This is a genomic window from Paraconexibacter sp. AEG42_29 (genome assembly GCF_040581415.1).
Lineage (GTDB): Bacteria > Actinomycetota > Thermoleophilia > Solirubrobacterales > Solirubrobacteraceae > Paraconexibacter.
The window spans coordinates 3,418,254-3,530,566 of sequence record NZ_CP114014.1; the positions used below are offsets into that span (position 1 = coordinate 3,418,254).

The window sequence follows — 112,313 nt, forward strand, 5'->3', positions numbered from 1 at the left end:
CGGCGGGTCGAGCGCGCCGTTCGTCGCCGAGTGCAGGTTCGACGCGAAGACGAGGAACAGCGCGAGGTACTGCGCCTCCGGGACGTCGACGCCGCGCACGTCGCTGAACGGCACGAGCAGCGCGAGGCTGCCGACCAGCGCCAGCCCGTACGCGGGGACGATGCGCCAGGCCCGGCGGCGGGCGTACTCCGCGATCCGCGGAAGCGCGCCGCCGTCGCGCACCGCGGTCACCCACGCGCGGTACAGCAGGAACCCCGAGAGGCAGAAGAACAACGGCACCCCGAGGCGGAACTGGTGGACCACCCCGTCCAGCACCGAATCGCCCTTCTCGGCAGCCGTCGTGGTGTACAGCCAGACGTGCAGGACGACGATGGCAAGGGCAGCGCAGCCGCGCACGGCGTCCAGGGCAGGGGCGCGGTCCATGCCCCTGACCCTTCCCGCCACGCCTGAACATCACGCTAAGCGCGACTTAAGGATTCCTGAGCAGTACGTGTGCCAGTGGGCCAGCCGCGCACGGTCGGCCTTGTGACGGACGCACGAACATCGGTGGAAACGCCCGGATTAGGCTCGCCCTATTGGCCACACCGCGCCCGGGCTCGACGAGTCCCGGGACGCCCTTCGGGAGGAGACCCGTTGTCTGCCACATCCCCGTTCGACATCACCCATTTCGGCGCCCTGCCCGAGGCACGGGCGGCGGCTGACCCCGCAGCGCCGGCCGTGCAGGACGACAACACCGAGCTCGACAACGCCGGCCTGCTGGACCGCGTCAACCGCGCGGCCGCGGCGCTGCAGCGGCGCGGCATCGGCGCCGGCGACGTCGTCGCGGTCATCCTGCCGAACCGGGCCGAACTGATCATCACGCTGTTCGCGACGTGGCGGCTGGGTGCAGCCGTCAACCCCGTGAACCCGACGCTGACCGGGCCCGAGATGCAGTACCAGCTCGACGACGCCGGGTCGAAGGTCGTCGTGGCGGACGGCGCCGCCGTCGAGGGCCAGCTCATGGCCGTCGAGGAGCTGTCCGAGGACGTCGGCGACACCGTCCTCCCGGACATGCCGACCACGCTCGACTCCCTGTCGCTGCTGATCTACACGAGCGGGACGACGGGCAAACCGAAGGGCGTGATGCTCGACCAGTCGAACCTCATGGCCATGTGCCAAAGCGCCGGCGCCGCGTTCCACATCTCCCCGGCCGACCACAGCCTGCTGATTCTGCCGCTGTTCCACGCCAACGGCATCGTCGCCGGGACGCTCACCCCGCTCCTGGCGGGCGGCCGCGTCACGGTCGCGTCGCGCTTCAGCCCGAAGACGTTCTTCGGGCTCGTCGAGAAGGCACAGCCGACCTACTTCTCGGCCGTGCCGGCGATCTACGCGATGCTGACGACACTGCCCGAGGCCGAGACCGCGAACACCGAGTCGCTGCGCTTCGTCGTCTGCGGCGCCGCCCCCGCACCGGTCGAGCTCATCGAGCGGGTCGAGTCGCAGTTCGGCGTCGTCCTCATCGAGGGCTACGGCCTCTCCGAGGGGACCTGCGCCTCCACGATCAACCCGATCGAGGGTGTCCGCAAGCCGGGGACGGTCGGGCCGGCCATGCCCGGTCAGGAGGTCCGGCTGATGGACCCCGACGGCGGCTTCGTGGACGAGGTGGGCGAGCGCGGCGAGGTCGTCATCCGCGGGCCGGTCGTCATGCAGGGCTACCTCAACAAGCCCGAGGAGACGGCCAAGACGATCGACAAGGACGGCTGGCTGCACACCGGTGACGTCGGGACGTTCGACGAGGACGGCTACCTGAAGATCGTCGACCGCATCAAGGACATGATCATCCGCGGCGGGGAGAACATCTACCCCAAGGAGATCGAGTCGACGATCTACACCCATCCGGAGATCCTCGAGGCCGCCGTCATCGGGCGACCGGATGACGTCCTCGGCGAGGTGGTCGTCGCCTACGTCTCGCTGCGGCCGGACGCGACCGTGACGGTCGACGAGCTCCACCAGCTGTGCAAGGACAACCTCGCGAAGTACAAGCTGCCGGTGCTCATCGAGGTCCTGGACGAGATCCCGAAGAACCCCGTCGGCAAGATCGACAAGCCGACGCTGCGCAAGCGCAGCGTCTCCGCGACCGCGTAGGCGGGCGGCGTCCGTGGCGTCGTACTCCCCGGGGAGTACGACGCCGGCCTTCCCCCGGGGGATGACGCCGCGCCCGTGGGCGACTAGCGTGTCGGCCGTGGCGTCCCGCATCCGCAACTTCGCCTGGAACGGGCCGGCCGCCGACGCGCTGCTGCTGGTCGGCGTCGCTGCCGCACTGCTCCTGGACGCGGCGCTCTGCCCGGAGGGGAAGGGCGTCTCGCCGCTCGGCGTCGTCGCGGCCGCCGTCACCGTCGTCCCCCTGTGGTGGCGCGCCCGCACCCCGCTCTGCCTGCTGCCGGTCACCGGCCTCGGCCTTCTGCTCTGCCTGGCGACGCTGAAGCCCGTCAACACCATCGCCCTGCCCGGGATGATCGCGCTCTACGCCGCCGCCCGGTACGGCGACCGGCGACGGTCGCTCATCGTGGCCGCGCTCGGCGTCCCGTTCGTGGCGTTCTCGGTGATGATCAACTCGCCGGACTCGATCCTCACGTCCGACACCCTGTCCAACGTCGCCTTCGTCCTGCTGGCCCTGGCGCTCGGGGACACCGTCCGCTCGCGCGGCGAGGCGCGGGCCGCGGAGGCCGAGCGTCGCCGGCAGGCCGAGGCCGACGCGGAGCACGAGGCCGAGCGGCGCGTCGCCGAGGAGCGCCTGCGCATCGCGCGCGAGGTCCACGACGTCGTCGCGCACGCGATGGTGGCGATCAACGTCCAGGCCGGCGTCGCGGCGCACGTCCTGGACCAGCGCCCCGAGCAGGTCCGCACCGCGCTGACGGAGATCAAGCGGGTGTCGGGCGAGGCGCTCAGCGACCTGCGCTCGACACTCGGGCTGATCCGCGACCAGGACGCGTCGGCACCGCGGCGCCCGACCGAGTCCCTGACCGGCCTCGACGACCTCGCCGAGCCGCTGCGGGCCACCGGCGTCGCGGTCGGGGTCGTGGTGGCCGGCGATCCGGCGGGGGTGCCCGTCCCGGTCGGCGCCGCGGCGTACCGCATCGTGCAGGAGGCGCTGACGAACGTCCTGCGCCACGCCGGCGCCCAGCGCGCCGACGTGACGGTGGCCGTCGGGCCGCACTGCGTGGAGGTCGACGTGCACGACGACGGCGCCGCGGTACCGGCGGTCGGCGGCCCCGCCCCGGCGGGCAGCGGCAACGGGCTGCGCGGGATCGCCGAGCGCGTCGACGCCGTCGGCGGCTCGCTGGACACGGGCCGGACCGCCGACGGCGGCTGGCGCGTCCATGCCTCGCTGCCCCTCGGATGAGCGCCATCCGCGTCCTGCTCGCCGACGACCAGGCGCTCGTCCGCGCCGGCTTCTCGGCGCTGCTCGACAACGAGGACGGCATCGACGTCGCCGGCGTGGCCGCCGACGGCGCCGAGGCCGTCGACCTCGCCCGCACCGAGCGACCCGACATCGTGCTGATGGACGTGCGGATGCCCCGGATGGACGGGCTGGAGGCGACCGCCGCGATCACCGCCGACCCCGCCCTCGCCGGCACCCGGGTGATCGTGCTCACGACGTTCGAGCTCGACGAATACGTCTTCGGCGCACTGCGCGCGGGCGCCAGCGGGTTCCTGCTGAAGGACCTGGAGCCGGTCGAGCTGCTGGCGGCGATTCGGGTGGTCGCCGGCGGCGAGGCGCTCATCGCCCCGCGCGTGACCCGCCGCCTGATCGAGGCGTTCGCCGCGCAGCCCGAGCGGGCGCTCCGCGAGCCGGTCGAGCTGAGCGAGCTCACCGACCGCGAGCGCGAGGTGCTGGCGCTCGTCGGCCAGGGCCTGTCCAATCAGGAGATCGCCGCCGAGCTGATCGTGTCGCCCCTGACGGCGAAGACGCACGTCTCGCGCACCATGAACAAGCTCGGGGCGCGCGACCGCGCCCAGCTCGTGGTGACCGCGTACGAGAGCGGGCTCGTGGTTCCGGGCGGGTAGTACGGCAAGGGCGCCGCCTACTCCTCCGGGAGTAGGCGCAAGAGCATCCCCCGGGTGCAGGCGGTACCTCCCCACGGCCGACGACGCAGGCGGCCCAAGGCGAGAGAGTGAGCGGACACTCACCCCGCCCCCTGAAGGAGCCCCGCATGTACACCGAAGCCCCCGCCCGACCGCCCCACGGCGAGCAGCCGCCCGGCCTGCTCGCCCGCGTCGCCGACCTGGCCGTCCGGCGGCGCCGCGCCGTCGTCGCCGGCTGGATCGCGGTGCTCGTCGCGGTCGTCGCCCTCGGCACGCTCGCCGGCGGCACCTACCACGTCGACTACGCGACGCCGGGATCCGAGTCCAAGGCCGCGAGCGACACGCTGGCCGCGAGCTTCGGTGGACGCTCGGACGACACCGTCGACGTCGTCTGGCGGGCACAGGCCGGGGCGACCACACCGGCCGTGCAGGCGCGGGTCGACCGTGTCCTCGCCCGCGCCGAGCAGCTGCCCGGCCTGACACGCGGCGCCGCCGTCGCGGACGCGGAGCTCGCGCCCGACGGACGCACGGGCGTGGTCCGTGTCCCGCTCGACCGGCTGCCGGACTCCGTCCCCGTGAGCACCGGCGAGGCGCTGGCGGAGCTCGCTCACGACGCCAGCGGGACTGGCCTGCAGGTCGCGGTCGCCGGCGGCATCAACGGGCTGACGACCGAGAACGAGTCCGCGTCCGAGCTGGTCGGCATCGCGGTGGCGGTGCTCGTGCTGCTGCTCACCTTCGGCGGGATGGTCGCCGCCGGACTGCCGCTGCTCACCGCCCTCTTCGGCATCGGCGTGTCCGCGATGCTGGGCGGGCTGCTCGCCGCCGTCCTGGACACGCCCGACTGGGCGGCGCAGGTCGCGATCATGATCGGGCTCGGGGTCGGCATCGACTACGCGCTCCTGATCCTCACCCGCTACCGCGCGGCGACGGACGCCGGGCGCGACGCGCACAGCGCCGTCATCGAGGCGATGACGACGGCCGGCCGGTCCGTGCTGGTTGCCGGTGCGACGGTCGTCGTCTCGCTCCTCGGCCTCTTCCTCATGGGCCTGCCGTACCTGTACGGCGTCGCGCTCGCCTCGAGCATCGCGGTCCTCGTCGTGCTGGCCGCGTCGCTTACGCTGCTGCCGGCGCTGATCGCGTTCGCGGGCCCGCGGGTGGACAGCCTGCGGATCCCCGGATCCCGTCGCCGGTCGGTCGCGCCGGTCGACGTGGACGCGACGCCGGCAGCGCGCTGGGCGCGCGCCGTCCAGCGCCGGCCCCTCACGGCGGCGGTCCTCTCAGTCGTCGTGCTGCTGGCGATGACGCTGCCCGTCGCGGGCATGCGGTTCGGCTTCCCGGACGCCGGCAACGACCCGTCCGGCTCGACGACACGCACCGCCTACGACCTGCTGGCCGGCGGCTTCGGCCCGGGGGCCAACGGCCCGCTGCTGGCCGTGGCCTCGGTGGGCGGCGAGCCCGCCGGCGGGGCGACGAAGCTCGCCGCGCTGCGCCGCGAGCTGCGCGCCGACCCGGACGTCGCCGGCGTCGGACGCGTGGTGCTGGACGCGCGGCAGTCGACCGCGCTGCTCGTCGTCACGCCGAAGACGTCGCCCCAGGACGAGCGCACCAAGCAGCTGATCGACCGGCTGCGCGACGGTCCGCTGGCAAGCGCCGGTCTGCCGGTCGACCTCGGTGGCCAGACCGCCGCGACGGTCGACCAGGGTGAGGTCACCGCACAGCGGCTGCCGCTGTTCATCGGCGCGGTCATCGGCCTGTCGTTCCTGCTGCTGCTCGCCGCCTTCCGGGCCCCGGTCATCGCCCTGAAGGCCGGCGCGATGAACCTGCTGTCCATCGGAGCCGCCTACGGCGTCGTCGCGCTGGTCGCCGAAGGTGGGTGGGCCGGACAGCTGGTGGGGATCGACAGCGACCTCCCCGTCCCGCCGTTCATCCCCGTGATGATGTTCGCGATCCTCTTCGGGCTGTCGATGGACTACGAGGTCTTCCTGATGTCGCGCATCAAGGAGGAGCGCGAGCGCAGCGGCGACGCGGCGTCGGCGGTCGTGCTCGGGGTCGCCCGCACGGCGAAGGTCATCACGGCGGCCGCGGCCATCATGGTCGCCGTGTTCGCGGCGTTCGCGCTGAGCCCGGAGGTGTTCCTCAAGCTCATCGGGATCGGGCTGGCGACGGCGATCCTGGTCGACGCCACGATCGTGCGGATGATCCTCGTCCCGGCGGTCATGGCGCTCCTGGGCGAGCGCAGCTGGTGGACGCCACGCTGGCTCGACCGCCTCGTGCCGAACGTCGCGCTGGAGGCGCCGGCGACCGCGGGACGCTAGGACTCGAACCGGGCCGGCGAACGAATCGGGCGCCCTGCGATGAGTGCGGGGCGCCTACGGCGTCTTCACGCGAAAGCCTTGTCGCCGACCCAGAGGTACGCCAGCATGCCGGACGTGTCACCCCACCCCACCCCGCCTTCCCCCGCCCACACCCCGTCCCGCTTCGTCCGCCTCGCGCGGGTCTGCAACCGCCACCGCTGGCGCACGTTCGGGGCCTGGGTCCTGGCCGTGATCCTCCTGCTGGTCATCGGCTCGAGTGTCGGGACCAAGGAGATCTCGAACTACCGCCTGCCCAACACCGAGAGCCAGCGGGCCTACGACCTGCTGAACACCCACCTCCCGGCCGCCAAGGGCGACACCGACCAGTTCGTCTTCAAGGCCACCACCGGGACGCTGCGCGACGGCGAGAACCGCAAGGCCGTCGAGGCGGCGCTGGCCGCGATGAAGCGGGGCAGCGACGTTGCGGGCGTCGAGAGCCCGTTCGCGCCCGGCGGCCAGCTGACCGAAGACGGGCGCACCGGCGTGGCGTTCCTGACCTACTCCGAGTCGACGAACGACCTCGAGCTCGAGGACCTCGAGAAGATCGAGAGCTCCGTCTTCGCCCAGCGCAGCGCGTCGCTGCAGATCGAGCACGGCGGACCGGGCGCGCAGTTCGTCCGCTTCAGCAACCAGGAGGGCGACATCGGGCAGCTGGTCGGGTTCGTCGCGGCCGCGCTGGTGCTGCTGCTGACGTTCGGATCGGCTATCGCCGCGGGTATCCCCCTCCTGGCCGCGGCACTCGCGATCGCCGGGACGGTGGGGACGATCTCGCTGATCAGCCAGATCGTCGACACGCCGGACTTCGCCACGCAGCTCGCGGAGCTCATCGGGATCGGTGTCGGCATCGACTACGCGATGTTCGTCGTCACGCGATATCGGGCCGAGATCGCCGCCGGGAGGGATCCCGACGAGGCCATCGAGACGGCGATCGACACGGCTGGGCGGACCGTGATGTTCGCGGCGTTCACGGTCGTGATCGCGCTGCTCGGCCTGCTGCTGCTCGGGCTCAACTTCATGCACGGCGTGGCCCTCGGGGCCGGATTCGCGGTGCTTGCCACGATGTTCGCCGCGCTGACGCTGCTACCCGCTCTGATCGGCGGCTCCAAGGGCTTCCTGGACGGGGTCTTCGGCGAGCTGTCCCGCCGCGGAGGTGCGCGGGTCCTGCCGATCTGGAAGCAGCGGGTGCGCCTGCCCGGCGGCTCGTGGTTCGCGCGGCGGTCGGACAGCCGCAAGGGGCGCCAGAGCGGCTCGGCCCGCTGGGAGGCGTGGTCGACCGGCGTGCAGCGCCGCCCGTGGCTCGCTGCCGGGGTCGCGACGGTCGTCCTGCTGGCGATCGCGTTCCCCGCCCTCGACATGCGGCTCGGCTCGAGCGATGCCGGCGTCGATCCGAAGGGCACGACGACCCGCGACGCCTACCACCTGATCGCCGACGGCTTCGGGCCGGGCGTCAACGGGTCGTTCCTGGTCGTCGCGGAGCTCGACAAGAAGGGCGACAAGGCCGCCGCAGCCCAGGTGACGGCAGCCCTGAAGAAGGACCGGGACTTCGTGTCGGTCGGCGCGCCGACCGTGTCGCCCGACGGCGCGATCGCCACCGTCACCGCGTTCCCGCGGACCGGCCCCCAGGACGAGCGGACGACCGAGACGCTCAGGCACCTGCGGGACGACATCGTGCCGCCGCTGGAGAAGGCGAGCGGGACGACGGTCGAGGTCGGCGGCTTCACGGCCGGTAACGAGGACTTCTCCGAGGTCGTCGCCGGCAAGCTGCCGCTGTTCGTGGGCGTGGTCGTGCTGCTCAGCGCCCTGCTGCTGATGGCGGTGTTCCGCTCGGTCCTGATCCCGATCAAGGCCGCGCTGATGAACCTGCTGTCGATCGGCGCGTCGCTCGGGTTCATCACGCTGATCTTCCAGGACGGCCACGGCGCCGACCTGCTGGGGGTGGAGACCGGGCCGATCGAGTCGTTCGTGCCCGTGCTGATGTTCGCGATCGTGTTCGGGCTCAGCATGGACTACGAGGTGTTCCTGATGTCCCGGGTCCACGAGGAGTGGGAGCGCGCGAAGGACGCCTCGGGCGCGATCACCCGGGGGCTGGCGACGACCGGCCGGGTCATCACAGCGGCCGCGTCGATCATGATCGTCGTGTTCCTGGCCTTCGTGCTTGCCGACGACCGCTTCATCAAGCTGTTCGGCATCGGCCTGGCGAGCGCGGTCTTCTTCGACGCGGTGATCATCAGGTGCCTGCTGGTCCCGGCGATCATGGAGATCCTCGGTCGGCGCGCGTGGTGGCTCCCGGGCTGGCTCGACCGCGTGGTGCCCCGGCTCGCGATCGAGCGGACCGAGGACACCGGCACGTCGCGCGGTCCAGAGCTGACGAAGGCCGGCTGACCGCCTGCGGCGGCCCGGCCATCACAGGTGGCCGGGCCCGCCGTATCACCGATCTCCGATCGAAGTGAGTACGTTTTCCGCGTGCCGCCGTCCGCCGTGTCCCGCCCCGCGTAGTGCCCGCCAGCAGTCCCGAGCGTGAGCGGCGGCGTGCGGACGATGCCCTCCTGGCGCCGGACTGGCCGGCGTCGTCGGCCCGCCGGCCCGCCTGGCTGCCGCACAGCGGCGCCCCGCCCCGACCGCCGTGGCGGGTGCTCGGCGGCCTCACGCTGACGAGCGTCCTGGCCCTGGTGGTGATCGTGGCCCTCGGGGACGCGATGCACCAGGCGCTGCTCATCCCCCCGCTGGCGGCCAGCGTCGGCCTCATCGCGAGCGTGCCGGACCAGCCGCTCGCGCAGCCGCGCAACGTCATCGGCGGCCACCTCGTCTCCTGCATCGTCGGCTCGGTCGTCGCGCTCGTCCTCGGGCACGGCATCCTCGTCGCCGCCATCGCCGGCGGGCTGGCCGTCGGGGCGACGCTCGCCTTCCGCGTCGCGCACTCCCCGGCCGCTGCGACCGCGGTGATCGTCGCCGCGACGCCTGTCCCGTTCTGGCACTTCAGCGCGCTGCTGACGCTGGCCACCGTCGTGCTCGTGCTGCTCGGGGTCGCCGACGCCCGCCTCCGCGGACGGACATATCCCGTCTATTGGTGGTGAGTGCGCGCGGATGGCCCGCGCTAGGTTCCTCTCCATGGACCGAGGCACTCCGACCACCCGCACCCCGTTCACCGGCGCCTGCCTGTGCGGTGCCGTCCGCTACTCGGTGAGTGCGCCGCCGCTGCCGCTGTCGACGACGGTCTGCAACTGCAAGGACTGCCAGCGCTCGTCGGGTTCGGCGTTCTCCGTCGTGGTCCCCGTGCGGACCGCGGCGCTCACGGTCGAGGGCGACGCGCTCGCGACGTTCAACACGACCGGCACGGACAGCGACGAGGTGCGTGACCGCAAGTTCTGCTCCACGTGTGGCTCGCAGGTGCTGAGCGTCCTGGCGGAGGCGCCGGAGATCACGTGGCTCAAGGCCGGCACGCTCGACGACACCTCGTGGGTGACGCCGACGATGCAGGTCTGGGGCGAGTCCGCCCAGCCGTGGACCAAGAAGCTCATCCGCCGCCCGCGGATCAAGCGCGGCCCGCCGACCGCGGCGCTGCGCCTGTCGCGGCCGCTGCTCAAGGCGCTCGACCGCAAGTAGCGCCACTGCCGCCGCTTGCGTCCTCGTGCCGAGGCGGGCGGTCAGGAACCCAGGTGGGAGGAGCCGAACGACGTCGTCCGGATCACCGGCTCGCCCGCGGCGTCGGTCGCGTCCAGGTCGATGGTCGCTACCAGCGCGAAGTCGTGGTGCCCCTCGGGGTCGTCGATGATCTGGCGGACCGCCCAGACCCGCTCGTCCGCGTCCCCACCGGACTCGTCGATGATCAGCAGCGCCGGCGAGCGCGCCGCCGGGCCCGTCCCCATGGTGCGGTGCTCGTCCCAGTAGGTCCCGAGCGCGGCCTCCCAGGCGTCCGCGCCCATCGTGACCTTGCCCGGCGGGTCCATCAGCGCGGCCGAGGCCGCCTCCAGCTGCGCGAGGCCGGCGATGTCATCGCGGGCGGCCAGCTGCACGCGCTGGAAGAGGGCGTTGCGGACCATGACCGTGAACGCGCGCGCGTTGCCGGTGATGGGACGCGGGGGCGGCAGCGCCTCGCCCGCGGCGTTGGCGGCCGCGGCCCGCGCGACGGACTCGGGGTCGGTCAGCGCCTCCCACTCGTCGAGCAGGCTGGAGTCGGTCTGGCGGACCGTCTCCCCCAGCCACTCGATCAGCTCGTCGAGCTCCTCGGTCTTGACGTCGTCGGGGACGGTCTGGCGCAGCGCCCGGTAGACGCCGGAGAGGTAGCGCAGGACGAGGCCCTCCGAGCGGGCGACGCCGTAGAACGCGACGAAGTCGCTGAAGCTGCGGCCCCACGCGTACATGTCGCGGACGACGGACTTCGGCGACAGGTCGGACTCGCGGACCCACGGGTGGGTCTCGCGGTAGATCCGCAGCGCGTTCATCAGCGGCTCGCCGAGCGGCTTGGGGTAGCTGACCTCCTCCAGCAGCTCCATCCGCTCGTCGTACTCGATGCCCTCGGCCTTCATCTGGGCGATCGCCTCGCCGCGTTCCTTCTTGGCCTGGGCCATCAGGACCGGGAACGGGTCGTCCAGGATGGCCTCGATGACCGACAGCACGTCGAGCGTGTACGTCTCCGCCTCGGGGTCCAGCAGCGCGAACGCGACGAGGGCGAACGACGAGAGCGGCTGGTTGAGCGCGAAGTCGTCCTGCAGGTCAAGCGCCAGCTGCAGCGTCCGGCCGTCCGCATCGGGCTCAGCGAGCCACTCCAGGACGCCGGCCTGGACCAGCTCGTCGCCGAGCTCCTGCGCCTGTTCGGACAGCCGCCGGCGACCACGTTCGTCCTCGTGGTTGTCCTCCATCAGCGCCTGCATCGTGGCGACGGGGTCCGCGGGCTGGTTGACGACGTTCAGGATCATCGCGTGGTTGACGCGCATCTTGGAGACCAGCGCCTCCGGGACCGCGTCCTTGAGGCGGTCGAAGGTCTCCTCGGTCCAGCTGACCTCACCGTCAGCGGGCTTCTTCACCTGGATCTTGCGCTTCTTCTTCGGGTCGTCCCCGGCCTTCGCCAGCGCCTTCGCACGCTCGATGACGTGGTCGGGGGCCTGGACGACCACGTAGCCGGCGGTGTCGAACCCGGCCCGGCCCGCGCGCCCGGCGATCTGGTGGAACTCGCGCGCCTTGAGCATGCGGTGCCGGGTGCCGTCGTACTTCGCGAGGCTGGTGAAGACGACCGTCCGGATGGGGACGTTGATGCCGACGCCGAGCGTGTCGGTGCCGCAGATGACCTTCAGCAGGCCGGTCTGCGCGAGCTGCTCGACGAGGCGGCGGTAGCGCGGCAGCATCCCGGCATGGTGCACGCCGATGCCGCCGCGAACGAGCTTCGAGAGCGTGCGGCCGAAGCCCGCCGTGAAGCGGAAGGCGCCGATCGCGTCGGCGATCGCGTCCCGCTCCTCCCGCGTGCAGAGCTTGGCCGACAGCAGCGACTGCGCCCGCTCCAGCGCCGAGGCCTGCGTGAAGTGCACGACGTAGATCGGCGCCTGGTCGGTCGCGACGAGCTCCTCGAGCAGCTCGTGCAGCGGCGTCACCGACCACGAGTAGGTCAGCGGGACCGGGCGCTCGGCGTCGTCGATGATCGCGGTCTCGCGGCCCGTCCGCTCCGTCAGGTCGTCGGCGATCCGCGAGACGTCGCCGAGGGTGGCGGACATCAGGACGAACTGGGCGTTCGGCAGCGTCAGCAGCGGCACCTGCCACGCCCAGCCCCGCTGGCCGTCGGCGTAGTAGTGGAACTCGTCCATGACGACCTGCCCGACGTCGGCGCTCGCGCCCTCGCGCAAGGCGATGTTCGCCAGCACCTCCGCCGTGCAGCAGATGATCGGGGCGAGCGGGTTCACCGAGGCGTCGCCGGTCAGCATCCCCACGTTCTCGGCGCCGAAGACGGTGCAGAGCGCGAAGAACTTCTCGGAGACGAGCGCCTTGATCGGCGCCGTGTAGAACGTGACGCGCCCGTCCGCGAGAGCGGCGAAGTGCGCCGCGACCGCGACGAGCGACTTCCCGGAGCCGGTCGGGGTGGCGAGCACCAGGTTGTTGCCGCTGAACAGCTCGATCGCGGCCTCTTCCTGGTGCGGGTAGAGCTCGATCCCCTGCTCGGTCGCCCACGTGACGAACGCGTCGTAGAGCGAGTCCGCGCTGGGCTCGGTGGGCAGGGCGTGGACCAGGGTCATGCGTGCTGCCGCACGCTAGCGCCCCATCAGCTCGCGGCGCGCTCGGCGGCCTGGACGAGGTCGTTGTAGAGGCGCTTCATCGGCGCCTGCAGGTCCCGGGGCTGGACGGCCGCCTGGATCAGGGTGAGCTGGCGCTCGCGCTGCGAGGTGCCGAAGACGAGGCCGGCACCGCCGACGAGGTGGGCGGCCCACTTCTTCACGGTCGGCAGCGGCAGCTCGAGGACCTCCTCGAACGAGTCGGTGCCGTAGGTGTCCTTGAGCGCGGCGACCACGAGCCGCGGGAACTGGTCCCGGGTCAGGCCCTCCGCCGCCGTGGCCGCGTCCTCGCCGCCGAGCTTCTCGAGCCAGAACAGCTGCTTGTCGTGCAGGAGCAGCTCGTCGTTGGGACGCGCGTTCTCCTTGAGCGCCTCGATGATGCGCTGCGTCTCGCGCTGCGTGACGGGGTCCCCGGCCATGGCCCGCTGGAAGATCTCGTCGATCTGCGGCGGCACGCGGCGCACGTCGACGTCACGGTGCATGTCCGCGAGCATGCTGCGCTGGCTGTCGCTGATCGGGCGCGGCGGACGGCGCTTGGGGTTACGGCTGTTCATGACGGTCTCCTGGTCGGCGCCTGGCGCGCCGCGTTGCAGCTGACGTCCGACAGGTTCGCAGCTTGGCGTGGCCACCGATGAGTCACGCGGCCCGCCGTCGTCCCGGTCGTGACCTGTCACCGACCCCGGATCCCCATGCTGATCATCGCCGGAACGCTCACCCTGGAGCCAGGCCGCCGCGAGGCGTTCCTGACCGCTGCGCACGACACCATCGCGCAGGCCCGGCAGGCGCAGGGCTGCCTCGACTTCGTCCTGTCCGCGGACCCGCTCGCGGCGGACCGCGTGTACGTGTTCGAGCGCTGGGAATCGCCCCGGGAGCTCCTCGCGTTCCGCGGCGACGGCCCGTCGGAGGACGACATGTCGGTCGTCGTCGCCGGGGACGTGGCCCGCTACGAGATCGCGTCGGTGGGGCCGCCCTGAGCACGCGGTGGACGGGCGGGCCGACCCGGGGGAGTTCCCCGATGTGGGGACGGCGGGGCCCCGGCACGATCGTCCCATGCTCCGCACCGTCGCCCGCCCGCCCCTCCGAGACCTGCCGCCGGGGCGCAGGCCGCTCCGTCTCGCGGCCTCCGCCCTGGCGGCGGTGGCGATCGCCACCACGCTGGCCGCTCCCGCGCCCGCCGCCGCCGACTCGTTCGCCTACCGCGACGGCGAGGACGTCGTGGTCGTCAACGCCGACGGCGGGCGTTCGCGGCTGGCCGTCGACGGCGCGCCCGACCGCGTCGCGTCGGCGCCGGTCGTCGACCCGGCGGGGAACGTGACGGCGATCATCACGAACGGCAAGTTCAGCCGCCCGCTGCTGCACTGGGTCAGCAGCGACGGGAAGCAGGTCGTCGAGAACCTGCTGCCGCAGGTGGGCGGGTCCGGCCTGAACGCCGGGCCGCTGTCGACGTCGATCGACCCGACCGGGAAGCTCTTCGCCTACACCTACCTCGAATACCGGGGCACGGACGTGTCCTACCGCCCCCACCTGGCCATCGTCGACCCGACGGCCCCCGGCCTGCCGGTGTCCCCGGCCATCGACCGGGCCGGCTACAGCGGCGTGGACTGGTTCGGGGACAGGCTGCTGGCCTCGGACGCCACAGGCCTTTACGCGGAGCGACCGGGGCCGGAGCGGCTGCAGTTCGACCCCTGGCCGCTGGCCGACGGGCTGACGTCGGTCGACCTTGCCGCGGACGGCCGCCGCGCGGTGGTCGGCAGCGGCAACGCGCAGTTCGTGGTCGAGACCGACGCCGGTGGGCCGCCGACCGCGTCGGTGACCGGCTTCTGCACGCTGCCGGACGACGGCCGCGACCTCTACCGCGGCGGCGCGCCGAGCGCCGCGCTCTCCCCGGACGGGACCCGGGTGGCCTACGCCGGTCAGAGCGGCCTGCACGTCGCCCGGCTCGGGGCGGTCACCGGCGAGGGCCGGCCCTGCCCGCTGGAGGATGTCCGGCTCGTGAGCGCGCGGGGCGGCCTGCCGACGTCGTCCACCTACACGGTCCCGGCACCGGCACCGGCGCCCGGCACCGGTCCTGGGACCGGGACCGGCGACCCCGCCAAGCCCGGCGGTGACGCGGGTCCCGCCAAGCCGGCCGGCGACCCGGACAGGCCCGCTCCCGGCCAGGCGCCCACCAAGCCGGCGGTGCGCCGGCCGACGCTGACGAAGCTCGTGCGCAGCGGGTCCCGGGTCACCGCGACGATCACCTGCCCGGTGCGCTGCAACTACTCGGTGCGCCTGGTGCGAGGGGCGCGGACGCTCGCGACCCGCAAGGGCACGGCGAAAGCCGGCCGGCCGCTGCGGCTGACGCTGACCGGGGCAAAGGGCAAGGGCCTGACGCTGCGCCTCACGGTCGCCGGGCGGACGGTCGCCCGCAAGGTCGCCTGAGCGCGAAGGAGCCGTCCCGTCCCCGGCATTCCCGCGCCGGGAGCCGTTCTTCATCAACCCAGTCCGATTGAGAACGGGTCTCGCCGCGCTCCACCGCCTGCTCAGGCGTAGACGTTGACCGTGCCGCCTCGGTGGTAGGCGTAGTTGTCGAGCTCGTCCCGCAGCCGCTCGATCGTGCGGGCGGGGGTGCCGGCGGGCGCCGACGGCTCCCGACCCGGTTCGGCAGCCGAGCCGGTGCGGTCGTCCGCCCCGCTGCCGATCCGCTCGACCGCGTTGCGCAGGACGAGCAGATCGCCGACCGAGCCGTCGTAGCCGCACCCGCGGCACGTGCAGCTACCGCCGTGCGCGCGCTCGTTGTGCAGGTGCCGGTGGCGGTGGTCGTGTGAGATGCCGATCGACACGGTGCCCGCGTGATCGACCGCCCGGGCCGCGTCTTCAGCTGCGGCGACGGATGGACGGTGTCAGGTGACCTCGCGCAGGCCCCCGGTATGGACGTCGTAGACGAACCCGCGCACGCTGTCGGTCTTGGGGATGAACGGGCTCGCCTTGATCCGCGCGATCGACTGCCGGACGTCGATGTCGAGGTCGGCGAACGCCTCCGCGGCCCATTCCGGCTTGATTCCGGTGTCGTCGAGGACCTGCTGCTTGAACTCGTCGTCGGTGAACGTGAGCATGCCGCAGTCGGTGTGGTGGATCAGCACGATCTCCTCGGTGCCGAGCAGGCGCTGGCTGATCGCGAGCGAGCGGATCTCGTCGTCGGTCACCACACCGCCGGCGTTGCGGATCACGTGGGCGTCGCCCTCGTTCAGCCCGAGCAGGCCGTAGGGGTTCAGGCGGGCGTCCATGCAGGCGACGATGGCGATCTTGCGGGCGGGCGGCAGGGGCAGATCGCCCTTGTCGAAGGCGGCCTCGTAGGCCTTGGCGTTCTCGAGCAGCGAATCGGTGGTCGACATGCGGAAACCCCTGACATGGATATGCGATCGGATAATCACTACTGATCCTATCGGGAAATACTAGTTTATCCGCCTGCCCTCGAGCCGGCAGAGACTGGACCTCGGCGGTACTGATGCGTACCATGGCCGGATGAGCGTCGCTGCCACGTATCCACCCGGGCCGCGCACGCCGCGGACGCTGCAGACCGTCGCCGCGCTCACGCGGCAGCGCCCGCACCTGGAGCGCCTCCGCCGGCGCTACGGCAACCTCTTCAGCGTCGAGATCCACGCGATCGGCACGATGGTCATCGTCGCGGACCCGGCGCTGGTCAAGCAGGTGTTCACCGCGTCGCCGACCGTGCTGCACGCCGGGACCGGCAGCCCCCTCGGGACGGTCCTGGGACGGCACTCGCTGCTGGCGACCGACGAGGAGTACCACCTCGAGCAGCGCAAGCTGCTGCTGCCGCCGTTCCACGGCAAGCGCATGCAGGCCTACGAGCAGCTCATCGCCGACTTCGCCGCCGACGAGATCGACCGCTGGCCCGAGGGGACCGAGTTCGCCACGATCGGCTCGTTCATGACGATCACGCTGCGGGCGATCCTCGGGGCGGTGTTCGGCGCCGCGGGCGAGGACCTCGACGTGCTCGAGCGGGTGATCCCGCCCTACGTCGAGAGCGGCTCGCGCATGGCCACGCTGCGCGGCCTGCAGAAGGACCTGGGGCCCCGCAGCCCGTGGGGTCGCTTCCTGGCCCATCGCGCCGCGGTCGACGCGCGCCTGGACATCCTGATCGAGCGAGCGCGGGGCGACGCCGCGCTCGCCGAGCGCAGCGACGTCCTTGCGCTGCTGGTCCAGGCCACGCACACCGACGGGTCGCCGATGACCAGCGCCGAGATCCGCGACCAGCTCGTCACGCTGCTCGCGGCCGGCCACGAGACGACGGCAGGCACGCTCGCGTGGGCCGTCGAGCGGCTGCGGCGCCACCCCGACCTCGCCGCGCGCCTGACCGCCGAGGTCGACGCGGGCGGCCGGGCGCTCCGTGACGCGACGATCCGCGAGCTGCAGCGCAGCCGGCCGGTCATCAGCTTCGCGGGTCGGCTGACCCGCGAGGAGTACGAGCTCGGCGGATACCGCCTGCCGTCCGGGACGCGGATCGGCCTGGCCGCGGGTCTCACGCACTACGACCCCGACCTGTTCCCGGAGCCCGACCGCTTCCTGCCCGAGCGGTTCCTCACCGCCAAGCCCGACACCTACTCCTGGATCCCCTTCGGCGGCGGGATCCGGCGCTGCATCGGCGCGGCCTTCGCGCACATGGAGATGGACGTCGTCCTGCGGACGCTGCTCGAGCGCGTCGAGCTCGTCGGGGATGCGTCTGCTCCGGACGAGCGCTGGGCCTTCCGCGGCGTCGCCCACGTCCCGGCCGAGGGTGGCCGCGTGACGATCCGGCGGCGGCCGGCCTCTGCGGCGAACGGGGCCGACCCGGCCACCGCAGCGGCGCTGGCGCTGGCGGGCTGACCGGGGGGCGGCGGGGCGGCGACGAAGCGCGGCCGGCGGCCGGCGGCGAGCCGTGCGCGGGTACCGGAGGGTCGCGGGTGCATCGAGCGTCGGTTTCCCCGTCACATACCGCGGGACAACCGACGCTCGACGCACCACCCGGCCGCAAGGCGAACCGAGCGTCGGCTTCCCCGCCACCGGTGGCGGGACAACCGACGCTCGATGCGTGGGCGATCGTCAGCGCTGCAGGCTGACGAACGCCCGGTTCGCGCCGGTGCAGTAGGCGCTGCGGTAGCTCCCGCGGCAGTTCATCGTGTAGTAGCGGCCGGTCGCCGGGGAGTACACGCGCGGGCGGTAGCGGCCCTGCGAGAAGGCACGCGCGACGTTTCGCGCGAAGCCGCAGCTGGTCTGCGCGTTGACGCGGACGCTGTAGCCCGACGCGTAGCCGCAGCCGGACAGCGCGCCGGCACTCGGGGCGAACGCCAGCCCGGCGAGGACGACGGTCGACAGGACGGCGGCAATCGAGAAGGTGCGCATGGGTTCCCCTGGTCGGTACGCCGGGCCGAGCGCCGGCAGGCGAGCAACGTAGCGCGACAGGGTGGCGCACGGCAACCGTCCCGCGCCGATCAGACCCCTCGTCCGGCTGACCGCCCGCCCGCGTCGACCGCACGCCCCGCGGAGTCGCCACCCGGCCCCGCACCTGCGGCCCGGCCACGCTGCGCTCGACGCTCAGCGCGCGCGCAGGCCGTCGATCAGGAGCTCGGCCACCCGGCGGCCGCCGCCGGCCGCGTACCCGTCGGCACCGCGCACCGCGGCGAACACGAGACGGACGTCCGCCACGCCGACGTCCGCCCGCAGCGTGCCCTCGGCGCGCGCACGGTCCAGCACCCGCTCGATCGCGTCCGCGACCAGGGCGCGCGCGGCGCTGACGTCGGGGCGCGCCGACGTCGCCACGATCGCGCGCGTGAGGACCTCGTCCCCGCCGTCCCGGCAGGCGGCCCCGAGCCAGATCATCCGCTCGACGTCCGTCCACGCGTCGGCCCCGGGCCGCATCGACTCGAGGTCGGCGAGGAACTCCGCGAGCCGTTCGAGGACCAGCGCCGCGATCAGGTCGTCCTTGTCGGCGAACTGCCGGTACACGGAGCCGACACCGGCGCCGGCGGCGGCGGCCACGGCCGGCATCGACGCGCCCAGGCCCTCCTGCGCGAACAGCTCGCGGGCGGCGTCGAGCACCCGCGCGCGCTTGTCCTCAGCCGGCAGATCGACCCAGGCCTGGGGGTACGTGAGGGCCATGTCCCCAGCCTACCCGGGCCGACCTGCGCCGCCGCTAACGTCCCGCCTGTGAGCGAACGCGAGATCCTCGAGTGGGCGGGCGTCGGCCCGGCCACCCGCGAGCTGGCCCAGGCGATCCACGACGACGGCTACGAGCCGGACGTGATCCTGGCCATCGCCCGCGGCGGGCTGATCGTCGCCGCGAGCCTTGCCTACGCGCTCGGCGTCAAGAACACATGGACGATCAACGTCGAGTTCTACACCGGCGTCGATGAGCGGCTCGAGCTGCCTATCATCCTGCCGCCGGTGCCGGAGCTGGTGGACCTGGAGGACGCGAAGATCCTCGTCGCCGACGACGTGGCCGACACCGGCGCGACGCTCGCCCTGGTGAAGGACTTCTGCGGCCCGCGGGTCGGCGAGGTCCGCGTCGCGACCCTGTACGAGAAGCCCCACTCGACGGTCAAGTGCGAGTACGTGTGGCGGCGGACCGACGAGTGGATCGTGTTCCCGTGGAGCGCCGAGCCGGCGCTCGCCGCCGACGCTGTCCCCGAAGCCTGACGAGGAGGAGCCGAAAGCCATGAGCCTGACCACCGCGGGCGGCCCGCTGAGCCGCGACGCCGCCGCCACCAACTACACCATCGACGGCCCGGCACATCGCATCGCGTTCATGCCGTTCGGGCGGCGCCTGCGGCTGCAGCTCGGCGACGTGACCGTCTTGGACACCGCCGACGCCATGCTCCTGCACGAGACCGGCATCCGGCCGCGGCTGTACGTCCCCCTCGCCGACGTGACCGCGGCCGCCGAGCTGCAGGCCACCGACACCACGAGCTTCTGCCCGTTCAAAGGGGACGCGAGCTACCGCACGGTCCGTGCCGGCGGCCGCGAGTCCGCCGACGCGCTGTGGACCTACGAGGCGCCGGTCGAGTCCGCACCGTGGCTCGCGGGGTACGCCGGCGTCTACGAGGAGCGGTTCGACCAGATCCTCGACGAGGACGAGGAGGTCCTTGGCCACCTGACCGACCCCTACCACCGCATCGACATCCGGACGATCAGCCGTGCGGTGACCGTCACCGCGGCCGACGGCACGATCCTCGCCCGCAGCACGCGCGCGGTCCTGCTCGCGGAGACGGCCTTCCCGAACCGCTACTACCTGCCGCGCGCGGACGTGCGGTGCGACCTCGAGCCGAGCACGACCTACTCGGTCTGCGGCTACAAGGGGACCGCGAGCTACTGGTCGGCGAACGGCGTGCAAGATGTCGCCTGGTCCTACGAGGAGCCGCTGTCCGAGGCGCTGCGGATCGCCGGCCTGGTGTCGTTCTGGGAGGACAGCGGGGCGACCACGACGGTCGCCCCGGCCTGACGTAGCGGACCCGTCGGCGGGTCCGCTGCGGGCGGGTCAGGCGAGCCCGCTGGGACGACGCCGCAGCGTCGGGTCCGTGACCTGTGGTGCCACGAAACCCCGGTCGCCGGCCGCGAGTGTGGTGCCCGGCGGGACGATCTCGTCGATGCGGTCCAGGATGTCCTTGCCGAGGGTGACGTCGACCGCGCCGAGCTGCGTGGTCAACTGGTCCATCGTCCGCGGGCCGATGATCGGCGAGGTCACCGCCGGATGGGCGAGCGTGAACGCAAGCGCCATGTCGATCAGCGTCAGGCCGGACTCCTCCGCGAGCACGGCGAGCGCGTCGGCGGCCTCGAGCTTCGCCTGGTTGCCCGGGTCGGAGAGGTCGTAGCGAGCAGGCATGCGGGCCGCCCGCGAGGAGTCCGGCGCGTCCTGGCCCTTGCGCCAGCGCCCGGTCAGCCAGCCGCCGGCCAGCGGGCTCCACGGCAGCACGCCCATGCCGTACGTCTCGGCCACGGGCAGCACGTCGACCTCCACCCCGCGCGCGAGGATGGAGTACGGCGGCTGCTCGCTGACGAAGCGCCCGAGGCCGCGACGTTCGCTCACCCACTGTGACTCGACGATCTCGTGCGCCGGGAACGTCGAGCAGCCGAACGCGCGGATCTTGCCCGCGCGCTGCAGGTCGGTCAGCGCGGACAGCGTCTCCTCGATGTCGGTGTCCCACTCCGGGCGGTGCACCTGATAGAGGTCGATCCAGTCTGTCTGCAGGCGGCGCAGGCTGCTCTCGACCTCCCGGACGATCCAGCGGCGCGAGTTCCCGCGCTTGTTCGGGTCGCCCTTCTGGCCCATCGGGACGTCCATCGCGGCGTGGAACTTGGTGGCGAGGATGACGTCGTCGCGGCGCCCGTCGGCGAGCGCCTTGCCGACGATGACCTCGGACTCGCCCTGCGAGTAGACGTCGGCGGTGTCGATGAAGTTGATGCCGGCGTCCAGCGCGCGATGGATGATGGCGACCGACGCGTCGTGGTCGGGCTCACCCCACGCGCCGAACATCATGGCGCCGAGGCAGAGCGGGGTGACGTGCATGCCGGTGCGGCCGAGCGAGCGTGTATCCATGGCCCTCACGCTAGTGGCCGTACCCGATGGGGTTCACGCGCGGTGACGGTGGGCAACACGCGGTGATGATCAGGCTTCCCCTCCTCGGCGCCGCCGGTGCCGCCGCGCTCCTTGTCGTGCCCGCGTCCGCCGCTGCGGCCGTCACCGGCACGCTGGACCAGAAGTGCTATTCCCACATCCCGGCCGGCGGGTCCGAGCCGATCGTCGCCGCGCTCTCGGGCGGCACGCCGAACGCGCCGTTCCAGCTCGGCGCCGGCGCCCCCGGCAAGGCGTTCGGGTCGTCCGGGTCGGTCACCGGCACCTTCGACGCGACCGGCAGCGCGACGGCCACGCTGCGGGACGTCGCGTTCCCCGGCGGCTCCAGCAAGCCGTCCAAGGGCCGCAAGGTCAACCTCAGCGTCGTGGACAACGGGGCCGGCGGCGCCGTGTCGTCCGTGGGGTCCGCCCTCGTGACGAACCTCGCCATCGACGTCGACGCCGGACCGAAGAAGGCCAGGTCCAGCCGGCTGGTGTCCATCTCCGGGACGCCCTTCGCCAACCAGGCGCTGTCGGCGTTCATCGTCAAGGGGTCGAGCACGAGGGTCCTCAAGCGGATCCCGCTCGGCCGCTCCAACGCCTGCGGCTTCGCGGACACCAAGGCGGTCGTCGCCCCGCCGACGCGCACCCCGGGCAGCTACCGCCTCTACATCAACGCCGGCAAGACGCTCAAGAAGTCCCTCGCGCTCGGTTACGCGTTCAAGATCACGCGGACGGGCCTCTGAGCAGGAGGGCGTCCGGCGGCGTCAGGCCGCCTCCGGGTGCAGGACGGGCGCGCGGGCGGCGGAGGCCGACCGCAGCGCGTCCCACGTGAGCAGCACGAGCGCGGACCAGACGAGCGCGAAGCCGACCCAGCGGCTGGTCGGCATCGCCTCGCCCTGGACCAGCCACCCGATGAGGAACTGCAGCACCGGGGTCAGATACTGCAGGAGCCCCACCGTCGACAGGGGCACGCGCGTGACGCAGGCCGCGAACAGCGTCAGGGGGATCGCGGTGACGGGGCCTGCTGCTGCCAGCAACGCGAGGTGACCCGCTCCCTCGTTCGTGAAGGTGCCGTCACCCGACGCGCCGAGTGCGAGGAGGTACCCCGCCGCCGGCACGACGAGGACGAGCGTCTCCACCGCCAGGCCTTCGGACGCGCCCACATCGGCGAGCTTCTTCAGCAGGCCGTACGTCCCGAAGCTGGCGGCGAGGACCAGCGAGATCCACGGGAAGCCGCCCGAGTACGCCGTCAGGACGATCACGGCGACCGTCCCGAGCGCGAGCGCCGTGACCTGCAACGTGCGCAGGCGCTCTCCGAAGACGAGGACCCCGAACGCGACGCTGACCAGCGGGTTGACGAAATAGCCGAGCGCGGCCTCGATGACGTGGTTGCTGCTGACCGCGTAGATGTAGATGCCCCAGTTGGTGGCGATCAGGACCGACGAGCCGGCGAGCAGCAGCAGCCGGCGGCGATCGCCGGCGACGGCGCGCAGCTCGGTCAGCCGGCGTGTGAGCGCCAGCACGCCCAGCACGAACACGAGCGACCAGACGATCCGGTGCGCGAGCACCTCGACCGAGCCGGCCGGCTCCAGCAGCGGGAAGTAGAGCGGGAAGAGGCCCCAGAGGCTGTAGGCCCCGAGGCCGTAGAGGACACCGGCGCGCATCGTGCCCGTGCAGCGTCGCACAGCGCCATAGTGTCCCGGCGATGACCGCGACCTTCGACGGGCACAACGACGTCCTCACCCGAGAGGACCACGCCGGGCTCGTGAGCGGGCGGGACGGCGGGCACATCGACCTGCCGCGGATGCGCGCAGGCAACCTGCGTGGCGGCATCTTCGCGGTCTTCACGCCGTCGTCCGACGCCTGGATGGACGTCCGGACGCTGCCCGACGGCACGCAGGAGGTCCCCTACGCCGAGCCGATCGACCAGGCGTTCGCGGCCGCGGATGCCACCCGCGCCGCCGGCCGCCTGCTCGCCGCCGAGCGCGCCGGCCACCTGCGCGTCGCGCGCACGATCGCCGACCTCGACGCCGCCCGCGACGGCGACGGCCCACCCGCCGCGATCCTGTCGCTCGAGGGCGCGGAGGCCATCGACACCGGACTCGAGGCGCTCGACCTCTGGTACGCCGCGGGGCTGCGCTGCCTCGGGCCGGTCTGGAGCCGCGCCAACGCGTTCGCGTCCGGCGTGCCGTTCCGCTTCCCGTCCTCCCCGGACACCGGACCCGGGCTCACGGACGCCGGCCGCGCGCTCGTCCTGCGCTGCGCCGAGCTGGGTGTCCTCGTCGACCTCAGCCACCTGAACGAGGCCGGCTTCTGGGACGTGGCCGCGCTCGACGCGGGACCGCTCGTCGCCAGCCACTCGGGGGTCCACGCCATCTGCGGCGCGTCTCGCAACCTGACGGACCGCCAGCTCGACGCCATCGGCGCGTCCGGCGGCCTGGTCGGGATCGTCTACGCGTGCAAGTTCCTGCGGCCCGACTTCGCCGACGACGACGACACCCCGCTGGACCTGATCGTCCAGCACGCACGCCACGTCCGCGACCGCATCGGGATCGAGCACGTCGCGCTCGGGTCCGACTTCGACGGGGCGACGGTCCCCGCGCCCCTCGGCGACGTGGCGGGGCTACCGCGCCTGCTCGAGGCCTTCCGGGCCGGCGGATTCACCGAGGCCGAGGTGACGGCGCTCGCGTGGGACAACTGGCGCCGGGTGCTGGCCACCTGGTGGAACGACGCCGGTCCTGCCTGAAGGAGCCGGCGGCCCCTGGAAGGCTCGACCGGCCACGGATCCGGACGGTCAGGCGGCCTTCATCAGGGGCGGCGCGACCTGCTTCTTGCGGCTCATGACGCCCGGGAGCGCGATGACGCCGTCGTGCGCCTGGGCGTTGAACGCCCGTTCGGCGAGCGCGTGGTCGCCGGCGACGACCAGGTGCGTGCCGCCGACCGCAACGTCGGTCACCATCAGCGCGATGAGCCGGTGCCCCTCGCGGGCGGCACGGTCCTCGGCCTCGGCGCGCAGCTCCTGCACACGACTCATGATGGCGTCGCCGACGGTCTCGACCTGGCCGATGCAGATGGTCTGCCCGTTGGCGAGCTCGTAGCCCTTCAGGTCCCGCGCGAGGATGTCGTGGGCGCTGAGCGCCGAGACGTCGCTGGTGGCCTCGAACATGTCGCGCCCGAAGTCCTTCGGGTCGACGCCGAGCCGTGCGGACAGCGAGTTGACGGCGACGGAGTCCCGCGGCGTCGTCGTCGGCGAGCTGAGGATGACCGTGTCCGACAGGATCGCGGCGAGGAGCATGCCCGCGGTCGACAGCGTCGGCTCCAGGCCGGCGGCGTTGAACTGCTCGGCGACGAGGGTGCTCGTCGAGCCGACGGGGTCGAAGGTGGCGCGGACGGGGTGCGTCGTCTCGATCGAGCCGATGTGGTGGTGGTCGAGGATCTCGACGATCTCGGCCTCCTCGATCCCGGGGATGCTCTGCGCGCTCTCCGCGTGGTCGACGAGGATGACCTTGCGCGGCTGCGGGTCGACGAGGTCGGCACGGGTGACGAGGCCGATCGGGCGACCGTCCCGCGTGAGGACGACCGCAGCCCGGTAGCTGACGTCCTTGACGTCGTCGGAGATGTCCGAGATGAGGTCGCCGGCGCGGACCGTCAGCGGCTCGGGGTCGGCCAGCGCGCTGCACGGGCACGCGAGCGTGATCATGCGGGCGGCGACGTAGGAGTCGAGCGGCGTCGCGATGACGGGGGTCCCGTGCTGGCGTGCGAGCTCGAGCGTCGCTGCCGGCACCTCGGTGCCGCTGCTGACCACGAGCGCGGAGATCCCGAGCTCGAGCGCGCGCAGCTGCGCGTCGTGGCGATCGCCGACGACCGCGACGTCGCCGTCGGAGAGGACGCCGAGCATGGTGGCGATCTCCCGCGCCAGCACCCACACGCGGCCGTCGACGCACAGCTCGGCGTCGCCGGAGACGAGCTCGCCCTCCAGGACCTCCGCGATCGTCGCCACCGCGGTCGGCCCGAGCAGCTTCGGCGCCTCGGCCGACTCGCGGACGTACCGGCGCGCGAGGGCGCGCTCGGTGAGCACGCCGATCAGGTTCTCGTCGTCGTCGACGACGGGCACGAGCTCCAGGCCGGCCGCCCCCATCTCCTGCCCGGCGTGACGCAGCGGCGTGTTCGCACCCGCGACCGGGAACTCCTCGCGCATGACGTCGCCCGCGCGCAGCATGATGTGCGCGAGCAGCTGCGGGGACTCGGCCCCCGCGCGCTCCAGCGCCCAGGTGGTCTGCGGGTTCAGCTCGCCGAGCCGGGCGGGCCGGTACTCCATCGTCGGGTCGAGCAGCGTCTTCAGCTCGGCGTAGCCGATCGCCGCCGACACCGAGTCCGTGTCCGGGTTCCGGTGACCGGCGACGTACACGCGCTCGGGACGGTTGTGGCGGGAGCGAGGATCGACGTTCTTCACGAGAGGGCAATCCTATGGATTCCCGGCGGTCCGGCGCGGTGCGCGCGGTGCCGGGTCATCGCGGGACACCGGCGGCGCCGCCCAGCACGGGCAGACGCCGCCGTTGTCGTCCGGTGTCAGCGGCTGCGGACCCAGCGGCTGGGGTTACCCGCGCGGTCGATGACCCGCACCCAGCGCGCGGCGGTCGGCGAGCTCACCGTCAGGCGCGCGCGGTAGGCGACCGTGCGGCCCTTCGCGCCGCGCTTGCTGGCGTACTGCACCTTCGCGACGCCCGAGCTGTTGTCCTTGGCCTTGACCGCGAGCACCCAGGCGGCCTTCCGGGCCTTGGCGGCGGCCGGCAGCGCGCGGAGCTTCGCGCCCGACGTCGCGACCGAGCGGCTCACGCGCGACGTGGCCAATGACGGCGCCGTCTTGTCGAGCACGATGTCGTCGGTGAACGTCTGGTTGTTGTCGAAGCCGCTACCCGCGAACCGCACGTACACGGTCTTGGGCAGGCGCTCGGTGCCGGACACGGCCAGCGTCCAGGTGTAGGCGCAGTTCCCGGCGAGGGCCTGCGTCGTGGCCGTGCCGAAGCCACCGTCGTTGGCGATCAGCACCGACGTCGCGCCGGCGGGCGGCTTGATCGTCAGCGTCACGGCCTGGTTCGCCGTGAACGACGCGCCGCCGTTGATCGACACACCCACGCGGCCGGGGCAGGCGACTGCCGCCGTCGGCGTGACGGGAGCGGACGTCGCGCTGGTCGAGCCACCGGCGTTCGTCGCCGTGACGACGCAGGTCAGCGCCTGGCCGACGTCGGCTGCGGTGATGACGTACGTGCTGCTCGTCCCCACCTGGGTCGTGCCGCGCAGGAAGCGGTACGCGTAGGTCGGCGAGCCGGTCCAGGTCCCGGGCTGGCAGGTGACGGTCTGGCCCGTCGTCGCGGTGCCCGTGATGGTCGGAGCGGCCGTGTTCGCCGGGGCGGAGGCCGCTGCGGCCACCGTCACCGGGTCGGAGACGGACGCCGCGCTGGTGCCGGACGCGTTGATCGCCTTCACGGCGCAGGTGATCTGCTTGCCGGCGTCGGCCGCGACCACGGCGTAGGTGGTCGCCGTCGCGCCGCTGATCGGCGTCCCGTCGCGGTTCCATGTCCGCGTGTAGGAGGTCGGGCTGCCGCTCCAGGTGCCGTTGCCGCAGGTCAGGGTCTGGCCGACGGCCGGGGTACCGGTGATCCCCGGCTTCGTGAGGTTGGTCGGCGCGGCCGCGGGCGGGTTGGCCGATGCGACGGCCGCGGTGCCCCAGTAGGTGTAGCCGCCGCTGTCCCAGCGCTGCACGCGCTGGTTGCCGGTGTCGGCGATGAACAGGTTGTTGGCGAGCGCGGTCCCGTCCTGCGCGTGGACGGCGAGTGCCGACGGGTTGCTCAGCGAGCCCAGCGTCGAACTCGCTCCCGGGGGATGCCCGAGCGTGCGGTAGAAGCTGTAGTTGTTGTTCGTGTCGTAGAAGTACACGGCGTTGTTGGCCATGTCCGTCACGATGAGCTGCCCGTAGATGTCGGTGAACACGCCGCCCGGGGCCGGGGTGCTGCCGCCGCCCGGCGTGGCCGGCGTCAGCGTGTGGATCGGCTGCGAGCCGCTGGCGAGGGTGTCGGCGTTGTAGGTGACGACCTTGCCCTGATCGGGCAGCGCCACGTAGAGCTTGGCCGGCTGGCCGTTCTGGGCGACGCCGTAGGCGATCCCGCGCGGGAAGCCGCCGGAGGGCAGCGTGACGGTCTTCTGGAGCGCGCCGGTCCGGGAGTAGACCTCGATCGCGTTGTTGCAGCGGCCGGCGACGAAGACCGTGCTGGCCGTCACCGCGATGCCGCCGTAACGGGCCGGGTCGTGCGCGGCGTCGTCCGGGCAGCTGGGGGCGACGGCGTGATCGAAGTGGCTGACGACCGCTCCGGCCGAGGTGAGCTGGGAGACGCTCCCGCCGTAGTCGACCCACACGTTGTTCGACGGGTCGACGCTGATGCCGTCCACCGGCCCCGGCTGGTCGAGCGGGATCGACGGCAGGACAGCGCCCGAGGCATCGATCCGCATGAGCGTCGTGCCGGTGGCGAACCCGACGTAGGACACGCCTTGCGAGTCCTGGCCGATCGCGGTGGGCCCCGTCGCCGCGGCGTCTGCCGCGGGGGCAGCGGCAGCCGCACCCAGCACTGCGGTCACGACGAGTGCCGCGCACCGCCCCAAACCGACTTTTCCGACCATGTCTTGCCTCCGAGCTTGACGTTCCGTTGATGCCCCGCGTCGGCCCCTACCCGCTCCTGTGTCGACGTAGTCCCGCCGGCTCGCAGTCGATCGCTGCGGGAGACCGTTCGCACGCTGCCGATCGGCGCAAACGGGACACGCTGTCCTGGTTCGGGACGTCGTGCAGTGGGCAGGCCCGAGTGACGCGTGGCTGATCCGGAACCCCTCTCGACGTCCCGCCGCAGCGACGCCCGCGCCAACGGAACGCGGATCGTCGAGACCGCGGCCGACGTCCTCGCCCGCCGTCCGCACGCCTCCACCGGCGAGATCGCGCGCGCCGCCGGCGTGGGCCGCAGCACGCTGTACCGGCACTTCGAGACGCGCGAGGCGCTCGTCGCCGCCGTCCGCCGCCTCGCGCGGGAGCAGGCGGACGCCGACGAGCAGCAGTCGCTGCGCCCCGCCGGAGAACTGGCCAACACGCTGGCGACGCCCCTGTCCGTCCCCGAGGTCCTGAACAAGGTGGCGCCGTACGACGTCGCGCAGCAGATCGTCGCCGAGGCCCAGCGCCTGGACGGCGTCGAGTCCGCCGCGCTGTACCTGGCCGACCTCGCGGGGGTGGTCCTGCGGCGGCTCGCCGGGGCGTCGGCGTTCCCGCTCGCGATCGACATCTCGGGCTCGATCGGGACCGAGCTCCCGCGCGAGGCCTACCCGCGGGTCGCGCAGGACGTCGCCGGCGCGGTGCCGGGCGCGGTGGTGACGCCGCTGGCGCTGCGGGGCCGGGCCGTCGGCGTGCTGGTGGTCGTCGGCGCCGGGAACGACCTGCTCCACGACCTCGCCCGCGAGGCCGCAGCGGCCCTCGCGCTCGCCGACGACTACACGGACCACATGCAGACCGTGCGGCGCTCACGGGCCACCAGCGCCGCAGCGGAGATCCAGCAGAACCTGCTGCCTCCGCGTATCCACCGGCTGAACGGCGCGACCCTGGCGGGCAACGTCCTGCCCGGGTACGACATCGGCGGCGACTGGTTCGATGTCGCGGACAACGCGGACGCCGTCTGGCTCGGCGTCGCGGACGTCACCGGCAGCGGGCCGCGCGCGGCCGGCGTCGCTGCCGTGCTGCTCGGCGCGTTCCGGTCCGGGCGCCACCAGGGCGAGGGCCCGGCGGGCGTCGTCGCGCAGATGCACGAGATCCTGGGCGCAGTCGCAGGCGCGGACACGTCGGCGACGACGACGATCGGCAGCTGGAACCCCACCACGTCCGTCTTCCGGTGGGTCTGCTGCGGTGCGCACGGCCCCGTGGTCGCTCGCGCCGACGGCGAGCTCGAGATCCTCGACGCAGCGCCGGCGCCGGCACTCGGGACGCTGCCGCCTGACGTGGCCGCGCAGCTCCCCGTCCGTGCTCGCCGGTTGCTTCCCGGCGAGCGCCTGGTGCTGCTGTCCGACGGCGGTTACGACAGCCTCGACGTCGGCGGCGCCGTGTTCGGGATGGACGGCCTGCACGCCGCGCTCACGACCTCGGCCGGGGCATCGGCCGCCGCCACGGTGCACGCGATCGAGCATGCGATCTGCGCGCGCGTGGCCGATCACCTCGAGGACGACGTGACGCTCGTCGTCCTTGCGCCACACACGGCCTGACTTCCGTTCGCACGCTGACGGTTGCGGCGACAAGTGCCCCACTTCGGGGCAAGTCTGTCTCACCTATGGAATGGACGCTGGAGACCACCCAAGACGACGGGGTGCTGCACGTCGTGCCCCGCGGCGAGCTCGACCTGCTGACCGCCCCGCTGCTCGCCCGGGCGCTGCACGAGGCCGAGCGGCACGAGGACCGCATCCGCCTGGACCTCCGGGGACTCTCGTTCATGGACTCCTCGGGCCTCGCCGTCGTGCTGGAGGCCGTGAGCCGCAGCCGCGAGCGCCCGACCGAGCGCCTCGACATCCTCGTCGACGGCGGCGTCGTCGTCCGGGTGCTCGAGCTTGCCCACCTCATGGACGACCTGCCGCTCGTCCGCTGATGGCGGTCGCGGACGCGCTCATCGCGGACGCCGACTCGGACCGCGCCGAGGCGATGCGTGCGGAGCTGACCCGCCACGGTCACGTCGTCGAGATCGTCGCCGACCGGGACACGCTCCTGGCCGGCATTGACGACGAGCGCATCCGGCTGCTGGTCCTGGCCCCCACCCTCGGTGCGGAACCTGTCGCGACCGTCCTCACCGCCCTGCGCGCGCTCTCGCACGCGAGCCCGGCCGTGGTCGTCGTCGCCGGCACCGCGGAGGAGCTGCCGGCGGACGCGGTCCGCCAGTTCGCCGAACTCGGTGCCGCCGACGTCTGGGAGCTCCCGCACGCCGTCACGGCGGCCGACGTCCGGCTCCGCCTCGTCCTCGCGGAGTTCTACGCCCGCCTGCAGGCCGAGAACGTCCGCGTGGGCGGCGAGTTCGCGATCCTGCGCCGTGCCCTGGACCTGACCGGCACGGGCTTCGTGCTCACGGACCCGAGCCTCGACGACAACCCGATCGTGTACGCGAACGAGGCGTTCACCACGATGACCGGGTACCCGCTCGACGAGATCATCGGGCGCAACTGCCGCTTCCTGCAGCGCGACGTGACCGACCCGCAGTCGATCGCGGTCATGCGCGACGCCATCCGCGACCTGCGGCCCGTGGCGGTCACGCTGCGCAACGTCCGGCGGGACGGCGCGGTCTTCGACAACGAGGTCCACATCGCACCCGTCCGCGACGAGCGCGGGCAGGTCGTGCGATTCGTCGGCGTGCAGGTCGACGTGACGGCGCACCGCGAGGGGCGCGCCGACCGGCTGGCCCTCGCCGAGGGCTCGCGGCGCCTCGCCGAGGCGGCGCTGCGCCGCACCCGGTTCCTCTCGGAGGCCTCGCCCCGCCTGGACGCGACGCTCGACCGGCGCGCGGCGCTGGACGCGCTCGCGCTGCTCGCCGTGCCCGCGCTCGGAACCGCCTGCCTCGTGCTCTCGGTCGAGGGCGGCGTCGTGCGCCGCGACAGCGCGGCCGGTGCCGGAGCCGGGGTCCAGGAGGCACTCGACGCCCTGCCCGCGGTCCGGTCCGCCGAGCCCGGGGACCCGATCCTGCGGGCCGCGGGCAGCGTCGACCCGCTGCCGCTCGACTCGGCCCAGGCGGCGCTGGCGTTGTCCGGTGCGGCCATCGACGGCGGGCCGCTGAACGGCCTGCACGGTTTCGCCGTCCCCCTCCCCGCCCGCGGACGCACGGTCGGAGTCCTGGTGATCCTGGGCCCGGCCCCGCTCGGCGGCGACGACGCCGCGCTCGCGCAGGACCTGGCGGCCCGCGCCGGCCTGGCGGTCGACAACGCCCGGCTCTACGAGGAGCAGCGGCAGGTCGCCGAGCAGCTGCAGCGCGAGACGCTCCCCGAGCGACCGCTGCGGATCCCGCGCGCGAGCGTGGCCACGCGCTACCGGGCCGGCGGCGCGGGGATGCGCGTCGGCGGGGACTTCTTCGACGCGTTCGAGGTGCGGGACGGCGCGTCGCTCCTGGTCATCGGCGACGTGACCGGCAAGGGAGCGGCTGCGGCCGCGCTGGCGACCATCGCCCGGTCGACCCTGCGGACGGCCGGGCAGTACGAGACCGCGCCCTCGGCCGTGCTGCGCACGCTCAACGTCGGGCTGCTGCGCCACCGTGCCGAGACGAGCCGCGGGCGCTTCGTGTCCGTCGCGGCGGCGCGGCTGACCGAGTCCGCCACCGGCCTGGAGGCGACCATCTGCCTCGCCGGCCATCCGCCGCCCGTGGTCCAGCGCGCCGACGGGTCCGTCGAGGTCGTCGGCCGGGGCGGCACGCTGCTCGGGTTCAAGGACGACCCCGCGCTGCCCGAGGAGACCGTCACGCTCGGCCTGCGCGACCGACTGGTCCTGTTCACCGACGGGCTCTCGGAGGGCATCGAGTCCGCCGACCCGGACGCGACCGTCGCGCAGCTCGTCTCAGGCCACCACCGGCGCTCGCTCGACGATCTCGCGGACAGCCTGCTCGACGCTGCAGGGAGCGGCAGCCGCATCGACGACGTCGCGATCTGCGTGATCGAGGTCACGGCGGACGGCGAGCGCCTGCTACGCAGTGTCTGACCGGAAACGTCGAGCAGGCGTGAACTCCCTGCGCGGCGGGCATGCACCGGATTGACCATGCATTGGCTCACCGACATCCGACTACCCGCCGAGGCGAGCGGCGTCCGCGACGCACGGCGCGTGGTCGACGTCATCGCCCCCGCGGTCACGGCGGAGCAGTGCGACGACCTGCGCCTGCTGGTCTCCGAGGTCGCGACGAACGCGATCCGCCACGGTCGTCCGGTCGAGCCCGACGTCGAGCCCGTCATCCGCGTCCGCCTCGGCGTCGAGCGCTGCCGCCTGCGTGTCGAGGTGCACGACCGCGGTCCCGGGTTCCACGCCCGGCCGCGCGGTCCCCGCGCCCGCCTGGACTCCGGCTGGGGCGTGCACTTCGTCCACACGCTCGCCGACACCTGGGGCTCGGGCTACGACGAGAGCGGGACCTGGGTCGTCTGGTTCGAGTTCCTTCTGGCGCCGAGCGGCGAGGACGACGCCATGACGTACGGTCAGCGTGCCGTCGAGGGCGGCCCCGCGGACCCGGCGTCCGAGGGCCGGCCGGCGCGCCTCGGTCAGCTGGTGCACGCCCGCGGGCACGGCGACCAGCTCGCACGGACCGGTTGACCGCGGTCTCGGCCGTCGGGCGCGGGACAGCGTCGCCGTGCCCATGACCGCCGCAGCCCTGCTGGCCGCCATCCGCGCCGGCGACACCACCTGCACCGAGACGACCGCCGCCGCCCTCGAGCGCATCACCACGACGGCGTCGCACGGTGCGTGGGTCGCGGCCGACGGCGAGGCGGCGCTCACCGCCGCACGTGAGCTCGACCGCACCGGCCCGGCGGGTCGTCCCCTGTTCGGCCTGCCGATCGGCGTGAAGGACGTCATCGAGACGGCGGACCTCCCCACCGCCTACGGCTCCTCGGCCTACGTGGGCAACCGGCCCAGGGCCGACGCAGCCTGCGTCGCGATCCTGCGCGCGGCCGGGGCGATCGTCGTCGGCAAGACGACCAGCACCGAGTTCGCGTGCCTGGGTCCGACGGCCGTCGCCAACCCGCGCGCACCCGGACGCACCCCCGGTGGCTCGTCGAGCGGCTCCGCGGCGGCGGTCGCGGCCGGGGTGGTCCCGGTCGCGCTCGGGACGCAGACCGCGGGCTCGGTGGTGCGGCCCGCCGCGTACTGCGGGATCGTCGGCTTCAAGCCGACGTTCGGCGCCGTGGGCCTGGCGGGCGTGCTGCCGGTGAGTGCCTCGCTCGACACCCTCGGCCTGCTCGCCGCGGACGTGGACACGGCGGTGCTCGTGACGCGCGTGTTGCTCGGTGCCGAGGGCCCGCTCCCGGGGGCCCGTTCCACGCTGCCGATCACCATCCCCAGCGACCTCGCCGATGGGCCGCTGCCCAACCTCGGCGTCGCGCGGACGACCGACTGGGACACCATCGAGCCCGCGACCCGGGACGCGCTGGAGGCTGCGCTGGACCGCGCCGCCGCCCGTGGGGCCCACCTCACCACGATCGAGCTGCCTGCGGTCTTCCCCGCCCTGATCGCCGCGCAGCGCCTGGTCCAGTTGGTCGAGACCGCTCATGCCCTGGTCCGCGACCGCGACGTGCTGAGCGCCGAGCTCGGCGCCGTCGTCGCCGAGGGCCTGGAGGTCCCGGCCCGCGACTACTGGGCGGCGCGCGCCTGCGTCGCCGCGGCCGACGGGCCGTGCCACGCGGCGCTGGCGCCGTTCGACGCGGTCCTCACGCCGGCCACCACCGGGGCGCCGCCGCCCTTGCCGTCGACCGGCGACCCCTGGTTCTGCCGGGCCTGGACGGCGCTCGGGGTGCCGGCGGCGTCGGTCCCGGCGGGGACGACGCCGGACGGCCTCCCGGTTGGGCTGCAGGTCGTGGCGCCGCGGGGCGAGGACGTGGCCGTGCTGCGCGCCGCCCGCTGGCTGACCGGCTGACGTCGATGTGCCACCACGTGCGCGGGTGGCATGTGGTGGCACATCGACCGGGACCCCTGGCCGCCGGCGGGCGCGCCGAAACGACCGGCGGGTCAGAGGCCCAGGAAGCCGCGGATCGGGCCCGGGATCTTCTCGATCAGCCGCTCCTTCGCCTCGGCCAGGGCGGCGGCCTTGATCGCCTCCGTCAGGCGGGCTTCGAGGGCGTCCGGGTCCTCGAGGTCCCTGAGCAGCGCCGTGACGTCGAGCTGCGCCAGCGCCCGGCGCAGCACGGCACCGGTCGGGAGCAGGCCGTCGACGACGCCGTCCGGGATCCGCTTGACCGCGGCCTCGGCCAGCCCGGGCAGGCCGAGCTCACCGGCGTAGGAGTCCAGCAGCGCCGACGCCCGCGGGAGCCGGCCAGCGCGGTCCAGCCGGCCGACCGCCTGGTCCAGCCCGGACCGGAGCGCCGTGGCCAGGCCGGCCTCGGTGCGTCCCGTGGCGCGCGCGAGCTCCGCGCGGTCGCGGGCCGACGGCAGCGCGAGCACCAGTCGCTCGCGCGTGACGCCGAGCGCGCACGCGGTCCGCTGGACGCCGAGCAGGACGACGTCCTGCGCCAGCGGCTCGATGTCGTCGGTCACCGGCGGGAGCGGCCGCGCGGCGCACGGGTCGGCCGCCCGGGTGGGGACGAAGTCAGCGCCACCGGCGGCGAGCTGCACCGCGAGCAGGGCAGCGGCCACGATCAGGGCGACGAGCGGCAGCAGCAGTGTCCGCGGCGTCATGCGCTCGCCTCCGGATGCGTGTCGCACGGCGGCGACGGCCGCAGGACCGCCGGCAGCGTCCGCGGCGTCATGCGCCCGCCTCAGGTCGCGTCTCGCGCAGCATCGACGCCGGCAGGACCGCCAGCAGCGCCAGCGCCCCCGCGACCAGGAACGCGTCCCGGAACGCGCGCGTCGCGGCGCGCTCGAGCTGATCGTCGAGCGCGACCGCGAGCGCCTGCGCCCGTGGTCGGTCGGCGGCGTCGAGGCGTACGGCGCTGAACGCGGGAGCCAGATCGGGGACGCGGCCGCCCTCGGACTCGAGCTCCCGCCCGAGGCCGTCGGCCAGGTCGAGCTTCGCCGAGGCGGGCAGCGGTGCGTCGAGGACCAGCGCCGCGATCGCCTCCTGCGCCGGGGCCTGGGCGTCCCGCAGGTCGGCGGTGAAGATCGGCGTCAGAATCGCCAGGCCGGCGACGACGCCGACGTGGCGCGCCGCGATCGTCCAGCCGCCGTGGAGGGCGCGCGGGAAGCGATCACGCAGGGCGACGGCGGTCAGCGAGTCGACGGTGAGGCCGAGTCCCAGGCCGACGAGCGCCTGCGGCGCGAGCGTCCAGGCGGGGTTCGCGTCCGGGAGGAAGCCGAGCGCGACCAGGCCCCCGCCGATCAGAATGGCGCCGGCGATCGCCTCCGAGCGGGTTCCGGCCCGGGCGGCACGGGCGACCACGCCGGCGGCGATGGCCGCGACCGGAATGACCGTCACCGTGATCGCGGCGAGCGCGGGCGACCGCCGCCAGCCCTCCACCAGCAGCAGCACGAGCAGGAACAGCGCCGCTGTGAGGGCCGCCGACAGCAGCGCGAGCGCGAGGTTCGCAGCCGCGTCAGGCCGGTCGGCCGCCCGGACAGAGTCGGCGACGGTGGCCCCGGCAGCCCGCGAGCGTCCCCGCAGGCGGATCGCCACCGGGACCGCCAGCAGCACCAGCGGCACCTGGAAGATGAAGATCGACTGCCACGAGATGGCCTGGGTCAGCAGGCCCCCGGCCACCGGGCCGACCGCGGCCCCCGCGACACCGGCGACCGCCCAGCGCGCCGCGCCCCGCCGCTCGTCGCCCGACGCCAGCACCAGCAGCTCTAGGCAGGCCATGATCACCAGCGCGCCACCGAGCGCCTGCACGACGCGCGCCACGATGAGCACCTCGAGCGAGGTCGCCGCCGCACAGCCGGCCGAAGCCCCGGCGAAGACGACGAGCCCGGCCGCGCCCGCCACCGGCGCGTGACCCGGCTTGATGCACAGCCGCGCCGCCGGCACCGCGGCCAGCGCCAGCACGAGGTTGTAGGCCGTGAGGACCCAGGCGACCTCGCTGACCTCGGCGTCGAGCTGGCGCAGGATCTCGGGCAGCGCGAGCGTCACGATCGCCGAGTCGGCGAGCACGATCCCGACGGCGAGCGAGAGGACCGCGATCACCGAGCGATCGTACCCGCGGTGCGCGACGACGAACGTCGCGGCGCTGTCAGCACCGTGGCCCCCGCGTCGCGCCGCCGCGGGAGGTTTGCCACGAAAAGCGACGCAAAGTCCGCAAGCGCCTCGTACCGGGTCACGGTGCCCGCTTTCCTCCGACGCGTCGGGGGCAGGGGTGCCCCGCGTGGCCATGAACTCAAAAAGGACTTTGCCGTGACCCTCGCCGTAGCCGCAATCGCCGCTGTCGTACTGCTCCCGCTCATCGCGCTCATGCTCGACCTCGGCCGTGGGGGCCGTGAGGGCGCACCGCAGGCCTTCGCCGCGACCGGGACGCACGGCGCCCCGCGCGCCCCGCGTCCCGCCGCGCCGCGCAGCGCGACCGCCGAGTTCCTGCGCCACGACGAGGACCTGGCCTACCGCCGGGCCGCGCAGGCCCGGCAGTAATCCGTCGTCCCACCGGGCGGGCCAGCGCCGGCCCGCGCGGCCCTCAGGCCGCGTTCGACGACGGCCGGGGGAATCCGCCACGGCGCTCACGCGTCCGCGCGACCCGCTCCGGCAGCTTCAGCGCCGCGTCGACGCTGAAGCGCCCCGCGCCCGCGATCATCAGCGCGAACGACGACGCCCCCAGCAGCAGCACCAGCTCGTATCCACCGTCCCCCGCGAAGAAGCCCTTCCCGGTGTGGACCGTCGCGTAGGCGACGATCATGTCGATCCCGAGCGCCAGGCCGGCGAGCGGCGTCAGCAGGCCCGCGATCAGCAGGGCGCCGCCGACCGTCTCGGTGAGGGCGACGAACGGCGCCATCAGCTCGGGCACCGGGATGCCGAGGCCGTCGAAGTTCTGCTCGACGCCGCTGAGATCACCGAGCTTGTCGAGGCCGTGCAGGAGGAACGCGAGGCCGACGACGGCGCGCACGATGAGCAGCGCCGCGTCGACGCGGGTGTCACGGGAGGGCATTGGAGGGTCCTTTCGGGTGGTGTCTCGGACTGACCTGCCCCCTGTTGGTGCCCGCCCGCGGTCCCGGACCGATCCGGGACCATCGTCCCGGGACCGGCGTCAGGTCAGCGTGGTGCGGGTAGATACCGACCCGTGAGGATGCGGTGTCGAACCTGGCTGCACGATCGCGGCGAGCGCTGGGCCGTCGCGCAGTTCGCGCTGTCCGGTCTGGCCGCAGTCGCCGTGATCCTGGTGCTCGTCCTGCTGGCGGTCGGCCAGCGCGGGCACGACCAGGCGGTCACGACCGCGAAGGAGGTCACCCGGATCGCCGCGCACGGCATCGCCGCGCCGAACATCACGCCCGCGCTCCTGCGTGGCGACCCTGCGGCGCTGGCCCGCTTCGACCGGATCGCCGGCGACGGCCTCGTGCGCGAGCCCGTGCTCCGGATCGTGCTGTACCGGCCCGACGGCGAGATCGTCTACTCGAGCACCCCGGGACTGATCGGGACGCGGGTGACGCCGGACGCGGACATGCGCCGGGCCCTGCGCACCGGGACCACGACCTCCCGCGTCGGCGACCCGGCCCGGCCCGACAACCAGCTCCCCGAGGGCACGCGGCTCCTCGACGTGTACGAGCCCATCACCACCCCGGACGGCGGCCAGCTGCTGCTGCAGTCCTGCCGGCGCCTGGCGTCCGTCACGGCCGACGGGCGCCAGATGCTGAACACCGTCGCGCCGTTCCTGATCGGCGGCGTCGTCCTGCTGCAGCTGATCAACCTGCCGCTCGCCGTCGCGCTGATGCGCCGCGTGCGCCGGTCGCGCCGGCGCGAGGAGGCTTCGCTCCAGCAGGCCATCGCGGCATCCGACCGCGAGCGCCGGCGCCTCGCCACCGACCTGCACAACGGCGTCGTGCAGGACCTCGCCGGCATGTCGATGTCCCTTGCCGCCGCCGCCAACACCGCCACCGCACGCGGCGACGTGGAGACGGCTCGGCAGCTCGGAGCGGTCGCCGCGGAGTCCCGGCGGACCACGCGCGTCCTGCGCCACGTGCTGGTCGACATCTATCCGCCGAACCTGCAGCGCGCCGGGCTCGCCAGCGCTGTCGCCGACCTGCTGGAGACGGTCCGACGCCTGGACGTCGTCGTGGACGCCCGTCTGGACCCCGACCTCGAGCTGCCGCCGGACCTCGCCGCGCTCGTCTTCCGCGTCGTGCAGGAGGCGCTGCGCAACGTGACCGAGCACGCGGGCGCCGGCCGGGTGGCGGTCGCGGTCCAGGCCGGTGAGGGCGCCGTCGAGGTCCTGGTCGCCGACGACGGCGCCGGGTTCGACGTCGCGGCCGAGGAGCAGGCTGCGATCGTGGCGGCCGACGGCCACATCGGCCTGCGCCTCATGCGCGACCTCGCCGAGCAGGCCGGCGGGCGGCTGGAGCTGTCCAGCGCGCCCGGCACGGGCACCACCGTCCGCGCCTGGGTCCCGCGCACGTGATCCGGGTCCTGGTCGTCGACGACCACCCTGCGCTCCGCGCCGGTCTCGCACAGCTCCTGGCCGGTGCCGCCGACCTGGAGATCGTCGCGAGCGCCGCCGGCGGCCGTGAGGGCGTGGCGCTGGCGGCCGAGCACGCACCCGACGTGGTGCTGATGGACCTCGAGATGCCGGACCTGGACGGCGCCGCCGCCACGCGCGTGATCCTGGCGGCCGACCCCGCGGCGCGGGTCGTCGTCCTGACGTCCTTCGGCGACCGGCCGCGGATCCTGGAGGCGCTGGCCGCCGGCGCCACGGGCTACCTGCTCAAGGACGCCGAGCCGGACGAGCTGATCCGCGGCATCCGCTCCGCCGCCGACGGGCACGCGCCCCTGGACCCGCGGGCCGCGCGGGAGGTCCTGGAGGCGCGGCGCACCCCCGCGCCCGCGGCCGACCTCTCCGCCCGCGAACGGGAGATCCTGGCCCTGGTCGCCGCCGGGCACGCGAACAAGGTCATCGCGCTGCGGCTCGGCATCAGCCACAAGACGGTGCGAAACACGCTCTCGGCCGCGTTCGGGAAGATCGGCGTGAGCGACCGCACGCAGGCGGCGCTGTGGGCGCAGCGGTCGGGCCTGGCCTGAAGCGGGCGCCCGGGCGGGCAAAGGCCGGGCGGCGGGCGGTCGCGTGCCGCCGCGCTGCGTCAGACCTGCTCGACCTCGTACGTCTGGCCGGCCGCGCGCAGGCGGTCCACGAGGACGTGACCCATCGCGGTCGCCGGCGTCAGGACCCCAGCCGTCTTCGGCAGGGCGTCGCCGTCGAGGGCCAGCGCGAGCGCGCTCTCGCCCAGCATCACCGCGGTCGCCTTGTACCCCGGGTCTCCCTGGGCGCGGATCCGGCAGACGAGCCGGGCGCCGCTGGACGTCGTCCCGTGCACGTCGACCGCGAAGAACCCGCGCTCGCGGTTCTTCTCCGACGGGCCTTCGCCGGGATCGGGCAGCAGGTGGTCGAGGACCTTCCGGGTCGGCGGGATCGCCAGCCCGGCCATGAGCGCGCCGATCCCGCCGGCGATCGCGGCCGCCTTGACCGGCCCGAGCGGCAGCCCGCCGGCCAGCATCAGCTCGCGGTACCGCAGCCGGCTGCCGTACGCGTACCCGCTCAGCGCGTTGCTGCGGCGCACCACGCGCGTGTTGATCGTCCCCATCGCGAACGGCGCCAGGAACCCGCCGAGCGCGTCGTCGCGCACCACGCCGACCGGGTCGCGCTGCGGGCCGAGGTCGGGTTCGGCGTCGCGGTCCGGGCTCAGGCTGTAGGGGTCCGTCAGCAGACGGCGGCTCGCGCCGTCCCGCTTGGCCTCGTCGAGCTGCCCGCGCAGCGAGTCGACGGTCCCGCCGCTGACCCCACCCCGGCTGCCCTTCAGGACGTAGGTGGCGTCGGTCAGCTCGCCGAGGTCGCCGTCGGAGGCCGCCGCCGCGAGCAGGAAGACGCCCAGGTCGGACGGGATCGAGTCGAAGCCGCACGTATGGACGATCCGGGCGCCGGACTCCATCGCCGACGCGTGGTGCGCGTCGATCGCCTTGCGCATGAACAGCACCTCGCCGGTGAGGTCGGCGTAGTGCGTCCCGGCCGCGGCACACGCGCCGACGAGCGGCAGCCCGTAGCGCAGGTAGGGGCCGACCGTCGTGGCGACGGCCCGCGTGTCGGCGGCCATCGCGGCCAGGGCTTCCGGGTCGGCGCTGTCGGCCACGACGACCGGCCACGACGCCGCCGCCGGTCCCAGCGTGGCGCGCACCGCCTCAAGGCGCTCCCGCGAGCGCCCGCCCAGCGCGATGCGGGCGTCCGCTGGGGCGTGCTCCGCCAGGTAGGCGGCGGTGAGGCGGCCGACGAAGCCGCTGGCGCCGTAAACGACGATGTCGTGGGCGCGGTCGGGCGTGGGGCTCATGGGCGGCGACGTTAGATGATCGGCGCGCGGGCGGCGGTCAGCGGGCAACCGGCGCGGGCTACGGCCCCGGGCACGGCGGGTACAGCGCCCGCATGACACCCGAGAGCACCGAGGCACCGCCGCTGATCCCGCTCGCCGACGCCACCGGCGAGCTCGAGCTGGTGAAGGAGTCGTGGCGGAAGGGCGTGCACGAGCTGCAGGCCGGTGCCGGGACGGTGGCACGCCTCGACTACAAGGCGTGGTCGGGCAAGGCCAAGGCGCAGGCCGCCGACGGCGAGTGGGCCTTCAGCCGCGCGAAGGGCATCCTGAGCCAGAGCATCGCCGTCACCGTCGACGACCACGAGGTGGCGGAGTTCGACAGCAACACGTGGAAGCGCGGCGGGCGACTGGAGCTCGACGGCCGGTCCTACGAGCTCAGCGCCGGCGGGCTCTTCCGGCCCGAGTGGTCCTGGAGCCACGGCGACCAGGAGCTCGTCACGGTCCGCAGCGGGTTCTCGTTCGGCGAGAAGAAGGGGACAGTGGAGCTGACGGACGCCGGGCGCGCGGACCCGCACGGCTCCCTGCTCCTGCTGCTGGCGGTGCACGTGATCCTGACGACGGACGCGCAGACCGCGAGTGCGGGCGCCGCGGCAGCGGCCGGCGGGGCGGCGGCCGCCGGCTGAGACGATCGCCGATCGGCGCTGCATCAGCGGCCCCCGGTGGCAGACGCCTTCGCGGCGCCCGCCGAGGGCGGGTTCGGGGCCGTCGTCCCGGCCGGATGACCGGTGACGAAGCCGTTCCACTGGATGCGCGTTGGGTAGACCATGTCGCGCAGCATGCTCCGGGCGGCATGAAGCGATCGTGAAGGCGGGCTTCATGTTCGCCGCGCCTTTCTTCAGACGGCCGCGGTCAGCGCCCCCGGGAGCTCGACGCGGCGCCGGATCCCGAGCTTGCGGAACGTCCGGCTCAGATGGTGCTCGACGGTCTTCGGCGCCAGGAACAGGGCGGCACCGACCTCGCTGGTTGGTCATCCCGCGGGCCGCGTGCAGCGCGATCTGCAGCTCCTGCGGGGTCAGCTCCGCGATCGCCGCCGACGTCGCCGCCGCGGCAACGACGGCCTGCGGCGCCGGCTCCGCCCCGCCGGTGGCCCGCAGCTCACCCTGGGCACGCTCCACCCACGGCGCCGCTCCGAGCCGCTCGAAGGTCGCGAGCGCACCGCGGAGCGGACGCCGCGCGTCGGAGGGACGACGCAGACGGCGCAGGCGTTCGCCGTGCAGCAGCCGGGTGCGCGCCGCCTCGAACGGCTGCGGCGTCTGGTCGTGCAGCGCGAGCGCCCGGGCGAACCGGTCGTCCACCTCCTCGTCGTCGCAGACGAGACCCTGCAGCCGACACGTGACGGCCGCCGTCCACGTGTGGCCCGGCCGCCGGCCCTGGCGCTCCAGGCCTGCGATCCGCTCGCGTGCCTCGTCGATGCGCCCGACCCGCCAGAGGGCCTCGACGAGGTCCGGCAGGTAGCGGACGATCTGCGCCTCGTCGTTGTCCGTGCGTCGTTCGGCGCGCTCGGCGGCGAGCCCCCGCTCGACCGCCTCCCCCGGGTCGCCGCGGCCCAGCGCGAGCAGCGTGAGCGCGCCGTTCCCGTAGGTCACCGTGACCGCCGCGCCCTGCGCGAGGCCGAGGCTCACCGACCGCGTCGCGTGCCCGAACGCGTCCGCGTCCCGGCCGAGGGCCGCCTCGACCTCACCCAGCGCCGCGAGTGCATGCGCCTGCGCGAGCTCCTGCCCCGTCACCTCGGCCAGGCGGACAGCCTCGGCGGCGTCCGCCAGCGCCGACGGCCAGCGTCCGAGCCGGAACCCCAGATGCGAGCGCGCCGCGAGCGGGTAGATCAGGTCCGCGACGGCGCTGGCCTCGCGCAGTCCGGCGATGAGGCGGTCGAAGAGCTGCTCGGCGCGCTCGAACCGCTCGACCCAGAGCGAGGAGTGCGCCGCCATCGCCACGACCTCCGGCGGCCCGGTGCCAGGGGTGTAGGCGCGCAGGACCGCTTCCGCGCCGGCGAGCGTGGTGTCCCCTGCCTCCGTCTCACCGAGCGCGAGCTGCGCCTCCGCGACGAGGACGCCCGCCAGGAACGCGAGCGGCGGGAGCGCCTCCTCCGCCGCCGCGCGGGCTCGGCCCGCGAGCTCGACCATCCGGTGCAGCCGGCCGGACGTCATGTCGACGACCGCGGCCTCGAGCAGCACGATCGCCGCGCGTGCCGGATGCTCGTCGATCAGCGCCTCGCCCTCGCTGATCAGCACCTCGCGACCACCGGTCGCCAGGCCGGCCCGCAGCTCGGCGCGCGCGCCCATCGCGCGCAGGTCGCTTCGCAGCAGCGGGTCCCGGGCGAGATCCGCTCCGCGCCGGGCGCACGCGATGCCCTCGGTCACCCGGGACGCGACGACCGCCGTCCCCGCGGCTTCGAGCAGCAGCCGCGCGCGGGCCTCGTCGTCCGGCTGCAGGTCGGCGGCACGGGCGAACGCGCGGAACGCCTCCTCGTACGCGCCGCGGCCACGGGCGTCGCCGGCGGCACCCGCAAGCGCGGCAGCGGCCGCGCCGTCGGCGCCTTCCGCCGCCGCGGCGAGCTGCCAGGCGCGGGCCGTCGAACCCTCGGGCAGGACGTCCGCCAGGGCACGGTGCGCCGCTCGCCGCTCGGACGGCGGGGCGGACAGCACGGACGCCGCACGCTGCAGCGGGTGGCAGAACTGCAGCCGGCGGCCCTCGTGCACGACGAGCCCCGCGTCCTCGGCAGCAGCCAGCGCGTCGCGTCGCTCACCCAGGCGCTCGACCGCCGCCAGGACCGTGTCGGCCCGGGCGTCGTCGGCACACGCGGCGACCAGGAGCGCACGCCGGGACGGCGCCGGCAGGGCGTCCAGCCGTCGCCGGAACGCCCGCTGCAGCGTCTGGCCGATCGGCAGCGGGTCCTCCAGCGGCGCTGTCCCGGCGCGCTGCGCAGCGGTCAGGAGCGCCGGCACCTCGAGCAGCGCCAGCGGGCTTCCGTCCGTCGCGGCGATCAGGCGTGCGGCCACCGCAGGGGCGAGGTCATGCCCGGCCAGCAGCTGCCTCGCGGCAGCGTCGGGCAGCCCGGCGAGAGGGAGCTCTGGGAGCTCGCCCGGCAGTGCGCCGCCCGCCTCGCCGTCGCGCACGCCGAGCAGGATCAGGACCCCCTCCGCACTCAGCCGGCGGGCCGCGAACAGCAGCGCCGCCCGCGAGGCCTCGTCGGCCCACTGCAGGTCGTCGACCACGACCAGGAGCGGCTGATGCTCGGCAGCCGCGGCGAGCAGGCTGAGGACCGCGGCGGCGACCGCGAACGGCGTCGCCAGGCCGTCCTCGAGCGCCAGCGCGGCGGCGAGGGCACGGCCCTGCGCGGGCGGCAGGTCAACCCGCAACTCGAGGATCGGGTCCACCAGCTCCTGCAGGACGGCGTAGGCGAACTGGGCCTCGCCCTCCAGGCCGACCGCGCTCAGCGTGCGCAGCCCTGACGCGTGCGCGAGGGTGTCCTGCAGCAGCGCCGACTTCCCGCTGCCCGCCAGCCCGCGGACCGCCAGCACAGCGCTGCGGCCGTGCCGCGCGTCGTCGACGAGCGCCTGCAGCTGCGCCCGCTCCGCTTCTCTGCCCAGGAGCTCCACTACTGCCGGACGCTCCCCGTCGTCGCCCCCCACGTCTTCACGGCGCGAACGGTAGCGAACGCCATTGGGGCTGCCGACCGATGGCGTGACCTCCACACGGGTCCGCGGGGCGACGAGCGTCGCTCGATGTGCCACCACACGCCGCCCGCGCACGTGGTGGCACATCGACGGCCCGGCGTCAGCGCCGCAGCGTCACCGTCACGCGGTCCGGGCCGGCCACGACCGTCAGCTTCGCCGTCGCGGCCCGCTTCAGCGCCTTGCGGCCGGCCGGTGTCAGGCGCACCGTCACCGTGGCTGTCCCCGCCCCGGTCGTCCGCCCGCGGCCAGTGGCGACCACCACGCCGCCTCGGAGCGCCCTGACCGTGACCTGGGTCCCCGCCGCTCGGCCCGTGACCTTCACCTTCAGCCCGCCGGCAGTCATCGCCCGCAGCGAGCGCGCCCCGCTGACCGCGACCCGGGCCGTGGCCCCGGAACCGCCCTTCCCCCCGCCGCCGGCAGTGCCTCCGCCGGCCCCAGACCCTGATCCCTGCCCGGACCCGCCGCCGACGCCCGTGCCCGGCCCACCCGCACCAGGGCCACCCGATCCGTCCGGCCCACCCGAACCATCCGCGCCCTTCCCGCCGGACCGCGTCACGCTCTCGCAGTCCGGCGCGACCGTGTCGACCGCATCCGCCCGGACCGTGTCCGCCCCCGGCCCGCAGCTGATCGTGTCGGCCTCGCCGTCGACCGCGTCGATGATGTCCGCCGCCGACTCCGGCGACAGGTCGCAGTGCAGCTCGTTGCAGCGACCGGGCCGGTCACCGGCGATCGTGTCGCGGCCCGGCCCGCCGGTGATCGTGTCGTTGCCGTAGCCGGCCGCGATGTCGTCGTCGCCCGCGCCGCCGTCGATGGTCTCGTCGTCGTCCGTGCCTGCGATCCGGTCGTTGCCGCCACGGGCGACGATCTCGCCCTTCCCGCCGACCTGCGCGGGCGTGACCTGCTCGGCTGCGTCGGTGCCGCGGAACCGGACGCCGCTGCCGCTGTGGATGATCTCGACGTTCACGACGTTGTCCCGCTCGCCCTCGATGCCGTCGTCGGCGACGCCGTCCAGCGTCACGATCGCCGGACTCGTGTCGCCGGTGTCCTGATGAGACCAGTCGTCGACCTTGTCCTGCCCGGTGCCGCCGTCGATCGTGTCCGCGCTGCGCGTGATCGTCCCGCCCTCGCCGATCAGCACATCGTCCCCGGCGCCGCCGCGCACGGTGTCCGTCCCGCCCCCGCCGACCAGCCTGTCGTTGCCGTCGCCGCCGTCGAAGACGTTGCTCATCCCGTCGCCGTCGCCGACCAGCTCGTCGCGGCCGGCCCCGCCGCTGACGGCGTCCGCGCCGGACGTCTCCAGGTAGTCGTCGCCGGCGCCCAGGTCGACGGTGACGAACGGCTCCGTCGTCGCGTAGGAGGAGCCGAGAACGCGGTCATCGCCGCCGCCCACGCGGACGTCCAGCCCGGTCACCGCGGTCAAGGGGCAGATGACCCGCTGCCCGAACTCGTCGCCGGTGCAGGCCGAGCCCGGTGCTGCGCTGACCGGCGTCGCGCTGATGATCAGCTCGCCGTCGTACAGCTGGTAGCTCACGGCGTCCGCGCCCTCCGTGCCGACCAGCACCGCGCGACCGCCCTCGACGGTCACGGTCGACGCGTGAGCGGCGGCCGGCACGAGGCACAGGAGTCCGGCGGCCAGGACGGCGACGCGGGTTTTCGGGGTGGTGGTGGAGAACATGCTGCGCAGCCTCCCGGGCCCACGCCGGGGTGCCATCGGGGGGTTGCCCCTTTCACCCGCCGACCAGCATGGTCGGCCGGTGACAGGCGGCGGTCCGGTCTGCCGACGACTGGGTAGGGCACTGTCATGGAGCCCTTCACCCTCGCCGAGACCGACGGACGCAAGGACATCGAGGGGGGCCTGGTCTACACGTTCAACCGCGTCCCCGACGATGTCGCCGCCCTCGGCATCGCCAAGCTGATCAGCGTCGAGCGCGGCGAGGTCGTCCTGTCCTACGAGGCCGGGTCCAAGGCCATCGAGGTGACGGGTCTCTCCGGCAGCGACGTCGGGATCTTCGAGAAGGAGCTGCGCGACGTGCTCGTGGAGGTCAACCGCGCGCAGGCCGTCGCCGACCGCATCGCGCGGGACGAGGGCGACTGGACTCCGGAGGACGGGCCCGCGGACGCCGAGGACGAGGCCGCGGTCGATCGCTCGTTCACCGCGCTGAACTAGGACGGCCGAGCGGCGCTGCGCCCGCTGCGCCGCGTGGACGCCGCCCGCGTCGGTAGGTTCACCGAATGGCCAAAGTCAAGCTTCACCGCTGTTCCTACACGTTCCTCCACGTCAACGCCGACGCCTGCTGGCGGATGCAGAAGGCACTCGAGGAGCAGGGCGTCGAGTACGAGATCGTCAAGCACGGCTACGGCAAGTCCGAGAAGGCGCGCAAGGACGTCGTCGCGCTGAGCGGCCAGAAGTACGTGCCGGTGCTCGAGTTCCCCGACGGCACCGTCGTCCGCGAGGAGACCGACGACATGATCGCCAAGCTCAAGGCCGGTCAGCTTCCCACCACCTGACGGCCCCGCGCGTCGCCTACCGGTCGCCTGACTGGTAGACATCGCGCATGCACGACTCAGCGCCGCCCGCCGCCGGACCCGACCATGAGGTCGTCGTCGTCGGCGGCGGCTTCTCCGGCATCGGCGCGGCGATCGCGCTCAAGCGGGTCGGCATCGACGACATCGCCGTACTAGAGGCCGGGGACGGCGTCGGCGGCGCCTGGCACTGGAACACCTACCCGGGCGTCGCCGTCGACATCCCGTCGTTCAGCTACCAGTTCTCGTACGCGCAGCAGGCCGACTGGTCGCGCGTGTACGCGCCGGGCGGGGAGCTGAAGGCCTACGCCGAGCACTGCGTGGACCGCTACGACCTGCGCCCGCACGTCCGGCTGAACACGCGCGTGACCGGGGCGCGGTTCGACGACGAGCAGCACCACTGGACGCTCGACACCGCCGACGGCGACACGATCACCGCCCGCCACGTCATCGGCGCGACCGGTGTCCTGACCCAGCCCAAGCCGCCGGCGATCCCGGGCCTGGAGGACTTCGCCGGCCGGACCGTCCACACCGCCCGCTGGGACCACGACCTCGACCTGCGCGGCAAGCGCGTCGCCGTCATCGGGACGGGCGCCTCCGCCGTGCAGCTGATCCCCTCGATCGCCCCCGACGTCGAGCACCTGACGGTCTTCCAGCGCACGCCGATCTGGTGCCTCCCGAAGCCGGACGCGCCGCTCGCCGCCCCGCTGCGCACGGTCCTGCGCCGGGTCCCGGGCGCCCGCTGGGCGCTGCGCGCGGCCAGTCAGGCGTACGTCGAGCTGACGTTCCCGATCGCGGCGCACTTCGCGGGCATCGTCCCGCTGGCGGCGGGCAGCGAGCGGCTCGCCCTGAGCCACCTGCGGCGACAGGTCCGCGATCCCGCGGTCCGCGAGAAGCTCACGCCGCGCTACAGCCTCGGCTGCAAGCGCCCGAGCTTCTCGAACGAGTACCTCCCGGCGTTCAACCGGGCCAACGTCGCGCTGGAGACGTCCGCGATCGAGCGCATCACCCCCGAAGGCGTGCAGACGAGCGACGGCACCGTGCACGCGGTGGACGTCCTCGTCCTCGCCACCGGGTTCAAGGTCTTCGAGGCGGGCAACATGCCGCCGTTCGCCGTCACGGGGTCGGGCGGCGCCGACCTGGACGCCTTCTGGACCGAGAACCGCTTCCAGGCCTATGAGGGCGTGAGCGTCCCGGGCTTCCCGAACTTCTTCACGATCCTCGGGCCCTACGGCTACAACGGCGCGTCGTACTTCACGCTGATCGAGAACCAGATGCGGCACATCGTCCGCTGCCTGCAGCACGCCCGCACGCGGGACGCCACGCGCGTCGAGGTGACGCCCGAGGCGAACGCGCGGTACTTCGCGCAGATGCTCGGGCGCCGCCACCGACAGGTCTTCTTCCGTGGGTCGTGCTCCACGGCCAACAGCTACTACTTCGACGTCAACGGCGACGTGCCGTTCCGGGCGTCACCCACGCTGGAGGCCGCGTGGCGCAGCGCCCGATACGACCTCGACGACTACCGGTTCGACCGCGCCGCCGTCCCGGCGACCGCCGCCGTCTGAGCAGCAGCCGGTTGCAGCTCGGAAGAAAACCTTGGGGTACCTTCCCCGTCGCGCACCGTCCGCCCCTCAGGGAAGCTGCGGTCCATGAGAACTCCCCACGTCGCAGCCCTGATCGCCGCCGCCGCCGCGTTCGCCGTCCCGGTCGCCGCCGCATCCGCACAGACCGCCCCCATCACGATCACCGGCCCCGCGAGCGTCGTCGAGGGCACGACGAACGCCTACCAGATCACCGTCGACCCCTCGGGCGCCCCGACCGACGGCACGAACGTCCAGCTCGACGTCTTCGACCTCGCCACGCCGTGCCCGGCCTCGCCGCAGTTCGTCAGCGGCAGCCCCAGCGGCACGCTCCCGATCGACCCCGCCGCCGGACCGCGGACCATCCCCTTCACGCGCAACTACGACAAGCGCTTCGACGAGTTCGACCGGTCCGCCAAGCGCCGCTACATCTGCGCCTACCTCGAGCAGAACACGGTCAGCAGCACGCCGTTCGCGACGGGCAGCACGACGATCGACGTCCAGCCGAGCCCGTTCCTGATCCGCAAGTCGCAGACCACGATGGGCTACGGCTACAACAAGACCAAGAAGAAGTGCGTGCTCTCGCCGTACGTCGTCGTCGCCGGCCGCGTCACCGACGACGCGAAGACCGTCGCGATCCAGAAGAAGGTCGGGACCAAGTTCGTCACGGTCAAGACGGTGAAGCTCGACGGCAACCACCGCGGCACGCTGTTCGTCACCCCCAAGAAGGGCACGACCTACCGGGCCGTGTTCCTCGGCACCTCGCAGATCTCGGGCTCCACGAGCGCGACGCACAAGCTCAAGCCGATCTCGAACCGCTGCTAGCAGCCCCTCCTGCAGGTCACGTGCTCGGAGCCGGCGCCCGCGCCGGCTCCAGCGTGAAGTCGCCGAAGTCCGGCGTCCGCGTCATCGCCCAGTAGTCGACGAGTCGCCACGGCGACAGCGCGACCACCCGGCCGGCGCGGTTCTTGTACCAGTTGCGCATGCCGGGATGGGCGAACACCATCCGCTCGTGCGCCGCGTCCACCCGGGCGTTGTAGGCGTCGAAGGGCTCCCGGCGCGGCTCGATCGCGCCGACGCCGCGCTCGGCCATGAAGGCCAGGCACTGCACGACGTAGTTCACCTGGGCCTCGATGTGGAAGATCGCGCTGCCCCCGTGTCCGAGGCCCGTGTTCGGCCCGAGCAGCAGGAACAGGTTCGGGTAGTCCGGCACGGTGATGCCCAGGTGGGCCCGCGCGTCGTCGTCGTTCCACGCGTCGCGGACCGCAACGCCCCCGCGGCCCCGGACGTCGATGGGCCACAGCATGCGCGTGGCGTGGAAGCCGGTCGCCAGGACGATCACGTCCGCCGGGTGCTCGGCGCCGTCGGCGGTCACCACGCCGTCCGGGGTCACGCGGGTCACGGCCTCGTCGACCAGCGTGACGTCGTCCCGCCGCAGGGTCTTGAACCAGTCGTTGTCCAGGAGCATCCGCTTGCCGTAGGGCGGGTAGGTCGGCATCGCCTTGGCCAGCAGGTCCGGCCGGCCCTCCAGCTCGCGCTCGATGTGGGCGGCGAGGAACTGGCGGTGCTTGTCGTTCCGGGCGCTGACCGCACGCTCGGGATGTGGCCAGGCGTCGTCGACCACGATGTGCGGGTGCAGGCTGTCCGCGTAGCGCCAGAAGAGCGTGAACCGGTACCACGCGGCGTAGAACGGGACCTCGGCCAGCAGCGTCCGCTTGCCGTCGCCGACCCGCGCGCGGTAGAGCGGATTCGGCGTGATCCACTGCGGCGAGCGCTGGAAGATCGTCAGGTGGCCGGCGACGTCCGCCGTGGTGCGGGCGGCCTGGACCGAGCTCGCGCCGGTGCCGATCAGCGCCACCCGCCGCCCGGCCAGGTCGAGGTCCGCGGGCCAGCGCGCGGTGTGGAACAAGGGGCCTTCGAAGTCGGCCAGGCCCTCGACGTCGGGCAGCTTCGGCTGGTTCAGCGCGCCGACCCCCGTGATCACGGCCTGGCTGGTCAGCGTCTGCTCGGTCCCGTCGGGCAGGACGACCGTCGTGCGCCACAGCTGCGCCGCCTCGTCGTAGTGGGCCTGCGTGACGGTGGTGTCGAAGCGGACGTGGTCGCGGACCGCGTAGCGATCGGCGGTCTCCTGCAGGTAGCGCAGGATCTCGGGCTGCTTGGAGTAGTAGTGCTCCCAGTCGCGGTGCGGGGTGAACGAGAAGGAGTAGAAGTGGTTCGGGGTGTCGACGCCGGCCTCGGGGTACGTGTTCTCGAGCCACGTCCCGCCGACCTCGCCGTTCTTCTCGATCACCATGAACGGGATCCCGGCCTCGCTCAGGCGCACGGCTGCGCAGATGCCCGAGACACCGGCGCCGATGACGAGCACGCGGAAGTCCCCGTCCGGCGGGAGCGTGACCTGCGGGGTCGGCGGCGCCGGCCGCAGGCCCATCTCCTCCAGCAGCAGCGGCACGTACTCGGGCGGGACGTCCTCCCCCACGCACGCGCTCATCATCCGGGCGAGCAGCTCGTCATCGAGCGCCGCGCCGGGCTCGCCAGGGTTCACCGCGCCCAGGACCTCGAGCGCCGCCGCGCGCACCTCTGCCTGGACGTCGTCGGGCAGCCCGCCCGTCTCGTCGGCGAAGATCCGCGTGTCCCGGCGGGGACGGAACGGCGGCTCGATCCAGCGCGTCTCACCGGTGAGGTGGACGAGGACCATCAGCAGGACCGGGAGGTCGGCCTCGGCCAGGGCGTGTTGCAGTCTGGTGCGGTCCACAGGTAGCCTAACGAACGTTCGGGAGCGCGACGATACCAGGTGAGATGACGATGGCCCAGAGCTTTCCAGTCCCGTCCGACCACGTCGCCAGGCGCGCGACGCTCGGCGACCAACTCCGGCGCAACGCCCTGCGTATCGGCGATCAGGAGGCGATCGTCGCGGTGGGCCACGGCAGCCGCCGTGCGCTCACCTTCGCCGACCTGGACCTGGCCGCCACCCGGCTCGGGAGCGCCCTGCGCGCGCACGGGGTCGGCCGCGGCGACGTCGTCGCGCTGATCGGCCGCAGCACGCCGGAGCTGCTGGTCGGCTTCTGGGGCGCCGTGAAGGCCGGCGCCGCGGCCACCGGGGTCAACCCGGCGTTCACCCCCCGCGAGCTGCACCACCAGCTCGCGCACAGCCGCGCGAAGGTCATCGTCGCGACCGCCGAGGCGGCGGCCCTGATCGACGACCTCGAGGCTCCGCTGCCCGACCTGCGACTGCGGGTGACCGAGTCCGGCGACGCCCCGGCCGGCTGGCAGGCGCTGGCGTCGCTGGTCGCGGGGGCCGATGACGCGGCCCCGGCGGCCGACATCCACGAGGACGACCCGGCGCTGATCCCCTACACCAGCGGCACCACCGCGCTGCCGAAGGCGGTGATGCTGTCGCACCGCACCTACGTGGCCGCGACCATCCCCGCGTACGCCGCCGGCCTCGGCTTCCGGGAGGGCGACCGCTTCTACTACGTCATGCCCCTGCACACGATGGCCGGGCTGGGGTCGCAGGTGTCGCTGCTGTCGGTCGGGGCGACCGTCGTCCTGCCGTCCGAGGTGACGCCGGACGCGGCGCTGCGGGTCCTCGTCGACGAGCGCATCACGATCATGGGCCAGACGCCCACGTTCTACCTGCAGCTGCTGCGCGCGGCCGGGTTCGACGCCGCCGACCTGAGCGCGCTCGAGCGCTGCGTGACCTACGGCGGGACGATGCCGCGCGCGATGTTCGAGGGCTTCGCCGCTGCCGCACCCGGCCTGGTGTGGCTGACGCTGTGGTCCCAGTCGGAGATCGGGCAGACGCCGACCGTCGGCCGCTTCCGCTCACTCGACGACATCCCGGGCGGCGACCCGGCGTGGATCGGGCGGCCGACGCCGCAGCTCGAGGTCCGGGTGGTGGACGCCGACGGGGCCGACGCCGACGAGGGCGAGCTCCTGTGCCGGACGCCCGGGGTGATGCTCGGGTACCTCGACGACCCGGACCGCACCGCGGAGGTGCTGAAGGACGGCTGGCTGCACACCGGCGACCTCGTCCGCCGCGACGCCGCCGGCGACCTGTTCTTCGTCGACCGCCGCCACGACGTCATCAAGAGCGGCGGCATGAACGTGTCCTCGGTCGAGGTCGAGCGGGTCCTCTACGGGCACGGCGGCGTCCTGGAGGCGGCGGTCGTCGGGCTGCCCGACGACTACTGGGGCCAGGCGGTCACCGCGTACGTCGTCGCCCGCGACGGCGCGCAGCTCGATGCAGGCGAGGTCATCGCGCACGCCCGGACGCAGCTGGCGGCCTTCAAGCTGCCCAAGACCGTGCGGATCGTCGACGCCCTGCCGAAGGACGCCCAGGGCAAGATCCTCAAGCGGGAGATCCGCGCCCGCGAGCAGGCCGGGACCGGCTGACGGGACCTGCGGCTGCTGCGGCAGCGGCTGACGGAACGGTCGGCGATGCCGCCAGCGGGCCGGCGAGCAGGCGTCCCACCCCCATCGCGACGAACGCGTCGGCGACGGCCTCGATGGAGTCGGGGCCGTCCTCCTGGAACCACGTGTTGACCGAGTTGACGAGCCCGAGCAGCGCGAGCGTCGCGAGGTTCGCGTCCTCGACGTCGAACTCCCCGGCGGCCACCCCGGCCTCGATCACGTCCTGCAGCGCGCGCTGGTAGCCGCGCCGCGTGGCCTGGATCTCGTCGAACAGCGCCGGCGCCTGCTGCTGCAGCGCAGCGAGCTCACGGCGGCCGACCGTCTCCTCCAGGCGGTGCTCGTGGAAGTACAGGACGTGCTCGCGCAGGACGTGCCCCAGACGCTCCGCCGGGGACCCGGGGCGCTCGAGCTCCGGCAGCTGAGCCGAGATGAACGCGGCGGTGGCGACCTCGCAGACCGCGTGCAGCAGGTCGACCTTAGACGGGAAGTGGTGGTACAGGCTCGACGCGCGGATCCCGACGGCGGCGGCAATCGACCGCATGCCCACGGCCGCGTAGCCGTCCCGCGCGAAGAGGACGGTGGCGGTCTGGATGATCGCCTCGCGGCGGCCGGGTGGCGGCGGTGATGTCACGGCGCAGGTGATTGTCGGTGGTCCGGCGGCGGCAGCGCCCCAGCGACTTGACGCGCCGAGCCGCCAGCGGCGAGGATCAGGGTATCGAACGTTCGTTAGGAAGCCGAGGAGGCCTCGATGGAAGTCGCTGACGCGATGCGCACGCAGCATGCGTGCCGCTACTACGCCCCGGACCCAATCCCCGACGAGGTGCTCTACGACGCCTTCGAGCTCGCCCGCTTCGGGCCGCAGGGCGGCAACCGCCAGCCGGTCCGGTTCGTGGTCGTCCGCGATCCCGCGAAGAAGCGGCAGCTGGCCGAGTGGTACGGCGTGCCGTGGAAGGCCTACATCGACGCGATGCGGGCGGGCGTCGAGGCGACGCAGGCGGACGACGAGGACGGCACGGCGAAGGCGACCTGGGCCGGCCACGCGCAGCTCGACAAGGCGATGACCGACGCCGACCACTTCGCGGCCCACCTGGCCGAGCACCCCGCGATCATCGTCGTCTGCGCCGACCTCGCCGCCACCCACCCGACCGACACCGAGCTCGGGCGGCTGAGCGTCGTCGGCGGCGCGTCGATCTACCCCATCGTGCAGAACCTCTGCCTCGCGCTGCGCAACGTCGGCGTCGCGACCACGCTCACGACGCTGCTCGTCAGCTACGAGCCGCAGGTCAAGGAGCTGCTCGGCATCCCGGACGACTACGCGACGGCAGCGCACGTCGTGGCCGGGTATCCGGCGAAGCCGTTCCCGAAGAAGCTGACGCGGCTGCCGGTCGAGGAGCTCGTCTTCGCCGACACGTTCGGGACACCCATCAGCCGGGACGGGGCGACCGCCGCATGAGCCTCACCGTCGAGGTCCTCAACCTGGGCGACGTCCCGGCCGACTGGAGCTTCACGGTGTTCGGGCGGCCGCCCGGCACGATGGTGGTCGGGCCGGCGCAGGCCTTCCTGATCCTGGGCGGCGAGCGACCGTTGCTGGTGGACGCCGGCACCCGCAACCGCGAGGTCCTCGCCCGCCTGGGCATGGACCCGCCGTGGGACGAGGACGCGCCGCGCTTCCTCGAGCAGGAGCTGGCCCGCTTCGACCTCGAGGTCGGGGACATCGGCGCGGTGATCCAGACGCACCTGCACGTCGACCACGCCGGCCGCCTGGACGCGTTCCCGATGACGACGCCGGTGATCGTCAACCGCGCCGAGCTGAGCTTCGCGTTCAGCGGCCTGCAGGGCCCGTTCTACGCGCCGGAGGACCTGGCGCACGTCCTGCAGCGTCTCTACACCCCCGGGGCCCTCGGGATCCTCGACCTGCCGCTGGGCGAGGTCGCGCCGCTGTTCCCCGGCGTCCGCGCGCTCGCCCTGGGCGGCCACACCCCGGGCAGCATCGGCGTGCTGGTCGACACGGACGAGGGCGTGGCCGTGCTCTGCGGCGACGTCGTCTACGAGGTCGCGGGCGCCCTGGTCGACCCGCCGTTCCCGCTCCACCACCAGGAGCCGTCGCTGTCGGGCAACCACGCGACGAGCCTGCTCGAGGAGAAGACGGCGCTGAAGCGCGCGCTGGCCGCCGGTCGCTTCCTGTACCCGTCGCACGACCCCTACGGCGCCGTCGTCGAGGACGGCCGCGTGATCGGCCGCGTCGGCCCCCACCTGCCGGGCCCGGTGCTGCCGTTCGACGCCGCGCCGTCGGTCCTGGCCGCGGACCGCACCTGACCCAGGCGCTCGATGTGCCACCACGTGCGCGGGTGGCACGTGGTGGCACATCGACGCCGCCGGCGGGCGGCGAATCGGGACGCCGCGATGGGTACAGTGTGCCGGGCGTGCCGCGTGTGGGTTGCGACGCGCCCCACGAATGACCGCTGCGTTACTGCTCCTCATCGCCTTGGCCCTGGTCGCGGCGTGCGGGGCCTTCGTCGCCGCCGAGTTCGCGCTCCTGACGGTCGACCGCAACGACGCCGAGGCCGCGGCGAAGGACGGCGACGAGCGTGCCGCCGGAGTGCTCCAGGCGCTGCGCACGCTGTCGACCCAGCTGTCGGCCGCACAGGTCGGCATCACCGTCACGAACCTGCTCATCGGCTTCCTCGCGCAGCCGGCGATCGCCGAACTGGTCGACGGTCCGCTCGGCAGCGCCGGGCTGCCCGAGGACGCGGTGGACGGCGTCGCGCTGGCCATCGCCCTCGTCCTGGCGACCGGCGTCACGATGGTCTTCGGCGAGCTCGTCCCCAAGAACCTCGCGATCGCGCGGCCCCTGCAGACCGCGCGTGCGGTGCAGGGCTTCCAGCGCGGGTTCGCGACGGTCAACGGTCCGCTGATCCGCGGGCTCAACGGCTGCGCCAACCGCATCCTGCGGAGCTTCGGCGTCGAACCGCAGGAAGAGCTCGCGTCGGCGCGATCGGCCGAGGAGCTGACGTCCGTCGCGCGCCGCTCGGCCGCCCACGGCACGCTGGACCACGACACGGCCGTCCTGCTCGAGCGCTCGCTGGTCTTCGGCGGCCGGCACGCGGTCGACGTGATGACCCCGCGCGAGCGGGCCGAGGTCCTCGACATCGGGGCCACGGTCCACGACCTCTTCGCCCGCGCCCGCGAGACGGGGCGCTCCCGCTACCCCGTCGTCGATCCGGACGACGGCATCGCGGGCGTCGTCCTGCTGAAGGACGCCGTCCGCGTGGCGCACGGCGCGCGGCGGGACGTGGCCGTGACCGAGGTGATGCGCGAGCCCGTCCTGGTGCCGACGAGCATCGACCTCGACTCGCTCCTGGTCCAGCTGCGCGCCGGCGACGAGCAGCTCGCGATCGTCATCAACGAGTTCGGCGGCTTCGACGGGCTCGTGACCCTCGAGGACCTGGTCGAGGAGATCGTCGGCGACGTCCGCGACGAGCACGACGACGACCAGCCGGACGCGGGTGGGCAGGCGCCCGACGGGTCGTGGCTGCTGTCCGGCCTGCTGCGCCCCGACGAGGTCCGCGACCTGACGCTGCTGGAGCTGCCCGAGCACGAGGACTACGACACGCTCGCCGGCCTCGTGACGGCCCGCCTCGGCCGCCTGCCGGAGCGCGGCGACCGTGTCCGGGTCGAGGTCGCCAGCGTCGACGGGCCGCTCGATGTGGACCTGCACGTCGAGGCGCTCGACGGCCTGCGGGTCGACCGCATCCGCCTGTCGCCGCGCCGCCCCGACCCGGTGGACACCCCGTGAGCACCGGTCCCGCGCTGGCGGTCTCCGCGGTCCTGCTCGGGCTCAACGCGTTCTTCGTGGCCGCCGAGTTCGCGCTGATCTCCGCGCGCCGGGCGGCGATCGAGGTCCGCGCCGAGGCGGGCGGCCGCGCGGCGGCGATCACGCTCGCGGCGATGGAGCAGGTGTCGCTGATGATGGCCTGCGCGCAGCTCGGCATCACCATCTGCTCGCTCGGGCTCGGCTACCTCGGCGAGCCGGCGATTGCGCACGCGCTCGAAGGTCCGTTCGAGGACATCGGCCTGCCGCACGGGATGGTGCACCCCGTCGCCTTCGCGATCGCGCTCGGCCTGATCGGCGGACTGCACGTGGTGCTCGGCGAGATGGTCCCGAAGAACCTGGCGCTGGCCGGCCCGGACCGCATGGCGCTGCTGCTCGCGCCCCCGCTGACCCTCGTCGCGCGGGTCCTGGGGCCGTTCATCGGCCTCCTCAACCGCTGGGCCAACGGGGTGCTGGCGCTGTTCGGGGTCGAGGCCAAGGACGAGGTCACGAGCGCCTTCACCCGCGACGAGGTCGCCGGCCTGGTGCACGAGTCCCATCGCGAGGGCCTGCTCGACGGGGACGAGCGCCGCCTCGCGATCGGCGCACTGGAGCTCGACTCGCGGTCGGCGCGGTCGGTCGTGATCCCGCTGCCCGAGCTCGAGACCGTCGACGCCGGCGTCACCCCGGCCGAGCTCGAGGCCGTGGCGGCGCGGACGGGCTTCAGCCGCTTCCCGGTCTGCGACGGCGACGGCGTCATGACGGGCTACCTGCACCTCAAGGACGCGCTCGAGTTCGCGGACGAGCACCGCGCCCGCGCGATCGCCGCATCCTGGATCCGCCCGCTACCGACGATCGGCGCCGACGCCTCGCTGCGCAGCGCGCTCGTGACCATGCAGCGCGCGGGGGCGCACGTCGCGCAGGTGGAGGGCTTCGACGAGGACGCCCAGGGCGTCGTCACGCTCGGCATCGCCACGCTGGAGGACGTCCTGGAGGAGCTGGTCGGGGAGATCGGCCGCGTGGCCTGAGCCCCGAGCGGGGTGACCGTCCCCCGTAGCCGGCTACGGGGAACGGTCACCGTGGGCGCTCAGCCGAGGGGGACGTCCACGCCTTCGCCGGCCTCGTGCTTGGTGACCGACGGCGGCCCGCTGAGCCAGCCGCCGAGCGCGCCGCCGGCCGCCTGGAAGTGCGGGCTCTGCAGGTGCGTCGTGAGGGCGGCGTCGTCGACATAGTGCTCGAACATCAGGAACTCGTTCGGCGTGTCGACGGACTCGAAGAGGCGATAGCTGAGGACACCCTCCTCGGCGTTGCTGGCCTCGATCAGGCCGGTCACGGCGCCGAGGAACTCCTCGCGCTTCTCGGGGAGGATGGGCAGCTTCGCGTGGACGATGAGCATCGGGGTGGGGCTCCTTCTCGGTGATCGAACGGGACCTGTCTCTTCTACCAGCGTCCGACGGTGCGGTGCGGGGGTCCTCGCGCCAATCCACGGATGCCCGTTTGTGTCCTGGCGACGCCACCTGCGCGCGCGACCTTCTACTATTCGTCGCCGCCGACTGAACGTTCCCGTTCCTTTACGACCGCTGAAAGGCGCCGGGCCCGACGCCCACCCCCACCATGAGCCACTACAAGAGCAATGTCCGCGACCTCGAGTTCAACCTGTTCGAGGCCCTGAAGCTGGACGACGTCCTCCAGACGGGCGCCTATGGCGACCTCGACAGCGACACCGTCCGGACCATGCTGGCCGAGGCCGCACGCCTCGCCGAGGGCCCCGTCGCGAACTCGTTCGCCGAGACCGACCGCAAGCCGCCGACGTTCGACCCGGCCACGGGCACCGTCACCCTTCCCGAGGACTTCAAGGCCGCCGTGCGCGCCTGGCACGAGGCCGGCTGGCCGGGCATCGGCATCACCGAGGAGATCGGCGGCATCCCCGCCCCGCCGATGGTCGCCTGGGCCATCAACGAGTTCATCCTGGGCGCGCAGCCCGCAGCCCTGATGTACCTCGCGGGCTCGGCCTTCGCCGGCATCCTGCACGACCTCGGCAACGAGGAGCAGAAGCACTGGGCGACCATGGCGGTCGACCGCAACTGGGGCTCGACGATGGTCCTGACCGAGCCCGACGCGGGCTCCGACGTCGGCGCCGGCCGCACGAAGGCGATCGAGCAGCCCGACGGCACCTGGCACATCGAGGGCGTCAAGCGCTTCATCACGTCCGGCGACTCCGGCGACCTCTTCGAGAACATCTTCCACCTCGTCCTCGCCCGCCCCGAGGGCGGCGCGGTCGGCACCAAGGGCCTGAGCCTGTTCTTCGTGCCGAAGTTCCTCTTCGACACCGAGACCGGCGAGCCGGGCGAGCGCAACGGCGTGTACGTCACCGGCCTCGAGCACAAGATGGGCCTGAAGGCGTCGGCCACCTGCGACGTCGCGTTCGGCGACAACGGCAAGCCGGCCGTCGGCTGGCTCGTCGGCGACACCCACGGCGGCATCGCGCAGATGTTCGAGGTCATCGAGCACGCCCGGATGATGGTCGGCACGAAGGCGATCGCGACGCTGTCCACCGGCTACCTCAACGCGCTCGAGTACGCCAAGGAGCGCGTCCAGGGCGCCGACCTGACGCAGATGACGGACAAGTCCGCGCCGCGCGTGACGATCATGCACCACCCCGACGTGCGCCGGGCGCTGCTGACGCAGAAGGCCTACGCCGAGGGCCTGCGGGCGGTCTACCTGTACACGGCCGCGCACCAGGCGGTCGACACCGCTGCGGTCGCCTCGGGCGCCGAGGGTCCCCTCGCCCACCGCGTCAACGACCTGCTGCTGCCGATCGTCAAGGGCGTCGGCTCCGAGCGTGCCTACAGCGTCCTCACCGAGTCGCTGCAGACCTACGGCGGCTCCGGCTACCTGCAGGACTACCCGGTCGAGCAGTACATCCGCGACGCGAAGATCGACAGCCTCTACGAGGGCACGACGGCGATCCAGGCGCAGGACTTCTTCTTCCGCAAGATCGCGCGGGACCAGGGCGTCGCGCTCGGCCACCTGATGACGAAGATGCAGGAGTCGATCGACGCCGAGGGCCACGCGGACCTGACGTCCAACTGGGCTCACCTGGCCACCGCGCTCAGCGACGTGCAGGCGATGGTCGGCTCGCTGACCGGGTACCTGATCGGCTCGCAGGAGGACTCGACGCAGCTCTACAAGGTCGGGCTCGGCTCGGTCGACTTCCTGATGTCCGTCGGCGACCTCGTCATCGGCTGGCTGCTGCTGGACCACGCCGAGATCGCCCAGCGCGCGCTCGACGCCGGTGCGGCCGGGAGCGACAAGGCGTTCTACGAGGGCAAGGTGGCGGTCGCCGCCTTCTTCGCGCGGCAGATGCTGCCCCGCCTCAGCGCGATCCGCGAGAGCATCGCGGCGATCGACACCGACGTGATGGAGCTCGCCGAGGCGAGCTTCTAAGGGACGTCTGCGGGCGGCACCCCGTGCCGCCCGCCCTCCCGCCGTCTAGTGTTCGCAGGATGAGCAGGAGCATCCGCCTCACGGCCGCCGGCGCTGCCGCTGCCGTCCTCGTCGCCCTCTTCGGGCCGTCGGGGGTCGGGGCGCAGGACCCGGTAGCGCCCGCGAACAGCACCACCCCGGTGCCGATCCTGCTGTACCACCACATCGCGAAGGCGCCCAAGCGCTCGTCGAGCCCGACGCTGTACGTCCCGTCGGCGCTCTTCAAGCAGCAGATGGCCGCGCTCGCGCGCGCGGGCTACGAGGCCGTGACGATGGACACGGTCTGGTCGGCCTGGACCGAGGGTGGCGAGCTGCCGGACAAGCCGATCGTCGTCTCCTTCGACGACGGGTTCACGGACCAGTACACGGGCGCACTGCCCGTGATGAAGGCGCGCGGGTGGCCGGGCGTCCTGAACCTGATCGTCAAGAGCCCTTACGCGCCGAAGATCACCACGACGCAGGTCAACGGGATGCTCAAGGCCGGCTGGGAGCTCGACGCGCACACCGCCACCCATCCCGACCTGAGCAAGATCACCGACCCGGCCCGGCTGACGCGCGAGATCGTGGACGCTCGCACGGCGCTGCAGACCAAGTACAAGGTGCCCGTCAACTTCATCGCGTACCCGTTCGGGCACGTGAACCAGCGCGTCGCGCAGGTCGTGATCAACGACGCCGGTTTCACCGGGGGCCTGACGACCGTGGCCGGGCTGGCGACGCCGGGCACCGACCCCGCGCGCCTGCCGCGCGTCATCGTGAGCCCGAAGACCAGCGGCCCCGCCCTCGTGGCGAAGCTCGCCAAGCTGAACCGGTAGCTCCCTGCCGGGAGCTACCCGCCGCTGACCTGCCCGCCGCCCGGGCTGGCCAGGAAGAAGAACCAGAACGCGAGCGCCACGAAGGCCAGCGCGACGCTGATGACCATCACCTTGGCGAGCACGCTCGGGGGCGAGTCGTCGTCGGCGTCCCGCACCGACCGGCCCCACGCGGCCGGCTTGCGACGGGTGTCGACCGCACTCGTGATCGCCTGGTGGCGACGGTCCAGGACGCCGAGGACCTTCGCGGCGACCAGCATGCAGGCCGGCGCGCCGACGGCGACCATCAGCAGCGGGCCGACGGTCGGCGTCCCCACCCGCGAGCGCTGGGCCGCGAGCAGCACCCAGCCCCCCGGGATGACGACCCACATGGCGACCGACCCGAGGGCCATGCCGAGGACGAGGGCCCACGCCTGGAGCCGGGACCCATCCGCCGGGGTCGAGGGCTGGGACGAGGAGGTGGAGGTGGAGGTCATGAGGGGATCTGCACGAGGTGCTGGAGGTGCGCCGGTGCACGGGCGATCAGCGCGCCGGCGGCGGCGCGGAGCTCGCCGCGCTCGTTCAGGATCGCAGCCAGGCGCTCCTGCTGCGCGGAGTCGAGGCGCTCGATGGCGGTGATCAGCGGTTCCCCGCCGTCCTCGCCGAGGCGCACGGCCAGCGTAACGACCTCCGCCCACAGCCCTTCGGCGTCCGCGGCGGCGGTCAGGTCGTCGAGCTGGGCCGCCGTCAGGCGCCCGAGCCCTGCGCCGATCACGGTCCCCCCGGAGCCCGAGCCGTCGCCCGCCGCCCGGACGGTCACCCGGATCACCTGCGGCCACAGCGCGTGCTCGTGCGCGCCGGCCAGCAGCTCGTCGAGCCGCTCGGGCGCGAGCCGCTCGATCGCGCGCAGGATCGCACCGCCGCTCGCCTCGGGGAGGTGCGCTGCGACGGTGATCGCCTCGCGCCAGAGCCCGTGCTCGTGGGCGGCGACGAGCAGCGCGTCGAGGTAGTCGTCGGGCTGGCGGTCGACCGCAGCGACGATCCGCCCGGCCTGCTCGGCCCCGATGTGGCAGGCCAGCGACATCGCCTCGGGCCAGAGGGCGTGCTGGTGGGCGACGGCGAAGAGCTCGTCGAGCCGGGCGTCCGGCAGCAGGGCGATCGCCGTATCCAGCCGGGTCACGTCGTCGATCACGAAGCCCGCGCGCAGCAGCGCCTCCGCGTCGAACCCGGTCAGCAGCACCTCGAGCTTCTCCTCGGGGACGTCGCCCACGAACGCCGCCAGGACGATCCATTCCTCGCGCTCGCGCAGGACGCGGCCCGCGGCGGCCATCGTGTCCAGCGGGATGCCGCCGATCAGCGGCCCGACGTGCCGCAGGTCGACGTGCGCTGCGACGTCCGCCAGGAACTCGGCCGGCAGCCGCGCCGCGAGGTCGGCGGCCATGTCGGCTGAGATCAGCGCGGCTGCCCGCCCGCCGAGGACGGGGCCCATGGCACGCTGCGCGAGGGTGGCGGCGAGGCCGCGCGGGACCTTGTCGCCCAGCGCGACCGCCCGCTCGAACTCCTGGCGGCTGCGGTCCAGCAGCCGGTCCAGGACGGTCGCGCGGAGCTCCGCCAGGGCCTCGACCGGGGCCGCGGCCAGGAAGTCGAGCTCGGCCGGCTCGACGCCGAGGACCCGCGCGAGGCGCAGCGTCTCGGCCCGGTGCGCCAGTGACCCGGTCATCCGAGCAGCACCTTGCGGACGACGCCGCGCAGCGGGCGCGGGACGATGCCGAGCGCGGTGTCCAGCGCCGCGTCCGCCTCCTCGGCCTGACGCTGTTCGGCTGCGGCGACGAGCGCTCGCACGCGCGCCACCGTGTCGGGGCCGAGCGCGGTGATGCCGGCGGGGAGCTCTTCGGTGTCCATGGAAGCTGAGGCCTTTCGGGAGCCGGCGCGGAGGCGACGACCGCCGACATCCTATTCGCCGATCACATGAACGGTCAAACGGCGCGTCACGCCGACCTTGGGCCGACCGGGACGGACGCCCGTACCCGGGCCATGCCAGCAGACGCCGCCGATCCGCAGCAGGCCTGACGCGCGTGGGCCTGCTCGTCGCGAACCTCACGGTCGCCGCCGCCCTGGCCGGCCTCATCTGGACGATCCAGGTGGTGCACTACCCGCTGTTCGCGGGCGTCGGCGTCGAGGGCTGGACGGCCTACGAGGCCGAGCACCAGCGCCGGATCACCCGTGTCGTGCTGCCGCTGATGCTGGCCAACGTCGGGCTCGCGGTTGCGGTGCTCGTCGACCACCACGACGCCCTCGGCTCCGTGAACGCGGCTATCGCGGGCGGCCAGTTCGCCGCGACCGGCGCCTACTACGCGCCGATCCACGGGCGGCTCGCGGCGGAGCACTCGGCCGAGCGGATCCGCGCGCTGGTCCGCGCCAACTGGCTGCGGACGGCCGGATGGACCGTCCAGGTCGCCGTCGCGGCCGCGCTGGTCCTGCGCTGACGGCCGGGCGACGGTCCAGCGGGGGCGCAGTCGGGCGCGCCCCCACTGTCGTCGGTCAGGCGTTTCCGCGCGTCAGGCCGTCGAGTCCGCGTTCGCGGACGAGCCGGCTACGGCCCGGGTGATCCTTCGGGAGGTCGTGTGCGCTGATCTCGTCGTGGACCTCGGGCGTGTCGCCCGCGGCCGACTCGTCGTCGGGCGTGAACGGCCCCAGGGGCTCGTCGGCCTCCGAGTCGTGCGGCGGCGCGTGCTTTTCGTTGCTCATACAACGGGTTTGCCCGCACAGGCCGCGTCGCCAACCGTCGCCCGGCGGTCCGGGCGCGTCGAGACGCCGGGCGCTCAGCGCCACTGGTGGAGCTCCCGGCAACGTTCGCCGGGTTCAGTCCGCGCCGCGCGGCGCTGCGCCGCACCCGCCGATCCGCAAATACGCCCGGTATGAGCTGGATCGGCGGGCACACCGCAGCATCCACGCTGCATCGGCCTCGACCCGGCGAACGTCGCCTGACCTCCACTAGCCTTCAGGGATGCCCGCGCTGAGGTCCCGCACCGTCACCCACGGCCGCAACATGGCCGGCGCCCGCGCCCTGCTGCGGGCGGCCGGCGTCGAGAAGGACGACCTGGGCAAGAAGCCGATCATCGCGGTCGCCAACTCGTACACGCAGTTCGTCCCCGGCCACACGCACCTGCAGCCGGTCGGGCACATCGTGGCGGACGCGATCAAGGCGGCCGGCGGGATCCCGCGGGAGTTCAACACGATCGCGGTCGACGACGGCATCGCGATGGGCCACGGCGGCATGCTCTACTCGCTGCCCTCGCGCGACCTGATCGCCGACAGCGTCGAGTACATGGTCAACGCGCACTGCGCGGACGCCCTGATCTGCATCTCCAACTGCGACAAGATCACCCCGGGGATGCTGAACGCCGCCCTGCGGCTGAACATCCCGACCGTGTTCGTGTCCGGCGGCCCGATGGAGGGCGGGACCGCGACGCTCGTCGACGGGACGGTCCGCACGCGCGTGAACCTGATCAGCGCGATCTCCGACGCCGTCGCCGACGAGGTCTCCGACGCGGACATCGCTCTGCTGGAGGAGGCCGCCTGCCCCACGTGCGGCTCGTGCTCAGGAATGTTCACCGCCAACTCGATGAACTGCCTGACCGAGGCCCTGGGGCTCGCGCTGCCGGGCAACGGCTCGATCCTGGCGACGCACACCGCTCGGAAGGACCTCTACGAGGCGGCCGGCCGGTGCGTGGTCGACATCACGCGCCGCCACTACTACGAGGACGACGCATCCGTGCTGCCCCGGGCCGTCGCCACCCGCGCGGCGTTCGAGAACGCGATCGCGCTCGACGTCGCCATGGGTGGGTCCACCAATACCGTCCTGCACGTCCTGGCTGCCGCGCAGGAGGCCGAGCTGGACTTCACGATGAAGGACATCGACGCGATCTCCCGCCGCGTGCCGTGCCTGTGCAAGGTCGCCCCGAACGGGATCTACCTGATGGAGGACGTCCACCGCGCCGGCGGCATCCCCGCGATCCTCGGCGAGCTGCGCCGCGGCGGGCTCTTCAACGATGACGTGACGACCGTCCACGCGCAGACCGTCGACGAGTGGCTGCTCGCGTGGGACATCCGCAGCGGCAGCCCGTCGGACGAGGCGATCGAGGTCTTCCACGCCGCGCCCGGCTGCGTGCGGTCGGCCACCGCGTTCTCCCAGTCCGAGCGCTGGGACACCCTCGACACCGACGCGGCCGACGGCTGCATCCACGACGTCGGGCACGCGTACTCCCAGGACGGCGGCCTGGCGATCCTGTACGGCAACCTCGCCGTCCGCGGGTGCGTCGTGAAGACCGCCGGCGTCGACGAGTCGATCCTGACGTTCACCGGGCCGGCGGTCGTCGTCGAGTCCCAGGACGAGGCCGTCGACATCATCCTCGCGGGCAAGATCAAGGAGGGCGACGTCGTCGTCATCCGCTACGAGGGGCCGCGCGGCGGACCGGGCATGCAGGAGATGCTGTACCCCACGTCCTACCTCAAGGGCCGCGGCCTCGGGAAGGCGTGCGCGCTGATCACCGACGGGCGCTTCTCCGGCGGCACCTCCGGCCTCTCGATCGGGCACGTGTCGCCCGAGGCGGCGTCCGGCGGCACGATCGCCCTGGTCGAGAACGGCGACCCGATCGTCATCGACATCCCGAACCGCGGCATCACGCTCGACGTCCCGGACGACGTCCTCGCCGAGCGCCGCGAGCGGCTGGAGTCCGGCGGCGGCTACGTCCCCGCCGCCCGTGACCGGGTCGTCTCCCCCGCTCTGCGTGCCTACGCGGCGATGGCCACGTCGGCCGACACCGGCGCCGTCCGCGACGTCAACGCCGTCGAGCGCGCGGTGGCGGCGGCGGCCGACTCGCGCAACACGCCCGTCGCGGGATAGGCCTCGCCGCGGGTCCTCGGACCCTGCGTCGCCATCGGCACGACGCAGGACCCCGGCTCCCGGCCGTCAGTGCTCGTGGTGCGCGATCTCGCGCAGCTGCCGGTATTCGTCGGCCGTGATCGCGCGCCCGCCGACCGTCGACAGCGCCGGGTCGCCGGCGAGGTAGGTGTCCTCGTTCTTCCGCCAGACCGCGAGGTAGCGGTAGAAGGGGACGACCGGATGCAGGTGATGGACCAGGTGGTAGTTCTGGTAGAGCAACATCAGCGACAGCCAGCGCTCGGAGCCGACGCGGTTGCGGGTCGCCTTCAGCTTGTCCTCGGCCGGCGTGTGGTGCAGCCCGTTGTGCGGCAGGTAGTCGAAGGCCCAGCCGAGGAACAGGACGTTGAGGCGGCACGGGATGTAGAGCACGACCAGCGCGTCCACGAGGTGTCCCGTGGCGATCGCGGCCACGGTGCCGGCGATCCACACGAACAGCGCGAGGCCCTGCTCGACCTGCTCCGCGCGCGGCCGCTTGGGCAGCTTGGGCAGGTAGAAGACCATGTACCAGAGGTCGATGGTCATCCAGCGCAGCGGCATCTGCCAGCGCGGACCGCGCATCGTGTAGTGGTCGGGGTCGCTGCCGTCGTGGTGGTTCGTGAACCGGTGGTGCTGCATGTGGATGAAGCGCCACGTCGGGTAGCTCGCATGCGGGGCGAAGAGCGGGACCGCGAGCCGCCCCATCCACCGGTTCAGCCGCGAGTTGTCGGACGCGGAGTGATGACCGGCGTCGTGGGCGACCGTGAACAGCAGGTACGAGCAGAGCGTGTTGACGGGGATCGCGAGCCACCACGGCGTGGTCCCCGTGAGGTACAGCGTGGTCGACGCGGCCCAACCGGCGAGGCCGACGAGCAGCAGCGCGAGGGTCGGCCACGCGACCGTGGGGACCGGCTCGGCGGGATCGGGGATGCGGCGGACCGTCACGGGCGACGGCGGCGGGGCGGTGGACATGCTGCTCCTCTGCTCGGGTGACCTCGTGCGTCGACAGTAGTGCGGGTAGGCGGCCCGACCTAGGGGCGAACGGCACGAGTGGATGTGCAGACCGCACATTCCAAAGCGTCCGTACGCGCCTGCTTTTCGCGCTCACTCCTCCGGCGCCGGCCCGAGACGCTCCGCGAGCACGAGGGCCAGGAACAGCTCGGTCGGCCGGTCGTCCAGCGGGCGGCCGCGCAGGTCCTCGCCCCGGTGCACCCGCTGCAGCACCGTGTTGCGGTGCACCCCGAGCACCCGCGCCGCCGCGGCGATCCCGCCCCGCGGAGCCAGCACCGTCAGCAGCGTCGCGCGGACGGTGGCGGTCGCCGCGTCGGGCCGCGCCAGCTCGCCGAGCGTGGAGCGGACGAAGTCCCGGGCCGCGGGCAGGTCGGCAGTCAGCAGGTCGAGCAGCGCGGAGTCGTCGAAGTGGGCGGTGCCCGTCTGGACGCCGGTGAGCACCGCCACCCGCCGGGCGCGCTCGGCCTCGTCGCGACTGCGCCGGAACCCGTCCGGGCCGGGCTGCACGGCGCCGAACGCCGCCGCGACCTGCCCCGGCGCGCGGTCGATCGCCGCATCGACCGCGGCCCAGTCGGGGACCCCGCCGCCCGGCGGCGAGGCCCAGCCGGCGATCAGCTGCGGGCCCTCGGGGAGCAGCAGCGGACGGCCGTCGCCGAGGGCCTCGGCGATCGCCTGCGCCGCGCGTTCGAGCTCCGGCGCCTCGCCGGGCGTCCAGCACAGGAAGGCCAGCTGAGGCCGGTCGAGGCGGTACCCGAGGACCCGCTCGGCGGCGCCCCGGTCGAACGGGACCCCGTCCAGGATCGTGCGCACGACGTCCGCCCGGACGACCGAGGCGCGCCGCTGGCGGCGCTCGCGCTCCGCGAGGTGCTCCGCGCTGACGCGCGAGGAGACGATGTCGATGTACTCGACCATGAACACGGTGCTCTGCTCGACGGCTCGCAGCATGCGCTCGCGATCGGCGACGCGCCGGCTGAGCTCCGCGGTCCAGTGCTGCACGAGGTAGCCGTGGCCGAGCCGGTAGAACCGCAGCGTGTCGTCGACCTCGGCCCCTCGCTTGGCCATCGCCCGTGCGTGCTCGAGCGCGGTGACGGGTGCCTCGGTGGCGGCGGCCGGGATGCCGTTCACGAGCATCGACAGGATCGTCTCCACGTTCGACCGGCAGGACGCCTTGGTCAGCCCGCCGAGCTCGGCCGACGAGCCGACGGCCTGGATCCGGCCCTCGAGGTGCACGTACATGTCCTCGGCCAGCGGCTCGACCCGCTCGAGCCAGGCCCCGGCCAGGGCACGGACCTCGGGCTCGAACGGGTCCGCGGTGCTGTCGGGGCGGTCGCTCATGACCGCAGCCTACGGCGCGGCATAGGCGGTGTGCACATCGTTGGTCGTTCTGGGTTCAACCACGCCCGCCGCGGAGAGGATCGGGCCATGGCCGACACCCCGCGCGTCCGGACCTTCGACCTCGCGGACCTGCGCCTGAGCCCGACCGCTGCGCTGTTCGAGGGCGGGCCGCGGGCGGGCACCGGCACCACCATGTTCGTCGTGCGCACACCGCCGGGAGGGTTCGTCGAGCTGCACACCCACCCCTACGCGGAGACGTTCCTGCTGCTGGAGGGCAGGGGGCGGTGGACGGCGGACGACACGGTCGTCGAGCTGCAGCCCGAGCAGCTGCTCGTCGTGCCCGCGCACACCCCGCACGGGTTCCGCAACATCGGTGCGGTTCCGCTGCTCGTGGTCACCGTCCACGAGTCCGGCACGCTCCACCAGACGTTCCTCGGCACCGATCCGGCGTAGCCGGCACCCGGGGGCGCGACGCCGGAAGTCGAGGGGGGCTTCCCCAATGCGGGTCCGGGGGGCCGGCAGCAGAGTGCGCTGCATGACCTCCACCCCGCTCCTGTCCACCACGAACCTCCGCCGCGCCGCGCTGCTGACGGTCGCCCTCGCGGGGCCCGCCGTGCCCGGCTCGGCCTTCGCTCTCGAGGCGCGCCCGCCGGTCAACTGCAGCGTGTCACCCGACGCCGCTGCATCCGACAGGGCGGACGGCGTCGTCGTCGGCACCCCGATCGTCCTGCATGCACAGGCGCCCGCCAACGCCCGCGGGTCGGTGCACTGGTACGTCGGCTACGGCAGCGATCCGGACGGGGCACCGCTGCGGGCGGTCGGCGTCACCGACGGCCCCGGGTCGACCATCGCCATCCCGCACAGCCCGTCCGTGCCGGGCGCACAGCGGGCGATCATCACCTACCGCGACGACGATACGTCCGCGACGTTCGGGGACGTCGAGACGCCCTGCGGCGTGACCTTCTACGCCCGCGCGGTGCCGAACGGCGCGCCGACCGCCGTCCTCGACGCGCCGGCGACCATCACCGCGAAGGTCCCTGCGACGTTCGACGCGGGGCGCTCGACCGACCCCGAGGGTCAGCCGCTGCGCTACCAATTCGATCTCGACAACGACGGCGCCTTCGAGGTCGACAACGGCACCAGCCCCGTTGTCACGTACGCGTTCCCGCAGTCCGGCACCCGCATCGTCCAGGTGCGCGTCACGGACCCGGCCGGGCAGATCGGCGACGCGCAGCTGATGATCCGCATCGCCGCCCCGGGGCCCGTCTCCGGCCCGGGGAAGCCTGGTCCGGGTGGGCCCGGCCCCGGTGGGCCCGGCCCGGACACCGCCGGGCCGGACCGGGTCGCGCCGTCCGCGATCGTCAGGGTCAGCACGGTCCTGAACTCGATCGAGTCGCTGGCCGGCGGCTTCGCGATCGCGGTCGATCCCAGCGAGGACTTGACCTACACCGGCCGGGTGACCATGCGGTACAAGGGCAGGACCCTCGTGCTGGCGGCGACCACCCGGCGCGAGAGCCTCTTCAACTCCGGCGGCGGCTTCGTGCGCAGGACGATCCCGCGCGGGAGCACCACGACGTTCGTCCTCGCGAACACCCTGCGCAAGGGCACCGTGGTCCCCGTGACCGTGACGCTGAAGCTCCGGGACGGCGCCGGCAACACCTCGACCGTCACCCGCGTCGTCAAGCTGAAGAAGCGCTACGAGGGGTCCGGCCGCCGGGGCTGACATCTGAGTCCTTCGCGTAGAGCGGCGCCGCATCGGCGACGCCGCTCTCTACGAGCCTGAATGCTCGGGAGCCTGAGGTGGTGGCACCTCGGCGTCCCGCTCCGGGAGCCCATCGCGCGCTGTGCGCGTCACTGCCCCGCACCGATCTTGTCACGTTCGCGCTCAGTTTTGCAACTCGACGCACAAGCGCGACAGGCCGTCTCAGCTCACGCCGGGGACTGCGCGCGCCGTGAGGACGAGGCCGAGCCCGACGATCAGCAGCGTCGAGAGCGCCGGCACCGCGGCGCTCAGGCGCCCGGAGAAGGAGACGCGGCTCGTGTAGCCGCGCATCTTGACCACCGCCAGCCCGATCGCCGAGAGCGTCCCGGCCAGGCCCGCGGAGAACGCGACGATCAGGATGAGGCCGAGCACGATCTCGTGCTGGCTGAGCGCGGCGAGCAGGACGACGAGCGCCGACGGGCACGGCACGAGCCCGGCGGACATGCCCATGGCGACGAGGGTCCGACGCGAAAGCTCGTCCGGGATGTCGTGCGAGTGCCCGTGCCCGCCGTGCGCGTGGCCGTGCGCCTGCGCGTGATCGTGGCCGTGCGCCTGCGCGTGGTCGTGGCCGTGGGCCTGGGCGTGGTCGTGGCCGTGGGCCTGGGCGTGATCGTGGGCTTGCGCGTGGTTGTGGGCCTGCGCGTGGTCGTGGGCCTGCGCGTGGTCGTGGCCGTGAGGCGCCGGGGGGGCCGCGTTCCGGGCCTGCTCCGCGCGCCGGTCCCGTCCCCAGCGCACCCGCGACCGCAGGACGCTGAGCCCGATGCCGACGACCAGCAGCCCCGAGACGAGGTTCAGCCACGGGTAGAGCTGCTCGGGCAGGATGTAGGCGGACAGCGCCAGCGTCACCAGGCCGAGCGCGAACACCCCCGCGGTGTGCGTGACCGTGACGATCAGGCCGAGGGCGAGCGCGTGGCGCGGCCGGCCGCGCCTGCCGATCAGGTACGCGGCGACCATCGTCTTCCCGTGGCCCGGCGACAGCGCGTGCAGTGCCCCCCACGCGAACGCCGCGAGCAGCAGGAGCAGGAAGATGCCGTCACCGTCGCGCGCGCGGTCGAAGACGCCGGCGAAGCCGTCACCCGACCGGTCGGCCTCCTCGCCGGTCGTCCGGCGGCCGTCCGGCGCCTGCAGGGTGCCCGCGCCCGGGGCGACCGTGAGCAGGGCGTCCCGGACGTCGGACGGGCTGCTCAGCAGGTCGGCCGGATACCGCCGAAGCCCGTCGGTGGGGTCCGACGCCGGGACATCGGACCGCGTCGCCGTCCCCGAGCCGGGCGCGGCGATGACGGCCTTCCAGCCCAGGCGGTCGGGGAACGTCCCGTCGCGCACGGTCACGCGTCGTGCGTCGCGGACACGGACGACGCCGCGCAGCTCGACGCGGGTGGTGTCCAGGCCGCCCTGCCCGCGGGGGTAGGTCACGCGCCCGCCCGGCGCGAGCGCCAGCCTCGTCCGCCGTCCGCCGACGGCCACGACGAGCCGCTGCCCGACCTCGCGCCGCGTGGCCCCCAGGACCTCGGCGGGCGTGAGCCCCCGCGCCTGGAAGGTCGGGATCTCGGCCTTGTCCAGGATGTAGCTGACGTCGACCCGGTCCGCGCTCACGCTGACCGTCGTCTGGTGGTTGACCGTGAAGTTGCCGAGCGGGTGCGCTGCCGCGGCAGCCGGGAACGCCGCGGGAGCAGCCACGGCGACCGCCGCGGTCACGACCGCGAGAAGCGGCCGCAGCGCGGCGTGCAGGCGGCAGGTCACCCGAGCGACCGGAGCGCGCGGCGGGCGCGCGGCGCGTGCAGCGGAGAGAATCGCGGAGCCTGCCGTAACAGTCCGCCGAGCAACCGCCGCGCTGCCGCCGGCTGACCGGCGGCCCGGGCGCTCATGCCGGCGTGATAGACGGCCAGCGGCTCGCGCCAGCCGAGGCGGAGCGCCCGTCGCGCCCATGCGTACCCCGCCTTCGGGGAGCCTGCGCGGGTCAGCGCCCAGCCGAGCGCGTCGGCCGCCCGGACGCTCGGCGCCGCCGCCCACGCCCGGCGCGCGAGCCCGACGCCCTGGCGCGGCGAGCCATGGTCGGCCTCGAAGATCGCGAGCTCGACGTCGGCGTCGACTCCGCCCGCGGCCAGCAGGCGGCGCTCGACGGCGACGAGCGCCAGGTCCTCGCGCGCCTGCCGCGTCCGCCCGGCGGCCAGCTCGGCCTCGCCGAGGGCGACGATGTACTCGGGTAGCGGCAGCTGCGCGACGACGCCGCGCAGCGTGGTGATGGCCCCCGCGAGGTCGCCGCGGGCCGCCGATGTCCGCGCCATTCCGGCTCGGGCCGCGGGGAACGCCGGCTGCGCCCGCAGCGCCGAGCGGTAGGCCGCGCGGGCGGCGGCGACCCGACCGCGCCCGAACTGCAGGTTGCCGAGCAGCGTCTGCACGTAGGCCGCGCCCTCGGGGGTCGCGCTGCCGGCGGACACCGCCAGCCGCATGGTGGCGACGGCAGACGGCAGGTCGCCGTGCAGCTCCTGGAAGTACGACGCACGCGCGTACGCGGGCAGACCGGGCTTGCCGTCGACCAGCCGCTGCAGCACACGGCCCGCCTGGTCGTAGCGGCCGAGCTCGACCAGGGCGTCGATCACCACCGGGTACGCGCCGTACGCGGCCGGCGCCAGGCGACGCGCACGCAGGCCGTACTGCAGCGCGGCGGCGAAGTCGTGCCGCGCGAGGGCGAGCGTCCCGAGCCCGATGACGGCGTCCACGTTGCGCGGGTCGCGCGCGGTGGCCCGCCGCAGGACCCCCTCGGCCCGCGTGTAGAACCCCGGGTCGCCGGTCTCGCGCACGTGCTGCAGGTACGCCCCGCCGAGCGCCGCGTAGTTGGCGGCCGTGCCGGCCGCGCGGACGGCCCGCTGCAGCACGGCGATGCGCTCGTCGTTGCCGGCTCCGGGCGCGACGACGTCGGCGCGCGCGGTGACCGCCGCCACGGGCGAGCGGCCCGCGTCGCCGTCGTCGTTGACCACACCGAAGACCGCGAGGGCGCCGCCGAACACGAGCAGCGGCACCCCGAGCTTCAGCGTGCGCCCCAGTGCGGCGCGCATCCGGCTACGGGACGCTGATCCCGGGCACGTCCGGCGGGACGATCTGCGGACCGATCGGGATCGGCGGGGTGTCACCCGGCAGCGTCGGCAGGTGCGGCGGCTCGATCCGCTGCGACGGGCGCTGGTTGAACCCGTTGTCCGGCACCGACTGGTAGGGGAACGTCGGGAGGAACGGGCGGTCGTCCTGGTCCACGCCGTCCCCGAGCGGGAGCTTCCGGTTCTGCAGGAAGCCGGCGACCATCTGGATGTAGATGTCCGTCGCGTCGTCGGCCAGGCGTCGCCCGTTGGGGAAGCCCGCGTCATCGCCGCCGATCACGCCGAAGCGGTTCGGCGTGCGCGCCGGCGGGATGCCGAGGTTGATCTTCAGGGTGTCGGCCGGGGTCGGCTTGGCCTTGTCGATCTGGTTCAGGCCCGGCATCCCGGTGAGAAAGACGCTGACGAGGTCGGTGCGGTTCTTCTCGGGAGCGTCGATGCCGAGCGCGTTGACCGTCTTGACCTCGTTGATCTGGCGCGCGACCTCCGGCTCCAGGACGAACCGCTGGATCTCCTTGGCGTCCTTGTCCGGGGTCGTTGCGTTGAAGCGGTCCTTCAGCGCCGCGGGGATGAAGAGCTCGTTGACGAGCGGGTTGCCGAGCCGCGAGACCTGCACCCAGCCGCCGCGCGAGCCCTTCGTCTTGTCGAAGCGGGCGTTCGTGACCTCGACCTTGCGCCGCTCGGTGGACGCCCACACGCCGACGGTCGCGTTCGCGTCGTCGGGTCCGCCGACCGCCTTCCCGTCACGGGTCACGTCCTCCTCGGGCACCTGCATCGTGATCGTCTGGATCGACGTGCCGGCCTGGGTGTCGATCCCGCCGCCGGTGTTGCCGAGCCCGAGCCGCAGGTTGACGTTGTCGAACGCCACGCCGAGGTCGATGAAGAACGCGTCGTTGCGCTGCCCGGCGAAGTACTTGCTGCGGCCGATCGTCCGGATCGCCTGGTTCGCGACCTTCGCGTAGTTCGGGAAGGTCTTGGGGCCCGCGTTGCCCGGGGCGACCGGGAGCCCGCTCGCGATCTGGGTCGTCCCCGTCGAGCGTCCGTTGACCAGCGTCTCGCGGACGATGCTGTAGGTCTGCCGCGTCTGCAGCTTCGGGTCGTCGATCGACTGCACGCCCGACCGCGCCTGCCGGTAGGACGTGCTGCTGAACGTCGACTTGAAGACGTAGCGGTAGCGGATGTCCGCGCGGCCGTCGCCCGTGTTGTCGATCGAGATGTAGTAGCGCGCCCGGTCGTCGAAGCGGAAGAAGTTCGGCCCGTTCGCCGGGTTGCCGCCGGGGACCCAGTTGGCGACGACGGTCAGCGCCTCGGGTGCGTCGTCGGCCTTGAACGCGTAGGTGTCCGTGTTGTCCGCGGACGGGTCGAGCATGATGTTCGGCGCCTCGCGGTGGCTGGACCCCGAGCTTCCGGAGACAGCGACGCCGGCAGCGGCCGGGACGGCAAGGACAACGAGCACGACGGACAGCTTGTTCACGATGGGCCTCCTAGAGCGCCCCAGCGACGACCTGGGCCTGAGCGTGCATCACGCGCACAGGGGCACCGCGGTTCACTACGTGGCGCGCGCCCGGTCGGCGACGGCCGAAGCGGCGCGCGGGAGCAGCCCGGTGATCCGATCCGCGATCACGAGGCGAACCCCAGGGCGTGAGCAGCCCCTTCAGGATCGCCGCCGGCGCCGTGGCCTGCTGCAGCGCGATCGCCCTCGGCGCATGCGGAGACGGTGCGTCGGCGCCGGCGGGGGCTTCGTCGACCGGCGGCACGACGACGCCGGCCGGGCGCACGTCGCTCGTGCCCGTCGTGGCGGGCAAGCCGATCGCCGTCGGGGGCACGCCGGTGGCCGTCGCCTACGGGTACGGGGCCGTCTGGGTCGCCGACCAGGCGCGGGGGACCGTCCAGCGCATCGACACCGGGACCCGGCGGCGCGTCGGGCGCCCGATCGCCGTCGGGCCTGCGCCGGTCGCCGTCGCCGTGGGCGAGGGCGCCGTGTGGGTCCTGGGCGCGGACGGCGCGGTGCGGTCCGTCGCGCCGGCCACGAACCGCCTGCGCGGCAGGCCGGTCCGCGTGGTGGGCGCGAGCGCTCTGGCTGCAGGTGTCGGCGGCGTGTGGGTCGCGGGCCGCGTCGGCGGCACGCTGACCCGCATCGATCCACGGACCCGGCGAGCCGACCGCCCCGTCGCCGTGGGCCGGGGCGTCGCCGACGTCGCCATCGCCGGCGACGCCGTCTGGCTGGCGAACGCCGGCACCGGCACGCTCCGGCGGGTCGATCCCAGCACCCGTCGCGTGGGGCCGCCGGTCGCCACGGGCGGCGGGGCGCTGCTGGCCCTCGCGGCCGGCGACCGCGAGCTCTGGGCCGTGCGGGCGAGCGGCCCCTTCCGCGACCGCCTGCAGGCCGTCCGGCTGGATGCCGTCACCGGCAAGGTCACCGGACGTCCTGTCGCGGTCCGCGGCGGCGTGCCCCTCGGCCTCGCGGTCGCCGCCGGGTCGGTGTGGGTGACCGACGTCGGCGGCCGTCACGCGCCGGGCGCCGGCCGCCCGGGCAGCGTCACCCGCATCGACGTCCGCCGCCAGGCGGTGGACGGGCAGCCGCTACGGGTCGGCCGGCGGCCGTCCGCGATCACGGCCACGGCGACCGGGGTCTGGGTCGCCAACACGGCCGGCGGCACCGTGACGCCGATCGAGGAGCGGCCATGAGCCGACTCCTGCCCACCTGCGCGCCAATCCCTAGGTGCTGCGAACGGTTCGCGATAGCGTCGGCCGCGACGTCCCCCGTCACCCTGATGGAGATCCGATGTCCCTGACCCTCGCCATGCATATCCCCGACGGCTTCCTGAGTGGCGGCGTCGCGGCCGGTGCCGCAATACCGGCGATCGCAGCGGTCGCGTACGGCCTGCGGACCGCCGACCGTGAGCTGGACGAGGCGCGCGTCCCGCTGCTCGGCGTCCTGGCGGCGTTCATCTTCGCGGTGCAGATGCTGAACTTCCCCATCGCCGGCGGGACGAGCGGCCACCTCCTGGGCGCGACGCTCGCCGCCGTCCTGCTGGGTCGCTGGGTCGCCTGCCTGGTGATGGCCGTCGTCCTGCTCACCCAGGCGTTCGCGTTCGCCGACGGCGGGATCACCGCGCTCGGGGCGAACGTCCTGAACATGGGCGTGCTGGGCGCGCTGCTCGCCGGCTACGCGGTCACCGCGGGCCGCCGTGTGCTGCCTGACACGCGCGTCGCGTTCCTCGGGCTCGTCGGCGGGGTGGCGTGGCTCGCGGTCATGGTCGGCGCGGCGGCGACGGCGACCGAGCTTGCCGTGTCGGGAACGGTCTCCCTCGGGACGGTCCTGCCGGCGATGCTCGGCGTGCATGCGCTGATCGGCGTCGGCGAGGCCGTCATCACCGTGGCCGCGGTCAGCGCCGTGCTCGCCGCGCGGCCGGACCTGATCGCCGGCGCCGACGTCGCGCATCTCTCCCCCGGTCCGCCGCCGCGACCGGCCACCGGACGGGAGGTCACGACGTGAGGGCCACGTCCACCCGCCTGTTCGTCATCCTCGCGCTTGCAGTCGCGATCGGCTTGGCGACGGCTGTCTCGCCGTTCGCCTCCGCGTCGCCCGACGGCCTCGAGAAGGTCGCGCAGGACAAGGGCTTCGTCGACGACGGTCGCCTCCACGCACTGCAGGACGACGCGCCGGTCCCCGACTACGCCTTCCCGGGGATCGACGACGAGCGGCTCGCGACGGGCGTCGCCGGGTTCACCGGGACCCTCGCGGTCTTCGCGCTGGGCAGCGGCCTGGCCTACGTCATCCGCCGGCGCGCGGCGGGTCGCCCGGGCGCGACCGGCGCGCCGGCCACGTAGCGCAGCCGCGGATGGCAGACGCCTGCAACCACTCGCTGGCGCTGACGCAGCTCGCGGGCGACACGGGCAGCCGCGTCCACCGGCTCGACCCGCGCGCCAAGCTGCTCGGGCTGCTGACGGTGACGTTCGTGGTCGTGTCGGCCCCGCTCGGCCGCTGGCCGGTCTACGCCGCCGGCGCCGCCGTGCTGCTCGCGGTCGCCGCCGCTGCGCGGATCCGCCCCGGGGACCTGTGGCGCCGGGTGCGCGTGGTGCTGCCGCTGGTCCTGCTCGCCGCCGCCCTGCTGCCGCTCCTGCGCCGCGGCGGCACGAGCTACGACCTCGGACTGCTGACCGTCCACCAGGCGGGGCTGGAGATCTTCGGGGCGGTCGCGGCGAAGGCGACCATCGGCACCTCGAGCGCGGCGCTGCTCGGGATGACGACCGCCTTCCCCGCCGTGCTCCGCGGCCTGGAGGCGCTGCGCGTCCCGCGGCTCCTGATCCTGATCGCGGCGTTCATGTACCGCTACCTGTTCGTGATCGTCGAGGAGCTGGGCCGCATGCGCGCCGCGCTCGCCGCACGCGGGTACCGGCCGCGGCACGCCCTCCAGGCGGGCGCGATGGGCCGGGTGGCGACGGCGATGTTCCTGCGGACCTACGGCCGCGGTGAGCGCGTCTACCTGGCGATGCTCGCCCGCGGATACCAAGGCACGATGCCGCGCCTGGACCCGCTCGTCCTGCAACGCGCCGACGTGCTGTTCGTGGCCGTGATCGCCGGCTGCCTGCTCCCCGTCCGGATCCTCGCGGGTACCCCGTGAGCTGCGTGATCCACGCCCGCGGGCTCACCTACCGGTACCCGGGCGGCGGCGGGCAGCCGGCGCTGCACGGCGTCGACCTGCACGTCGGGCACGGCGAGCGCGTGGCCCTGCTGGGCCCCAACGGCGCCGGCAAGACGACGTTCATGCTGCACCTCAACGCGCTGCTGACCGGGTCCGGTGAGCTCGAGGTCGCCGGCCTGGCCGTCGGCCCGAAGACCGTGCACGAGCTGCGCAGCCGGGTCGGGCTGGTGTTCCAGGACCCCGACGACCAGCTCTTCATGCCCACGGTCGCGGAGGACGTCGCGTTCGGCCCGCTGAACCAGGGTCTCGACCGGGCCGCTGTCCGCGCGCGCGTCGCGGAGGCGCTCGGCGCCGTCCGGATGGACCACGTGGCCGACCGGGCGCCGCATCAGCTGTCGATGGGCGAGCGGCGGCGCGTCGCGATCGCGACGGTCCTCGCGATGCACCCCTTGCTGCTCGTGCTCGACGAGCCGTCCGCGAACCTCGATCCGCGGGCCCGGCGCGAGCTGCTGGACGTGCTCGCCGGGATCGACCGCACCCTCCTGGTCACCACGCACGACCTGCCCTTCGCCGCGGAGCTCTGCGAGCGGGCGGTGATCCTCGCCGGTGGCCGGGTGGTCGGCGACGGTCGCTGCGAGGACGTCCTCGCCGACGCGGCGCTGCTGGCCGCGCACGACCTCGAGCTGCCGGCGGGCTTCGACCTGGGCGCGGTCCGCCGCCGGCCCCGTCCCGCCCCGGGCCCGTCCGCGGCCGCCGCGGGCCCGACCGGTGGTACAACGATCCGATGACCGTCGCCCCGCGCCGCGCCGCGCTGAAGTTCGAGAGCGTCGACGACATCGCTGCCGCGATCCGGGACGGCGGCGGCCGCCTCACCGCCGCGCGGCGCATCGTCCTCGACGTGCTGTTCGCCGCCGACGGCCTCGTCTCCGCCGAGGCGATCGCAGGCGGGCTCGACGGCCGCATGATGACCTCGGACCTGAGCTCGGTCTACCGCAACCTGGAGCGCCTGGAGGAGCTCGGGGTCGTCCGCCACGTCCACCTGGACCACGGCCCGGGCCTCTACACGCTCGAGCGCGACACCGAGTACCTGATGTGCGAGGGCTGCCGGCGCGTGGACCCCGTCGACGCCGCCCGGCTGGACGACGTCCGGTCCGCGATCCGCGACGCCTTCGGCTACCACGCCCGCTTCAGCCACTTCCCGATCGTCGGCCTGTGTGCCGACTGCGCCGGCCCGCGGAAACCCGGCTGACCCCGCCGTTCAGGCGGGCGCCGTCTCCGCGACCGCGGGCGCTGCGGGCGTCGTCGCGGTGCGCTCCGCCCCGCGCTCCTCCAGTCGCCGGCTGAGCCGCGAGAGCGTCAGGTTCACCGCGACGAACATCAGCCCGATGACGATCATCACGCTGAGGATCGGAGCCTGCACGTCGCCGCCGCCGCTGAACGGGTTGCCCGCGGTGCCGGAGAGGATCCGCCCGGACCGGACGACCTCCTGGATGGCGATGATCGAGACGAGCGTCGTGTCCTTGTTCAGGGTGATGAGCTGCGACACGGTCGCCGGCACCATCCGGCGTAGCCCCTGGGGCAGCACGACCAGCCGCATCTGCTGGCCGTAGGTCATGCCCAGCGCGGCGGCCGCCTCCTGCTGCCCCTTGGCGAGCGACAGGATGCCAGCGCGGAAGACCTCGGCCAGGACCGCGGAGTTGTACAGGACCAGGCCCGTGATGCCCGCCAGGATGAACTGCGAGCGCAGCGCGTCCGGCAGGAAGCCCGGCGCGTTGTCCTGCCAGCCCGACTTCAGCGACTCTGGCATCTGCAGCGCGAGGAACAGGATCATCAGGATCAGCGGCAGGTTGCGGAACACGTCCACCCACAGCTTCGCCGCCAGGCGGACCGGCGCGATCGTGGACAGCGACATCAGCGCGAGCGGCAGCCCCACGGCCAGCGCCAGGACCATCGCGATCAGCGCGATCTCGAAGTTGATGAGGAACGCCTCCGCGAGGAAGCGCAGGTTGTTGTCGGTCCAGACCCACTCGAAGCTCATCAGCGACGCACCGCATAACGGGACTCGAGGGACCGGAAGATGATCGTCACCGTGATCGTCAGCAGCAGGTAGCCGACCGCGGCCCAGAGGAAGGACTCCTCGGTCTGGAACGTGTTCGAGTTGACGATCCGCGCTTCCTTGAGCAGGTCGGGCAGCGCGACGATCGACGCGCCGACGATCGCCGAGTTCTTGATCATCGCGATCGTGATCGACCCCAGCGGCCCGATCACGGTCCGGGCCGCCTGCGGCAGGACGATGCGCCGCATCACCTGCGGCTGCGTGAACCCGAGCGACAGGCCGGCCTCCGCCTGGCCGCGGGCCACCGCGAAGACCCCGGACCGCAGGACCTCCGCGACGTAGGCGCTCGTGTAGACGCCCAAGGCCGCGATGCCCGCCGTCCACGCGCCGATCTCCACGCCACTGCGGCGCAGCCCCGGGTAGGCGATGAACAGCAGGACGAGCAGCGGCGTGTCGCGGAAGATCTCCACGTACACGCCGCCCGCCCGGTTGACCCACTTATTAGGGGCGACCCGCAGCGCCGCGATCAGCGTCCCCAGGACGACGGCGACCAGGAAGCTCGCCGCCACCAGCCGCGTGGTCACCCACAGGCCGGAGAGGAACTGGTCCGAGTTGTCGGAGAACAGCTCGAACACGGGGCGGCGCCGGCCTCGCTATCCGGCCGCGGCCGCGAGGACGCTGTCGAGCGTCTCGGTCGGCGGCTCCTGCTTCTCACCGGTGTACTGGCCGAGCCACTTCTCGTACGCCGTCGCCCAGCGGCCGTCGGACTTGTACTTGTCCAGGACGCCGTTCAGGAACTCGGTGTACGCGGTGTCGCCCTTCTTCAGGCCGCCGCCGTACGGCTCCGTGGTCAGCGCCTCACCCTCGACGAGCTCGAGCGAGTCGTCCTGGATGATCATGCCGGTCAGGATCACGTCGTCGGTGGAGACCGCGTCGACCGCGCCGTTCTGGATCAGCTCCAGGCACTCGGAGTACGTGTCGACGAGCTGCAGCTTGGCCTTCGGGGCCTGCTTCTTCAGCGTCTCCTCGTACGTGGAGCCGAGCGCCGTGCAGACCGTCTTGCCCGCCAGGCCGTCGACGCCGGTGATGCCGCCGCCCTTCTTCTGCAGGATCCGCCCCTTCGCGATGAAGTACGGGTTCGTGAACCCGATCTCCTTCACGCGCTCGGCGTTGATGGTCATCGTCGACAGGATCAGGTCCGCGGTGCCGTCCTTGATGAACGGGATGCGGTTGTCGGAGATCGCCTCGACGTAGGTCGGCTTGACGCCGAGCGCATCGGCGACCGCCTTGCCGAAGTCGATGTCGAAGCCTTCGATCTGGTCGTTGCGCGGGTTCTTGAAGCCGAACGGCGGGACGTCGTACTTGACGCCGATCTTGATCTCGCCGCGGGCCTGGATCTTGCCCATCGTCGTGGACGCGGGGAACTTCTCGGCGGCGCCGGCCGCGGGGGCGGCGGTGCTGGACGCCCCGGTCGAGGCGGCGCTCGTGGTCCCGCCGTCGTCGCCGTCGTCGCTGCCGCAGCCGGCCCCGGCAAGGGCGAGCACCGTGACCGTGCAAGCGGTCGTGAACCATCTGGACTTCATGTGGAGCAGGCCTCCTAGTGGTGGATGATCTTGTCGACGAACTCGCGGGCGCGCGCAGAGCGTGCCGCGGTGAAGAACTCCTCCGGCGGTCCCTCCTCCACGATCTCGCCGCCGTCGAGGAAGACGATGCGGTCGCAGACCTCGCGGGCGAAGCCCATCTCGTGCGTGACGACGACCATCGTCATGCCGGAGTTCGCGAGGTCGCGCATCACGTCGAGGACCTCGCGGATCATCTCGGGGTCGAGCGCCGACGTCGGCTCGTCGAACAGCATCAGCTGCGGGTCCATCGCGAGCGCCCGCGCGATCGCCACCCGCTGCTGCTGGCCCCCGGAGAGGTCGGCCGGGTAGGCCGACGCCTTCTCGGGGATCCCGACGCGCTCCAGCAGCTCCTTCGCGCGCTGCTTGGCCGCCTTCTCGTCGACGCCCTTGACCTTCATGGGCGCCAGCGTGATGTTGCGCTCGACGGTCATGTGGGGGAAGAGGTTGAACTGCTGGAAGACCATCCCGATGTCGGCGCGGAGCGACGCGAGCTCCTTGCCGGTGACGTCGACGCGGCGGCCGCCGACGGTCAGCGACCCGCCGTCGATCGTCTCCAGGCCGTTGATGCAGCGGAGCATCGTGGACTTGCCGGACCCGGAGATGCCGGCGACCACGATCGCCTCCCCGGTCCCGATCGTCAGGTCGATGTCCCGCAGGACGACGTTGTCGCCGAACGCCTTCGTGACCCCGCGCAGCTCGATCAGCGGGGTGCGCTCCGGGTCGGTAAGAGACTTCTTAAGCTCGATGCGCCGACCGTACAGCACCGGCGCCCGACCGCGGGTCCAATCCGGTCACGTGGTGGCCGGCAGCGCGATCGAGACGGTGCCCACGGTGACGCGACTCGGGGGACGGGCCCCGGGTGTCAGCCGCCACGCGACCGTGAAGGGCGTCGTCGCGCCCGGTGCGAGCACGATCCGCCGGCCGAGGCGGACGGACTCGAACAGCGGCTCGGCCTCCTTCGGCTCCACGCGCGGCGAGTAGAGGCCGTGTGCGAAGCCGGACGCGAACGTCGCCACCCCGCGCACCTCGGCGCCCGTCTCGTCGTACATGCGTGCGGCCGCCGCACTCACGTCCAGCGGCGCCCCGGACGTGTTCCGCAGCTGCCCGGTGATCACCCGGTCCTGCGGCAGCTCCGCGGGCGCGAAGCCGCGCGGCGTATCGGCCCACGTCAGCGGCCCGCGCGCGCCCTGCGAGGGTGCGCTGATCGATAGCGGCGCCAGCGCCGCGGGGGCGCCGGCCCCGCTCGCAGCCCGTGCTGCAGCGGCCTTCGCGGCCGCACTGCCGGGCTTCGGCGGCGTCGTGAACCACGTGCAGCCCGGCGGGTCGGGGTTCGTCCTCGGATGCCAGCTGATGCACGGCAGGTCGGCCGCCAGCTTCAGCGTGTTGCCGACGGGGTTCAGCGACCCCCCGGAGGCGCATGTCGGCAGCGACGGCGGATCGGACGTCACCCCCACTCCCGGTGCGGAGACGTTCCCCTCCCAGCAGTTGCGCAGCCCCTGCTCGTCCCAGAAGACGTCCAGGCCGTTGGGCATGCGGGTGCCGTCCGGCGCCATCCCGAACGTGTTCGTCGTGAACTTGTTGCCGTGCGAGGTGTCCAGGAGCTTCGCGGGATCGGTCTCACCGCGGGCGACCGACGGCACGCCGAACATCCGGACTGCGCTGCGCCACTGGTCGTAGATGTGGTTCTCGGCGAACGTGTTGTCGTTCACGCCGTAGAGCATGAACCCGACGCCGACGACCACCTGGAAGACCGGGCAGACGACGTCCTTGCGGCGCTGCGCGAACGTCGTCGAGTTGCAGTAGGCCTCGTTGTCGTCCTCGAAGATGTTCCAGTTGTTCGAGTGGATCTCGTTGCGCGTCCACTTCGAGCAGTCCTGCGGCATCCCGGGATGGCCGGCGGCGAACGAGTCGTTGGCGATGCCCGCCGCGTTGCCGTGGAAGTCCGAGTCGTGGGTCCACGTCCCGTTGCCCGCGGTGCCCGACGCCCCCAGCGTGTTGCCGTAGGAGTTGACCCGCCGCACCTCGATGCCGAACCCACGGCAGTGCGCCTCCGGGCCGGATCCGGGATAGACGCCGGAGTCGCCGTTGCCGTAGGCCTCGATGTCCTCGTAGAGGCCGTGGTCGGAGGTGAACGTGAGGATGCCGTAGTGGTAGGTGTTGCGCGCGACGAGCTTCGACAGCCGGAAGCCGTTCGTCTCGACGACGTCGATCGCGTTGTAGGCGCCCTCCTCGACGGTGACGTTGCGCAGCTGGAAGCCGTCGGCACGGTCGGCCCGCAGCACGTCGGGCTTCTTGCGGTCGCCCTGGATGACGACGTCCCGAGCGCGGCGCCCGAGCCCCTCCATGACCAGGTTGCACTTCCGGTCGCAGGTGCGGTCCGCGTCGAGCGAGTCGCCGATGATGGCGATGAGGTTGCGGGCGTTCGGGCAGTCGTGCTGGTGCAGGAACGTCGGGACGCGCCCGTCCTCGGTGTGGTTGTCCCCCGAGTCCTCCCAGTACGTGGGGCCCTCGCACTTGGGGTCCTTGACCGCGATGGCGCGGCTGGGCTCCTCGCGGTAGACGCCGGGCATGATCAGGATCCGGTCGCCCGTCTTCGCGGCGTCGACCGCCTGCTGGATGTGCTCGAACCGGCAGCGCTTCAGCTGCTTGAGCAGGGCCGCACGCTGCTTGGTGCGCTTGGGTCCCTTCCCCGCCCAGCTGGTCCGCAGGCGCTTGGCGGAATCGGCTTTGCAGACGACCCGGGCGGTCCCCGTGGTCCGCAGGGCGGGGACCTCGCCGACCGACCGGCTCGGGTAGAGGGTCGCGCGCTCGGCGTGGCCGTCGGCGACGGCCGGCACGGTGAGCGCCACGAGGGCGGCGAGGGCGAGGGTCAGGCGGCGCATGGGGCGATCTCGTTCAGCGGGTGGGTGGTCCGCGCGGGCGACGCCGGCGCGGGAGAGGTCAGGTCGGTCACGGCCGCAGCCCGGCGTGACGAAGGTAGCCGCGGAGCGCGGCGGGGGACGACGCCACGCCCTTGTCGGCGACGCCGGCGAAGCGGACACGTCCGGTGCGGACGCCGTAGACGTATGTCCGCCCGCGTCCGGCCGGCTTGACGCGCAGGCCGGGGCCGAACGGGCGGGAGGCGCGGATGGCGCTGCCGCGGGAACCACGGCCGACGCCGGCGACGCGGTGGCGCGGGGCGGTCGAGACGAGCAGGCCGACGGTGCCGCCGGGGGTGATCACGGCGCGCAGGCGGCCGCCGGCCTTCCCCCTGACGCAGTAGGTGAACGTGCGACCCACCCGTCGCTGGGGCTGGCCGGCGCCGCGCAGCAGATCCTCGGCGGTGGCGCCGAACCGCAGCAGCCCGATGCCCGCACCGGTGAAGCGCAGCCGCGCCGCCCGGCAGCCCGGCACGCCGACGCCGACCGCCCGCTCCCACATCTGCAGGTAGGCCTCCGCGCCGCGCCCCATGTCAGCGACGATCTCCTCGCCGGCGATCCGGCGCAGGTCCTCGATCCAGTCGGGGTAGAGGCCGTAGTTCGCGACGCCGTCGACGTTGATGTCCCACGTCCGGCTGCCGGTGCTCGAGCGGTCGAAGGTGACCGCGCCGTCGAACGACCTGAACGGGTAGGTGACCGGGCTCCGGCCGCGGCGCGGGGCGCCCTGCACGGCGAACCCGTTCTGGTCGGCGCCGTAGCCGAAACCGAAGAACCGCTTCGGGTCGCGCAGCGGCTTGATGCGCTCCCAGTACGCGACGAAGTCCTTGGCGTTCTTCGCGATCGGCGTCACCACGCCACCGGCCTTGTAGATCCGCGCGTAGGCGTCGCGTGTGCTCCAGGAGTGCGACGAGATGACGCCGGAGTAGCCGGCACGCTCGATGATGTCGAGGACCTGGGTGCGGGACGCGACGTCGAGGTGGTCCGGGTCGATGATCATCCCCCGCTTGATCATGCCCTTCACCAGGTGCTCGCCCTGGGGCGTGAGGCCGCGCCGGTTGCAGTGCGGCCCGGGCGGATAGAGCGGCGTCGTCGCGGACAGGCTGAGGCCGGACGCCTGCAGGCTGCCGAGGACGTTCGCGATCGGCGTCGGCGCGGTGACCTGGGTGCGGTCGGCCTCCCCCGCCGGTCCGGTGCAGGTCTCGAGGTCCAGGAAGCGGCCCGTCTCCAGGAAGTTGGACGTGTTCGTGAGCAGCCCGAGCGCGCCCTCGTCGCCGGCCACGCCGCCGAAGCCGTTGTCGATCTTCCCGGTGATCTCCAGGTCGCGGACGCCCAGCGCGTAGACGGCGTCGAGCTGGCGGTCGATGTCGTCGTTGTCGCACTGCGCGACGCCCTGCTGCACCCCGCAGTCGAGCAGCTGCGAGATCTCGATGCCGCGGACCACGGCGAGCTTCCCGGCATTGACCACCCGGCGCGCCTGGAACGGGCTGTCGACCAGGCGGAACCAGCCCTTGCCGGGGCCGCCCTCCTGCGCGTCGATGTACTCCTCGAGCTCCTTCAGGCGGCGGGCCTGCAGCCGGACCGCGTCCATCTCGTTGCACGAGTTCTTCTTCAGCGGCCAGATCGTGCAGAGCGTGTGGTTCTCGACGAACAGATTCACGTAGACCCGCAGGCCACCACGCCAGGCCCGCTCGAGCCACTTGTAGTACGAGCCCTCGTGCGCGAGCAGGTTGTACGCGGGCCAGTCACGGAACGTCGGCCACCCGACGGGGTCGTTGACCGGGCTGCCGCCGCCGAGCGCGGTCTCCAGGACGTTCGTCGTCAGGTCGCCGGCCGCGCCGTCCTCGCAGGCGGCGAGCGCGTAGGTGATCCCGTACGCGTGCCACGGCCGGCCGCAGTGGGCCTTGCCGCCCAGGAACTCGAAGCCCATCAGGTGCATGTGCGCGTCCAGGAGGCCGCGCGTCTCGCCGTACGGGGTCGGGCCGGACGCGGGTGTCCCGGTCGAGTCCGTGTCGGCCTCGGGGTAGACTGCGCAGCCCTCGGCAGGTGTGAAGGTCAGCCGGTCGGTGCCGCCGAGCGCGAGCCGCCGGCCGGCCTGGTTCTCGAGCGCGAAGCCGTCGGCGCCTGAGGTGACGTCGAAGTCCGCGGACGGGCCCGGCGTCGCCGCGGTGACCGGGACCCCGGCCGCGCTGACGGTCAGGAAGGTCCGCGCCGGCCCGTACAACAGGTACCGCCCCAGACCCGTGGCCTGCATGCGGAACGGACCACCCGGGGCCGCGGCCTGCCCGCCGCGCACGTCGTAGCACCCATGGACGAGGCTGTAGCGATCGGGGGCGGCCGCGCGCGCAGCGTCCACACCGCCGAGGCCCGTGAGCGCGGCGCAGAACAGCAGGACCGCAAGGCGCCGCGCGACATGCACGGGCGACAACCTAGTTGTGGAACGGCCGTACTACAAAGCGCCGGCGTCCACCGGGTGTGCCCATGCGCACCGCAGCCGGGCGTATCGTTCCCAGCCGTGGAGTCCGCGGGGACCATTCGCCGGGAGCTGATCGCACGCACGCTGCGCGTTCCGGGCGTCGACGGGCCGGACGGCGACGGGCGCGCCGCCGCCCGCCAGCTCGACATCGCGCTGATGGCCGTCAACTTCAAGTGCTCGGGCGAGCTGCTGACCCGGCTGTCGCGCCTGCACCCGGTCGCCGTCTGGGACATCGGCGGCGGCGTCCTCGACGCCGTGCGGCACGTGGTCGGGGATCACGTGCGGCACAACGCCTACTTCCTCGACTTCCCGGCGAACGTCCCCGACACGCTCGACTTCTGGGCAGCGTGCGTCGTCGAGGCCCTGCGTGACCCGTACGCCGCCGAGCCGGTCGCGGAGCAGCTCGCGGCCGGCGAGCTGAACCTGCTCGACCTGCCGTCGTACGGGCGCTACCAGCACACCTACGAGGAGCTCCTCGCCGCGCACGAGCCGCTGATCGGCGCGGCCGCCGACCGCAAGATGGTGCTCGGGCTCGGCGGCCCGCTCGGCGAGGAGTCGCACGCGCTGTACCTGCGGCTCGCCGGCACCCCCGTCCCGCTCTTCGAGGCCGACCTGCCGTTGCTCGGCGTCCTGGCCGAGCTGCACGTCGGCGACGCCCAGCCGGACGCCATCCCGAACCGCGAGTGCCGCGCCGTCGTCAACGGCGTCGCCATGCGCCACGGGCTGCCGCTGCGGGTCGACACCCCGGTCGACGTGCTGCGCCTGGCCTGCGCGCTGTCCGGCGGGGACGTGACCCTCCGGGCCCGGACGCGACTGCGCTCCTTCACCCGGTCCGAGCGCCGCGCCCTGCTCGCGGCGCTCGACGGCGTCATCGCGGCGAGTCCGGCGAAGCTCGCGGACGTCGGGCGCCGGAGGGAGCGCTTCAAGCGCCTCGGGGAGCGGCTGCATCCGCACGAGTACCCACGCTGGCCCGCGGCGCAGGCGGTGTTCGCCGTCGCGCGCGGCGAGCGCGTCGCACGGTCCATCGGCGGCCGGGTCGAGGTCGCACTGCGGGCGGGTGAGCCATCCGCCGCGATCGCCGCCCTCGCGCCGGCCCCGGGCATGCTGATCCGCGCGGTCGACCGCCTCGCGCGCTGCGGGGCGGACCACGCGGAGCTGACGGCGGCGGTCCGCGTCGCGGCCCCCGATGTGGCCACGTCGGTCCTGCTGTCCCTGCGCGAGCACCTGCTGAACCGCGGCGCGCCGCTGAGCGCGCGGATCTTCGTGAACCGCGAGGGTCGCGCGTGGGTGACGCCCGACGAGCGCCCACCCCTGCCCGCGGCGTTGGTCGCCGGTCTCGCCGCGGCGCTCGACGCGGAGCTGGCGGGGCGCCTGCCCCGCGCCGATCGCCTGGTCGTCGACCCGGCGATCCGGGCCGTCGCCGTGCCGCTCTCGGACAAGACACGGCCCGGCGGGCTCGGGATCCTGCCGCGCGGCTCGATCCTGCCCGCCACCGACCTGCTGCGGTTCTTCGTCTACTGGAAGCAGACGGCCATCGGGACCGACTTCGACCTCGGGGTGCTGCTCCTCGACGAGCGCTTCGAGGCCGTAGGCCAGGTGTCGTGGACGAACCTCACCGAGGACGGCGCCGTGCATTCCGGCGATGTCATCGAGGCGCCGGCGGGCGCCACCGAGTTCATCGACCTCGACCTGGGCCGCGTGGACCCGCGTGTGGCCTACGTGGTCCCGCAGGTCGACGTCTTCTCCGGCGAGGGCTTCGACCAGGTCGAGGAGGCGTTCTTCGGGTTCATGCAGCGCACGCCCGAGCAGCAGGGGCGGCCGTTCGAGCCGCGCACGGTCCGGGCAAAGTCCGACCTCTACGGCGCCGGGGCCGTCGCGCTGCCGCTGCTGTTCGGCCGGGGCCCGGACGGCTCGTGGCACGCCAAGTGGATGCACCTGAACCTCGAGGGCGAACCGCAGTTCAACGCCGTCGAGCGCAATCACCTGAGCACTTCGCTGCTCGTGCAGGGCATCGCCGAGCGGCGTAACCTGACCGTGGGCCACCTCGCCGACCTGATGGACACCGGCGCGGGGACGACCGACACCGCCGGCCTGGACCCCGCGCAGCCCGTCACGTACCTTGGGCTCGAGCGTCCCGACGAGCTGCCCGCCGGGTCGCGCTGCTTCACCCCCGCCAACCTCACCGAGCTGCTGAGCTCGGCCTGACGGCTCTGTGGAGGCTTCCTTCTACTTCAATGGGAAATTAGCCACCACGCTCTCCGTCAGGTCGAGCTCAGCAGCAGGCCAATGGCGGTCAGTGCGCCGCGGCGGCGGGCGCCGGCTCCAACCCGTCGGCGCGCGCCGCTGGGGCGTGCGCGGTCTCGACCGCACCGGGCAGCAGGAGCGCGCGCGTCATCACCGCACCCGCGGTGAAGATCGCCGCGGAGATCCAGAACGCGACCGTGTAGCCGTGCACGGCCGCCTCGCGGACGACGGCGGCGGACGGCCCGCCGTGGTCTGAGATGTAGTTCGACGTCGAGGACACGACGATCGTCGTCAGCAGCGCAGTGCCGATCGCGCCGCCGACCTGCTGCGAGGTGTTGACCATGGCCGACGCGACGCCGGTGTCCTTCGGGGCGACGCCCGCCGTCGCGCCCGAGAAGGCCGGGGCGAACACGAGCCCGAACGCCACGCCGATGACCAGCAGGCTCGGCAGGACGTGGGACGCGTACGCGGTGTCGACGCCGATCCGCGTGAGCCCGGCCACGCCGAGGCCCGCGAACAACATCCCGGTCGGGATCAGCGGCCGCGGGCCGGTGCGGGCCAGGATGCGGGTGTTGACGACGATCGACGTCGTGATGATCGCCAGGTTCATCGGGATGAACGCGAGGCCCGTCTGGATCGGCGTGAAGCCGCGGGTCTGCTGCAGGTAGTAGGTCAGGAAGATGAAGATCCCGAAGATGCCGATGCCGGCCGTGACCATCGCCAGGTAGGAGCCGCCGCGGTTGCGGTCCAGCACGATGTGCAGCGGCAGCAGCGGGCTGGCGACCCGGCGCTGGAGGACGACGAACGCCGACAGCAGGACGACTGCGGCCGCGAACATCACGAGCGTCAGCGTGTCCCCCCAGCCGCTGCTCTCTGCGCGCGAGAACCCGTAGACCAGCGCCAGCAGGCCGGATGTGGCCGTCGCCGTGCCGGCGAGGTCGAGCCGGGGCCGGTTCGGGGACTTGACGTCGTGCAGCAGCCGCGAGCCCGCGACGGCGGCCGGGATCGCGAACAGGAGCGACACGTAGAGGCACCAGCGCCAGTCGAGCACCTCGGTCAGCACGCCGCCGAGGAGCAGGCCGATCGACCCGCCGACGCCGGCGATCGCGCCGAAGATGCCGAACGCCTTGCCGCGCTCGGCGGGGTCGGTGAACGTCACCGCGAGCAGCGACAGCGCTGCCGGGGCGAGCAGCGCGCCGAACATGCCCTGTGCCGCGCGGGCGCCGACGAGGACGCCGAAGCTCGGCGCGGCGCCGCCGATGGCCGACGCGACGGCGAAGCCGAGCAGGCCGACGATGAAGGACCGCTTGCGCCCGAAGAGGTCGCTGATGCGGCCCCCGAGCAGCAGCAGGCTGCCGAACGGCAGCGCGTAGGCGGTGATGATCCAGGACCGGTTGCCGTCGCTGAAGCCGAGGTCGGCCTGGGCCGACGGCAGCGCGATGTTCACGATCGTCGCGTCGAGTACGACCATCAGCTGGGCGATCGCGATGACCCCGAGGATCAGCCAGCGGCGCTCGTGGTGGGGATCGGTCGGGGTGTCGGGCATGAGAGGGAGGCTCCGGGAGAACGGGCGCGGAGAGGGCGTCTCCGCTTAATCAGAGCGCAATCTAGCAAAGCGGAGACGCAATCTCCGAATCCCGTTACGATTCGTCACGCGTGCTGCCTTCCGAGACCCCGTCCGAGTCCCCTGCGCTCCGCGCCGACGCGGAGAAGAACCGCCGCCGGTTGCTGACCGCTGCGCGTGAGGTCTTCGCGGAGCACGGCCTGGACGTGACGCTCGACGACATCGCGCGGCACGCCGGCCTGGGGGTCGGCACCGCCTACCGCCGCTTCCCGAACAAGCGGGTCCTGATCGACGAGCTGCTCGTCGAGCAGCTCACCACCATGCGCGACATCGCCCGCGCACAGCTGGACGCACAGGACCCCATCGCCGGCATCCGCGGCTACGTGCAGGAGGTCGTCGCGCTGCAGGTGGCCGACCGCAGCCTGAAGCAGGTCATGTTCGCCTCCGACCGCGGTCAGAAGCGCGTCGAGGAGGCCCGGGCCGGCCTGGGCCCGGCCGTCACCGCCCTCGTCGACCGCGCGCACGACGCCCGACTGCTGCGCGACGACGTCCTGGCCAGCGACGTGGCCATGATCACGCTCATGCTCTCGGTCGTGGTCGACTTCGGCCGCGGGTACGAGCCCGAGCTGTACCGGCGCTACCTGGAGTGGCTGATCGCGGGGATCCTGCGCGACGGGCCGGCGACCGGCCAGCCGCCGATCGCGATGGAGTGCTTCCACTCGGCGATGCTCACCTTCAAGATGGGCGCGGCGCCGAAGCCCCAGCGCTGAGCCGTGCGCGTTGCCGCGCGCCCTTGCCGGTCACGGGATGAACTCGGGCCCCTTGTCGGTGTAGGCCCGGCGGAAGGCGCGGATCGCGTCCTCGGCCTTGGTCGTCAGGGCCTTGCAGCCCAGGATCTGGCCCCACGCGACCGCGGCGACGGCGTACGGCATCCGGGTGTCGTTCTGGAACACGAGGACGTGGTAGGCAGCCGAGCCGTTCAGCTCCTCCGAGCCCAGGGCCTCGATCCGGTCGGACACGGCGACCGGGGTCCCGGGGCGGTAGACGAGCTCGATGCGGCCGTGCTCGAGCGAGTGGACGTAGCTCTCCTTCGCCGGCTCATTGCCCGGCGCGTAGATGCCGTCGCTCGCCGCGACCGGCGCGTGGTCCCCGGACGACGGCGGGTTCGTCTTGTAGCTGACGTTGCCGCCCACGTGGGTGCTGCCCTCGATCGGCGGGCTCTGCAGGGTGCAGCCCGCGGCCTTCGCCGCGGCGGCGACCCCCTGCGGCGACGCGGGCGACGGAGACGGCCGGGGGGACGACGGGGCGGGGTCGGGAGTGGACGTCGTGGCGGACGGCGTCCCGAGCGCCGGGTCGGGAACCGGCTCCAGCGCGACGGGCAGCGGTTCGGTGGCGAGGATCGCGGCGAGCGCCCGTGCGCTCTGCACCGTGAAGCCACCGCTGATCTCCGAGCCGTTGGTCCCATCGATCCCGTCGGGGTTCTGCTGGAAGTCGATGTACGGGACGGAGATCAGCTGGTCGTCGAGCGCGATCGCGAAGTGCTGGTAGCGGGACTGCGGGTCGGCGAGCGCGACCCCTTCGCTGTTCTCGGCCAGGCCCGCGCCGCGACGGGCGATCGCGCGCGTTGCGGATCGCCACCGCATGCGGGCCGCCGGGGCGAAGTCGAAGGTCACGTTCGGCGCCTTGCTGCGCGGGTCGAAGTTCTGCTCGGGGTCGCGGATGTCGGCGTTGCCCAGGATCGGGTCGTCGGCGATCGCGTACCAGCAGTCGGCGGGGTCGGCGGCGGGCCTTGCCAGCTCCTGCCGCACGAGCACCGCCTTGCCCTTGGCGCGCCCCGCGCGGGCCGACGCCTCGCGTCGGGGGACGCACGCCAGCGCACCGGCCTGGGGACCGCCGGTCACGGCGAAGTCCGACGGGACGGGCGTGCCGTCGCGCCCCAGGACCCCGGCCTCCCAGTCGTAGAACCGGACGAGCCCGCGGCCCAAGAGCGGCCGGGCGGTCGCGAGGTCGGCCGGACGGCGGAGGGTCACGCGGATGCGGACGCCGTCGGCGGCGACGGTCGCGCCCCGGACGCCGACGCGCTCCAGGCGCTGCTTCAGGATCGGGACGCTCGCCCGTGCCGCCTGTGCGTCCCCGCCGACGACCTCGTACTCGAGCGCCGTGGCCTTGGTCGAGCCGGCTGCCGACACGGCGGTCGAGGTGCTCATGGAGCCGCTCGCCCTCGGCGCGGTGGTCGAGGTGTCGTCGCCGCCCCCGCAGCCGGCCAGCCCCGTCACGATGGCGGCCAGCAGGGCCCCGCCGATCGGCCTGGTCACATCGCCCGTGCGCCGCATCGACCGACCCTAACGAGGCCGGCGCCGCCGCCGCGGGCGACGAGGACCCGGCAGGCCGCGGTCACCGCGCGGGCTGCAGCTCCCCCAGCCACGCGAGCTCCTCGGCCAGCATCCGCTCGGCGGCGGAGCGGACGCGGCCGGGACGCTCGACGCCTGCCAGCAGCCCGATGCCCGCCAGCAGCGTCACGAGGCGATCGGCCCGGTGCTCGATGTCGACGGCGGGGTCGAGCTCGCCCGCGCGCTGGGCCTCGGCCAGGAGCCCGGCGAAGATGTCCCGCAGCCCGGTCCAGCCGGCGCGGTAGCCGTCGCTCAGGCGGTCGCCCTTGGACGCCTCGCCCCAGGCGGCGACCCAGACCTGCCACTCCTGGCGGCGGAGCGGATCGGTCGGGAGCATCACGTCGACCGCCCGGCCGAGGCGCTCGAGCGCCGTCCCGTCCCTGCGCGCCGCCCGCAGGACGCGCGCGGCCGCCTGGCGGTTCGTCGCCTCGAGGACGGCCTCCATCAGCTCGTCCTTGTCCGTGAAGTAGTGGGTGATGAAGCCCGTCGAGACCCCGGCCTCGGCGGCAATGACGCGCACGCTCGCCGCGTGCACGCCGTGCGCGGCCACCGCCCGTGCACCGGCTGTGATGATGCGCTGGCGTGCGGAGGGGTCGCGGATCGAGCGGGTCATCGTCGGCGCGCACGTTACGAAACGGTCGTTATGATTGCAAGCAGCTCACGCGGCCTGATACAAAACGGCTGTTACGAAACAGTCGTTCTGACTTCAAGTTGTTTTGGGATGCCGGCCCGACGGTGTCCCGTCCCTCTCACGAAAGCGAGTTCCCGTGTCCCTGACCTTGACCGACGAGCAGCGCGACTTCGCCGCCGCGGTGCGCGACTTCTGCCAGCGCGAGGCCGGCACGCGCGAGCAGCGCGATCAGCTGACCAACAACTTCGCCGACCCGCACAACGTCGACCTCTACAAGAAGGTGGCCGACCTCGGGTGGACCGGGGTCGCGATCCCGGAGGAGTACGGCGGCGCCGGCGGTGGCGCCGTCGACATGTGCCTGTTCCTAGAGGAGATCTCCTACGGGCAGCTCCCCATCGGCGGCTACCCGGTGACGCAGATCAGCGCCGGCCCGTACGAGAAGTTCGGGACCGAGGCCCAGAAGGAGGAGGTGCTCGGAGGGATCGCGGCGGGGAACGTCGAGGCCGTGGCCATGTCCGAGCCGGAGGCCGGGTCCGACGTCGGGGCGCTGCGCTGCAAGGCGGTGCGCGAGAACGGCCACTACGTCGTCGAGGGCCAGAAGACGTGGATCAGCGAGGCGCACTACGCCGAGCACATCCTGCTCGTCTGCCGGACGGACGCCACCGGGAAGAAGCACGAGGGGCTGACGATGCTGATGGTCCCCAAGGACGCCGAGGGCATGGAGATCCGCAGCATCGACACGATGGGCGGCCGCGTGGTGAACGACGTCTTCTTCACCGACGTCAAGGTCCCGGCCGAGAACCTGATCGGCTCGGAGGGCGGCGCCTGGATGCAGCTGATGGCGGGCCTGAACACCGAGCGCCTGATCATCGCCGCGCAGTCGCTCGGCTTCGCGCGGCGCGCCTTCGACGACATGCTCGAGTACGTCAAGGAGCGCAAGCAGTTCGGCCGCCCGATCGGGTCCTTCCAGGCGCTCTCGCACCGGATCGCCGACCTCGCGACCGAGGTCGAGATCTGCAAGCTGCTGGTGTACGACGTGGCCCAGAAGGTCGACGCGAACCCCGGCATGCTCTACCCGCGCGAGGCGTCGATGGCCAAGCTCAAGGTCACCGAGACCGGCAAGAAGGTCGCCCTCGAGGGCATGCAGATGATGGGCGGTTACGGCTACGCGACCGAGTACGACATGGAGCGCCACGTCCGCCAGAACCTCGTCTCTACGATCTACGGCGGGACGAGCGAGATCCAGCGGGAGATCATCGCGAAGACCTACGGGCTCTGACCGCAGTCGCCGGCGGTCCGCGACTTCGCCCGCCGCCGCCGGTTCGCGCTGACATGGACGTCGTCCGCTCCCCGCGCCGGTGGCTCGTCCGGCTTGGCATCCCCCTGCTGGCCGCTCTCGCCCTCGTCCCGGGCCAGACCGGCGTGGCGGTCGCCGCCGGTCCGTGCGCACCGGTGTCCGGGGAGCCCGCGCAGTTCACGGCGAACGCGAACCGCGTCGGCCTCGTCGACCTGCGCTTCTTCCTGGCCCAGGGGGCGCCCGTCACCTACTGGGAGTGCGTCGGCGACCGGGCCGCGCGGCTCGGGCAGCAGGCGACGCCGGACTCGGCGATCACGTCGCTGCTCGCCGCGGTCCCGTGGAGCTGCGACCGGCTGGTGCGGCGGTTCACGGCGAGCACGACGACCGCCGACGGGACGCTCCTGCGCGGCGAGACCAGCGTCCGCACCCCATCCTGCGCCCGCCGGTTCGCCGTCGCCGCGCCGCCGCGGGTGCGGCCCGGCACCCCGCTGCGCGTCCGCGTCGCCGACCGCTGGGCGCTGGGCGGGATCGCGACGCGGCTGTGCGTCACGGATCCGGGCGGTGGCCGCGACTGCCGGCAGCTCGCCTTCGCCGCCGGGGCGACCGCGCGGACGCTCACCCTGCGCCCGCGGACACGCGGCGTGTACCGCCTGGAGCTGCAGGTCCGCGCGAGCCGCGTCCGGGCGACGGTCGCGGTCGGCGTCCGCAGCGCTCCGGTCCGGGCGCTGCCCACGGTGCTGGCGACCGGCGACTCGACGATGCAGGGCGTCGAGAGCTTCCTGGCCGACGACCTCGCCGACGTCGCCACGGTCGAGAGCGACGTGCGCCCCGGGTTCGGCCTCAGCACCCGGGACTGGTCGAGCGTGGCGCGCTCGCAGGTCGCGCGGCTGCGCCCGCGGGCGGTCGTCTACTCGCTCGGCGCCGCGGAGGGCTTCCCGCTGAGCACTCCCGGCGGCGCCGAGGTCGCGTGCTGCGACCGCGCGTGGACCGAGGAGTACGCCCGTCGCGTCCGGGAGATCGTCGTCCGCTACCGGCAGCGCGGCCGCGCGCGGGTCTACGTGATGACGCTGGCCGCGCCGAAGGCGGCGGCGCGGGTGCCGATCGTCGCCGCCGTCAACCGGGCGCTGGTCGACGGCGCCGCCGGGCTGCCCGGTGTCACGGTGATCCGCATCGACCGCCTGATGTCACCGGACGGCTACCAGGAGGCGATCCGCGACCGCGGGCGCGACGTCGACGTCCGCGAGCCGGACGGCATCCACCTGAACGCGGCGGGCACCGCGATCGCCGCGCGGGTGGCGGCCGCCGCGGTCCGCGCCGGACTCTGAGCAGGCGTCGTGAGCACGTGACTCAGAGGGGCGGGGGCGCCCGGAACCCGTCGCCGCGTGCCGCTCAGGCGACGGGGATGGGCTGCGCGGCGGCCGGCTTCTGCGCCAGCCGACGCGAGGCGCCGAGCGGATCCCAGTCGGGCCCGACCGGGCTGAGCCGGGCCGCGTCGGCGATCACCGCGCCGCCGCGGACCTCGCGCGCGAGGTCGCGCCCCGTGATCGCCGCCGCGGCGTACATCCCGCTGTGCATCACCCCTTCGATGCCCGGGCCCCAGGTGCAGCTCGCGCCGGCGAGGAACAGGCCGGGGATCTCCGTCCGCACGCCCCAGCGTCCCCGCTGCGCGAACTGGTCGACCGCGATCTCCAGGCCGTAGGCGGTCCCGCCGGTCGGTGTCGTGTACCGCTCCTGCGTCACCGGCGTCCCGCCCTCGCGCCAGACGACGTGCTCCTTGACCCCCGGGATCGCCTCGTCGACCCGGTCGATCATCACGTCGACGAGGTGCTCCTTGAGCTCGAGGTAGGCCGTGTTGTCCCGGTACTGCCCGCCGTCCGCCGGCCCGCCCGACAGGCCCCAGAGCCCGAGGTCGCCGGTGATCGGGAACATCGCCTCGAGGTTGGTGTGCCCCGCCGGCGCGTACCGCGCGGTCCCGGGGTCCTTGATGGTCGAGCTGTGGATGTACGCGGGCATCCGACGCGCGAGGTCGTCCATCCACGCGTCGGTGCGCCGGCGCGGGCCCCGGGTCATCGCGAAGACGTCCTCGATCGGGTCCCAGGTCGGGAAGCTCAGATGGTCGGTGTTCGGCAGCCGGCCGGCGAGGTCGAGATCGACGCCCAGGTAGGCGGTGAAGTAGGGCTGGCACATGCGGCCACCCTCGACGCGGCGGGCCGTGCGCAGCTTCAGGTGCTCACGGCCGACCATGCCCAGGAGGGTGCGCTTGACGTCGGCCGCCGAGAGCACGACCGGGGCGGCCAGCGCCTCGCCGTCCGTGAGCCGGACCCCGGCGACGCGGCCCTCGGCGATCACGATCTCCTCCACCCGGGCCTGGGTGCGGACCGTCCCGCCATGGGTCCGGACGACGTCGGTGAGGTGCGCGGCGAACACCTGACCGCCGCCCTTCGGATACGTCCCGCCCTTCTCGATGAAGTCCCACAGAAAGGCCGCGTGCATCCCGACCGGGGCACGCGAGGGCGGCGCCAGGTAGCTCACGTTCGACGTCGACAGCACCAGCTGCGCCTGGGCACTCAGGCCGCAGAGGTCGTAGAGCCGCTGCAGCGGGACGTAGGCCCAGGCGGCCCACTGCGGCGCACGGACGCCGAACGACCCGAAGTCCCGGAGGGAGGACGGGACGGCCGCGCGGTCGAGCGCGCCGCCGATGCCGCGCATCACGCGCATGAACCGCCGGATGCCGCGGGAGTCGGCCGGGAACGCACCGACCAGCGCCTCCTCGTAGCGGTCGAGCCCTTTCGGCGCCTCGAACTGCAGGCCGGGCAGGACGTAGGTCTCCAGGCGGTCCGGGTCGAACGGGAGGAACTCGATGCGGTCCTCGAGCGCGAGGCCGCGGAGCACCATCGGCAGCAGGCCGTCGGGGCCGCAGTTGCCGAGGTGGTGCACGCCCACGTCGAACTCCCACTCGTTCTTGCGCCGGAAGACGTGGGAGGAGCCGCCTGCCGCGTCGCCCGCCTCCAGCACGATCACGCGCCGTCCCGCCGCCGCCAGATAGGCGCCGGCCGTGAGACCCGCCAGCCCCGCTCCGACGACGATCGCATCCCAGGTCCCAGGTTCGCTCATCGGTCGACCCAACCACAAATGACCGACCATCTCAAGGTCGAGATGGTCGATCGTCTCAAAGTCGTGGCATGATGTCGGCATGCCTGACTCCGCGACGAAGGCCGCGTGGCTCGATGCCGGCGCCGTCGAGTTCCAGCAGCGTGGGTACAACGCCACCGGGATCGCCGCGCTCGCCGCCCGCTCGGGAGCCCTGAAGGGATCGTTCTACAACTACTTCCCGAGCAAGGAGGCGTTCGCGCTCGAGGTGATCGCGGGCTACTGCGGGGCCGCTGGGCTCGAGATCCTCGCCGGCGACGCCCCGCCCGACGAGCGGATCCGCGCACACTTCGAGCACCTGCGGCGGGAGCTCCGGCGCCGCGGCGACGCGTTCGGCTGCCTGCTGGGGAACTTCGCGGGCGAGGTCGCCGCCGACAACCCGGTCATCCGCGGCGCCATCGAGGCGGCCTTCGACGGCTGGGCCGGGCTCCTCGCGGACGCGATCGCGGAGGCCCAGCCGGATCACGCCGACAGCGCCGGCCCCCGGGCGCAGCTGCTGATCGACGCGTGGGAGGGCGCGCTGCTGCGCGCGAAGGTCACGGCCGACCCGGCGCCGGTCGAGGCGTTCCTCGCCTCGACGCTCACGCTCGTGCTCGACGCCTGAGGCGCGCGCTACTCGATCCTCGCGTGGACCGGTCCGCCCCGCGGCAGGAGCGGGACGAACGCGATCGCGACCAGCGACGCGACGGCGAACGTCCCGAACGCATCGTCGAAGGCGGACGCCACCGGCACGCCCGGGGCGACCTCGCCGCCGGCGACCAGCACGGCTGCCGCGACGGTCGCGCCGAGCGCGGACCCGACCGTCCGCACCTCGTTCGTCAGCCCGAGGGCTGCACCGCTCTCCTCGTTCGCTGCGCTGGCGAGGACGAGGTCCAGCGTCGTCCCGATGGTCGGCCCGAACGCCAGGCCGAGCGGGACCCCGGCCAGCACGATCGTCAGCACCGATACCGGGAAGACCACGAGGATCGCGTTGCCGAGCGCGATGCACAGCAGCCCGCCGACGATCAACGCGCGCGTCCCCACCCGCGGTGCCAGCCGGGCCGCCATCGGACCGGAGATCAGCGCCGCGATCGAGCTGGGGACGAGGACCGCGCCGATTTGCGTTGTCGTCAGGCCCAGCCCGTAGCCGGTGCTCTTCGGCAGCCCGGCCAGCAACGGCAGCGCCGCCAGGTGGGAGAAGGCGACGAGGCCCGCCAGGAACGTCAGGACCTGCGCGCTCCACACCGGCCGGCGCACCAGCAGGCCCGGGTCGAACAGCGGTGACCGCGCCGTCCGCTGGCGGCCCGCGAATCCGGCCAGGCCGGCGGCGGCCACCACGAACAGCCCCAGCACCCGCGTGGAGTCCCACCCCCAGTCGTTGCATTGGGAGATGGCGAGCACGAGCGCGACCAGGCCGGTGCCGAGCAACCCGCCGCCTGCCCAGTCGACGGGCACGGCGGCCCGGACCGGCGACTCCGGGACGGCCAGCGCGATGGCGGTGAAGGTCAGCGTCGCCACCGCCGCAAGCGCCCAGAACAGCGCGGCGAGCGACCCGGCGTCGACCAGCAGCGAACCGCCCAGCAGTCCCAGGACGGCGCCACCGCCCGCCGCGCCGACGAGGATGCCCACGGCGCGCGAGACACGCTCGGGCGGGACGTGGTCCCGGACCAGCGCGAGCGCCAGCGGTGCGGTCCCCGCGCCGAGGCCCTGCACGGCGCGGCCGCCGACGAGGACCTCGAGCGACCCGCCGACCGCGCACACCACGGATCCGGCGACGAACGCGCCGACCGAGCACAGGAGCAGTCGCCGCCGGCCGTACTGGTCACCGAGCCGGCCGGCCAGCGGCGTGGCGATCGCGGCGGTCAGCAGGAACGCCGTGATCAGCCACACGACATCGGTGGCGGAGGCGTCGTAGCGCTGGGCGACCAGCGGGAGCGCCGGGGCGATGACCGCCTGCTCGAGGGAGAAGTCGAGGATCCCGACCGCAAGGACCCATTCCGGGCGGATGCGTGATCGGATGTCGTCCAGGGCCATCTGCGGTGCAAGTTCTACCGGATGACCGCCGGGGAGCCCGCCCGCTCGGGCCGGGCTAAGCTGCGCGCGATGTCGCATCCCCTCCTCGAGCGAGATGGAGTGCTCGCGGACGCGGCGGAGGCCCTGCGCGCGGCGCGGTCCGGGCGCGGCGGGACGCTCGTGGTCACGGGGGACGCGGGGACCGGCAAGACCACGATCCTGGACGCGATCCGGGAGCGCGCCGCCGGGTTCGTGCTGGTGCACGTCCGCGCCGAGGAGATGGAGACCGGCCTCGCGTTCGGCGTCCTCGAGCGGCTGCTCGAGGGGATCGACCCGGGCGGCTCGGGCGTGCCGCTCGCCCCGACCGGGCCTGTGGTCGAGCGGTCGGTCCCCTACCTCAGTGCGCTCGAGCGGGTCCGCCGGCGCGTCGCCGACCCGCTCCTGATCACGCTCGACGACGTGCACTGGGCCGACGCCGACTCGCTCGACGCGGTCGCGTTCCTGGCGCGCCGGCTGGCCGGGCTCCCGCTGCTCATCGTCACCGCGCAGCGGCCGTGGCCGCCCGCTGCCGCCGCGGCGGCAGCGGCGCTCGCGTCCGGAGGCCACGCCCGCGTGCTGGAGCTCGAGCCCCTCTCCCCCGCCGCCTGTCGCGTGCTGCTGGACGACCGGGCGGGCGCTGCCGTGAGCGAGGAGGCTGCGCGCCGGGCGTGGGACCGGTGCCAGGGAAACCCGCTGCTGACCGTGCACGTCGGCGCGGCGCTGGGCCGCGGCGAGGATCCGTTCGCCGACGCGAGCGCCGACGGCGCGGCGCCGCATCGCGTGCTGGTCGCGCGGTTCGCCGGCCTGGACCCCGACGCGCTGCGGGTGGCGCGGACCGCGAGCCTGCTGGGGACGAGCTTCCAGCCCGCGATCGTGTCCGACCTGGCGGCGCTGCCGGTCGCGACCGTCGACGGCGCGTTCGAGGCGCTGCACCGCGCGGGCCTCGTCGGCGCCGACGGCCCCGGCCGGCTGCGCTTCGTGCACCCGCTTCTGCGCCAGGCGCTGTACGAGGACCTCCACCCCGCGCTGCGCCAGCGGCTGCACGCTGCCGCCTTCGGCGACCTGGTCCGGCGCGGGCGGGCAGACGAAGCGGCGGAGCACGCGATCCGCGCCGACCTGTCCGGCGACCCGGAAGCGGCGACCGTACTCGAGCGGGTGGGCCGCGCGGCGCTGCTGGCGGGCGCGCTGGAGACCGGGGTGCAGCGGCTCGAGGCCGCCGCGCGTTTCCTCGGCGACCGCGCGGGCACGACCCTGCTGCTGACCCTGGCCGAGGCCTTGTGCGCCACGGGGCGGGCGGCGGAGGGCGCGGCACGCTGTCGCGAGGTCCTCGCGCAGGAGGAGATCGACTGGAGCACGCGCGTGGAGGCGCTGACGCTCCTGGGCCGCTGCGCGTACCTCATGGGCGAGCCCGACCGCGGCGCGACCGAGCTCGAGCACGCGGTCGCGCTCGCCGAGCTGCACGACCCGGTGGCAGCGATCCGACCGCTCCTCGAGCAGGTCGTGACGACGTGGATGGCTTCCGGGCCCGGTTGGGCGCTGCCGCTGGCCGTCCGGGCGCGACGGCTGGCGATCGAGGCCGAGCCGGCGCTGCGCGAGGCGACGGACGCGAGCTGGGGCGGGCTCGCCGCCGAGACCGGCGACCCCGAGGGCATCACCGCGACGGTCGCCATCAGGCGATGGGTCGAGAGCCCGTCACGCGCAGCCGCGCTGCCCACGGCAGACCTCGTGTCGCCCCTGTCGCCGATCTACCCGTTCGCCCACTGCGCGCTGTACGTCGAGCGGTTCGACGAGTGCACGGCCGCGCTGGACCTCGCGGCCGCGCGACTGGAGTCGGTCGGTGCCGCGGGTGGATCGGCCGCGGTGAGCATCTTCCAGGGCAATGTCCTCCTGCGCCGTGGTCATCTGCAGGCGGCGCTGGACGCGGCGCAGCAGGCCGGCCGCTACGCGGACCTCACGCCCATGGCCGTCCCGGTCGTGGCTGCGCTCCGCGGGCTCGTCCTGACCTGGATGGGTCGCTTCGAGGAGGCGGCCCAGGCGCGCGACGCGGCGCTGGCAGCAGCGGCGGGCGCGTGGCAGCTCGAGGTCTGGGCCGCCTTCGCGCACGGCCTGCAAGCGCTCTGGGCCGGCGACCCGGCGGCGTCGGACGCGTTCCTCCAGGTCGAGCGCACGCTCGCCGGCGCGGGGGTGCGCGAGCCGAGCCACACCCAGTACGCGGCCCACGCAGTCGCCGCGCACCTGCTGGCGGGGCGCCGGGAGGACGCCGACCGCGTCGTCGCCGCGCTCACGCCGCTCGCCGTCCGTCACCCGGCGCGCTGGCCAAGGTTCGCGCTGGCCCTCGCCCGGGCCCGGATCGACGAGCACGCGGGCCACGCCGCGACAGCGCTCGAGGGCTACGAGGGCGCGCTGACCGCGCTCGGCGACACCGACCTGCCCCTGCAGCGCGCCGAGGCGCTGATCGCCGGCGGTGCCCTGCAGCGCCGCGAGGGGATGACCGTCGAGGCGCGGCCACAGCTCGCCGAGGCGCTGCGGATCGCCGAGCACCACGGCGCCCGGCCCCTGGCCGACCAGGCGGGGGCCGAGCTCCGGCTCGCGGGCGGGCGGCGTCGCCGCAGCGGCGACGACCGCGACCGGCTGACCGTCGCCGAGCTCCGGGTCGCCCGGGCGGCCGCAGGCGGGGCGAGCAACGCCGAGATCGCGGCGAGCCTGCACCTGTCCGCCAACACGGTCGCCACGCACCTGCGCCGCGTCTACGCGAAGCTCGAGATCCCGGGACGGCGGATGCTGCGCGCCGCGGACCTCGACGACCGCTGATCCTCGCCGCCCTGGCGCGGCGCGATCCTTCAGGACCGGATCGTCAGCCGCTCGGGAAGGCGCCGGACGGCGGACATCATCAGCAGGCCACCGGCGAGCAGGACCAGGACGAGCACGAGCGGCGCCGGGATGCGGTTGCTCGCGGCGAGGTCGCCGCGGGCGAGCGAGTCCGGGCTCACCCGCTGACCGGCCAGCTCGATGGCCACGGGTCCATCGGTGGTGGCGCGCGCCAGGGCGGCACGCTCCTGCGGGGTCGCGGTGGCCACCGCGTTCTCGTACGCGGCCAGGCCGCCGCCGACGCCGGCCGTGCTACCGGTGCCGGTGCCCGACCCGCCGCCTGCGCTGCCCGCGGCGGTCACCGCGCCGTCGTCGGAGCCGCCGGCACGCGACGGCGCACCGCCGGCCGCCAGCTGCGCCTGCCGGATCACCGCGCGGCAGTCGGAGTACTCGTCCAGGTCGGTCGGGATGTTCTCGAGGGCGCCCTGGTACTCGGCCCCGCTGTAGGTCCGGTCGAGCACGCCGTCCACGGCGCAGTCCTCGAGCAGTGCGGTGACGGCGGCGGTCGGTGCAGCGGCGGCCGTGGCGGGCGCGAGCGCGCCGAGCACCAGGACGACGACGAGGAGCGCGGCGCGGCAGATGGTCCGCGGGCGGCCGGGCGGCGCCTTGCGAAGGGTCAGGTAGGTCATGCTGGCCTGCTTTCGGTAGGGGTGTTCTGCGCCGCGCGTGACGGCTTTGCGGAAAGGAGGTGGGCGCGACGGCGAGCGTCAGCCGAACTCGGCGATGTCGCCTTCGACGACCTGCCTGGCCCCCGGGTGCGGGGCGAAGCGCAGCTTGGCCTCGGTCTCGGGCGTCCGCGGCAGCCGCTCGGCCTCGATGAAATCGATGACCAGGCTGATCGATGGCGGCGTGCGCTCGACGACGCGCACGGGCAGGAAGTCCTCGCGGTCGACGAACACCAGGCGGCTGAAGCTCACCGTGCGCGACGGCCAGTCCTTGGGGTCGCCTCCACCACCGGCGGGCGGCATCTGGAGCCGCACCGGATAGCTGATCTCGATCTGGTGGACGGGCCGTCCGTCGATCTGCGTGTCGTCGAGCAGGCGGACGGATCCGTCCCCGCGGCGGGCCCGCTCGAGCAGGCCCTGCAGGTCGCCGAGCGCGTCGAAGCCCAGCGGCGTCGGGTTGTTGTCGACGCTCTTCGGGCCGCCGGGCGGGAACAGGTCCGGGTCGGTGTGACGCGTGACCGTGTCGCGGTCGGTGCTGTAGCTCAGGTTCGTGCGCGTGTCCCAGTCCTGGACGACCTCCTTGCCGCTCTCGTAGAGCGTGCGGACCTGGCGCCCGTCGGTCGTCTGCCAGCTCTCCTCGGTCAGGTCCGGGTTGTCGAACATGCCCCGGCGGACCGCCTTGACGTGCAGGATCGCGTCACCGTCGTTGAGCGCGGTGGCGGCGCGGGCCAGCACGTCGGGCGAGTCGCCGCCGACCGGGACCAGGACTACCGCGCCGGCGACCGCCACCGCCGCCAGTCCGCCCGCGAGCACCCGCCGCACCGGCGGCCTACGCGCGGCACGTGGGGCCGGCTGGGGGCCCGAGAGGATCCGTTCGAGCGTCGCGGTGGCGGCCGGACCCGCGGGGTCATGGGACGCCGCGTCCTCGGTCGGGCGCAGCTCGCGAAGCATGTCGTCGGCGCGGGGCATCGGATCTCCCATCAGGTGGTGGACGTCGTCGTGAGGCGGGCGGGGACGGCCAGGTCTTCGCGGTCCAGCTCGTCGGTCAGGGCGCTTTGGAGGCGCCGCGAGGCGCGACTCAGGCGCGTCCGCACGAGCACCGGGGGCAGCCGCATCACGGCCGCGATCGCCCGCGGCGGCAGCCCGTCCCACAGCGACAGCAGCAGCAGTTCGCGGTCGGCCTCGGAGACCGCGGCGAGCGCGGCAAGGACCGCGCGGCGGCGGGCCGGGGAGTCCTGGTCGTCGTCCGCCGGGGGAGCGGCGACGAGCGCCAGGCGCTCGGCCAGCGCGGCGGCCCGCTCCCGCGAGCGACGCTGGTTGGCCAGGCACTTGCGGGCCGTCCCGAGGAGCCACGGGACGGGGTCCGCGGGCAGGTCGCCCCGGCGCCGCCACGCGATCAGGAAGACCTCCCCGGCGACGTCCTCGACCTGGTCGGCCTGGGTGCGCGCGGACAGGTAGCGGCAGACCGTGCGGTAGTGCTCGGCGAACAACGCACGGAAGGCCTCTGAATCAGCGGGGCGTGCCATCAAGGGGAGAGTGTCCGGCTTCCCCGGATCGTGTCATCCCGGCCTCCGGAGGGTCGGACGGATGCCGCGCACGCTCGGCCCCAGGACCGGCGGGCGGGGGTCGCTGTACGCTCGCCCCCGTGTTCGCCGACGTGATGCTGCCGCTCTCGCTGACCCTGATCATGGGGTCGCTCGGGCTGACGCTCACGCCGGCCGACTTCCGGCGGGTCCTTACGGCACCCAAGGGCGTCGGCATCGGGCTGGCGAACCTGCTGGTCATCTCTCCGCTGCTGGCCTTCTCGGTCAGCGAGCTCTACGGGCTGACCGCCGTGCTGGCGGTCGGGATCGTGCTGCTGGGGTCCTCCCCCGGCGGCACGACGGCCAACATGTTCACCCACCTCGCCCGGGGCGACGTCGCGCTGAGCGTGTCGATGACGGCGGTGTCGAGCGTCGCCTCCGTCATCACGGTCCCCCTGTTCCTCGGGCTGGCCGCGGACCACTTCGGCGCAGAGGACATCAGCGACCAGATCTCGATGCCGGGCATCGCGGCGAAGGTCTTCCTGATCACCATCGTGCCGCTGTCGATCGGCATGCTCATCCGCGCCCGGCGCACCGAGTGGACCCTGCGGAACATGGCGAAGGCCAAGCGGGTTGCGCTGACCGCCTTCGTGCTCGTCGTGGTGGGCGCGATCATCAGCGAGTTCGACGAGGTCAGCGGTTCCCTCGACGAGGTCGCCCCCGCCGTGATCACGTTCAACGTCCTCGCGATGACGGTCAGCTACCTGATCGCGCGCGGGGCGAAGCTGAACGGCAAGCAGGCCACCGCGATCGCGCTGGAGCTCGGCGTGCACAACACCACCGTCGCGCTCGCCGTCGCCGCGAGCGTCGACGACGACCTCACCGCGCCCGCCGCGGTCTACGGCATCTTCATGTTCGTGACCGCGGGCCTCTTCGCGCGCTTCATGGCCCGCCGGAACGCCGAGGACCCCCCGCCGGCCCCGGCGCCGACCACCGCCCCGGCGGCCTGACGCCGGCCGGGGGCGACGCCTGCGCGTCGGTCAGTCGCCGGCCTTCGCCGCGTTGCGCCCCGCCTTCACGCGGTCGGTGGCGGAGAGCAGGACCTTGCGCAGGCGCACGTTGTCGGGGGTCACCTCGACGCACTCGTCCGGGCGGATGAACTCGAGCGCCTGATCCAGGGACAGGCGCAGCGCCGGCACGATGTTGACCATCTCGTCGGCGTTGGCGGACCGGATGTTGGTCTGCTTCTTCTCCCGCACCGCGTTGACGTCGAGGTCGTCGGCGCGGGCGTTGGAGCCGACGATCATGCCCTCGTAGACGTCCTCGCCGGGGCCGACGAACAGCGCGCCGCGCTCCTGCATGCGCATGATCGCGAACGACGCGGTCTTGCCGGTGCGGTCGGCGACCAGGGAGCCCTGGGCGCGGGTCTTGATCTCGCCCTGCCACGGCTCGTAGCGCTCGAAGACCGAGTGCATGATCCCGGAGCCGCGCGTCTCGGTCATGAACTCGGTGCGGAAGCCGATCAGGCCGCGGGCAGGGACCAGGTACTCGAGCCGGACCCAGCCCGTGCCGTGGTTGATCATCTGCTCCATGCGGCCCTTGCGGAGGGCCATGAGCTGCGTGACGGTGCCGAGGAAGTCCTCGGGCACGTCGATGGCCATGCGCTCGATCGGCTCGTGGACCTTGCCGTTGACCTCCTGCGTGACGACCTTGGGCTTGCCGACGGTGAGCTCGAAGCCCTCGCGGCGCATGCTCTCGACCAGCACGCCGAGCTGCAGCTCGCCGCGGCCCTGGACCTCCCAGGTGTCGGGGCGCTCGGTCTCGAGGACCCGGATCGACACGTTGCCGACGAGCTCCGCCTGGAGCCGGTCGGAGACCTGGCGCGCGGTCAGCTTGGAGCCGACCTTGCCCGCCAGCGGGCTCGTGTTGATGCCGATGGTCATGCCGAGCGCAGGCTCGTCGACGCTGACGGGGGGCAGCGGCTTGGGGTCCTCGGAATCGGCGACCGTGTCGCCGATCGTGATGTCCGGGAACCCGGCGAGGGCGATGATGTCGCCGGGCCCGGCGCCGTCCGCGGCGACGCGGTTCATGCCCTCGGTGAGGTACAGCTCGGCGACCCGGACCTTCTCGATCGCGCCCGACTCGTGACGGCACCAGGCGACGGTCTGGCCCTTCTTGATGTTGCCGTTGTGCACGCGGCAGAGCGCCAGCCGGCCGAGGTAGGCGGACGCGTCGAGGTTCGTGACCAGCGCCTGCAGGCCGTGGCCCTCGGTGTAGGTCGGCGCCGGGACCGTCGACACCAGCAGGTCCAGCAGCGGCTTGAGGTCGGCGCCGTCGACGCCCTGCTCCAGGGACGCCTGGCCGGCGCGGGCGTTCGTGTAGACGATCGGGAACTCGATCTGCGCCTCGTTGGCGTCGAGGTCGATAAACAGCTGGTAGACCTCGTCGACCACCTCGCTGATGCGGGCGTCCGGACGGTCGACCTTGTTGATGACGAGGATGACCGGCAGGTTCGCCTCCAGCGCCTTGCGCAGGACGAACCGGGTCTGGGGCAGCGGGCCCTCGGAGCTGTCGACGAGGAGCACCACCCCATCGACCATCGTCAGGCCGCGCTCGACCTCGCCCCCGAAGTCGGCGTGGCCGGGGGTGTCGACGAGGTTGATCTTGACCTCGTCCGCCCCGGGGGCGGTGTAGCGGATGGCCGCGTTCTTGGCCAGGATCGTGATGCCGCGCTCGCGCTCCTGGTCCATCGAGTCCATGACCCGGTCGGTGACTTCCCCGTGGTCGGAGAACGTTCCGGACTGGCGCAGCAGGGCGTCGACCAGCGTGGTTTTTCCATGGTCGACGTGCGCGATGATGGCGACGTTGCGTAGATCTTGACGGGCGAGCACGCGGTGAACCGTAGGGCAGTTGTGCCTCAGACCGCCGCTGGGGTGGGTCCGGCGTGCCTGCCGCGGCGCGTTTCGGGCAACGCCGACCGGCTCGCCGCACGTGCCTCACGCCCAATGGACGCGACCCTACCGACTTGCAGAACACACGCTCGGGATGTGCGGTCACCGCTTGGGCGGCGCGTCGAGTCGACCGCGCTGCCCCGGCGCGCCGCCGGCGTGCTCGTCGGGGACGTTGGGGATCTGGGTCATGACGAGCTTGGTGATGACGCGGTCGACCGGGCCCTTGTTGTTGCGGACCGCGCGGTTCAGCAGCGCCTGCTCGGTGGCCGCGCGCCGCTCGCGGGCGAGCAGCTTCAACTCCTCGGCGCGGGTCATGTGAACAGCACCGGGGTCGCGTCCTTCTGATGCAGCACGTCGGCGATGTGCGGCGGTGGCCCGTCGAGGCGGTGCAGCGCGCCCGCGAAGCCCTTGAACTGGGGGACGCCCTGCTCGCGGTCCAGGTGGTCCGCGGTGTCGTCGATGAGCATGCCGTCGTTGTGCTGGTCGGCGCCGGCCCCGTCGAGCTTGCCGATCAGCTCGGGGAACCACCAGCCGTGCGGGACGCGAAGGTGACCGCGGAGCATGTCGGGCCGCAGCTCGACCACGCCGCTGACGCTGCCGTGCCCGGAGCTGACGTTCACCCAGTCGCCCGCGACCAGGCCCTCGTCCGTGGCGTCGTCGGGATGGACGAAGATCTTCGGCAGCGGCGACATCTTCCGCGCAGACGGCAGTTGCCGCTGGCCGGTCTGGAAGTACGGGTCCTCGCGGACGCCGATGAAGACGTTGTAGGGGAAGGCGGGGTCGCGGTGCGGCTCGCGGTAGTACGGCAGCGGGTCGAACCCGATCTCCTCCAGCACGCTGGAGCTCAGCTCGATCTTGCCGGACGGGGTGCCGAAGCCCGTGCGCCGGTACGAGCGGTACTGGTGCTTCGCGATCCGCATGTCGTAGGTGTCGATGAACTCCTGGTAGCTCATGCCCATCGGCTGCATGCGGTGGTCGAGCATGGCCTCCAGCGTCTTCCACGGCATCTGCTCGCCGAGGCCCATGCGCTCAGCGAGATCGACCCAGAAGGCGAAGACGCTGCGGCAGTTCTCGGGAGGCTGGACGGCCTGCTCGGAGCTGATCAGCCACGAGCGCCAGCCGAACGAGTCGTGGATGTTCGGCCGCTCCAGCCACGTGTCCCCCGGCAGGACGTAGTCCGCCAGCTCGGCGGTCGGGGTCATGAACAGCTCGTGCGCGACGATCAGGTCCTGGTTCATCAGCCCCTCCCGGATCCGGGGCTGGTTGGCGTAGCTCATCAGCGTGTTGTTCCCGAGCGTGAAGAACGCCTTCACCGGATACGGGTCGCCGTCCGCCATCGCCTTGAACAGCGACGACGGGTTCGCCATGTAGGAGCCCATCACGAGGTTCGCGTAGGCATGGCCGTAGACCCGCTCGGTGTGCGGCGCGAGGAGCTCCCCCGTCCGGTGCGTGAACGCCGGGTACTCGTCGTAGCCGAGCTGCTTGCCCCGCTGCTCCGGCGAGAGCGCCTCGTGGAGCTCGAGCTTGGACTCCGTGAGGTACTCGGCGTTGAAGCCGTACATCAGCTCGCCGCCGGGGACGTCCAGGTGGCCGCAGATCGCCTTCAGGATCGACTGGCAGCGGATCGCGGACGTGGACGAGACCTGCTGGTCGGTCGTCGGCGACCACGGCATGCACGCCGACCGCGCCCCTGCGTACATCCGGGCCGCCGTCTGGATCTTCGCGATCTCCACGCCGGTGATCTCCGCGACCCGCTCCAGCGGGTACTCGGCCAGGCGCTCCCGGAGCGCGTCGAAGCCGACGGTCCAGTCGCGGACGAAGTCCTCGTCGTAGAGCTGCTCGTCGACGATCACCCGCAACCAGCCCAGGTACATCGCCGCGTCCGTCCCGGCCCGCAGCTGCAGGTGGATGTCGGCCTTCTCCGCCTGGCCGGAGACGCGCGGGTCCAGCACGATCAGCTTGCCGCCCTTGGCCTGCGCCTGGCGGACGAGGTTGTAGATCGGCGTCCACGAGTGCTTGCGCGGGTTGTGCCCGCCGAGGACGACGAGCTCGGTGTTGAGCAGGTCCGGCCAGGGGAACCAACCGAGCGTCAGCTTGTTCACCGCGGCCGTGTTGCCCATGCACATCGCCACGCCGCTGATCCAATTCGGCGATCCGAGCAGGTTCATGAACCGCCGGCCCATCCCCATCTCCACACTCGTGTTCCAGTTGGAGGTGGAGACGGCGAACGCCTCGGGGCCGTGTTCGTCGACCACGCGCTTCAGCCGCGCCGCGATGTCGCTCATCGCCTCATCCCACGTGACCTCCTCCCACTCGCCCGACCCCCGCTCGCCGACGCGCCGCAGCGGCGTCTTCAGCCGCTCCGGGAGGGCGTAGAGCTTCGGCGCCGTGATGCCCTTGAAGCAGAAGTTGTCGGCGACGACGGGGTTGGACGGCGGGGCGACCTTCAGGACCTCGCCGTCCTGCACGTGGACCTCGAGCTGGCAGGCGATGTCGCACACCGTGCATACCGCCTTCTTGACCTCCACAGGACTCATGCTTCTAAAATAGGAGCGACATGGCCGAGACGCAAGTCCCCGCGTACGATCGAGGCGTGCCCGCCCGCAAGCCGACCCCGCGCCCGGGCCAGCCCGTTCGCGGCTCCAAGAGCGGTCAGCCACTCATGGCGTTGTTCGACCTGCTCGGCCGCCGCTGGGCGATCACCGTCCTGTGGTCCCTGCGCCACAGCCCGCTGAACTTCCGCGAGCTGCAGGCCGCCGCCGAGGGCATCGCGACGTCCGTCCTCAACACCCGCCTGCGCGAGCTGCGCGAAGCCGCCCTCGTCGTCACCGGGGACGACGGCTACGAGCTGACCGAGCTGGGCGCGTCACTGCTGGCCGCCGGGCAGCCGCTCGTCGCGTGGGCCGACGCCTGGGCCGAGGAACGACCCTAGGCGTCGCGCCCGTCGCCACCGCCCGCCGCGAGCGGCAGGTCACGCGCGAGGCGAGCCACGATCCGGCCCGACGCCAGGCCGTCCCCGTACGGGTTGGCCGCCTGGGACATGGCGTCGTAGGCGTCGCGGTCGTCGAGCAGCTGCTCCAGGTCGGCCTTGACGGCCTCGGGCGAGGTCCCGGAGAGCCGCACGCAGCCCGCGTCGACGCCCTCGGGGCGCTCGGTCGTGTCGCGCATGACGAGCACCGGGACACCGAACGACGGGGCTTCCTCCTGCACTCCCCCGCTGTCGGTCAGCACGATGTCGGCATCGCGCAGCGCGTGGACGAACGTGTGGTAGTCGAGGGGATCGAGCAGGTGCACGCGGTCGCGGCCGCCCGGCTTCGCTTGGACGCTCTCGCGGACGACCGGGCTGAGGTGCATCGGCAGCACCACCTCCACGTCCCCGCGCTCGGCGACCTGCGCGATCGCCTCGCACAGCGCGAGCTGCCCGCTGCCGTGGGTCTCGCGCCGGTGCATCGTCACCAGGATCCGGGTCGCGGCCTGCTTGGGCGGCAGCAGCTGCTCGCCGCCGGCCGGGAGCGGCCGGGCGGCGGTGGCCAGCAGCGCGTCGATCACGGTGCTGCCGGTGACCTCGATCGCGTCGTCGTGGATGCCCTCGCGCAGGAGGTTCGCGCGGTTGCCGTCGGTCGCGCAGAAGTGCCAGCGGGCGATGCGGCCGATCATGCTGCGCGTCCCCTCCTCGGGGAACGGGCGGGCCAGGTCACCCGTGCGCAGGCCGGCTTCGACGTGGCCGATCGGGACCTGCTGGTAGAAGGCGGCAAGCGCCCCGGACAGGGTCGTGGCGGTGTCGCCCTGCACGAGGACCGCGGCGGGCCGGCGGTCGGCGACGACCTCGCCGAGCGCCACGAGGGCACGGGCGGTGAACGCCTCCGGCGCCTGCGACGGCTGCATCAGGCCGAGCTCGACGTCGATCTGGATCCCGAGCACGTCGACGACCTGGTCGAGCATCTCCCGGTGCTGCCCGGTCGACACGGCGCACACGTCGAGGCCGGGGTCGGCGCGCAGCGCCGCGATGACGGGACCGAGCTTGATGGCCTCCGGACGGGTGCCGAGGCACACCATCACGCACGGGCGGCTCACCGGGCCACCTCGGCGCCGGCCATGGGCACGGCGTCGCGCGCGGTCTTGTCCCAGGCGTCGCGGCGAAGCGCAAGGCGCGCGAACGCCCGCAGCGTGCACGGGACGCCCCAGAAGTACGCGTAGCCCACGAACGCCACGTAGACCCCCGGAATCGCCTAGAGCGGGGTGCGGTGCCGCTGCGCGCTGTCGTGGTGCACGGCGGCGCGCTGGAAGGCGACCGCGAGCATCGAAAGCGGACCGCAGGCCATAGCTTTACGGCGCGGAGTTGCCCTCGTGGGCCCGAAGCATGGCGTGCAGACCTTCGCGCATCAGGGCCT

Annotated in this window: 100 protein-coding genes and 1 pseudogene (2 of these 101 cut by a window edge); 51 read left to right on the forward strand and 50 right to left on the reverse strand. The window is 73.3% G+C overall.

All coding sequences use genetic code 11. The features are described from left to right. Positions 1-423 carry the start of an acyltransferase gene (locus DSM112329_RS16570; protein ID WP_354697664.1) on the reverse strand. It extends 783 nt beyond the left edge of the window, so only the first 423 of its 1,206 coding nucleotides appear in the window; the start codon lies at positions 421-423; its stop codon lies beyond the left edge, outside the window. A 210-nt stretch (positions 424-633) separates the two neighbouring features. Between DSM112329_RS16570 and DSM112329_RS16575 the strand changes: the two genes are divergently transcribed. From DSM112329_RS16575 to DSM112329_RS16605, 7 genes are all read left to right on the forward strand, one after another. After that, positions 634-2,124, forward strand: a complete 1,491-nt coding sequence (locus DSM112329_RS16575; protein ID WP_354697665.1) for an AMP-binding protein — start codon at positions 634-636, stop codon at positions 2,122-2,124. A gap of 97 nt (positions 2,125-2,221) precedes the next feature. Beyond that, positions 2,222-3,382 carry a histidine kinase gene (locus DSM112329_RS16580; protein ID WP_354697666.1) on the forward strand — a complete coding sequence of 387 codons (1,161 nt, stop codon included), beginning with the start codon at positions 2,222-2,224 and terminating at the stop codon, positions 3,380-3,382. Beyond that, positions 3,379-4,047 (forward strand): response regulator transcription factor, encoded by a 669-nt coding sequence (locus tag DSM112329_RS16585; protein ID WP_354697667.1) that lies wholly within the window; start codon positions 3,379-3,381, stop codon positions 4,045-4,047. The genes DSM112329_RS16580 and DSM112329_RS16585 overlap by 4 nt, the downstream gene beginning before the upstream one ends. Positions 4,048-4,193: 146 nt before the next feature. Further along, positions 4,194-6,380, forward strand: coding sequence for an MMPL family transporter (locus tag DSM112329_RS16590; RefSeq protein WP_354697668.1), 2,187 nt, complete (start codon positions 4,194-4,196; stop codon positions 6,378-6,380). Between the two features lie 114 nt (positions 6,381-6,494). Continuing rightward, the gene (locus DSM112329_RS16595; protein WP_354697669.1) at positions 6,495-8,801 is read left to right on the forward strand and encodes an MMPL family transporter; all 2,307 of its coding nucleotides are present in this window, start codon (positions 6,495-6,497) and stop codon (positions 8,799-8,801) included. Between the two features lie 113 nt (positions 8,802-8,914). Continuing rightward, on the forward strand, positions 8,915-9,493 hold the full coding sequence (locus DSM112329_RS16600; protein ID WP_354697670.1) for an HPP family protein: 579 nt from the start codon (positions 8,915-8,917) through the stop codon (positions 9,491-9,493). A gap of 34 nt (positions 9,494-9,527) precedes the next feature. Continuing rightward, positions 9,528-10,022, forward strand: a complete 495-nt coding sequence (locus DSM112329_RS16605; protein ID WP_354697671.1) for a GFA family protein — start codon at positions 9,528-9,530, stop codon at positions 10,020-10,022. Positions 10,023-10,063: 41 nt separating this feature from the next. Here the strand turns inward: DSM112329_RS16605 and DSM112329_RS16610 are convergent, their stop codons facing one another. Both DSM112329_RS16610 and DSM112329_RS16615 read right to left on the reverse strand, forming a co-directional pair. Then, positions 10,064-12,640: a DUF3516 domain-containing protein gene (locus tag DSM112329_RS16610; protein ID WP_354697672.1), complete on the reverse strand. Its 2,577-nt coding sequence runs from the start codon at positions 12,638-12,640 to the stop codon at positions 10,064-10,066. 26 nt (positions 12,641-12,666) lie between these two features. Then, positions 12,667-13,230: a hypothetical protein gene (locus DSM112329_RS16615; protein WP_354697673.1), complete on the reverse strand. Its 564-nt coding sequence runs from the start codon at positions 13,228-13,230 to the stop codon at positions 12,667-12,669. Positions 13,231-13,365: 135 nt separating this feature from the next. Here DSM112329_RS16615 and DSM112329_RS16620 point away from each other — a divergent pair, with 135 nt between their 5' ends. Beyond that, positions 13,366-13,650, forward strand: coding sequence for an antibiotic biosynthesis monooxygenase (locus DSM112329_RS16620; RefSeq protein ID WP_354697674.1), 285 nt, complete (start codon positions 13,366-13,368; stop codon positions 13,648-13,650). A 76-nt stretch (positions 13,651-13,726) separates the two neighbouring features. Continuing rightward, on the forward strand, positions 13,727-15,097 hold the full coding sequence (locus DSM112329_RS16625; protein WP_354697675.1) for a hypothetical protein: 1,371 nt from the start codon (positions 13,727-13,729) through the stop codon (positions 15,095-15,097). Between the two features lie 101 nt (positions 15,098-15,198). Here DSM112329_RS16625 and DSM112329_RS16630 read toward each other — a convergent pair whose 3' ends face one another. Both DSM112329_RS16630 and DSM112329_RS16635 read right to left on the reverse strand, forming a co-directional pair. After that, a complete protein-coding gene (locus tag DSM112329_RS16630; protein WP_354697676.1) occupies positions 15,199-15,498 on the reverse strand; it encodes a hypothetical protein in 300 nt (99 codons plus the stop codon). A gap of 60 nt (positions 15,499-15,558) precedes the next feature. Next, positions 15,559-16,050, reverse strand: coding sequence for a carbonic anhydrase (locus DSM112329_RS16635; RefSeq protein ID WP_354697677.1), 492 nt, complete (start codon positions 16,048-16,050; stop codon positions 15,559-15,561). Between the two features lie 130 nt (positions 16,051-16,180). Between DSM112329_RS16635 and DSM112329_RS16640 the strand changes: the two genes are divergently transcribed. After that, positions 16,181-17,542 (forward strand): cytochrome P450, encoded by a 1,362-nt coding sequence (locus DSM112329_RS16640; RefSeq protein ID WP_354697678.1) that lies wholly within the window; start codon positions 16,181-16,183, stop codon positions 17,540-17,542. Positions 17,543-17,758: 216 nt separating this feature from the next. Here DSM112329_RS16640 and DSM112329_RS16645 read toward each other — a convergent pair whose 3' ends face one another. Together DSM112329_RS16645 and DSM112329_RS16650 are read right to left on the reverse strand one after the other, a co-directional pair. Next, complete coding sequence (locus tag DSM112329_RS16645; protein ID WP_354697679.1) at positions 17,759-18,058, reverse strand: hypothetical protein; 300 nt, start codon at positions 18,056-18,058, stop codon at positions 17,759-17,761. Positions 18,059-18,250: 192 nt separating this feature from the next. Beyond that, a complete protein-coding gene (locus DSM112329_RS16650) occupies positions 18,251-18,814 on the reverse strand; it encodes a TetR family transcriptional regulator (RefSeq protein WP_354697680.1) in 564 nt (187 codons plus the stop codon). Between the two features lie 48 nt (positions 18,815-18,862). Here DSM112329_RS16650 and DSM112329_RS16655 point away from each other — a divergent pair, with 48 nt between their 5' ends. After that, complete coding sequence (locus DSM112329_RS16655) at positions 18,863-19,351, forward strand: phosphoribosyltransferase (protein WP_354697681.1); 489 nt, start codon at positions 18,863-18,865, stop codon at positions 19,349-19,351. 19 nt (positions 19,352-19,370) lie between these two features. After that, a complete protein-coding gene (locus tag DSM112329_RS16660; protein WP_354697682.1) occupies positions 19,371-20,153 on the forward strand; it encodes a DUF427 domain-containing protein in 783 nt (260 codons plus the stop codon). 36 nt (positions 20,154-20,189) lie between these two features. On the opposite strand, the gene DSM112329_RS16665 is transcribed toward DSM112329_RS16660, so the two are convergent. Next, positions 20,190-21,248, reverse strand: coding sequence for an aldo/keto reductase (locus DSM112329_RS16665; protein ID WP_354697683.1), 1,059 nt, complete (start codon positions 21,246-21,248; stop codon positions 20,190-20,192). Positions 21,249-21,313: 65 nt separating this feature from the next. Between DSM112329_RS16665 and DSM112329_RS16670 the strand changes: the two genes are divergently transcribed. Beyond that, a complete protein-coding gene (locus tag DSM112329_RS16670; RefSeq protein ID WP_354697684.1) occupies positions 21,314-22,009 on the forward strand; it encodes a hypothetical protein in 696 nt (231 codons plus the stop codon). Positions 22,010-22,030: 21 nt separating this feature from the next. Here the strand turns inward: DSM112329_RS16670 and rarD are convergent, their stop codons facing one another. Beyond that, a complete protein-coding gene (rarD, locus tag DSM112329_RS16675; protein WP_354697685.1) occupies positions 22,031-22,930 on the reverse strand; it encodes an EamA family transporter RarD in 900 nt (299 codons plus the stop codon). Positions 22,931-22,971: 41 nt separating this feature from the next. On the opposite strand from rarD, the gene DSM112329_RS16680 reads away from it, so the two are divergent. Continuing rightward, positions 22,972-24,012, forward strand: coding sequence for a dipeptidase (locus tag DSM112329_RS16680; RefSeq protein WP_354697686.1), 1,041 nt, complete (start codon positions 22,972-22,974; stop codon positions 24,010-24,012). Positions 24,013-24,060: 48 nt separating this feature from the next. Here DSM112329_RS16680 and DSM112329_RS16685 read toward each other — a convergent pair whose 3' ends face one another. Together DSM112329_RS16685 and DSM112329_RS16690 are read right to left on the reverse strand one after the other, a co-directional pair. Then, a complete protein-coding gene (locus tag DSM112329_RS16685; RefSeq protein WP_354697687.1) occupies positions 24,061-25,719 on the reverse strand; it encodes a putative manganese-dependent inorganic diphosphatase in 1,659 nt (552 codons plus the stop codon). Between the two features lie 116 nt (positions 25,720-25,835). Then, positions 25,836-27,899, reverse strand: coding sequence for a hypothetical protein (locus DSM112329_RS16690; RefSeq protein ID WP_354697688.1), 2,064 nt, complete (start codon positions 27,897-27,899; stop codon positions 25,836-25,838). Between the two features lie 228 nt (positions 27,900-28,127). On the opposite strand from DSM112329_RS16690, the gene DSM112329_RS16695 reads away from it, so the two are divergent. From DSM112329_RS16695 to DSM112329_RS16715, 5 genes are all read left to right on the forward strand, one after another. Continuing rightward, the gene (locus DSM112329_RS16695) at positions 28,128-29,555 is read left to right on the forward strand and encodes a SpoIIE family protein phosphatase (RefSeq protein ID WP_354697689.1); all 1,428 of its coding nucleotides are present in this window, start codon (positions 28,128-28,130) and stop codon (positions 29,553-29,555) included. Positions 29,556-29,620: 65 nt separating this feature from the next. Beyond that, entirely contained in the window at positions 29,621-29,932 is a 312-nt protein-coding gene (locus DSM112329_RS16700; RefSeq protein WP_354697690.1) for an STAS domain-containing protein, read from the forward strand. Next, a complete protein-coding gene (locus DSM112329_RS16705) occupies positions 29,932-32,016 on the forward strand; it encodes a SpoIIE family protein phosphatase (protein ID WP_354697691.1) in 2,085 nt (694 codons plus the stop codon). Before DSM112329_RS16700 ends, DSM112329_RS16705 begins: the two co-directional genes overlap by 1 nt. 57 nt (positions 32,017-32,073) lie before the next feature. After that, a complete protein-coding gene (locus DSM112329_RS16710) occupies positions 32,074-32,616 on the forward strand; it encodes an ATP-binding protein (protein ID WP_354697692.1) in 543 nt (180 codons plus the stop codon). A 43-nt stretch (positions 32,617-32,659) separates the two neighbouring features. Then, positions 32,660-33,934 (forward strand): amidase, encoded by a 1,275-nt coding sequence (locus tag DSM112329_RS16715; RefSeq protein WP_354697693.1) that lies wholly within the window; start codon positions 32,660-32,662, stop codon positions 33,932-33,934. Positions 33,935-34,026: 92 nt separating this feature from the next. Here DSM112329_RS16715 and DSM112329_RS16720 read toward each other — a convergent pair whose 3' ends face one another. Together DSM112329_RS16720 and DSM112329_RS16725 are read right to left on the reverse strand one after the other, a co-directional pair. Further along, the gene (locus DSM112329_RS16720; protein WP_354697694.1) at positions 34,027-34,692 is read right to left on the reverse strand and encodes a hypothetical protein; all 666 of its coding nucleotides are present in this window, start codon (positions 34,690-34,692) and stop codon (positions 34,027-34,029) included. A gap of 67 nt (positions 34,693-34,759) precedes the next feature. After that, complete coding sequence (locus DSM112329_RS16725; RefSeq protein WP_354697695.1) at positions 34,760-36,130, reverse strand: MFS transporter; 1,371 nt, start codon at positions 36,128-36,130, stop codon at positions 34,760-34,762. Between the two features lie 207 nt (positions 36,131-36,337). Here DSM112329_RS16725 and DSM112329_RS16730 point away from each other — a divergent pair, with 207 nt between their 5' ends. Then, on the forward strand, positions 36,338-36,568 hold the full coding sequence (locus DSM112329_RS16730; RefSeq protein WP_354697696.1) for a hypothetical protein: 231 nt from the start codon (positions 36,338-36,340) through the stop codon (positions 36,566-36,568). Between the two features lie 43 nt (positions 36,569-36,611). Here the strand turns inward: DSM112329_RS16730 and DSM112329_RS16735 are convergent, their stop codons facing one another. Then, on the reverse strand, positions 36,612-37,079 hold the full coding sequence (locus DSM112329_RS16735; protein ID WP_354697697.1) for a DoxX family protein: 468 nt from the start codon (positions 37,077-37,079) through the stop codon (positions 36,612-36,614). A gap of 138 nt (positions 37,080-37,217) precedes the next feature. On the opposite strand from DSM112329_RS16735, the gene DSM112329_RS16740 reads away from it, so the two are divergent. Further along, positions 37,218-38,543, forward strand: a complete 1,326-nt coding sequence (locus DSM112329_RS16740) for an ATP-binding protein (RefSeq protein WP_354702487.1) — start codon at positions 37,218-37,220, stop codon at positions 38,541-38,543. Further along, positions 38,540-39,160, forward strand: a complete 621-nt coding sequence (locus tag DSM112329_RS16745) for a response regulator transcription factor (RefSeq protein WP_354697698.1) — start codon at positions 38,540-38,542, stop codon at positions 39,158-39,160. The genes DSM112329_RS16740 and DSM112329_RS16745 overlap by 4 nt, the downstream gene beginning before the upstream one ends. A 59-nt stretch (positions 39,161-39,219) precedes the next feature. On the opposite strand, the gene DSM112329_RS16750 is transcribed toward DSM112329_RS16745, so the two are convergent. The 4 genes and pseudogenes from DSM112329_RS16750 to DSM112329_RS16765 all read right to left on the reverse strand — a co-directional run bounded on the left by DSM112329_RS16750 (position 39,220) and on the right by DSM112329_RS16765 (position 45,849). After that, entirely contained in the window at positions 39,220-40,458 is a 1,239-nt protein-coding gene (locus DSM112329_RS16750; RefSeq protein WP_354697699.1) for a saccharopine dehydrogenase NADP-binding domain-containing protein, read from the reverse strand. An 874-nt stretch (positions 40,459-41,332) separates the two neighbouring features. Further along, on the reverse strand, positions 41,333-41,440 hold the full coding sequence (locus DSM112329_RS16755; protein WP_354702488.1) for a LuxR C-terminal-related transcriptional regulator: 108 nt from the start codon (positions 41,438-41,440) through the stop codon (positions 41,333-41,335). A gap of 2,194 nt (positions 41,441-43,634) precedes the next feature. Beyond that, positions 43,635-44,261, reverse strand: a pseudogene (locus tag DSM112329_RS16760) (ATP-binding protein); the annotation flags it as partial. Between the two features lie 13 nt (positions 44,262-44,274). Next, on the reverse strand, positions 44,275-45,849 hold the full coding sequence (locus DSM112329_RS16765) for a calcium-binding protein (protein WP_354697700.1): 1,575 nt from the start codon (positions 45,847-45,849) through the stop codon (positions 44,275-44,277). 126 nt (positions 45,850-45,975) lie between these two features. Here DSM112329_RS16765 and DSM112329_RS16770 point away from each other — a divergent pair, with 126 nt between their 5' ends. From DSM112329_RS16770 to DSM112329_RS16785, 4 genes are all read left to right on the forward strand, one after another. Further along, complete coding sequence (locus tag DSM112329_RS16770; protein WP_354697701.1) at positions 45,976-46,341, forward strand: hypothetical protein; 366 nt, start codon at positions 45,976-45,978, stop codon at positions 46,339-46,341. Positions 46,342-46,406: 65 nt separating this feature from the next. Then, the gene (locus tag DSM112329_RS16775; protein WP_354697702.1) at positions 46,407-46,682 is read left to right on the forward strand and encodes a glutathione S-transferase N-terminal domain-containing protein; all 276 of its coding nucleotides are present in this window, start codon (positions 46,407-46,409) and stop codon (positions 46,680-46,682) included. Positions 46,683-46,729: 47 nt separating this feature from the next. Then, a complete protein-coding gene (locus DSM112329_RS16780; RefSeq protein WP_354697703.1) occupies positions 46,730-48,262 on the forward strand; it encodes an NAD(P)/FAD-dependent oxidoreductase in 1,533 nt (510 codons plus the stop codon). Positions 48,263-48,346: 84 nt separating this feature from the next. Continuing rightward, positions 48,347-49,102 (forward strand): hypothetical protein, encoded by a 756-nt coding sequence (locus DSM112329_RS16785; RefSeq protein WP_354697704.1) that lies wholly within the window; start codon positions 48,347-48,349, stop codon positions 49,100-49,102. A gap of 16 nt (positions 49,103-49,118) precedes the next feature. Here the strand turns inward: DSM112329_RS16785 and DSM112329_RS16790 are convergent, their stop codons facing one another. Next, complete coding sequence (locus tag DSM112329_RS16790) at positions 49,119-51,029, reverse strand: NAD(P)/FAD-dependent oxidoreductase (RefSeq protein WP_354697705.1); 1,911 nt, start codon at positions 51,027-51,029, stop codon at positions 49,119-49,121. Positions 51,030-51,079: 50 nt separating this feature from the next. On the opposite strand from DSM112329_RS16790, the gene DSM112329_RS16795 reads away from it, so the two are divergent. Next, positions 51,080-52,669: an AMP-binding protein gene (locus tag DSM112329_RS16795; protein ID WP_354697706.1), complete on the forward strand. Its 1,590-nt coding sequence runs from the start codon at positions 51,080-51,082 to the stop codon at positions 52,667-52,669. Here the strand turns inward: DSM112329_RS16795 and DSM112329_RS16800 are convergent. Beyond that, positions 52,626-53,318 carry a TetR/AcrR family transcriptional regulator gene (locus tag DSM112329_RS16800; protein ID WP_354697707.1) on the reverse strand — a complete coding sequence of 231 codons (693 nt, stop codon included), beginning with the start codon at positions 53,316-53,318 and terminating at the stop codon, positions 52,626-52,628. The two genes, DSM112329_RS16795 and DSM112329_RS16800, sit on opposite strands and share 44 nt — an antisense overlap. Positions 53,319-53,435: 117 nt before the next feature. Here DSM112329_RS16800 and DSM112329_RS16805 point away from each other — a divergent pair, with 117 nt between their 5' ends. From DSM112329_RS16805 to DSM112329_RS16820, 4 genes are all read left to right on the forward strand, one after another. Next, positions 53,436-54,140, forward strand: coding sequence for a nitroreductase family protein (locus DSM112329_RS16805; RefSeq protein ID WP_354697708.1), 705 nt, complete (start codon positions 53,436-53,438; stop codon positions 54,138-54,140). Next, a complete protein-coding gene (locus DSM112329_RS16810; RefSeq protein WP_354697709.1) occupies positions 54,137-55,003 on the forward strand; it encodes an MBL fold metallo-hydrolase in 867 nt (288 codons plus the stop codon). The genes DSM112329_RS16805 and DSM112329_RS16810 overlap by 4 nt, the downstream gene beginning before the upstream one ends. Before the next feature lie 139 nt (positions 55,004-55,142). After that, a complete protein-coding gene (locus DSM112329_RS16815) occupies positions 55,143-56,483 on the forward strand; it encodes a hemolysin family protein (RefSeq protein ID WP_354697710.1) in 1,341 nt (446 codons plus the stop codon). Beyond that, positions 56,480-57,526, forward strand: coding sequence for a hemolysin family protein (locus tag DSM112329_RS16820; protein ID WP_354697711.1), 1,047 nt, complete (start codon positions 56,480-56,482; stop codon positions 57,524-57,526). Before DSM112329_RS16815 ends, DSM112329_RS16820 begins: the two co-directional genes overlap by 4 nt. A gap of 59 nt (positions 57,527-57,585) precedes the next feature. Here the strand turns inward: DSM112329_RS16820 and DSM112329_RS16825 are convergent, their stop codons facing one another. Beyond that, complete coding sequence (locus DSM112329_RS16825) at positions 57,586-57,894, reverse strand: putative quinol monooxygenase (RefSeq protein WP_354697712.1); 309 nt, start codon at positions 57,892-57,894, stop codon at positions 57,586-57,588. 218 nt (positions 57,895-58,112) lie between these two features. Between DSM112329_RS16825 and DSM112329_RS16830 the strand changes: the two genes are divergently transcribed. Continuing rightward, on the forward strand, positions 58,113-59,945 hold the full coding sequence (locus DSM112329_RS16830; RefSeq protein WP_354697713.1) for an acyl-CoA dehydrogenase: 1,833 nt from the start codon (positions 58,113-58,115) through the stop codon (positions 59,943-59,945). A 59-nt stretch (positions 59,946-60,004) separates the two neighbouring features. Next, entirely contained in the window at positions 60,005-60,796 is a 792-nt protein-coding gene (locus DSM112329_RS16835; RefSeq protein ID WP_354697714.1) for a polysaccharide deacetylase family protein, read from the forward strand. A gap of 14 nt (positions 60,797-60,810) precedes the next feature. On the opposite strand, the gene DSM112329_RS16840 is transcribed toward DSM112329_RS16835, so the two are convergent. From DSM112329_RS16840 to DSM112329_RS16850, 3 genes are read right to left on the reverse strand one after another with little or no spacing between them, the layout of a single operon-like run. Then, positions 60,811-61,269, reverse strand: coding sequence for a hypothetical protein (locus DSM112329_RS16840; RefSeq protein WP_354697715.1), 459 nt, complete (start codon positions 61,267-61,269; stop codon positions 60,811-60,813). Next, complete coding sequence (locus DSM112329_RS16845; RefSeq protein ID WP_354697716.1) at positions 61,266-62,492, reverse strand: hypothetical protein; 1,227 nt, start codon at positions 62,490-62,492, stop codon at positions 61,266-61,268. Before DSM112329_RS16845 ends, DSM112329_RS16840 begins: the two co-directional genes overlap by 4 nt. After that, a complete protein-coding gene (locus DSM112329_RS16850; protein WP_354697717.1) occupies positions 62,489-62,674 on the reverse strand; it encodes a hypothetical protein in 186 nt (61 codons plus the stop codon). Before DSM112329_RS16850 ends, DSM112329_RS16845 begins: the two co-directional genes overlap by 4 nt. A 173-nt stretch (positions 62,675-62,847) precedes the next feature. Between DSM112329_RS16850 and DSM112329_RS16855 the strand changes: the two genes are divergently transcribed. Next, the gene (locus tag DSM112329_RS16855) at positions 62,848-63,258 is read left to right on the forward strand and encodes a hypothetical protein (protein ID WP_354697718.1); all 411 of its coding nucleotides are present in this window, start codon (positions 62,848-62,850) and stop codon (positions 63,256-63,258) included. Positions 63,259-63,313: 55 nt separating this feature from the next. Here DSM112329_RS16855 and DSM112329_RS16860 read toward each other — a convergent pair whose 3' ends face one another. After that, positions 63,314-63,520 carry a hypothetical protein gene (locus tag DSM112329_RS16860; protein ID WP_354697719.1) on the reverse strand — a complete coding sequence of 69 codons (207 nt, stop codon included), beginning with the start codon at positions 63,518-63,520 and terminating at the stop codon, positions 63,314-63,316. Positions 63,521-63,779: 259 nt separating this feature from the next. Between DSM112329_RS16860 and ilvD the strand changes: the two genes are divergently transcribed. Further along, the gene (ilvD, locus tag DSM112329_RS16865) at positions 63,780-65,678 is read left to right on the forward strand and encodes a dihydroxy-acid dehydratase (RefSeq protein WP_354697720.1); all 1,899 of its coding nucleotides are present in this window, start codon (positions 63,780-63,782) and stop codon (positions 65,676-65,678) included. Positions 65,679-65,744: 66 nt separating this feature from the next. Here the strand turns inward: ilvD and DSM112329_RS16870 are convergent, their stop codons facing one another. Next, positions 65,745-66,665, reverse strand: a complete 921-nt coding sequence (locus DSM112329_RS16870; protein WP_354697721.1) for a fatty acid desaturase — start codon at positions 66,663-66,665, stop codon at positions 65,745-65,747. 132 nt (positions 66,666-66,797) lie between these two features. Beyond that, positions 66,798-68,039 carry a helix-turn-helix domain-containing protein gene (locus DSM112329_RS16875; RefSeq protein WP_354697722.1) on the reverse strand — a complete coding sequence of 414 codons (1,242 nt, stop codon included), beginning with the start codon at positions 68,037-68,039 and terminating at the stop codon, positions 66,798-66,800. An 87-nt stretch (positions 68,040-68,126) separates the two neighbouring features. On the opposite strand from DSM112329_RS16875, the gene DSM112329_RS16880 reads away from it, so the two are divergent. Together DSM112329_RS16880 and DSM112329_RS16885 are read left to right on the forward strand one after the other, a co-directional pair. Next, positions 68,127-68,492, forward strand: coding sequence for a cupin domain-containing protein (locus DSM112329_RS16880; RefSeq protein ID WP_354697723.1), 366 nt, complete (start codon positions 68,127-68,129; stop codon positions 68,490-68,492). 82 nt (positions 68,493-68,574) lie between these two features. Beyond that, on the forward strand, positions 68,575-69,762 hold the full coding sequence (locus DSM112329_RS16885) for a PKD domain-containing protein (protein WP_354697724.1): 1,188 nt from the start codon (positions 68,575-68,577) through the stop codon (positions 69,760-69,762). 201 nt (positions 69,763-69,963) lie between these two features. Here the strand turns inward: DSM112329_RS16885 and DSM112329_RS16890 are convergent, their stop codons facing one another. The 3 genes from DSM112329_RS16890 to DSM112329_RS16900 are packed head-to-tail and all read right to left on the reverse strand — an operon-like array spanning position 69,964 to position 74,364. Further along, positions 69,964-71,541, reverse strand: a complete 1,578-nt coding sequence (locus DSM112329_RS16890) for a sulfite exporter TauE/SafE family protein (protein ID WP_354697725.1) — start codon at positions 71,539-71,541, stop codon at positions 69,964-69,966. Then, positions 71,538-72,857 (reverse strand): tetratricopeptide repeat protein, encoded by a 1,320-nt coding sequence (locus tag DSM112329_RS16895; RefSeq protein ID WP_354697726.1) that lies wholly within the window; start codon positions 72,855-72,857, stop codon positions 71,538-71,540. The genes DSM112329_RS16890 and DSM112329_RS16895 overlap by 4 nt, the downstream gene beginning before the upstream one ends. Before the next feature lie 4 nt (positions 72,858-72,861). After that, entirely contained in the window at positions 72,862-74,364 is a 1,503-nt protein-coding gene (locus DSM112329_RS16900) for a DUF4331 domain-containing protein (protein ID WP_354697727.1), read from the reverse strand. Positions 74,365-74,531: 167 nt separating this feature from the next. Here DSM112329_RS16900 and DSM112329_RS16905 point away from each other — a divergent pair, with 167 nt between their 5' ends. The 6 genes from DSM112329_RS16905 (at position 74,532) to DSM112329_RS16930 (ending at position 78,788) form a co-directional block, all read left to right on the forward strand. Continuing rightward, a complete protein-coding gene (locus DSM112329_RS16905; RefSeq protein WP_354697728.1) occupies positions 74,532-75,578 on the forward strand; it encodes a hypothetical protein in 1,047 nt (348 codons plus the stop codon). A gap of 97 nt (positions 75,579-75,675) precedes the next feature. Beyond that, positions 75,676-76,389, forward strand: coding sequence for an energy-coupling factor ABC transporter permease (locus DSM112329_RS16910; RefSeq protein ID WP_354697729.1), 714 nt, complete (start codon positions 75,676-75,678; stop codon positions 76,387-76,389). Continuing rightward, positions 76,386-76,724 carry a PDGLE domain-containing protein gene (locus DSM112329_RS16915; RefSeq protein WP_354697730.1) on the forward strand — a complete coding sequence of 113 codons (339 nt, stop codon included), beginning with the start codon at positions 76,386-76,388 and terminating at the stop codon, positions 76,722-76,724. The genes DSM112329_RS16910 and DSM112329_RS16915 overlap by 4 nt, the downstream gene beginning before the upstream one ends. Before the next feature lie 11 nt (positions 76,725-76,735). Further along, on the forward strand, positions 76,736-77,518 hold the full coding sequence (gene cbiQ, locus DSM112329_RS16920; protein ID WP_354697731.1) for a cobalt ECF transporter T component CbiQ: 783 nt from the start codon (positions 76,736-76,738) through the stop codon (positions 77,516-77,518). 5 nt (positions 77,519-77,523) lie between these two features. Further along, positions 77,524-78,327 (forward strand): ABC transporter ATP-binding protein, encoded by an 804-nt coding sequence (locus tag DSM112329_RS16925; RefSeq protein WP_354702489.1) that lies wholly within the window; start codon positions 77,524-77,526, stop codon positions 78,325-78,327. Then, positions 78,324-78,788 carry a transcriptional repressor gene (locus tag DSM112329_RS16930; RefSeq protein WP_354697732.1) on the forward strand — a complete coding sequence of 155 codons (465 nt, stop codon included), beginning with the start codon at positions 78,324-78,326 and terminating at the stop codon, positions 78,786-78,788. Before DSM112329_RS16925 ends, DSM112329_RS16930 begins: the two co-directional genes overlap by 4 nt. Positions 78,789-78,797: 9 nt before the next feature. Here DSM112329_RS16930 and DSM112329_RS16935 read toward each other — a convergent pair whose 3' ends face one another. The 6 genes from DSM112329_RS16935 to DSM112329_RS16960 all read right to left on the reverse strand — a co-directional run bounded on the left by DSM112329_RS16935 (position 78,798) and on the right by DSM112329_RS16960 (position 86,551). Continuing rightward, positions 78,798-79,577 carry an amino acid ABC transporter permease gene (locus DSM112329_RS16935; RefSeq protein ID WP_354697733.1) on the reverse strand — a complete coding sequence of 260 codons (780 nt, stop codon included), beginning with the start codon at positions 79,575-79,577 and terminating at the stop codon, positions 78,798-78,800. Next, a complete protein-coding gene (locus DSM112329_RS16940; RefSeq protein WP_354697734.1) occupies positions 79,577-80,230 on the reverse strand; it encodes an amino acid ABC transporter permease in 654 nt (217 codons plus the stop codon). The genes DSM112329_RS16935 and DSM112329_RS16940 overlap by 1 nt, the downstream gene beginning before the upstream one ends. Positions 80,231-80,248: 18 nt before the next feature. Beyond that, positions 80,249-81,178 carry a glutamate ABC transporter substrate-binding protein gene (locus DSM112329_RS16945; protein ID WP_354697735.1) on the reverse strand — a complete coding sequence of 310 codons (930 nt, stop codon included), beginning with the start codon at positions 81,176-81,178 and terminating at the stop codon, positions 80,249-80,251. Positions 81,179-81,192: 14 nt separating this feature from the next. After that, complete coding sequence (locus DSM112329_RS16950; RefSeq protein WP_354697736.1) at positions 81,193-81,981, reverse strand: amino acid ABC transporter ATP-binding protein; 789 nt, start codon at positions 81,979-81,981, stop codon at positions 81,193-81,195. A 27-nt stretch (positions 81,982-82,008) separates the two neighbouring features. Further along, entirely contained in the window at positions 82,009-84,099 is a 2,091-nt protein-coding gene (locus DSM112329_RS16955) for a right-handed parallel beta-helix repeat-containing protein (protein ID WP_354697737.1), read from the reverse strand. A 67-nt stretch (positions 84,100-84,166) separates the two neighbouring features. Then, entirely contained in the window at positions 84,167-86,551 is a 2,385-nt protein-coding gene (locus DSM112329_RS16960; protein WP_354697738.1) for a hypothetical protein, read from the reverse strand. A gap of 96 nt (positions 86,552-86,647) precedes the next feature. Between DSM112329_RS16960 and DSM112329_RS16965 the strand changes: the two genes are divergently transcribed. Continuing rightward, entirely contained in the window at positions 86,648-88,813 is a 2,166-nt protein-coding gene (locus DSM112329_RS16965; RefSeq protein WP_354697739.1) for a TerD family protein, read from the forward strand. An 88-nt stretch (positions 88,814-88,901) separates the two neighbouring features. Here DSM112329_RS16965 and DSM112329_RS16970 read toward each other — a convergent pair whose 3' ends face one another. Then, on the reverse strand, positions 88,902-90,398 hold the full coding sequence (locus tag DSM112329_RS16970) for an MFS transporter (RefSeq protein WP_354697740.1): 1,497 nt from the start codon (positions 90,396-90,398) through the stop codon (positions 88,902-88,904). 110 nt (positions 90,399-90,508) lie between these two features. Between DSM112329_RS16970 and DSM112329_RS16975 the strand changes: the two genes are divergently transcribed. Next, positions 90,509-91,186 (forward strand): helix-turn-helix domain-containing protein, encoded by a 678-nt coding sequence (locus DSM112329_RS16975; protein ID WP_354697741.1) that lies wholly within the window; start codon positions 90,509-90,511, stop codon positions 91,184-91,186. Between the two features lie 30 nt (positions 91,187-91,216). On the opposite strand, the gene DSM112329_RS16980 is transcribed toward DSM112329_RS16975, so the two are convergent. Further along, positions 91,217-92,749 (reverse strand): DUF3105 domain-containing protein, encoded by a 1,533-nt coding sequence (locus DSM112329_RS16980; protein WP_354697742.1) that lies wholly within the window; start codon positions 92,747-92,749, stop codon positions 91,217-91,219. A gap of 61 nt (positions 92,750-92,810) precedes the next feature. Next, on the reverse strand, positions 92,811-93,419 hold the full coding sequence (locus tag DSM112329_RS16985) for a TetR family transcriptional regulator C-terminal domain-containing protein (RefSeq protein WP_354697743.1): 609 nt from the start codon (positions 93,417-93,419) through the stop codon (positions 92,811-92,813). 154 nt (positions 93,420-93,573) lie between these two features. On the opposite strand from DSM112329_RS16985, the gene DSM112329_RS16990 reads away from it, so the two are divergent. Both DSM112329_RS16990 and DSM112329_RS16995 read left to right on the forward strand, forming a co-directional pair. Next, a complete protein-coding gene (locus tag DSM112329_RS16990) occupies positions 93,574-94,716 on the forward strand; it encodes an acyl-CoA dehydrogenase family protein (RefSeq protein ID WP_354697744.1) in 1,143 nt (380 codons plus the stop codon). A 53-nt stretch (positions 94,717-94,769) separates the two neighbouring features. Beyond that, positions 94,770-96,059 (forward strand): hypothetical protein, encoded by a 1,290-nt coding sequence (locus tag DSM112329_RS16995; protein ID WP_354697745.1) that lies wholly within the window; start codon positions 94,770-94,772, stop codon positions 96,057-96,059. A 64-nt stretch (positions 96,060-96,123) separates the two neighbouring features. On the opposite strand, the gene DSM112329_RS17000 is transcribed toward DSM112329_RS16995, so the two are convergent. Next, positions 96,124-97,848: an NAD(P)/FAD-dependent oxidoreductase gene (locus DSM112329_RS17000; RefSeq protein ID WP_354697746.1), complete on the reverse strand. Its 1,725-nt coding sequence runs from the start codon at positions 97,846-97,848 to the stop codon at positions 96,124-96,126. Between the two features lie 79 nt (positions 97,849-97,927). On the opposite strand from DSM112329_RS17000, the gene DSM112329_RS17005 reads away from it, so the two are divergent. Then, on the forward strand, positions 97,928-98,488 hold the full coding sequence (locus DSM112329_RS17005) for a TetR family transcriptional regulator C-terminal domain-containing protein (RefSeq protein ID WP_354697747.1): 561 nt from the start codon (positions 97,928-97,930) through the stop codon (positions 98,486-98,488). Positions 98,489-98,496: 8 nt separating this feature from the next. Here DSM112329_RS17005 and DSM112329_RS17010 read toward each other — a convergent pair whose 3' ends face one another. After that, positions 98,497-99,897: an MFS transporter gene (locus DSM112329_RS17010; RefSeq protein ID WP_354697748.1), complete on the reverse strand. Its 1,401-nt coding sequence runs from the start codon at positions 99,895-99,897 to the stop codon at positions 98,497-98,499. Between the two features lie 69 nt (positions 99,898-99,966). Here DSM112329_RS17010 and DSM112329_RS17015 point away from each other — a divergent pair, with 69 nt between their 5' ends. Continuing rightward, positions 99,967-102,726 carry an AAA family ATPase gene (locus DSM112329_RS17015; RefSeq protein WP_354697749.1) on the forward strand — a complete coding sequence of 920 codons (2,760 nt, stop codon included), beginning with the start codon at positions 99,967-99,969 and terminating at the stop codon, positions 102,724-102,726. Positions 102,727-102,755: 29 nt separating this feature from the next. On the opposite strand, the gene DSM112329_RS17020 is transcribed toward DSM112329_RS17015, so the two are convergent. The 3 genes from DSM112329_RS17020 to DSM112329_RS17030 form a co-directional block, all read right to left on the reverse strand. After that, complete coding sequence (locus tag DSM112329_RS17020; RefSeq protein WP_354697750.1) at positions 102,756-103,412, reverse strand: hypothetical protein; 657 nt, start codon at positions 103,410-103,412, stop codon at positions 102,756-102,758. A gap of 78 nt (positions 103,413-103,490) precedes the next feature. Further along, positions 103,491-104,417, reverse strand: a complete 927-nt coding sequence (locus tag DSM112329_RS17025) for a hypothetical protein (RefSeq protein ID WP_354697751.1) — start codon at positions 104,415-104,417, stop codon at positions 103,491-103,493. An 11-nt stretch (positions 104,418-104,428) separates the two neighbouring features. Further along, positions 104,429-104,974 carry a sigma-70 family RNA polymerase sigma factor gene (locus DSM112329_RS17030; protein WP_354697752.1) on the reverse strand — a complete coding sequence of 182 codons (546 nt, stop codon included), beginning with the start codon at positions 104,972-104,974 and terminating at the stop codon, positions 104,429-104,431. A 119-nt stretch (positions 104,975-105,093) separates the two neighbouring features. Between DSM112329_RS17030 and DSM112329_RS17035 the strand changes: the two genes are divergently transcribed. Beyond that, on the forward strand, positions 105,094-105,981 hold the full coding sequence (locus DSM112329_RS17035) for a bile acid:sodium symporter family protein (RefSeq protein WP_354697753.1): 888 nt from the start codon (positions 105,094-105,096) through the stop codon (positions 105,979-105,981). Positions 105,982-106,011: 30 nt separating this feature from the next. Here the strand turns inward: DSM112329_RS17035 and typA are convergent, their stop codons facing one another. The 3 genes from typA to DSM112329_RS17050 form a co-directional block, all read right to left on the reverse strand. Next, positions 106,012-107,862: a translational GTPase TypA gene (typA, locus tag DSM112329_RS17040; protein ID WP_354697754.1), complete on the reverse strand. Its 1,851-nt coding sequence runs from the start codon at positions 107,860-107,862 to the stop codon at positions 106,012-106,014. A 162-nt stretch (positions 107,863-108,024) separates the two neighbouring features. Then, on the reverse strand, positions 108,025-108,237 hold the full coding sequence (locus DSM112329_RS17045) for a hypothetical protein (RefSeq protein ID WP_354697755.1): 213 nt from the start codon (positions 108,235-108,237) through the stop codon (positions 108,025-108,027). After that, complete coding sequence (locus DSM112329_RS17050; protein WP_354697756.1) at positions 108,234-110,459, reverse strand: molybdopterin-dependent oxidoreductase; 2,226 nt, start codon at positions 110,457-110,459, stop codon at positions 108,234-108,236. The genes DSM112329_RS17045 and DSM112329_RS17050 overlap by 4 nt, the downstream gene beginning before the upstream one ends. A 56-nt stretch (positions 110,460-110,515) precedes the next feature. Here DSM112329_RS17050 and DSM112329_RS17055 point away from each other — a divergent pair, with 56 nt between their 5' ends. Beyond that, positions 110,516-110,854 carry a helix-turn-helix domain-containing protein gene (locus DSM112329_RS17055; protein WP_354697757.1) on the forward strand — a complete coding sequence of 113 codons (339 nt, stop codon included), beginning with the start codon at positions 110,516-110,518 and terminating at the stop codon, positions 110,852-110,854. Here DSM112329_RS17055 and wecB read toward each other — a convergent pair. The 3 genes from wecB to DSM112329_RS17070 form a co-directional block, all read right to left on the reverse strand. Beyond that, complete coding sequence (wecB, locus tag DSM112329_RS17060) at positions 110,851-111,996, reverse strand: UDP-N-acetylglucosamine 2-epimerase (non-hydrolyzing) (RefSeq protein ID WP_354697758.1); 1,146 nt, start codon at positions 111,994-111,996, stop codon at positions 110,851-110,853. The two genes, DSM112329_RS17055 and wecB, sit on opposite strands and share 4 nt — an antisense overlap. Beyond that, on the reverse strand, positions 111,993-112,124 hold the full coding sequence (locus DSM112329_RS17065) for a hypothetical protein (protein WP_354697759.1): 132 nt from the start codon (positions 112,122-112,124) through the stop codon (positions 111,993-111,995). The genes wecB and DSM112329_RS17065 overlap by 4 nt, the downstream gene beginning before the upstream one ends. 124 nt (positions 112,125-112,248) lie before the next feature. Beyond that, a protein-coding gene (locus DSM112329_RS17070; protein WP_354697760.1) for a hypothetical protein crosses the window boundary here: on the reverse strand, positions 112,249-112,313 show its 3' end. The gene runs 493 nt beyond the window's last position; only the last 65 of its 558 coding nucleotides appear in the window; the start codon falls outside the window, past its right edge; the stop codon is at positions 112,249-112,251.

What these genes read in the sequence shown, in the direction of transcription:
- DSM112329_RS16585 (WP_354697667.1), top strand. Translation starts at nt 3,379, where the DNA reads ATGAGCGCCATCCGCGTCCTGCTCGCCGACGACCAGGCGCTCGTCCGC.
- DSM112329_RS16590 (WP_354697668.1), top strand. Translation starts at nt 4,194, where the DNA reads ATGTACACCGAAGCCCCCGCCCGACCGCCCCACGGCGAGCAGCCGCCC.
- DSM112329_RS16605 (WP_354697671.1), top strand. Translation starts at nt 9,528, where the DNA reads ATGGACCGAGGCACTCCGACCACCCGCACCCCGTTCACCGGCGCCTGC.
- DSM112329_RS16610 (WP_354697672.1), bottom strand. Translation starts at nt 12,640, where the DNA reads ATGACCCTGGTCCACGCCCTGCCCACCGAGCCCAGCGCGGACTCGCTC.
- DSM112329_RS16615 (WP_354697673.1), bottom strand. Translation starts at nt 13,230, where the DNA reads ATGAACAGCCGTAACCCCAAGCGCCGTCCGCCGCGCCCGATCAGCGAC.
- DSM112329_RS16620 (WP_354697674.1), top strand. Translation starts at nt 13,366, where the DNA reads ATGCTGATCATCGCCGGAACGCTCACCCTGGAGCCAGGCCGCCGCGAG.
- DSM112329_RS16625 (WP_354697675.1), top strand. Translation starts at nt 13,727, where the DNA reads ATGCTCCGCACCGTCGCCCGCCCGCCCCTCCGAGACCTGCCGCCGGGG.
- DSM112329_RS16635 (WP_354697677.1), bottom strand. Translation starts at nt 16,050, where the DNA reads ATGTCGACCACCGATTCGCTGCTCGAGAACGCCAAGGCCTACGAGGCC.
- DSM112329_RS16640 (WP_354697678.1), top strand. Translation starts at nt 16,181, where the DNA reads ATGAGCGTCGCTGCCACGTATCCACCCGGGCCGCGCACGCCGCGGACG.
- DSM112329_RS16645 (WP_354697679.1), bottom strand. Translation starts at nt 18,058, where the DNA reads ATGCGCACCTTCTCGATTGCCGCCGTCCTGTCGACCGTCGTCCTCGCC.
- DSM112329_RS16650 (WP_354697680.1), bottom strand. Translation starts at nt 18,814, where the DNA reads ATGGCCCTCACGTACCCCCAGGCCTGGGTCGATCTGCCGGCTGAGGAC.
- DSM112329_RS16660 (WP_354697682.1), top strand. Translation starts at nt 19,371, where the DNA reads ATGAGCCTGACCACCGCGGGCGGCCCGCTGAGCCGCGACGCCGCCGCC.
- DSM112329_RS16665 (WP_354697683.1), bottom strand. Translation starts at nt 21,248, where the DNA reads ATGGATACACGCTCGCTCGGCCGCACCGGCATGCACGTCACCCCGCTC.
- DSM112329_RS16670 (WP_354697684.1), top strand. Translation starts at nt 21,314, where the DNA reads ATGATCAGGCTTCCCCTCCTCGGCGCCGCCGGTGCCGCCGCGCTCCTT.
- rarD (WP_354697685.1), bottom strand. Translation starts at nt 22,930, where the DNA reads ATGCGCGCCGGTGTCCTCTACGGCCTCGGGGCCTACAGCCTCTGGGGC.
- DSM112329_RS16680 (WP_354697686.1), top strand. Translation starts at nt 22,972, where the DNA reads ATGACCGCGACCTTCGACGGGCACAACGACGTCCTCACCCGAGAGGAC.
- DSM112329_RS16700 (WP_354697690.1), top strand. Translation starts at nt 29,621, where the DNA reads ATGGAATGGACGCTGGAGACCACCCAAGACGACGGGGTGCTGCACGTC.
- DSM112329_RS16705 (WP_354697691.1), top strand. Translation starts at nt 29,932, where the DNA reads ATGGCGGTCGCGGACGCGCTCATCGCGGACGCCGACTCGGACCGCGCC.
- DSM112329_RS16710 (WP_354697692.1), top strand. Translation starts at nt 32,074, where the DNA reads ATGCATTGGCTCACCGACATCCGACTACCCGCCGAGGCGAGCGGCGTC.
- DSM112329_RS16715 (WP_354697693.1), top strand. Translation starts at nt 32,660, where the DNA reads ATGACCGCCGCAGCCCTGCTGGCCGCCATCCGCGCCGGCGACACCACC.
- DSM112329_RS16720 (WP_354697694.1), bottom strand. Translation starts at nt 34,692, where the DNA reads ATGACGCCGCGGACACTGCTGCTGCCGCTCGTCGCCCTGATCGTGGCC.
- DSM112329_RS16735 (WP_354697697.1), bottom strand. Translation starts at nt 37,079, where the DNA reads ATGCCCTCCCGTGACACCCGCGTCGACGCGGCGCTGCTCATCGTGCGC.
- DSM112329_RS16740 (WP_354702487.1), top strand. Translation starts at nt 37,218, where the DNA reads ATGCGGTGTCGAACCTGGCTGCACGATCGCGGCGAGCGCTGGGCCGTC.
- DSM112329_RS16750 (WP_354697699.1), bottom strand. Translation starts at nt 40,458, where the DNA reads ATGAGCCCCACGCCCGACCGCGCCCACGACATCGTCGTTTACGGCGCC.
- DSM112329_RS16765 (WP_354697700.1), bottom strand. Translation starts at nt 45,849, where the DNA reads ATGTTCTCCACCACCACCCCGAAAACCCGCGTCGCCGTCCTGGCCGCC.
- DSM112329_RS16770 (WP_354697701.1), top strand. Translation starts at nt 45,976, where the DNA reads ATGGAGCCCTTCACCCTCGCCGAGACCGACGGACGCAAGGACATCGAG.
- DSM112329_RS16775 (WP_354697702.1), top strand. Translation starts at nt 46,407, where the DNA reads ATGGCCAAAGTCAAGCTTCACCGCTGTTCCTACACGTTCCTCCACGTC.
- DSM112329_RS16780 (WP_354697703.1), top strand. Translation starts at nt 46,730, where the DNA reads ATGCACGACTCAGCGCCGCCCGCCGCCGGACCCGACCATGAGGTCGTC.
- DSM112329_RS16785 (WP_354697704.1), top strand. Translation starts at nt 48,347, where the DNA reads ATGAGAACTCCCCACGTCGCAGCCCTGATCGCCGCCGCCGCCGCGTTC.
- DSM112329_RS16795 (WP_354697706.1), top strand. Translation starts at nt 51,080, where the DNA reads ATGGCCCAGAGCTTTCCAGTCCCGTCCGACCACGTCGCCAGGCGCGCG.
- DSM112329_RS16805 (WP_354697708.1), top strand. Translation starts at nt 53,436, where the DNA reads ATGGAAGTCGCTGACGCGATGCGCACGCAGCATGCGTGCCGCTACTAC.
- DSM112329_RS16810 (WP_354697709.1), top strand. Translation starts at nt 54,137, where the DNA reads ATGAGCCTCACCGTCGAGGTCCTCAACCTGGGCGACGTCCCGGCCGAC.
- DSM112329_RS16815 (WP_354697710.1), top strand. Translation starts at nt 55,143, where the DNA reads ATGACCGCTGCGTTACTGCTCCTCATCGCCTTGGCCCTGGTCGCGGCG.
- DSM112329_RS16825 (WP_354697712.1), bottom strand. Translation starts at nt 57,894, where the DNA reads ATGCTCATCGTCCACGCGAAGCTGCCCATCCTCCCCGAGAAGCGCGAG.
- DSM112329_RS16830 (WP_354697713.1), top strand. Translation starts at nt 58,113, where the DNA reads ATGAGCCACTACAAGAGCAATGTCCGCGACCTCGAGTTCAACCTGTTC.
- DSM112329_RS16835 (WP_354697714.1), top strand. Translation starts at nt 60,005, where the DNA reads ATGAGCAGGAGCATCCGCCTCACGGCCGCCGGCGCTGCCGCTGCCGTC.
- DSM112329_RS16840 (WP_354697715.1), bottom strand. Translation starts at nt 61,269, where the DNA reads ATGACCTCCACCTCCACCTCCTCGTCCCAGCCCTCGACCCCGGCGGAT.
- DSM112329_RS16845 (WP_354697716.1), bottom strand. Translation starts at nt 62,492, where the DNA reads ATGACCGGGTCACTGGCGCACCGGGCCGAGACGCTGCGCCTCGCGCGG.
- DSM112329_RS16850 (WP_354697717.1), bottom strand. Translation starts at nt 62,674, where the DNA reads ATGGACACCGAAGAGCTCCCCGCCGGCATCACCGCGCTCGGCCCCGAC.
- DSM112329_RS16860 (WP_354697719.1), bottom strand. Translation starts at nt 63,520, where the DNA reads ATGAGCAACGAAAAGCACGCGCCGCCGCACGACTCGGAGGCCGACGAG.
- ilvD (WP_354697720.1), top strand. Translation starts at nt 63,780, where the DNA reads ATGCCCGCGCTGAGGTCCCGCACCGTCACCCACGGCCGCAACATGGCC.
- DSM112329_RS16870 (WP_354697721.1), bottom strand. Translation starts at nt 66,665, where the DNA reads ATGTCCACCGCCCCGCCGCCGTCGCCCGTGACGGTCCGCCGCATCCCC.
- DSM112329_RS16875 (WP_354697722.1), bottom strand. Translation starts at nt 68,039, where the DNA reads ATGAGCGACCGCCCCGACAGCACCGCGGACCCGTTCGAGCCCGAGGTC.
- DSM112329_RS16880 (WP_354697723.1), top strand. Translation starts at nt 68,127, where the DNA reads ATGGCCGACACCCCGCGCGTCCGGACCTTCGACCTCGCGGACCTGCGC.
- DSM112329_RS16885 (WP_354697724.1), top strand. Translation starts at nt 68,575, where the DNA reads ATGACCTCCACCCCGCTCCTGTCCACCACGAACCTCCGCCGCGCCGCG.
- DSM112329_RS16895 (WP_354697726.1), bottom strand. Translation starts at nt 72,857, where the DNA reads ATGCGCGCCGCACTGGGGCGCACGCTGAAGCTCGGGGTGCCGCTGCTC.
- DSM112329_RS16910 (WP_354697729.1), top strand. Translation starts at nt 75,676, where the DNA reads ATGTCCCTGACCCTCGCCATGCATATCCCCGACGGCTTCCTGAGTGGC.
- cbiQ (WP_354697731.1), top strand. Translation starts at nt 76,736, where the DNA reads ATGGCAGACGCCTGCAACCACTCGCTGGCGCTGACGCAGCTCGCGGGC.
- DSM112329_RS16930 (WP_354697732.1), top strand. Translation starts at nt 78,324, where the DNA reads ATGACCGTCGCCCCGCGCCGCGCCGCGCTGAAGTTCGAGAGCGTCGAC.
- DSM112329_RS16935 (WP_354697733.1), bottom strand. Translation starts at nt 79,577, where the DNA reads ATGAGCTTCGAGTGGGTCTGGACCGACAACAACCTGCGCTTCCTCGCG.
- DSM112329_RS16945 (WP_354697735.1), bottom strand. Translation starts at nt 81,178, where the DNA reads ATGAAGTCCAGATGGTTCACGACCGCTTGCACGGTCACGGTGCTCGCC.
- DSM112329_RS16955 (WP_354697737.1), bottom strand. Translation starts at nt 84,099, where the DNA reads ATGCGCCGCCTGACCCTCGCCCTCGCCGCCCTCGTGGCGCTCACCGTG.
- DSM112329_RS16970 (WP_354697740.1), bottom strand. Translation starts at nt 90,398, where the DNA reads ATGCCCGACACCCCGACCGATCCCCACCACGAGCGCCGCTGGCTGATC.
- DSM112329_RS16980 (WP_354697742.1), bottom strand. Translation starts at nt 92,749, where the DNA reads ATGCGGCGCACGGGCGATGTGACCAGGCCGATCGGCGGGGCCCTGCTG.
- DSM112329_RS16985 (WP_354697743.1), bottom strand. Translation starts at nt 93,419, where the DNA reads ATGACCCGCTCGATCCGCGACCCCTCCGCACGCCAGCGCATCATCACA.
- DSM112329_RS16995 (WP_354697745.1), top strand. Translation starts at nt 94,770, where the DNA reads ATGGACGTCGTCCGCTCCCCGCGCCGGTGGCTCGTCCGGCTTGGCATC.
- DSM112329_RS17000 (WP_354697746.1), bottom strand. Translation starts at nt 97,848, where the DNA reads ATGAGCGAACCTGGGACCTGGGATGCGATCGTCGTCGGAGCGGGGCTG.
- DSM112329_RS17005 (WP_354697747.1), top strand. Translation starts at nt 97,928, where the DNA reads ATGCCTGACTCCGCGACGAAGGCCGCGTGGCTCGATGCCGGCGCCGTC.
- DSM112329_RS17010 (WP_354697748.1), bottom strand. Translation starts at nt 99,897, where the DNA reads ATGGCCCTGGACGACATCCGATCACGCATCCGCCCGGAATGGGTCCTT.
- DSM112329_RS17015 (WP_354697749.1), top strand. Translation starts at nt 99,967, where the DNA reads ATGTCGCATCCCCTCCTCGAGCGAGATGGAGTGCTCGCGGACGCGGCG.
- DSM112329_RS17020 (WP_354697750.1), bottom strand. Translation starts at nt 103,412, where the DNA reads ATGACCTACCTGACCCTTCGCAAGGCGCCGCCCGGCCGCCCGCGGACC.
- DSM112329_RS17025 (WP_354697751.1), bottom strand. Translation starts at nt 104,417, where the DNA reads ATGCCCCGCGCCGACGACATGCTTCGCGAGCTGCGCCCGACCGAGGAC.
- DSM112329_RS17030 (WP_354697752.1), bottom strand. Translation starts at nt 104,974, where the DNA reads ATGGCACGCCCCGCTGATTCAGAGGCCTTCCGTGCGTTGTTCGCCGAG.
- DSM112329_RS17045 (WP_354697755.1), bottom strand. Translation starts at nt 108,237, where the DNA reads ATGACCCGCGCCGAGGAGTTGAAGCTGCTCGCCCGCGAGCGGCGCGCG.
- DSM112329_RS17050 (WP_354697756.1), bottom strand. Translation starts at nt 110,459, where the DNA reads ATGAGTCCTGTGGAGGTCAAGAAGGCGGTATGCACGGTGTGCGACATC.